This window comes from Streptomyces sp. NPDC051320 (genome assembly GCF_040682175.1).
Classification (GTDB): domain Bacteria; phylum Actinomycetota; class Actinomycetes; order Streptomycetales; family Streptomycetaceae; genus Streptomyces.
Map to the genome: position 1 here is coordinate 1 of NZ_JBFBAL010000004.1, position 111,998 is coordinate 111,998.

The 111,998-nt window shown below is 69.9% G+C and carries 109 protein-coding genes (1 of these 109 running past the window's edge); 50 read left to right on the forward strand and 59 right to left on the reverse strand.

Annotation, left to right across the window (positions count from 1 at the left end; translation table 11 throughout):
- Positions 1-98: 98 nt before the first annotated feature.
- Complete coding sequence (locus AB0M87_RS10220) at positions 99-2,480, reverse strand: transglycosylase domain-containing protein (RefSeq protein ID WP_365851493.1); 2,382 nt, start codon at positions 2,478-2,480, stop codon at positions 99-101.
- 277 nt (positions 2,481-2,757) lie between these two features.
- On the opposite strand from AB0M87_RS10220, the gene AB0M87_RS10225 reads away from it, so the two are divergent.
- From AB0M87_RS10225 to AB0M87_RS10245, 5 genes are read left to right on the forward strand one after another with little or no spacing between them, the layout of a single operon-like run.
- Complete coding sequence (locus AB0M87_RS10225) at positions 2,758-3,462, forward strand: ABC transporter ATP-binding protein (RefSeq protein ID WP_365851494.1); 705 nt, start codon at positions 2,758-2,760, stop codon at positions 3,460-3,462.
- The gene (locus AB0M87_RS10230; protein ID WP_365851495.1) at positions 3,459-5,777 is read left to right on the forward strand and encodes an FtsX-like permease family protein; all 2,319 of its coding nucleotides are present in this window, start codon (positions 3,459-3,461) and stop codon (positions 5,775-5,777) included. The genes AB0M87_RS10225 and AB0M87_RS10230 overlap by 4 nt, the downstream gene beginning before the upstream one ends.
- 34 nt (positions 5,778-5,811) lie before the next feature.
- The gene (locus tag AB0M87_RS10235) at positions 5,812-6,336 is read left to right on the forward strand and encodes a PadR family transcriptional regulator (protein WP_365851496.1); all 525 of its coding nucleotides are present in this window, start codon (positions 5,812-5,814) and stop codon (positions 6,334-6,336) included.
- A gap of 8 nt (positions 6,337-6,344) precedes the next feature.
- Positions 6,345-7,031 (forward strand): ABC transporter ATP-binding protein, encoded by a 687-nt coding sequence (locus tag AB0M87_RS10240; protein ID WP_365851944.1) that lies wholly within the window; start codon positions 6,345-6,347, stop codon positions 7,029-7,031.
- Entirely contained in the window at positions 7,028-9,349 is a 2,322-nt protein-coding gene (locus AB0M87_RS10245) for an FtsX-like permease family protein (protein WP_365851497.1), read from the forward strand. The genes AB0M87_RS10240 and AB0M87_RS10245 overlap by 4 nt, the downstream gene beginning before the upstream one ends.
- A gap of 171 nt (positions 9,350-9,520) precedes the next feature.
- On the opposite strand, the gene AB0M87_RS10250 is transcribed toward AB0M87_RS10245, so the two are convergent.
- A complete protein-coding gene (locus tag AB0M87_RS10250; RefSeq protein ID WP_365851498.1) occupies positions 9,521-10,498 on the reverse strand; it encodes a LysR substrate-binding domain-containing protein in 978 nt (325 codons plus the stop codon).
- A gap of 129 nt (positions 10,499-10,627) precedes the next feature.
- Here AB0M87_RS10250 and AB0M87_RS10255 point away from each other — a divergent pair, with 129 nt between their 5' ends.
- Both AB0M87_RS10255 and AB0M87_RS10260 read left to right on the forward strand, forming a co-directional pair.
- Positions 10,628-11,182 (forward strand): peroxiredoxin, encoded by a 555-nt coding sequence (locus AB0M87_RS10255; protein ID WP_365851499.1) that lies wholly within the window; start codon positions 10,628-10,630, stop codon positions 11,180-11,182.
- A gap of 12 nt (positions 11,183-11,194) precedes the next feature.
- The gene (locus AB0M87_RS10260) at positions 11,195-11,728 is read left to right on the forward strand and encodes an alkyl hydroperoxide reductase (protein ID WP_365851500.1); all 534 of its coding nucleotides are present in this window, start codon (positions 11,195-11,197) and stop codon (positions 11,726-11,728) included.
- Between the two features lie 81 nt (positions 11,729-11,809).
- On the opposite strand, the gene AB0M87_RS10265 is transcribed toward AB0M87_RS10260, so the two are convergent.
- The 4 genes from AB0M87_RS10265 to AB0M87_RS10280 form a co-directional block, all read right to left on the reverse strand.
- Positions 11,810-13,201, reverse strand: a complete 1,392-nt coding sequence (locus tag AB0M87_RS10265) for an AI-2E family transporter (RefSeq protein WP_365851501.1) — start codon at positions 13,199-13,201, stop codon at positions 11,810-11,812.
- Positions 13,202-13,324: 123 nt separating this feature from the next.
- The gene (locus AB0M87_RS10270; RefSeq protein ID WP_365851502.1) at positions 13,325-14,020 is read right to left on the reverse strand and encodes a transglycosylase SLT domain-containing protein; all 696 of its coding nucleotides are present in this window, start codon (positions 14,018-14,020) and stop codon (positions 13,325-13,327) included.
- A 380-nt stretch (positions 14,021-14,400) separates the two neighbouring features.
- A complete protein-coding gene (locus AB0M87_RS10275) occupies positions 14,401-15,723 on the reverse strand; it encodes a PhoH family protein (RefSeq protein ID WP_365851503.1) in 1,323 nt (440 codons plus the stop codon).
- A gap of 323 nt (positions 15,724-16,046) precedes the next feature.
- Positions 16,047-16,808: an isoprenyl transferase gene (locus AB0M87_RS10280; protein ID WP_365851504.1), complete on the reverse strand. Its 762-nt coding sequence runs from the start codon at positions 16,806-16,808 to the stop codon at positions 16,047-16,049.
- Between the two features lie 108 nt (positions 16,809-16,916).
- On the opposite strand from AB0M87_RS10280, the gene mgrA reads away from it, so the two are divergent.
- A complete protein-coding gene (gene mgrA, locus AB0M87_RS10285) occupies positions 16,917-17,954 on the forward strand; it encodes an L-glyceraldehyde 3-phosphate reductase (protein ID WP_365851505.1) in 1,038 nt (345 codons plus the stop codon).
- Between the two features lie 134 nt (positions 17,955-18,088).
- Here mgrA and AB0M87_RS10290 read toward each other — a convergent pair whose 3' ends face one another.
- The 5 genes from AB0M87_RS10290 to htpX all read right to left on the reverse strand — a co-directional run bounded on the left by AB0M87_RS10290 (position 18,089) and on the right by htpX (position 21,809).
- A complete protein-coding gene (locus tag AB0M87_RS10290) occupies positions 18,089-18,808 on the reverse strand; it encodes an A24 family peptidase (RefSeq protein WP_365851506.1) in 720 nt (239 codons plus the stop codon).
- A gap of 30 nt (positions 18,809-18,838) precedes the next feature.
- Positions 18,839-19,621 carry a class I SAM-dependent methyltransferase gene (locus AB0M87_RS10295; protein WP_365851507.1) on the reverse strand — a complete coding sequence of 261 codons (783 nt, stop codon included), beginning with the start codon at positions 19,619-19,621 and terminating at the stop codon, positions 18,839-18,841.
- A 49-nt stretch (positions 19,622-19,670) separates the two neighbouring features.
- Positions 19,671-20,066 (reverse strand): STAS domain-containing protein, encoded by a 396-nt coding sequence (locus AB0M87_RS10300; protein ID WP_365851508.1) that lies wholly within the window; start codon positions 20,064-20,066, stop codon positions 19,671-19,673.
- 179 nt (positions 20,067-20,245) lie between these two features.
- On the reverse strand, positions 20,246-20,842 hold the full coding sequence (locus AB0M87_RS10305; RefSeq protein WP_365851509.1) for a hypothetical protein: 597 nt from the start codon (positions 20,840-20,842) through the stop codon (positions 20,246-20,248).
- A gap of 49 nt (positions 20,843-20,891) precedes the next feature.
- Complete coding sequence (gene htpX, locus AB0M87_RS10310; protein WP_365851510.1) at positions 20,892-21,809, reverse strand: zinc metalloprotease HtpX; 918 nt, start codon at positions 21,807-21,809, stop codon at positions 20,892-20,894.
- A gap of 231 nt (positions 21,810-22,040) precedes the next feature.
- Here htpX and AB0M87_RS10315 point away from each other — a divergent pair, with 231 nt between their 5' ends.
- Together AB0M87_RS10315 and AB0M87_RS10320 are read left to right on the forward strand one after the other, a co-directional pair.
- Positions 22,041-23,360, forward strand: coding sequence for a phosphoribosyltransferase (locus AB0M87_RS10315; protein WP_365851511.1), 1,320 nt, complete (start codon positions 22,041-22,043; stop codon positions 23,358-23,360).
- A 544-nt stretch (positions 23,361-23,904) separates the two neighbouring features.
- Entirely contained in the window at positions 23,905-24,321 is a 417-nt protein-coding gene (locus AB0M87_RS10320) for a PIN domain-containing protein (protein WP_365851512.1), read from the forward strand.
- Between the two features lies 1 nt (position 24,322).
- Here the strand turns inward: AB0M87_RS10320 and AB0M87_RS10325 are convergent, their stop codons facing one another.
- From AB0M87_RS10325 to AB0M87_RS10380, 12 genes are all read right to left on the reverse strand, one after another.
- Positions 24,323-24,961: an OmpA family protein gene (locus tag AB0M87_RS10325; RefSeq protein ID WP_365851513.1), complete on the reverse strand. Its 639-nt coding sequence runs from the start codon at positions 24,959-24,961 to the stop codon at positions 24,323-24,325.
- Between the two features lie 7 nt (positions 24,962-24,968).
- Positions 24,969-25,562 carry a hypothetical protein gene (locus AB0M87_RS10330; RefSeq protein ID WP_365851514.1) on the reverse strand — a complete coding sequence of 198 codons (594 nt, stop codon included), beginning with the start codon at positions 25,560-25,562 and terminating at the stop codon, positions 24,969-24,971.
- 13 nt (positions 25,563-25,575) lie between these two features.
- On the reverse strand, positions 25,576-26,184 hold the full coding sequence (locus tag AB0M87_RS10335) for a pilus assembly protein TadG-related protein (RefSeq protein WP_365851945.1): 609 nt from the start codon (positions 26,182-26,184) through the stop codon (positions 25,576-25,578).
- Positions 26,181-26,408, reverse strand: a complete 228-nt coding sequence (locus AB0M87_RS10340; protein WP_365851515.1) for a hypothetical protein — start codon at positions 26,406-26,408, stop codon at positions 26,181-26,183. The genes AB0M87_RS10335 and AB0M87_RS10340 overlap by 4 nt, the downstream gene beginning before the upstream one ends.
- 256 nt (positions 26,409-26,664) lie before the next feature.
- Entirely contained in the window at positions 26,665-27,555 is an 891-nt protein-coding gene (locus tag AB0M87_RS10345; RefSeq protein ID WP_365851516.1) for a DUF5936 domain-containing protein, read from the reverse strand.
- 19 nt (positions 27,556-27,574) lie between these two features.
- A complete protein-coding gene (locus AB0M87_RS10350; protein ID WP_365851517.1) occupies positions 27,575-28,513 on the reverse strand; it encodes a type II secretion system F family protein in 939 nt (312 codons plus the stop codon).
- Between the two features lie 11 nt (positions 28,514-28,524).
- Complete coding sequence (locus tag AB0M87_RS10355; protein WP_365851518.1) at positions 28,525-29,862, reverse strand: CpaF family protein; 1,338 nt, start codon at positions 29,860-29,862, stop codon at positions 28,525-28,527.
- A complete protein-coding gene (locus AB0M87_RS10360) occupies positions 29,859-30,179 on the reverse strand; it encodes a TadE/TadG family type IV pilus assembly protein (RefSeq protein WP_365851519.1) in 321 nt (106 codons plus the stop codon). The genes AB0M87_RS10355 and AB0M87_RS10360 overlap by 4 nt, the downstream gene beginning before the upstream one ends.
- Before the next feature lie 158 nt (positions 30,180-30,337).
- Entirely contained in the window at positions 30,338-31,933 is a 1,596-nt protein-coding gene (locus AB0M87_RS10365; RefSeq protein ID WP_365851520.1) for an AAA family ATPase, read from the reverse strand.
- Positions 31,934-31,940: 7 nt separating this feature from the next.
- The gene (gene cpaB, locus AB0M87_RS10370; protein ID WP_365851521.1) at positions 31,941-32,654 is read right to left on the reverse strand and encodes a Flp pilus assembly protein CpaB; all 714 of its coding nucleotides are present in this window, start codon (positions 32,652-32,654) and stop codon (positions 31,941-31,943) included.
- The gene (locus AB0M87_RS10375; protein WP_365851522.1) at positions 32,651-33,508 is read right to left on the reverse strand and encodes a hypothetical protein; all 858 of its coding nucleotides are present in this window, start codon (positions 33,506-33,508) and stop codon (positions 32,651-32,653) included. The genes cpaB and AB0M87_RS10375 overlap by 4 nt, the downstream gene beginning before the upstream one ends.
- Before the next feature lie 284 nt (positions 33,509-33,792).
- Positions 33,793-34,632: a serine protease gene (locus AB0M87_RS10380; protein WP_365851523.1), complete on the reverse strand. Its 840-nt coding sequence runs from the start codon at positions 34,630-34,632 to the stop codon at positions 33,793-33,795.
- Positions 34,633-34,763: 131 nt separating this feature from the next.
- On the opposite strand from AB0M87_RS10380, the gene AB0M87_RS10385 reads away from it, so the two are divergent.
- Together AB0M87_RS10385 and AB0M87_RS10390 are read left to right on the forward strand one after the other, a co-directional pair.
- Entirely contained in the window at positions 34,764-35,222 is a 459-nt protein-coding gene (locus tag AB0M87_RS10385; RefSeq protein ID WP_365851524.1) for a MarR family transcriptional regulator, read from the forward strand.
- Positions 35,219-38,023 (forward strand): FUSC family protein, encoded by a 2,805-nt coding sequence (locus AB0M87_RS10390; protein ID WP_365851525.1) that lies wholly within the window; start codon positions 35,219-35,221, stop codon positions 38,021-38,023. Before AB0M87_RS10385 ends, AB0M87_RS10390 begins: the two co-directional genes overlap by 4 nt.
- Before the next feature lie 86 nt (positions 38,024-38,109).
- Here AB0M87_RS10390 and AB0M87_RS10395 read toward each other — a convergent pair whose 3' ends face one another.
- Positions 38,110-38,556, reverse strand: a complete 447-nt coding sequence (locus tag AB0M87_RS10395; protein WP_365851526.1) for a cytidine deaminase — start codon at positions 38,554-38,556, stop codon at positions 38,110-38,112.
- A 111-nt stretch (positions 38,557-38,667) separates the two neighbouring features.
- On the opposite strand from AB0M87_RS10395, the gene AB0M87_RS10400 reads away from it, so the two are divergent.
- The gene (locus tag AB0M87_RS10400; protein ID WP_365851527.1) at positions 38,668-39,039 is read left to right on the forward strand and encodes a hypothetical protein; all 372 of its coding nucleotides are present in this window, start codon (positions 38,668-38,670) and stop codon (positions 39,037-39,039) included.
- 144 nt (positions 39,040-39,183) lie between these two features.
- Here AB0M87_RS10400 and AB0M87_RS10405 read toward each other — a convergent pair whose 3' ends face one another.
- The 5 genes from AB0M87_RS10405 to AB0M87_RS10425 form a co-directional block, all read right to left on the reverse strand.
- Positions 39,184-41,355 (reverse strand): NEW3 domain-containing protein, encoded by a 2,172-nt coding sequence (locus tag AB0M87_RS10405; protein WP_365851528.1) that lies wholly within the window; start codon positions 41,353-41,355, stop codon positions 39,184-39,186.
- Between the two features lie 499 nt (positions 41,356-41,854).
- Positions 41,855-42,202, reverse strand: coding sequence for a nuclear transport factor 2 family protein (locus tag AB0M87_RS10410; protein ID WP_365851529.1), 348 nt, complete (start codon positions 42,200-42,202; stop codon positions 41,855-41,857).
- A 60-nt stretch (positions 42,203-42,262) separates the two neighbouring features.
- Positions 42,263-42,982 (reverse strand): endonuclease V, encoded by a 720-nt coding sequence (locus tag AB0M87_RS10415; RefSeq protein ID WP_365851530.1) that lies wholly within the window; start codon positions 42,980-42,982, stop codon positions 42,263-42,265.
- Positions 42,973-43,176 carry a DUF397 domain-containing protein gene (locus AB0M87_RS10420; RefSeq protein WP_365851531.1) on the reverse strand — a complete coding sequence of 68 codons (204 nt, stop codon included), beginning with the start codon at positions 43,174-43,176 and terminating at the stop codon, positions 42,973-42,975. Before AB0M87_RS10420 ends, AB0M87_RS10415 begins: the two co-directional genes overlap by 10 nt.
- 9 nt (positions 43,177-43,185) lie before the next feature.
- The gene (locus tag AB0M87_RS10425; protein ID WP_365851532.1) at positions 43,186-44,040 is read right to left on the reverse strand and encodes a helix-turn-helix transcriptional regulator; all 855 of its coding nucleotides are present in this window, start codon (positions 44,038-44,040) and stop codon (positions 43,186-43,188) included.
- A 226-nt stretch (positions 44,041-44,266) separates the two neighbouring features.
- Here AB0M87_RS10425 and AB0M87_RS10430 point away from each other — a divergent pair, with 226 nt between their 5' ends.
- Positions 44,267-44,686: an ATP-binding protein gene (locus tag AB0M87_RS10430; RefSeq protein ID WP_365851533.1), complete on the forward strand. Its 420-nt coding sequence runs from the start codon at positions 44,267-44,269 to the stop codon at positions 44,684-44,686.
- 310 nt (positions 44,687-44,996) lie between these two features.
- Here AB0M87_RS10430 and AB0M87_RS10435 read toward each other — a convergent pair whose 3' ends face one another.
- The 3 genes from AB0M87_RS10435 to AB0M87_RS10445 form a co-directional block, all read right to left on the reverse strand.
- Positions 44,997-45,599 (reverse strand): hypothetical protein, encoded by a 603-nt coding sequence (locus AB0M87_RS10435; protein ID WP_365851535.1) that lies wholly within the window; start codon positions 45,597-45,599, stop codon positions 44,997-44,999.
- A 23-nt stretch (positions 45,600-45,622) separates the two neighbouring features.
- Positions 45,623-46,285 carry an SGNH/GDSL hydrolase family protein gene (locus AB0M87_RS10440; RefSeq protein ID WP_365851536.1) on the reverse strand — a complete coding sequence of 221 codons (663 nt, stop codon included), beginning with the start codon at positions 46,283-46,285 and terminating at the stop codon, positions 45,623-45,625.
- Positions 46,286-46,416: 131 nt separating this feature from the next.
- Complete coding sequence (locus tag AB0M87_RS10445) at positions 46,417-46,932, reverse strand: GNAT family N-acetyltransferase (protein ID WP_365851537.1); 516 nt, start codon at positions 46,930-46,932, stop codon at positions 46,417-46,419.
- Positions 46,933-47,089: 157 nt separating this feature from the next.
- Between AB0M87_RS10445 and AB0M87_RS10450 the strand changes: the two genes are divergently transcribed.
- The 3 genes from AB0M87_RS10450 (at position 47,090) to AB0M87_RS10460 (ending at position 49,695) form a co-directional block, all read left to right on the forward strand.
- Positions 47,090-47,425, forward strand: coding sequence for a hypothetical protein (locus AB0M87_RS10450; protein WP_365851538.1), 336 nt, complete (start codon positions 47,090-47,092; stop codon positions 47,423-47,425).
- Between the two features lie 414 nt (positions 47,426-47,839).
- The gene (locus AB0M87_RS10455; protein WP_365851539.1) at positions 47,840-49,075 is read left to right on the forward strand and encodes an XRE family transcriptional regulator; all 1,236 of its coding nucleotides are present in this window, start codon (positions 47,840-47,842) and stop codon (positions 49,073-49,075) included.
- A gap of 140 nt (positions 49,076-49,215) precedes the next feature.
- Complete coding sequence (locus AB0M87_RS10460; RefSeq protein WP_365851540.1) at positions 49,216-49,695, forward strand: hypothetical protein; 480 nt, start codon at positions 49,216-49,218, stop codon at positions 49,693-49,695.
- Positions 49,696-49,937: 242 nt separating this feature from the next.
- Here the strand turns inward: AB0M87_RS10460 and AB0M87_RS10465 are convergent, their stop codons facing one another.
- The gene (locus AB0M87_RS10465; protein ID WP_365851541.1) at positions 49,938-51,161 is read right to left on the reverse strand and encodes an erythromycin esterase family protein; all 1,224 of its coding nucleotides are present in this window, start codon (positions 51,159-51,161) and stop codon (positions 49,938-49,940) included.
- 58 nt (positions 51,162-51,219) lie between these two features.
- On the opposite strand from AB0M87_RS10465, the gene AB0M87_RS10470 reads away from it, so the two are divergent.
- On the forward strand, positions 51,220-51,969 hold the full coding sequence (locus AB0M87_RS10470) for a TioE family transcriptional regulator (RefSeq protein WP_365851542.1): 750 nt from the start codon (positions 51,220-51,222) through the stop codon (positions 51,967-51,969).
- Between the two features lie 127 nt (positions 51,970-52,096).
- Here the strand turns inward: AB0M87_RS10470 and AB0M87_RS10475 are convergent, their stop codons facing one another.
- From AB0M87_RS10475 to AB0M87_RS10490, 4 genes are all read right to left on the reverse strand, one after another.
- A complete protein-coding gene (locus AB0M87_RS10475; RefSeq protein WP_365851543.1) occupies positions 52,097-53,566 on the reverse strand; it encodes a gluconate:H+ symporter in 1,470 nt (489 codons plus the stop codon).
- Between the two features lie 139 nt (positions 53,567-53,705).
- The gene (locus AB0M87_RS10480; protein WP_365851544.1) at positions 53,706-54,116 is read right to left on the reverse strand and encodes a RidA family protein; all 411 of its coding nucleotides are present in this window, start codon (positions 54,114-54,116) and stop codon (positions 53,706-53,708) included.
- Positions 54,113-54,943 carry an IclR family transcriptional regulator gene (locus AB0M87_RS10485; protein ID WP_365851545.1) on the reverse strand — a complete coding sequence of 277 codons (831 nt, stop codon included), beginning with the start codon at positions 54,941-54,943 and terminating at the stop codon, positions 54,113-54,115. The genes AB0M87_RS10480 and AB0M87_RS10485 overlap by 4 nt, the downstream gene beginning before the upstream one ends.
- Positions 54,940-56,049 (reverse strand): sugar kinase, encoded by a 1,110-nt coding sequence (locus tag AB0M87_RS10490; RefSeq protein ID WP_365851546.1) that lies wholly within the window; start codon positions 56,047-56,049, stop codon positions 54,940-54,942. The genes AB0M87_RS10485 and AB0M87_RS10490 overlap by 4 nt, the downstream gene beginning before the upstream one ends.
- 137 nt (positions 56,050-56,186) lie before the next feature.
- Here AB0M87_RS10490 and AB0M87_RS10495 point away from each other — a divergent pair, with 137 nt between their 5' ends.
- The 4 genes from AB0M87_RS10495 (at position 56,187) to AB0M87_RS10510 (ending at position 60,890) form a co-directional block, all read left to right on the forward strand.
- A complete protein-coding gene (locus tag AB0M87_RS10495; RefSeq protein ID WP_365851547.1) occupies positions 56,187-57,479 on the forward strand; it encodes an amino acid deaminase in 1,293 nt (430 codons plus the stop codon).
- A gap of 17 nt (positions 57,480-57,496) precedes the next feature.
- Positions 57,497-59,113 carry a D-aminoacylase gene (locus AB0M87_RS10500; RefSeq protein WP_365851548.1) on the forward strand — a complete coding sequence of 539 codons (1,617 nt, stop codon included), beginning with the start codon at positions 57,497-57,499 and terminating at the stop codon, positions 59,111-59,113.
- Positions 59,114-59,197: 84 nt separating this feature from the next.
- Positions 59,198-60,409 (forward strand): pyridoxal phosphate-dependent aminotransferase, encoded by a 1,212-nt coding sequence (locus AB0M87_RS10505; RefSeq protein WP_365851549.1) that lies wholly within the window; start codon positions 59,198-59,200, stop codon positions 60,407-60,409.
- Between the two features lie 88 nt (positions 60,410-60,497).
- A complete protein-coding gene (locus AB0M87_RS10510) occupies positions 60,498-60,890 on the forward strand; it encodes a hypothetical protein (RefSeq protein ID WP_365851550.1) in 393 nt (130 codons plus the stop codon).
- 205 nt (positions 60,891-61,095) lie between these two features.
- Here AB0M87_RS10510 and AB0M87_RS10515 read toward each other — a convergent pair whose 3' ends face one another.
- Positions 61,096-62,928, reverse strand: coding sequence for a phosphoenolpyruvate carboxykinase (GTP) (locus tag AB0M87_RS10515; RefSeq protein WP_365851551.1), 1,833 nt, complete (start codon positions 62,926-62,928; stop codon positions 61,096-61,098).
- 226 nt (positions 62,929-63,154) lie between these two features.
- Here AB0M87_RS10515 and AB0M87_RS10520 point away from each other — a divergent pair, with 226 nt between their 5' ends.
- Complete coding sequence (locus tag AB0M87_RS10520) at positions 63,155-63,826, forward strand: hemolysin III family protein (RefSeq protein ID WP_365851552.1); 672 nt, start codon at positions 63,155-63,157, stop codon at positions 63,824-63,826.
- Here AB0M87_RS10520 and AB0M87_RS10525 read toward each other — a convergent pair.
- Positions 63,820-65,835, reverse strand: a complete 2,016-nt coding sequence (locus AB0M87_RS10525; RefSeq protein ID WP_365851553.1) for a thioredoxin domain-containing protein — start codon at positions 65,833-65,835, stop codon at positions 63,820-63,822. The two genes, AB0M87_RS10520 and AB0M87_RS10525, sit on opposite strands and share 7 nt — an antisense overlap.
- A gap of 137 nt (positions 65,836-65,972) precedes the next feature.
- On the opposite strand from AB0M87_RS10525, the gene AB0M87_RS10530 reads away from it, so the two are divergent.
- Positions 65,973-69,182 (forward strand): tetratricopeptide repeat protein, encoded by a 3,210-nt coding sequence (locus tag AB0M87_RS10530; protein ID WP_365851554.1) that lies wholly within the window; start codon positions 65,973-65,975, stop codon positions 69,180-69,182.
- A 266-nt stretch (positions 69,183-69,448) separates the two neighbouring features.
- Here the strand turns inward: AB0M87_RS10530 and AB0M87_RS10535 are convergent, their stop codons facing one another.
- Both AB0M87_RS10535 and mca read right to left on the reverse strand, forming a co-directional pair.
- Positions 69,449-69,709 (reverse strand): hypothetical protein, encoded by a 261-nt coding sequence (locus AB0M87_RS10535; RefSeq protein ID WP_365851555.1) that lies wholly within the window; start codon positions 69,707-69,709, stop codon positions 69,449-69,451.
- 2 nt (positions 69,710-69,711) lie between these two features.
- Positions 69,712-70,593 carry a mycothiol conjugate amidase Mca gene (gene mca / locus AB0M87_RS10540; RefSeq protein ID WP_365851556.1) on the reverse strand — a complete coding sequence of 294 codons (882 nt, stop codon included), beginning with the start codon at positions 70,591-70,593 and terminating at the stop codon, positions 69,712-69,714.
- A gap of 97 nt (positions 70,594-70,690) precedes the next feature.
- Between mca and AB0M87_RS10545 the strand changes: the two genes are divergently transcribed.
- Positions 70,691-71,095: a DUF4307 domain-containing protein gene (locus AB0M87_RS10545; RefSeq protein WP_365851557.1), complete on the forward strand. Its 405-nt coding sequence runs from the start codon at positions 70,691-70,693 to the stop codon at positions 71,093-71,095.
- A gap of 165 nt (positions 71,096-71,260) precedes the next feature.
- Complete coding sequence (greA, locus tag AB0M87_RS10550) at positions 71,261-71,758, forward strand: transcription elongation factor GreA (RefSeq protein ID WP_328537009.1); 498 nt, start codon at positions 71,261-71,263, stop codon at positions 71,756-71,758.
- Between the two features lie 69 nt (positions 71,759-71,827).
- On the opposite strand, the gene AB0M87_RS10555 is transcribed toward greA, so the two are convergent.
- The 3 genes from AB0M87_RS10555 to ilvA all read right to left on the reverse strand — a co-directional run bounded on the left by AB0M87_RS10555 (position 71,828) and on the right by ilvA (position 75,087).
- A complete protein-coding gene (locus AB0M87_RS10555) occupies positions 71,828-72,682 on the reverse strand; it encodes an ABC transporter permease (RefSeq protein WP_365851558.1) in 855 nt (284 codons plus the stop codon).
- On the reverse strand, positions 72,679-73,677 hold the full coding sequence (locus tag AB0M87_RS10560; RefSeq protein WP_365851559.1) for an ATP-binding cassette domain-containing protein: 999 nt from the start codon (positions 73,675-73,677) through the stop codon (positions 72,679-72,681). The genes AB0M87_RS10555 and AB0M87_RS10560 overlap by 4 nt, the downstream gene beginning before the upstream one ends.
- Positions 73,678-73,857: 180 nt before the next feature.
- On the reverse strand, positions 73,858-75,087 hold the full coding sequence (gene ilvA / locus AB0M87_RS10565) for a threonine ammonia-lyase (RefSeq protein ID WP_365851560.1): 1,230 nt from the start codon (positions 75,085-75,087) through the stop codon (positions 73,858-73,860).
- Positions 75,088-75,243: 156 nt separating this feature from the next.
- Between ilvA and AB0M87_RS10570 the strand changes: the two genes are divergently transcribed.
- The 3 genes from AB0M87_RS10570 to AB0M87_RS10580 are packed head-to-tail and all read left to right on the forward strand — an operon-like array spanning position 75,244 to position 76,587.
- Positions 75,244-75,747, forward strand: coding sequence for a MarR family transcriptional regulator (locus AB0M87_RS10570; RefSeq protein ID WP_365851561.1), 504 nt, complete (start codon positions 75,244-75,246; stop codon positions 75,745-75,747).
- Positions 75,748-75,802: 55 nt separating this feature from the next.
- Positions 75,803-76,342, forward strand: coding sequence for a sigma factor-like helix-turn-helix DNA-binding protein (locus AB0M87_RS10575; RefSeq protein ID WP_365851562.1), 540 nt, complete (start codon positions 75,803-75,805; stop codon positions 76,340-76,342).
- Complete coding sequence (locus tag AB0M87_RS10580; RefSeq protein WP_365851563.1) at positions 76,339-76,587, forward strand: hypothetical protein; 249 nt, start codon at positions 76,339-76,341, stop codon at positions 76,585-76,587. Before AB0M87_RS10575 ends, AB0M87_RS10580 begins: the two co-directional genes overlap by 4 nt.
- Positions 76,588-76,646: 59 nt before the next feature.
- Here AB0M87_RS10580 and AB0M87_RS10585 read toward each other — a convergent pair whose 3' ends face one another.
- Entirely contained in the window at positions 76,647-77,804 is a 1,158-nt protein-coding gene (locus AB0M87_RS10585) for a cystathionine gamma-synthase (protein ID WP_365851564.1), read from the reverse strand.
- Between the two features lie 51 nt (positions 77,805-77,855).
- Here AB0M87_RS10585 and AB0M87_RS10590 point away from each other — a divergent pair, with 51 nt between their 5' ends.
- Entirely contained in the window at positions 77,856-78,959 is a 1,104-nt protein-coding gene (locus AB0M87_RS10590) for a hypothetical protein (protein ID WP_365851565.1), read from the forward strand.
- 42 nt (positions 78,960-79,001) lie between these two features.
- A complete protein-coding gene (locus tag AB0M87_RS10595; RefSeq protein ID WP_365851566.1) occupies positions 79,002-79,175 on the forward strand; it encodes a hypothetical protein in 174 nt (57 codons plus the stop codon).
- A gap of 12 nt (positions 79,176-79,187) precedes the next feature.
- Here the strand turns inward: AB0M87_RS10595 and AB0M87_RS10600 are convergent, their stop codons facing one another.
- The gene (locus AB0M87_RS10600; RefSeq protein ID WP_365851567.1) at positions 79,188-79,511 is read right to left on the reverse strand and encodes a helix-turn-helix transcriptional regulator; all 324 of its coding nucleotides are present in this window, start codon (positions 79,509-79,511) and stop codon (positions 79,188-79,190) included.
- 156 nt (positions 79,512-79,667) lie between these two features.
- Between AB0M87_RS10600 and AB0M87_RS10605 the strand changes: the two genes are divergently transcribed.
- Both AB0M87_RS10605 and AB0M87_RS10610 read left to right on the forward strand, forming a co-directional pair.
- Complete coding sequence (locus AB0M87_RS10605; protein ID WP_365851568.1) at positions 79,668-80,321, forward strand: ATP-dependent Clp protease proteolytic subunit; 654 nt, start codon at positions 79,668-79,670, stop codon at positions 80,319-80,321.
- Between the two features lies 1 nt (position 80,322).
- Complete coding sequence (locus tag AB0M87_RS10610; protein ID WP_365851569.1) at positions 80,323-80,925, forward strand: ATP-dependent Clp protease proteolytic subunit; 603 nt, start codon at positions 80,323-80,325, stop codon at positions 80,923-80,925.
- An 18-nt stretch (positions 80,926-80,943) separates the two neighbouring features.
- Here the strand turns inward: AB0M87_RS10610 and AB0M87_RS10615 are convergent, their stop codons facing one another.
- Positions 80,944-81,393, reverse strand: coding sequence for a helix-turn-helix transcriptional regulator (locus AB0M87_RS10615; RefSeq protein WP_365851571.1), 450 nt, complete (start codon positions 81,391-81,393; stop codon positions 80,944-80,946).
- 280 nt (positions 81,394-81,673) lie between these two features.
- Here AB0M87_RS10615 and AB0M87_RS10620 point away from each other — a divergent pair, with 280 nt between their 5' ends.
- Positions 81,674-82,870 carry an Ig-like domain-containing protein gene (locus AB0M87_RS10620; protein ID WP_365851572.1) on the forward strand — a complete coding sequence of 399 codons (1,197 nt, stop codon included), beginning with the start codon at positions 81,674-81,676 and terminating at the stop codon, positions 82,868-82,870.
- Between the two features lie 117 nt (positions 82,871-82,987).
- Here the strand turns inward: AB0M87_RS10620 and AB0M87_RS10625 are convergent, their stop codons facing one another.
- Positions 82,988-84,034 carry an NAD(P)-dependent alcohol dehydrogenase gene (locus AB0M87_RS10625; protein WP_365851573.1) on the reverse strand — a complete coding sequence of 349 codons (1,047 nt, stop codon included), beginning with the start codon at positions 84,032-84,034 and terminating at the stop codon, positions 82,988-82,990.
- Between the two features lie 200 nt (positions 84,035-84,234).
- Between AB0M87_RS10625 and AB0M87_RS10630 the strand changes: the two genes are divergently transcribed.
- Complete coding sequence (locus tag AB0M87_RS10630; RefSeq protein ID WP_365851574.1) at positions 84,235-85,098, forward strand: helix-turn-helix transcriptional regulator; 864 nt, start codon at positions 84,235-84,237, stop codon at positions 85,096-85,098.
- A 65-nt stretch (positions 85,099-85,163) separates the two neighbouring features.
- On the opposite strand, the gene AB0M87_RS10635 is transcribed toward AB0M87_RS10630, so the two are convergent.
- From AB0M87_RS10635 to AB0M87_RS10645, 3 genes are all read right to left on the reverse strand, one after another.
- Complete coding sequence (locus AB0M87_RS10635; protein ID WP_365851575.1) at positions 85,164-85,847, reverse strand: ABC transporter ATP-binding protein; 684 nt, start codon at positions 85,845-85,847, stop codon at positions 85,164-85,166.
- Between the two features lie 64 nt (positions 85,848-85,911).
- The gene (locus tag AB0M87_RS10640) at positions 85,912-87,384 is read right to left on the reverse strand and encodes an ABC transporter permease (RefSeq protein ID WP_365851576.1); all 1,473 of its coding nucleotides are present in this window, start codon (positions 87,382-87,384) and stop codon (positions 85,912-85,914) included.
- A 157-nt stretch (positions 87,385-87,541) separates the two neighbouring features.
- Entirely contained in the window at positions 87,542-88,807 is a 1,266-nt protein-coding gene (locus tag AB0M87_RS10645) for an Ig-like domain-containing protein (protein WP_365851577.1), read from the reverse strand.
- Positions 88,808-89,158: 351 nt separating this feature from the next.
- Between AB0M87_RS10645 and AB0M87_RS10650 the strand changes: the two genes are divergently transcribed.
- Entirely contained in the window at positions 89,159-89,413 is a 255-nt protein-coding gene (locus AB0M87_RS10650; protein WP_365851578.1) for a hypothetical protein, read from the forward strand.
- Between the two features lie 58 nt (positions 89,414-89,471).
- On the opposite strand, the gene hutH is transcribed toward AB0M87_RS10650, so the two are convergent.
- The 5 genes from hutH to AB0M87_RS10675 form a co-directional block, all read right to left on the reverse strand.
- Positions 89,472-91,040: a histidine ammonia-lyase gene (gene hutH, locus AB0M87_RS10655; protein WP_365851946.1), complete on the reverse strand. Its 1,569-nt coding sequence runs from the start codon at positions 91,038-91,040 to the stop codon at positions 89,472-89,474.
- Between the two features lie 224 nt (positions 91,041-91,264).
- Entirely contained in the window at positions 91,265-92,395 is a 1,131-nt protein-coding gene (locus AB0M87_RS10660) for a GGDEF domain-containing protein (RefSeq protein WP_365851579.1), read from the reverse strand.
- 94 nt (positions 92,396-92,489) lie between these two features.
- Positions 92,490-93,326 (reverse strand): enoyl-CoA hydratase-related protein, encoded by an 837-nt coding sequence (locus tag AB0M87_RS10665; protein ID WP_365851580.1) that lies wholly within the window; start codon positions 93,324-93,326, stop codon positions 92,490-92,492.
- A gap of 67 nt (positions 93,327-93,393) precedes the next feature.
- A complete protein-coding gene (locus AB0M87_RS10670; protein WP_365851581.1) occupies positions 93,394-94,578 on the reverse strand; it encodes an adenylate/guanylate cyclase domain-containing protein in 1,185 nt (394 codons plus the stop codon).
- Positions 94,579-94,796: 218 nt separating this feature from the next.
- On the reverse strand, positions 94,797-95,687 hold the full coding sequence (locus AB0M87_RS10675; RefSeq protein ID WP_365851582.1) for a biotin--[acetyl-CoA-carboxylase] ligase: 891 nt from the start codon (positions 95,685-95,687) through the stop codon (positions 94,797-94,799).
- 132 nt (positions 95,688-95,819) lie between these two features.
- Between AB0M87_RS10675 and AB0M87_RS10680 the strand changes: the two genes are divergently transcribed.
- From AB0M87_RS10680 to AB0M87_RS10695, 4 genes are all read left to right on the forward strand, one after another.
- Complete coding sequence (locus tag AB0M87_RS10680; protein WP_365851583.1) at positions 95,820-97,403, forward strand: acyl-CoA carboxylase subunit beta; 1,584 nt, start codon at positions 95,820-95,822, stop codon at positions 97,401-97,403.
- A gap of 32 nt (positions 97,404-97,435) precedes the next feature.
- Positions 97,436-97,642, forward strand: a complete 207-nt coding sequence (locus tag AB0M87_RS10685) for an acyl-CoA carboxylase epsilon subunit (RefSeq protein WP_365851584.1) — start codon at positions 97,436-97,438, stop codon at positions 97,640-97,642.
- A gap of 74 nt (positions 97,643-97,716) precedes the next feature.
- Positions 97,717-97,845, forward strand: a complete 129-nt coding sequence (locus tag AB0M87_RS10690; protein WP_365851585.1) for a hypothetical protein — start codon at positions 97,717-97,719, stop codon at positions 97,843-97,845.
- Positions 97,846-97,894: 49 nt separating this feature from the next.
- On the forward strand, positions 97,895-98,497 hold the full coding sequence (locus AB0M87_RS10695; protein WP_365851586.1) for a nucleoside triphosphate pyrophosphatase: 603 nt from the start codon (positions 97,895-97,897) through the stop codon (positions 98,495-98,497).
- A gap of 96 nt (positions 98,498-98,593) precedes the next feature.
- Here AB0M87_RS10695 and AB0M87_RS10700 read toward each other — a convergent pair whose 3' ends face one another.
- Positions 98,594-99,067 (reverse strand): hypothetical protein, encoded by a 474-nt coding sequence (locus AB0M87_RS10700; RefSeq protein ID WP_365851587.1) that lies wholly within the window; start codon positions 99,065-99,067, stop codon positions 98,594-98,596.
- Between the two features lie 423 nt (positions 99,068-99,490).
- Between AB0M87_RS10700 and AB0M87_RS10705 the strand changes: the two genes are divergently transcribed.
- The gene (locus AB0M87_RS10705) at positions 99,491-101,254 is read left to right on the forward strand and encodes a biotin carboxylase N-terminal domain-containing protein (RefSeq protein WP_365851589.1); all 1,764 of its coding nucleotides are present in this window, start codon (positions 99,491-99,493) and stop codon (positions 101,252-101,254) included.
- A gap of 82 nt (positions 101,255-101,336) precedes the next feature.
- Here AB0M87_RS10705 and AB0M87_RS10710 read toward each other — a convergent pair whose 3' ends face one another.
- Together AB0M87_RS10710 and AB0M87_RS10715 are read right to left on the reverse strand one after the other, a co-directional pair.
- Positions 101,337-102,314, reverse strand: a complete 978-nt coding sequence (locus AB0M87_RS10710; protein WP_365851590.1) for a DeoR/GlpR family DNA-binding transcription regulator — start codon at positions 102,312-102,314, stop codon at positions 101,337-101,339.
- Positions 102,315-102,447: 133 nt separating this feature from the next.
- On the reverse strand, positions 102,448-103,887 hold the full coding sequence (locus AB0M87_RS10715) for an NAD(P)H-quinone dehydrogenase (RefSeq protein ID WP_365851592.1): 1,440 nt from the start codon (positions 103,885-103,887) through the stop codon (positions 102,448-102,450).
- Positions 103,888-104,090: 203 nt separating this feature from the next.
- Here AB0M87_RS10715 and AB0M87_RS10720 point away from each other — a divergent pair, with 203 nt between their 5' ends.
- The 9 genes from AB0M87_RS10720 to AB0M87_RS10760 form a co-directional block, all read left to right on the forward strand.
- Positions 104,091-104,528 (forward strand): gamma-glutamylcyclotransferase, encoded by a 438-nt coding sequence (locus AB0M87_RS10720; protein WP_365851593.1) that lies wholly within the window; start codon positions 104,091-104,093, stop codon positions 104,526-104,528.
- A gap of 105 nt (positions 104,529-104,633) precedes the next feature.
- Entirely contained in the window at positions 104,634-105,455 is an 822-nt protein-coding gene (locus AB0M87_RS10725) for a purine-nucleoside phosphorylase (protein WP_365851594.1), read from the forward strand.
- Positions 105,456-105,505: 50 nt separating this feature from the next.
- Positions 105,506-107,134, forward strand: coding sequence for a phospho-sugar mutase (locus AB0M87_RS10730; RefSeq protein WP_365851595.1), 1,629 nt, complete (start codon positions 105,506-105,508; stop codon positions 107,132-107,134).
- A 55-nt stretch (positions 107,135-107,189) separates the two neighbouring features.
- Positions 107,190-107,642: a DUF664 domain-containing protein gene (locus tag AB0M87_RS10735; RefSeq protein WP_365851596.1), complete on the forward strand. Its 453-nt coding sequence runs from the start codon at positions 107,190-107,192 to the stop codon at positions 107,640-107,642.
- 70 nt (positions 107,643-107,712) lie between these two features.
- The gene (locus AB0M87_RS10740) at positions 107,713-108,093 is read left to right on the forward strand and encodes a VOC family protein (protein WP_365851597.1); all 381 of its coding nucleotides are present in this window, start codon (positions 107,713-107,715) and stop codon (positions 108,091-108,093) included.
- Between the two features lie 89 nt (positions 108,094-108,182).
- Positions 108,183-108,833, forward strand: a complete 651-nt coding sequence (locus AB0M87_RS10745) for a PH domain-containing protein (RefSeq protein WP_365851598.1) — start codon at positions 108,183-108,185, stop codon at positions 108,831-108,833.
- A gap of 109 nt (positions 108,834-108,942) precedes the next feature.
- Complete coding sequence (deoC, locus tag AB0M87_RS10750) at positions 108,943-109,905, forward strand: deoxyribose-phosphate aldolase (RefSeq protein ID WP_365851947.1); 963 nt, start codon at positions 108,943-108,945, stop codon at positions 109,903-109,905.
- A 5-nt stretch (positions 109,906-109,910) separates the two neighbouring features.
- The gene (locus tag AB0M87_RS10755) at positions 109,911-111,347 is read left to right on the forward strand and encodes an aldehyde dehydrogenase family protein (protein WP_365851599.1); all 1,437 of its coding nucleotides are present in this window, start codon (positions 109,911-109,913) and stop codon (positions 111,345-111,347) included.
- Positions 111,340-111,998, forward strand: partial view of an aldehyde dehydrogenase family protein gene (locus AB0M87_RS10760; protein ID WP_365851600.1) — the 5' portion only. 244 nt of this gene lie beyond the right edge of the window; 659 of the gene's 903 nt are visible here — the first part of the coding sequence; its start codon is at positions 111,340-111,342; the stop codon falls past the right edge of the window. Before AB0M87_RS10755 ends, AB0M87_RS10760 begins: the two co-directional genes overlap by 8 nt.

Genomic DNA, 111,998 nt, shown 5'->3' on the forward strand with positions numbered 1-111,998 from the left:
CGGTTCTGGCCCCGCCGGGGCCCGCCCCCCCTGCCGCAACCGGCTGGGGGGCCCCCCGCTGTGGGGGCGGGCCCCACTCGCGTTAACGTGCCCGTTCGCTACCCGGTCTGGTCGTTGTTGCCGCCGCCCAGGCCGCCGAGAGGGCCGCCGTTCCCATTGCCGTTACTGGTGCCGTTGGTGGTGCCGGTACCCGTACTGGTGTTGCCGTCGGTGGTGCCCGTACTGGTGTTGCCGTCGGTGGTACCGGTGCCCGTACTGGTGTTGCCATTGGTGGTACCGGTGTCGGCGCCGGTGTCCGTGCCGGCATCGGTGCCGGAATCGGTCGGCGACGGCGGAGTCACCGGGTGGCTCGGTGGGGGCGGAGCGCTGTGCGACGCGGTGGCCGACGTGCTCGGGGACGCCGGCGACGAGGGGCTGTTCGATGCGCTGGGTGACGGCGTGAAGCTGGGCTGCACCGCTGCGCCCTGGTCGGTGTCCAGGTCGAACTTGCTGGGCTTCATGTCGAGGCCGAAGACGTACGCGGCCCAGATCTGGGCGGGGAAGCCGGCACCGTTGATACGGCCGGTGGGGCTGCCGGCCGCGCCGCTCATGGTGACCTGGGTGCCATGCAGGATGGTCTTCCCGTCCGGGCCCTTGTGGGTCTTGGACGCCTCACCGAACAGCCCGACCGAGGTCACCAGATCCGGGGTGTAACCGGTGAACCAGGCGGACTTGTTGTTGTCCGATGTACCGGTCTTGCCCGCGACCTTCTGGTCCTTGTTCTTTACGACGGTACCCGTACCCTTCTGAACCACACCGGTCAGCACCGAGGTGATCGCGTCCGCCGTCTGCCGGCTGACCACTTGGTCGCCGATGGCCTTCTGCAGGGTGAGCGGCGTCCGGTCGGGGTTGGTCGCCGACTTCACGATGGTCGGGGTGACCTTCTTGCCGTGGTTGTCGAACGTCGCATAGGCCCCGGCCATCTCCATCGGACTGGCACCGTAGGAACCAAGCGTCATCGCCGGTACGGCCTGCGCGTTGTCCAGCCTGCTCAGTCCGAGATCGACGCCCAACTGCTTGACCTTGTCAAGGCCGACATCCACGCCCATCTGCGCGAACACCGAGTTCACCGAGTCGTTCATGGCGGACTGGACGGTGACCTGTTTTCCGTAATTGTGGTCGTCCTCGTTGGGCGGCGCGAAACCCACCTTGTTGCCATTGCTGTCCACGACCGGGCGCTTACTGGTGCCGTCGTAGAGGGTGTTCGCCGAGATCAGCTTGCCGCCCTGCGTCTTCGCCCCGGACTCCAGGGCCGCCGCGAGGATGATCGGCTTGAAGGTGGACGCGGGCTGGTAGTCGGTGCGCTTGGCGTTGCTGTACTCGTGCTTCAGGTAGTCCCAGCCGCCGTACAGCGCCAAGATCTTGCCGGTATGCGGGTCCACCGAGACCGCGCCCGCCTGGAGGTCGGCGTCGACCGGCCGCGTCTTGGGCTTGAGCTTCTCGATCAGCTGCTGCTTCATCGTCTTCTCGAGCTGCGCCTGCTTCTTCGGGTCGATGTTGAGCGTGACCGTCCAGCCGCCGGCATCCATCTCCGCGTCGGAGACGCCCTGTGCCTTCATCTCCTGCTTGGCCGCCTTGACCAGATAACCCGTCTGACCCTTCAGGCCCTTCGACGGCTTGGGGTCCTGCGGAATCTGGAACTTCTGCGCGGCCCGCTCGGATTCGCTGAGCCAGTGCATCTCGGTCATGTTGTTGAGCGTGTACGCCCAGCGCGCCTTGACCAGTTTCTTCCCCTCGGGGCTCGCCGACGACCAGTCGTAGTCGCTCGGCGCCTGGAGCAGCGAGGCGAGGTAAGCACCCTGGCTGACGTTCAGTTTCGAGGCGTCGACCCCGTAGTACGCCTGGGCGGCGGCCTGGATACCCCAGGCGCCGCGGCCGTAGTAGCTGGTGTTGATGTACCCCTCGAGGATCTCCGATTTGGAGTACTTCTGGTCCACCTTGAGGGAGACCACCAGTTCCTTGAGCTTACGGCTCACCGTCTGGTCAGCGGTGAGGTAGTTGTTCTTGACGTACTGCTGGGTGATGGTCGAGCCACCCTGCGTCCGGCCCCTGACGGTGTTGTAGAGGCCGCGGGCGGTGCCCCTCAGGTCGACGCCGTTGTCCTTGTAGAACGTCTTGTTCTCGGCGGCGACGAAGGTGTGCTGCACCTTGAGCGGGACGTCGGAGAGGTGGACGTTCTCCCGGTTGACCGGGCCCTCGCGCACCAACACCTTGCCGTTGCTCAGCTTGAAGACGTTGCTCTGCTGCGCCATCTCGGCGTTGGCCTTGGGTATGGGGACATACAGGTAGAGCACGACGAACGCGCCCATCGCCAGCAGGCAGAGTCCGAAGAAGGTGCCGAGCATCTTCTTCCAGGTGAAGAACCGGCCTATGCCGGTCTTCTTGGCTTTGGCCCGGCGCGCCCCGCGCTGCCGGGCTCGTCGATCATCCGCACGGCCCATCGCTCTGTGACTCCGCCTTCTCTACTCACCAGATCAGCTGTCGAAAGCTAACACCGCAACTTCGGACACATGACACCCACCCGTCCTTCTCCGTGGTGACAATCAGCACCCGCCTCACCAGAACCGACGTTCAGGGACCGCCCAAGGTTGCCGGATCCGATCGATCTCTCACCGATATCTCAGCGAAGTGGGCATATTTAGACGGAAATGTCGCCGCTAATGAAAGGCCCGTCACCTCTATACACGACAGGTATACCGAGTGTGTATAGTCATCACCATGCTCTCCCAGTCCCCGCCGCGGTCCCTGTTGCTCAGCGCCACCGCCCTCCGCAAGGCATACGGTCCGACCCCGGCCCTGGACGGAGCGGACTTCGCCATATCGGCCGGCGAAATCGTCGCCGTCATGGGACCCTCCGGCTCCGGCAAGTCGACCCTGCTGCACTGCCTGGCCGGGATAGTCCAGCCCGACGCCGGCTCCGTCAGCTATGACGGCCAGGATCTCGCCGGGATGAACGATGTCGGGCGCAGCGCCCTGCGCCGCACCGATTTCGGCTTCGTCTTCCAGTTCGGGCAGCTGGTGCCCGAATTGACCTGTGCGGAGAACGTCGCCCTGCCGCTGCGGCTGAACGGCGTCCGGCGCCAGGAGGCCGCGCGCCGTGCCGCTGAGTGGATGGAGCGTCTCGAGGTCGCCGACCTCGGGCGCAAGCGGCCCGGCGAGGTGTCCGGCGGGCAGGGGCAGCGGGTCGCCATCGCGCGCTCGCTGGTCACCGGGCCCCGGGTGCTGTTCGCCGACGAGCCGACCGGCGCCCTCGACTCCCTCAGCGGCGAACTGGTCATGGACCTCTTCACCCGGGCCGCCCGCTCCACCGACGCCGCCGTCGTACTCGTCACGCATGAGGCACGTGTCGCCGCCTATTCCGACCGGGAGGTCGTCGTACGCGACGGCAGGTCCCGCGACCGCTTCGCGCAGTACGCCGCATGAGCCGGCTCAACGATCTCGCCATCGGCGTCCGGTTCGCGGTGACCGGCGGCAGGGAGACCTGGGTCCGCACCACGCTGACCGCCGTCGGCGTCGCGCTGGGGGTGGCGCTGCTGCTCGCCGCCTCCGCGCTGCCCAACGCGGTGAGCACCCAGTCGGCACGCGGACACGCCCGCACCCTGTCCGCACCCATGCACTCGGTCCCGCGCGGTGACACCACCCTGCTGTACGGGCACGCGGAGAGCGAGTACCACGGCGTAGCCGTCGACGGCTATCTGTTGCGCCCGGACGGCGCGCACCCGATCACCCCGCCCGGTGTCCGCACGATTCCCGCCTCCGGCACGATGCTCGTCTCGCCCGCCCTGAAGGACCTGCTGGACTCCGGGGACGGAAAGCTGCTGCGCGAGCGCTTCCCGTACCGGATCACCGGCACCATCGGTGACGCCGGGCTGAGCGATCCGGGCGAGCTGTACTTCTACGCGGGCAGCTCCACCCTCACCACGCACACCGGCGCGCATCGCATCGCGCATTTCGGAGGCGGCCCGCTGAGCGCGCCGATGTCCTCCCTCCTCGTCGTGCTCACCATCCTGGGCTGCGTCGTCCTGCTCGCTCCGGTGGCCGTCTTCATCGCGACCGCCGTGCGCTTCGGCGGCGACAGCCGCGACCGGCGGCTCGCCGCACTGCGCCTCGTCGGCGCGGACATCCGGATGACCAGGCGGGTCGCGGCGGGCGAGGCGCTCGCCGGTTCCACGCTGGGGGTGCTGCTCGGCTGGGTCTTCTTCCTGGTGGGACGGCGGTTCATCGGCGGCATCCAGCTGTGGAGGATGTCCGCATTCCCCTCCGACCTGGCCCCGGTGACCGAACTGGCGGTGCTGCTGTCGGTGGCGATCCCGGTGTCCGCCGTCCTCGTCACGCTGGCCGCGATGCGGTCGGTCGTGATGGAACCGCTCGGGGTGACCCGGCAGCGGGCCACCCGCCGGCGCCGTCTCCGGTGGCGGCTGGTGATGCCGGTCGCCGGGCTGGCCGTCCTGCTGGGCGCGGGCCGGGTCACCGGCCAGGCCCCGGCTGTCGACCCGTACCCCATCGTCATCGGCGCGCTTCTGGTCCTGGTGGGGCTCACCACCCTGCTGCCCTGGGTCGTCGAGGCGGTCGTCGGCCGGATCAGCGGCGGTCCCGTCCCGTTCCAGCTGGCCACCCGCGGACTCCAGTTGAACAGCGGCTCGGCAGCCCGTGCGGTCAGCGGCATCACCATCGCGGTGGCCGGCGCGGTAGCGCTGCAGATGTACTTCGTCGGACTGCACGACGATTTCAACAAGACCACGGACCAGGACCCCGCCCGGGCCCAGATGCACATCGACGCGACGTACCCCAGCGGGGAACGCGCCCAGCAGATGATCACCGCGCTGCGGTCCACCCAGGGCGTCGAGGCGGTCATCGGCACCATCGAGACCTACGCCGACAAGCCGGGCGGTGACGCCGACGCGGTCGGCCCGTGGCCCACCACCGTCATCACGGTCGGCGACTGCCCGACCCTGCGCGAACTCGCCCAGCTGCCCTCCTGCCGGGACGGGGACACCTTCGTCGCCCACATCAAGGGCCGCCGGAAGTCCAACGACTGGGTCGATCAAACCGTGCGACCGGGCGGCAGGCTGAACGTCAGCCTGGACGACAAACCCGTGCTGTGGACGCTCCCGAAGACTTCCCGCACGGTCATGGCCCGCACCGACCCGATGGGCGAGAAACGTGACGGCATTCTCGTGACACCGTCCGCGATCAGCATGGCGCAGCTGCCGGAAGCCGAGACGCGGGCCCTGGTGAAGATCGACCGTTCGGTGCCGGACGCGTCGGAGTACGTACGGAACACCGCGGCCCGGATCGATCCCGTCATGCGGGTCTGGGACATCACGGCGGTCGACCGCGACCAGCAGTACGCCAGCGTGGAGAAGGGGCTGCTCGCGGGTTCGGTCGCGACCATGGCGCTGATCGCCGCCTCCATGCTCATCGCTCAGCTGGAACAACTCCGGGAGCGCAAGCGGCTGTTGTCCGTGCTGGTGTCGTTCGGCACCCGCCGTCCCACCCTCGGCTGGTCGATGCTCTGGCAGACCGCACTGCCCGTAGTGATCGGTCTGGTGCTGGCCGTCTGCGGCGGTCTGGCGCTGGGCGCCGCGCTCCTGCATATGGTCGGCAAACCCGTCACCGACTGGTGGGGCTTCATCCCGTTGGCCGGCACCGGCGGGGCTGTCATCCTGCTGGTCACCCTGCTCAGCCTCCCGCCGCTGTGGCGACTGATGCGCCCGGACGGTCTCCGTACCGAATAGTCGCGCCACCTCCCACCGACGAAGAAAGGCCCTCATGTCCATCGGTCACACCCTGCTCGGCATCCTGGAGTCGGGCCCCCGTCACGGTTACGACCTCAAGCGCGCCTTCGACGAGAAGTTCGGCCAGGACCGCCCCCTGCACTACGGGCAGGTCTACTCGACCATGTCCCGGCTGCTGAAGAACGGCCTCGTCGAGGTCGACGGCATCGAGGCCGGCGGCGGCCCCGAGCGCAAGCGGTACGCGATCACCGATGCCGGGATCAGCGATGTCGAGCAGTGGCTGGCGCAGCCCGAGAAGCCCGAGCCGTACCTCCAGTCGACGCTCTACAACAAGGTCGTGCTGGCCCTGCTCACCGGCCGCAGCGCCGCCGACCTGCTGGATGTGCAGCGTGCGGAACATCTGCGGCTGATGCGCATCCTCACCGACCGCAAGCGTCGCGGCGATCTCGCCGACCAACTGATCTGCGACCACGCTCTCTTCCATCTCGAAGCCGACCTGCGCTGGCTGGAACTGACGGCGGCCCGGCTCGGACAACTCGCCACGGAGGTGGGCGCATGAGTGGGAGCATGACCCCCGCCGGTTCCCTGCTGTACGCCACCGACCTGCACAAGGCGTACGGCCCGACCCCGGCGCTCGACGGTGCGGCCTTCTCCATCCACGCCGGTGAGATCGTCGCCGTGATGGGCCCGTCCGGCTCCGGCAAGTCGACCCTGCTGCACTGCCTCGCGGGCATCGTCCGCCCCGACACCGGCTCCATCAGCTACGGCGGACGCGAGTTGTCGTCGATGACGGACGCCGAACGCAGCGCACTGCGCCGCAGCGATTTCGGCTTCGTCTTCCAGTTCGGGCAGTTGGTCCCCGAGCTGACCTGCACGGAGAACGTCGCCCTGCCGCTGCGGCTGAACGGCACGAAGCGCAAACAGGCCGAGCGCAGGGCCCTGGAGTGGATGGAGCGCCTGGAGGTCGCCGACCTCGGGCACAAGCGGCCCGGCGAGGTGTCCGGCGGGCAGGGCCAGCGGGTCGCCGTGGCGCGCTCGCTGGTGACCGACCCCCGGGTGCTCTTCGCCGACGAGCCGACCGGCGCCCTCGACTCGCTCAACGGCGAGCGGGTCCTGGAGCTCTTCACCCAGGCGGCCCGCTCCACCAACGCCGCCGTCGTCCTCGTCACCCACGAAGCACGCGTCGCCGCCTACTCCGACCGCGAGGTCGTTGTACGCGACGGCAGGTCACGGGACCTGGAGCACATCGGATGAGCTGGTCGCAGGATCTCACGATGGGGGCGAAGTTCGCCGTGAGCGGCGGGCGTGAGGGCTGGCTGCGCACCCTGCTGACGGCCGTCGGTGTGGGCCTGGGGGTGACGCTGCTGCTGATCACCACCGCGATCCCCAGCGCGCTCGCCGCCCGCGACGCACGGTCGGACAACCGCAACGACTTCGGCACGACCATCGTCGACAAGGCCGCCGCCGACACCCTGCTGCTCGGCCGGTCCGACACCACCTTCCGTGGCCAGGACGTCCGCGGCCGACTGCTGCACGCCGAAGGACCGAAGGCCCCGGTTCCCGCCGGTATCAAGGCACTCCCCCGGGACGGCGAGATGCTGGTCTCCCCGGCCCTGGCCCGCCTGATCTCGTCGGACGCCGGGAAGCTGCTCCGTGAGCGGCTCCCGTACCGGGTCGGCGGCACCATCGGCGACGCCGGCCTGATCGGCCCGCACGAGTTGGCCTACTACGCCGGAGACGACCACCTCACACAGGCGGAAGGCGAGGACGTACGCCGGATCAGGGCGTTCTCCGACGCGCCGTCGCAGACGCCCATGGACCCGGTACTCGCGCTACTGGTCGTCATCATCTTCGTCGTGCTGCTGATGCCGGTGGCCGTCTTCATCGCCGCCGCGGTCCGCTTCGGCAGCGAGCGGCGGGACCGCCGGCTCGCCGCGCTGCGGCTGGTCGGTGCGGACTCCCGGATGACCCGCCGCATCGCAGCGGGCGAAGCGCTCGCGGGGGCGCTGCTCGGGGTGGTGTTCGGCGCCGGGTTCTTCGTGCTCGCCCGGAGCTTCGTCGACGATATCGACGTGGCCGGGGTCAATCTCTTTCCCTCCGACCTGAACCCGAGCGGGTGGCTGGCCGCGCTGGTCGTGGTCGCCGTCCCCGCCGCAGCCGTGGCGGTGACCCTGTTCGCGCTGCGCGGTGTGGTCATCGAGCCGCTCGGCGTGGTCCGCACCTCGACCCCGCGGCGCCGTCGCCTCTGGTGGCGGGTGCTGCCGCCGGTCGCCGGGCTCGCCCTGCTCTACCCGATGATGGGCCAGGGGCTCTACGGCGGGGGCTTCAACCAGGCCGAGGTCATCAGCGGCACCGTCCTGCTGCTCATCGGCGTGACCATGCTGCTGCCCTGGCTGGTGGAAGTCGTGGTCAACCGCCTCGGCGGTGGCTCCACCGCCTGGCAACTGGCCGTCCGCAGGCTCCAGATGAGCAGCGGCACCGCTGCCCGGCTGGTCAACGGCATCGCGGTCGCGGTGGCCGGTGCCATCGCTCTGCAGATGCTGTTCACCGGCATCGACGGCGACTACACCCGGCGAACCGGCGTCGACACCTCCCGCGCCCAAGTCACCGTTCAGGCCCAGCACTCGGGCAGCGCGGTGACGACCGCACTGCGCCACACCGACGGCGTCGGCACAGCGCTCTCCCTGGACAAGGTGACCGTCAGCGCGGGCAAGTCCGCGGAGGACGCCGTCAGTTCCGGTGCCTTCATCAATGCCGATGTCGGGGACTGTGCAGCGCTGCGTGAGCTCGCCACGATCACGTCCTGCGCGGACGGCGACACCTTCCTCGTGGAGGGTGGCTGGAACCAGAACGTCCACCGCATCGCCAAACCTGGCCATCGTCTCCGGCTCAGCTCCCCGCTCGGGGACGACACGTCCCGTCCGCTGGCTTGGACCCTGCCGGCCGCCACCCGCACGGTGGAGGTACGGACCGACCCGACGGGCAATCCCGGCGAGGGCGGCATCTTCATCACCCGCGGCGCGCTGCCGACCGCCAAGGTTCCCGCGATGACGACGATGATTTACGTCAGCCTCGACCCGAACGTGCCGGACGCGGTGGACCGGGTCCGCAACACCGTGGCGCGCACCAGCCCCCTCTTCACGGTGGACGCGCTCCAGGAGGTACGGGTGGACAACCGCTTCGGCAGTGTCCGGCGCGGCCTGTACATCGGCGCCGCCGCCGTGCTGCTGCTGATCGGCGCGAGTCTGCTGGTCTCCGTCCTCGAGCAACTGCGCGACCGCGCGAAGCTGCTGGCAGCGCTGACCGCCTTCGGAACCCGCCGCTCCACGATGAACTGGTCGGTCCTGTGGCAGACCGCGATACCGGTCGCGCTCGGCCTGGCACTGGCCACGGTGGTGGGGCTCGGTATGGGCTCGATCCTGCTCCGGATGGTCGGCCGCGCGGTATCGGTCGACTGGGTGGCCGTCGCCATGATGACCGGAATCGGCGCGGGGGTGGTCCTGCTCGTCACAGCCCTCAGCCTGCCGCCGCTGTGGCGCCTGATGCGACCTGAGGGGCTCCGCACAGAGTGATTTCGGGGGCTCCGCCCCCGGACCCCCGCTCCTCAATCGCCGGAGGGGCTCTGTGTGGCTGGGGCAGACGGATGTAGCTGCAGGACGCAGCGGACGCAAGCCAGAATCAGCCCCACCGGCGTTTGAGGAGCGGGGTCCGGGGCGGAGCCCCGTGCAACGGCGCCGCGGGTACTACGCCAGCCACACCGGCAGGCACCGCACCGCCTCCCGCAACGCCGCGCCGAACGCGGTGAACTCCCCCTGCCGCGCCGCCCCCGCCCGCATCGCCAGCGCGATCCGCCGCGTCGGCACGGGCTCGGCGAAGCAGGCCGTCGCCAACTGCTCGTTGCGGGCCGTCTCCACCCGCACCGCCGTCCGCGGCAGCAGCGTCACCCCGAGGCCGCCCGCCACCAGCTGGACCAGGGTGGAGAGCCCGGCGGCCGTCGTCGTCACGGGCGTCCCGCCCGCGCGGCCCGCCTCGCGGCAGATGTCCAGGGTCTGGTCCCGCAGGCAGTGACCCTCGTCGAGCAGCAGCAGATCCAGCTCACGCAGCGCGTCACGCGAAACGTCCGTGCGTCCCGCCAGCCAGTGGTCGTGCGGCGTGACGAGCACGAACTCCTCGTCGAAGAGGGGCAGTTCGGCCACTCCGGGCACGCCATGGGGGTCCCCCCGGCCGAGCCTGTTCGAGGCTGGGGGAGGCACCGCGAGCAGCAGCAGATCGAGCCGCCCGCCGGTCAGCCCCTCGACCAGCGAGGATGTCTGCTCCTCGTGCACCTGGATGTCCAGATCGGGGTACTCCCGGTGGACGAGGCGGAGCACGGTCGGCAGCAAATACGGCGCCACGGTCGGGATCACGCCGAGCCTGAGCACCCCGGTGAAGGGCGCACGTACCGCCTCGGCCTCCTCCATCAGTTCACCGACCGCGTCCAGCACCATCCTGGCGCGGCCCGCGAGGCGTTCGCCTGCGGGCGACAGCAGCACCTTGCGGGTGGTCCGCTCCACCAGTTGCACGCCGAGGGTGTCCTCCAGCGCCGACACCGCACCGGACAGCGCGGGCTGGCTCATGCCGATCGCGGCGGCCGCATCCCTGAAGTGCAGATGCTCCGCCACGGCCGCGAAGGCGCGCAGCTGCGCGAGGCTGGGCTGTTTACCCCTGACTACGGTCGCCACTGATAGGCACCTCCGATCGCGTCCAGAAAGCATAGCTATTTCTGCGATCAATGGAACGTGTGCCAATCTGTAACACGTCCAACCCCAGGAACGCCCCAAAAGGGATTTCCTATGCTGCAAGGAGAGTACGTGCTCACTGTCGGTGACAAGTTCCCCGAGTTCGACCTGACTGCTTGTGTCTCGCTGGAGAGCGGCAAGGAGTTCGAGCAGATCAACCACAAGACCTACGAGGGCCAGTGGAAGATCGTCTTCGCGTGGCCCAAGGACTTCACCTTCGTGTGCCCCACCGAGATCGCCGCCTTCGGCAAGCTGAACGAGGAGTTCGCCGACCGCGACGCGCAGGTCCTCGGCTTCTCCGGTGACTCCGAGTTCGTGCACCACGCCTGGCGCAAGGACCACCCGGACCTCACCGACCTGCCCTTCCCGATGATGGCCGACCCGAAGCACGAGCTGATGCGTGACCTCGGCATCGAGGGCGAGGACGGCTACGCCAAGCGCGCGGTCTTCATCGTGGACCAGAACAACGAGATCCAGTTCACCATGGTGACCGCCGGTTCCGTGGGCCGTAACCCCAAGGAGGTCCTGCGGGTCCTCGACGCCCTGCAGACCGACGAACTGTGCCCGTGCAACTGGACCAAGGGCGAGAACACCCTGGACCCGGTCGCGCTCCTCTCGGGCGAGTGAGCTGATTCCCTGATGTCACTCGACGAACTGAAGTCCGCCGTCCCGGACTACGCCAAGGACCTGAAGCTGAACCTCGGTTCGGTGATCGGCAACAGTGATCTGCCGAAGCAGCAGCTGTGGGGCACCGTCCTCGCCTGCGCCATTGCCTCGCGTTCGCCGAAGGTACTGCGTGAGCTGGAGCCCGAGGCCAAGGCCAACCTCTCCCCCGAGGCGTACACCGCGGCCAAGTCCGCCGCAGCCGTCATGGCGATGAACAACGTCTTCTACCGGACCCGGCACCTGCTGTCGGACCCCGAGTACGGCACGCTGCGCGCGGGCCTGCGGATGAACGTCATCGGCAACCCGGGCGTGGAGAAGACCGACTTCGAGCTCTGGTCGCTCGCCGTCTCCGCCATCAACGGCTGCGGCCAGTGCCTCGACTCGCACGAGCAGGTGCTCCGCAAGGCCGGCGTGGACCGCGAGACGATCCAGGAAGCGTTCAAGATCGCCTCCGTCCTGCAGGCGGTCGGCGTCACGCTCGACTCCGAGGCCGTACTGGCCGAGTAGCCGTAACGCGGCAACGGGCCCCGGCACCATGGTCGCCATGGTGCCGGGGCCCGTTGCTCACCCGCTGCGCGCCGACCGCTGTCACTCACCCGGCGGTGGGTCGCCCGCTCCCGCATCGGCGTCACGCGCCTGCGGCACGGGCTGGACCGGCGCTCCGTCCCCCGCGGTCGCGCCGTGCGGCGCGGGGGGCGCTGCCCGCATCGCCAGCTCCCTGCTGTACGCGCGCAGATAGCCGACCACCGTATTGGTCACCGCCACCAGCGGTACGGCCACCACCGCTCCGCCGATGCCTGCCACCATGCCACCCGCCGCCACCGACAGCACGACGGCCAGCGGATGGACCCGGACCGCGCGGCCCAGGATGAAGGGCTGCAGCACATGGCCCTCGATCTGCTGCACGGCGAGTACCACGATCAGCACCATCAGGGCGGTGAACACGCCCTGGGTGACCAGTGCGACGACCACCGCGAGCGCTCCGGAGACCACCGCGCCCACCAGCGGGATGAACGCGAAGAGAAAGATGAACACCGCCAGCGGCACCGCCATCGGGACGTCCAGGAAGAAGATCCCGAGCCCGATGAAGATCGCGTCGATCATGGCCACCAGCACGGTGCCGCGCACATAGGCGGTCAGCGTCCGCCACGCGCGCGGACCGGCGCCCGCGACGCCCGGGCGGGCCTGGGCGGGAACCAGCTTCAGCACCCACTGCCAGATGCGCGCTCCGTCATACAGCAGGAAGAGCGTCGAGAACATCGCGAGCAGTATGCCGGTGAGGATTTCGACCATCACCGTGACGCCCTGCAGCCCGGCCGAAGTGATCTCGTTCGTGTTGGTGCCGATGGTGTCGCTCAGGTTCTTGGCGACGTCGTTGATCTGCTTGTCCGTCACGTGGAACGGGCTGTTCAGCAGCCAGCGCTTCAGCTCCTGGATACCGTCCTGGACGCGGCTGGAGAGTGTGTCGAGATTCTCCATCACCTGCCAGACCACGAACCAGCCGACCAGACCCATCACCACGAACCCGAGTACGGCGGTGAGCGCGGTGGCGAGGCCGCGCGGCAGCCCGGCTCTGCGGAGTCTGGCGACCGTCGGCTGGAGCAGCGCGGTGACCAGCAGGGCGGCGGCGAAGGCCAGCACGACGAGCTGGATGGCGCTGATGATCCGCATCAACACCCAGAGCGTGCCCGCCAGTACGAGCAGCCGCCAGCCGGCCTCGGCGGCGACCCGCATCCCCCAGGGTACGGCGGCGACCGGGTCCGGGCGGGCGGCGACGGCAGGGGCGTAGTCCGGGGGCGGCGGCACCTGTCCCGGGGCGGCCGGGTAGTCGTCGGTCGCCTCGCCGGCGCCGGCCTCCGTGGTGTGCGGAGGACCGGTGTGGTCCGCGTCCTCGGAGAGCGCCCTGCGCTCCTCCAACCGTTCGCCCCATTGGGTCAGTTCCGCGCCCACTTTTTCGAGCCAGTCCGGCAGCTTCGACATTCTGGTCCCTCTTCCCCCGCCCGCTCACTTCACTCGGAGCCCGACGGTACATGCACGGAACCCCCCGCCGTAGGGACGGCGAGGGGCTCTGCGAAGTTGAGCGTCGGGCGTACTCGACAGCTCCTAGTACCAGCTGTTGGCCTGCCAGAACGACCAGGCTCCACAGGGGCTGTGGTAGCGGCTGTCCATGTAGTTCAGCCCCCACTTGATCTGGGTGGCCGGATTGCTCTGCCAGTCGGCGCCGGCGGACGCCATCTTGGTGCCGGGCAGGGCCTGCACGAGGCCGTAGGCGCCGGAGCCCGCGTTCACGGCCCGGTAGTCCCAGCCGGACTCGTGGCTCACGATGTTGCTGAAGCACTGGAACTGGTCCGAGGGCATCATCGCCCGTGCCATGGCCTGGACCTGAGCGATGGTGTAGGAGCTCTGCGTCGAGAAGCTGCTGGCGTCACGAACGGAGGAACGGCTGGCCTGCACCTTCTCGTCGTGCAGCTTCTTCGCCTTCGCCACTGCCGCGTCGGCAGCGTCCTTCTTGCTCTTGGCGTCCTTCGCGGCCTGGATGCGGGCCGACTCCTCCGCGGACTTCTTCGCCGCTGTGTCGGCCTGCACCGCCTGGGTGTCGGCCTGCTCCGTCAGCGACGCGACCTGGGCCTGCTGGCCGTCAGGGATGTCTGCGAGGGTCGTCGTGTCCGCGGCGGAGGCTGCATCGAGGTTGTCGCCTGCGGGCACTGTGCTGCCCGATGCGACGCCGACAACTGCTCCTACGGTGGTGACCGCAGTGGCAGACGCCACCGCGAATCCCCGGACCGAAATCCGGCTCACACGGTTTCCTTCCAGCAGCGACCGCTCGTGACCTCGCGGACGCAATCGTGCCCCTGGCACGGGCCTCCCAACTTCGGTCACGGGAGGCGCTGACCCGGTGGGCAACTTCCTTGCGGAAGTGCTGCGTGGTGCTCGGGTGGCATACGGCGGCAAGTGTTGAGTTGTGTGGTGCTACATCCCTGAGGATGCACGTGTGCCGCATGCGGGGCCTGACGGAAGCAAGACTCTGCCCGACCGAGTCGGCACAAGGCAAACTTCGACGGAGTGGGATAGCTCACACCCCGTTTGGCGCAACAGTTTTCTGGAGAACGCTGCGCAGCACAGAGCCGCCCGGCTAGGCTCCTGCGCCTTGCCGGGCGGCTCCCACCGTCAATACGGTGTCAGATGTGGCCATCCTCCAGCATTTCGGTCACCAGTGCGGCGATCTGCGAGCGCTCGGACCGGCTGAGGGTGACATGCGCGAAGAGCGGATGCCCCTTCAACTTCTCCACGACGGCGACCACTCCGTCGTACCGCCCCACCCTCAGGTTGTCGCGCTGCGCGACGTCGTGCGTCAGCACCACCCGGGAGTTCGAGCCGATCCGGGACAACACCGTCAGCAGGACGTTGCGTTCCAGCGACTGCGCCTCGTCCACGATGACGAAGGCATCGTGCAACGAGCGCCCCCGGATATGGGTGAGCGGCAGAACCTCCAGCATCCCCCGGCCGACCACTTCCTCGATCACGTCCCGGGTGGTCACCGAGGAGAGGGTGTCGAAGACCGCCTGCGCCCAGGGGCCCATCTTCTCGGCCTCCGAGCCCGGCAGGTAGCCCAGTTCCTGTCCACCGACCGCGTACAGCGGCCGGAAGACCATGACCTTCTGATGCTGCCTGCGCTCCAGTACGGCCTCCAGGCCGGCGCACAGCGCCAGTGCGGACTTTCCGGTGCCCGCCCTGCCTCCCATCGAGACGATGCCGATGTCCGGGTCGAGCAGCAGGTCGAGCGCGACGCGCTGCTCGGCGCTGCGGCCGTGCAGCCCGAAGGCCTCCCGATCGCCCCGTACGAGCCGCACGTTGCCCTCCGCGGTGACCCGGCCGAGCGCCTTGCCGCGCTCCGACTGGAGCACCAGGCCGGTGTGCACGGGCAGATCGGCTGCTTCCGGCACGTACAGGGCGTCTTCGCTGAACAGCAGATCCACCTGATCGGGCGAAAGCGTCAGTTCGCTCATCCCGGTGTAGCCGGAGTCGGTGATAGCCAGCTCGGCGCGGTACTCCTCGGCGAGCAGCCCCACCGACGAGGCCTTGATGCGCAGCGGCAGGTCCTTGGAGACGACGGTGACGTCGAACCCCTCGGCCTGGAGATTGCGCGCGACCGCGAGAATCCGTGAGTCGTTGTCCCCCAACCGGTAGCCCGCCGGAAGCACGCTGGGATCGGAGTGGTTCAGCTCGACACGCAGGGTCCCGCCCAGCTCGCCCATGGGAAGCGGGGCGTCGAGGCGTCCGTATTTCACCCGGAAGTCGTCGAGCAGACGCAGGGCCTGCCGGGCGAAGTATCCGAGCTCCGGATGGTGCCTCTTGGCCTCGAGTTCCGTGACCACGACGATCGGAAGCACCACTTCGTGCTCCTCGAACCGGGCCATGGCGTTCGGGTCGGCCAGCAGGACGCTGGTGTCGAGAACATAAGTGCGCCTGTCGGGCATGCGGCGCTTTGTGCTGGTCACCACGGAAGGACGTACCCCCTCGGATGCATGAAGTCGGGGAGCGACGGCGTCGCGGGCTGCTGGGACCGGGGCCTGCCTCCACACGGAGGCCGGGTCCCGGCCCTCCGCGTCGCCCGTGCTCAGAGCACGGTCGTCCTGGTGCAAAGGGCCTCCCGGGTGAGTGGGCTCGTGCCGCTCACTGAGATACGACATCCGTGGACCGGACATCGACCTGGAAGGGGTATTCCCTCGTTGGCTGATTACCATGCCACCACCAGCCCGTCCGGGCGCTCGAGGACGGCGCCCGGGGCGGATCCCCGGGGTGGGTGGGCGCTCCCCCGCAGGGCTCAGGCCCCGTACCGCCGGTGTCGCGCAGCGTAATCGCGGAGGGCTCGCAGAAAGTCGACCTTGCGGAATGCCGGCCAGAACACTTCGCAGAAGTAGTACTCCGAGTGCGCGCTCTGCCACAGCATGAAACCGGAAAGCCGCTGCTCCCCACTTGTGCGGATCACCAGATCGGGATCCGGCTGCCCCCGCGTATAGAGGTGCTCGGAGATCCGCTCCACATCGACGATCTCCGCAAGCTCCTCGAAGGACGTGCCCTTCTTGGCATGCTCGTGGAGCAGCGAACGCACCGCGTCCGCGATCTCCTGACGGCCGCCATAGCCGACGGCGACATTCACCAGTATTCCGGTAGTGTCCGCTGTGGCCTCTTCGGCCTCTTTCAGTACGGACCGGGTGCCATCGGGCAGCAGATCGGGCGTGCCCACGTGGTGGACCCGCCAGCGGCCGTCGGCCGCGAGATTGCGGACCGTGTCCTCGATGATTCCCAGCAACGGGACCAGCTCGTCGTCGGGGCGGTCGAAATTGTCCGTGGAGAGCATCCAGAGGGTGACGACCTCGACGTCGGTCTCGGCGCACCAGCCGAGGAACTCGGAGATCTTGTCTGCTCCGGCCCGGTGTCCCTGCGCCGCCGTGCCGCCGGACGCCTTGGCCCAGCGGCGGTTGCCGTCCAGGATGACGCCGATGTGCTTGGGGACCTGGTCGTGATCCAGACGGCCTTCCACCCGGCGTGCGTAGAGCCCGTACACCAGGTCGCGCAAGTTCACTGGGTCCAACCCTCCGTGCAATAGCAATCACCCGAGTCGCCACAGTACTGCGCACGGGTCACGACAGCCCAACCCGGTCTGTCACAAGTACGTGATAAGCAAGGGGCTGTGACTGATTCTCTTCGTTATAACGCCGCAGATGACCGGTACGACTCCATGGAGTACCGGCGCAGCGGCCGGAGCGGGCTGAAACTCCCCGCCATCTCCCTCGGCCTGTGGCACAACTTCGGCGACGACCGCACGCTGGACTCGCAGCGCGAGATCCTGCGTCGCGCCTTCGACATCGGTGTGACCCACTTTGATCTGGCGAACAACTACGGACCGCCGGCCGGTTCCGCCGAGCTGAATTTCGGCAAAATCTTCGCGCAGGATTTCGCGCCGTACCGAGATGAACTGCTCATCTCCACCAAGGCCGGTTATCTGATGCATCCGGGCCCTTACGGTGAGTGGGGATCGCGCAAGTACCTGCTGTCCTCCTTGGACGCCTCGCTGTCGCGGATGGGTCTGGATTACGTCGACATCTTCTACTCCCACCGCTTCGACCCGGAGACTCCTCTCGAGGAGACCATGGGAGCGCTCGCATCGGCCGTGCAGCAGGGCAAGGCGCTGTATGTCGGTGTCTCCTCCTACACCAGCGAGCAGACCGCTCAGGCGGCCCGCATCCTGAAGCAGATGGGTGTACCCGCCCTGATCCACCAGCCCTCGTACTCGATGATCAACCGCTGGACCGAGGACGACGACCTGCTGGACACCCTGGAGACGGCCGGCATGGGATGTATCTCCTTCGTGCCGCTCGCCCAGGGCCTGCTCACCGGCAAGTACCTGCAGGGCATCCCGGCGGGGTCGCGTGCCACCCAGGGCAAGTCGCTCGACCCGGATCTGCTGTCCGACGAGGTGGTGCGCCGGCTCAACGGGCTCAACGAGATCGCCGGCCGGCGCGGGCAGTCCCTCGCCCAGCTGGCGCTCAACTGGGTGCTGCGCGATCCCCGGATGACGTCCGCGCTCATCGGCGCCTCCAGCGTGAAGCAGCTGAACGAGAACGTGGCGGCGCTGGCCGCCCCGCCGCTCACCTCCGAGGAGCTGAAGGAGATCGACTCCTTCGCCGTGGACACCGCGGGCACCAACATCTGGGCCGGGCGCGGCTGACGTACCGCCGCCTGCGGGCACAGAAAACGGGCCGGTCCGTGGGGGGGATACGGACCGGCCCGAGGGGGGGTTTCCACCATAACCCTTCATAAGTCGTGCCGGGTGCCACGACGTGCCGCACTCATGCTCGGAACTTATGCTCCGAATCCGCCGAGCAGCACACCGGTGAGCGCGCCGGCCACCATGAACGGCCCGAACGGCATCGCCGTCTTACGGCCCGCCCGGCCCCGCAGCATCAGGCCGACGCCGTACACCCCGCCGTAGAGAAACCCGGCGAACGCACCGAGCAGCAGGACTCCCCAGCCGTACCACCCAAGAGCTATCCCCAGCCCGGCGGCCAGTTTGACGTCGCCGAAGCCCATGCCGTTCGGGTTGATGAGGAAGAGCACGAAGTAGCCGCCGCCGAGGGCGAGACCGCCGAGCAGCGCCGTCGGCCAGGAACCCTTGGCGCCCGGTATCAGCGCCGCGACGCCCAGCAGCACGGCGGTCGCCGCGGCGATCGGCAGCGTCAGCACATCCGGCAGCCGCTGCACCGCCCGGTCGACCGTCCCCAGCAGCACGAGCGCCGGCGCCAGCAGCACCCACACCCCCAGCTCCGGCACCGGTCCGGCGGCGGCGGCGAGTGCGGCGGAGAGGGCGGCGGTGAGGAGGGCGACGGCCGGCGTACTCGGCCCGTACCAGCCGTCGTCGCCCCGCGCCGGCCCGAACCAGCCGGTGATGGGAGCGCCCGTCGGGGACACACCGTGCCAGGGGGTCTGGGGTGGTACGGAGAGCCGGTAGGCGGGGCGGGGGATGAGGATGCCGATGACCGCGCCCAGACAGGCGGCGAGGACGATCAGCAGGACGGCGGGCACGGGGAGATTCTAGGCCGGACGGGCAGGGCCCTACTCCGGCTTGCGCGCCTCGATCAGGAAGCGCGTCGTGGTGGCGACGAAAGGCCCTTCGGACACGATCTGCTCATGGAGCGACCTGAGCCGCGACAGATGCGCTTCGACCGTGAAACCGGGCACCATCCACACCACCTTGCGCAGGAAGTAGACGACCGCCCCCACGTCGAAGAACTCCGTGCGCAGCGACTCCGTGCGCAGATCGACGACCTCCAGACCGGCGGCCTGCGCCGCTGCCCGGGCCCGCTCGGGGTCGCGGCCGCGACGTGCTTCGGGCTGCGGCCCGAGGAAGTACTCGACGAGCTCGAAGACGCTCGCCGGGCCGACCTCCTGGGAGAGGTACGTACCGCCGGGGGCCAGCACCCGGGCGATCTCCGGCCAGTACGCCTGCACCGGATGCCGGCTGACCACCAGGTCGAACGCGGCGTCGGCGAAGGGCAGCGGCGGCTCATCCGCGTCGGCCACCACCGCGACCCCGCGCGGGTGAAGCAGCGCCGTGGCCTTGGCGATATTCGGCGGCCATCCCTCGGTGGCCACCGTGAGCGGCGGCAGCTCCGGCGCGGATGCGAGCACCTCGCCGCCGCCCGTCTGGATGTCCAGCGCGGCCGAGGCGCGGCCCATCCGGTCCGCCATCATGCGGGCATAGCCCCAGGAGGGGCGCTGCTCCGTCGCGCGTCCGTCCAGCCAGGAGAAGTCCCAGCCCTCGACGGAGGCCGCGGCCGCCTCGGCCACCAGCTCTTCGAAGGTGCGGGGCGCGTTGCGGGGCGGGGCACTGGACATGAGCACGAGTCTGGCAGGCACACACCGGGTGCTGCCAGGCGTTTTGTCGTCAGGACGGCCGGTCGTCGTCAGGACGGCCGGCGGAGATCGCGGAGACGGATGAATGAGCGGGAAAGTAACCGTCCAAGCCGGCTCTCCGCAGGATCTCCAGGTGCAACGGGTGGGTGCAGACCAGATCGATGGACCCGCCGCCGTCGAGCGCTCGGCGCCGCGCACGGCAGAGCAGCCGCAGCGCGGAGCAGTCGATGAACGTCGCAGGAGCGAGGTCGACGATCAGCCGTGCCCCGCGCTGCGCGGTCGCCGCGTCGGTGTGGGCCTGGATCTGCTGGGCCGATGCGAGATCGACCTCGCCCCGGAACTCCACCACGGTGAAACAGCCCACGCGGTAGCTCCGGGCACTGGGGCCGGGGCGCGTCAGGAGCCCGTTCAGTACCTGAACGTCCATGGCAGACACCCCCAAGTCGGCATCCCCGGTCGGTGAGTCACCCCTCCACCTTAGAAACGATTCAGGTGCAGAAACGTGCATGCTTGCCCGGTTTCACCTGAGCGAGTGAAGCGGTGCCGCAAAGCCACGGTTCGGCCAGGAAGTTGGTAAGGCAGGCCGTGGCGTGGAGTGGCGGCCGGCTACCGCCTTCCGAGCTCCGGCGCGCCCCACACCGGGAACCAGCGGCTCAGGTCCGGTTCGATCCGCAGGTCGTCCGTGAGCAGTGCCCTGGTCTGGAGTTCGAGGGCGTTGTCGCGCTTCTCGGCCGAACCGGGAATCGGGGCGAAGGGGTAGAAGGTGCCTCGTTTGTACAGGTAGACCAGAAACAGCCTCCGCTCCCCCGCCGCGTCCTGAAACCCGGTCACCGAGCAGAGCAGCTGCGGGCCGAAGCCGCCGTCCTCGAGCAGGGTGTTGACCGCGTGCAGGTCGTTGACCAGTGAGGACACCTCGTCGGCCGGATGGCGGGCGAGGAGCCAGGTGTAGCCGTACGCGTCCTCGCTGAACCCGACGGGCGTGCCGCCCCGACCGGTATCGGCGTCCAGCAGCTCCCGTACGTCCTGCTGGAGCTGGGCGAAGGCGCCGCCCTCGACACTGGCGAAGCACACCGAGCCGGCGCCGGTCGGCGTGAATCCGGCGCCCGCCTGGAGGGTGATGGCGGCGGCGGGCACGCCGAAGAGCTGGTCGAGGTCGGGGCGTACCGGCTTGCTGCGTCCGAGGATGGTGTCCAGGAGTCCCACGGAAATACCTCGGTTCACGGCGGCTGAGAGTTCACGGGCGGCTGAGAGTTCACGGGCGGCCGAGCTGCGTCGAGATCCTGCCGAGCTGGTCCAGGCGCTGCTCCAGCGTCGGGTGCGAGGAGAGCAGCCTGCTCAGGCTCTCCTTGGAGGAGAAGGCGGGCGCGAACCAGAACGCGTTGTACGGTTCCGCCTTCCGCAGATCCTCGGTGGGGATCCTGGCCATCTGGCCGGTCACCTTGGTGAGTGCGGAGGCGAGCGCCGAAGGCCGGCCGGTGAGCAGCGCTGCGGCGCGGTCGGCGGACAGCTCCCGGTACCGGGAAAGCAGCCGGGTCAGCAGGAAACTGACCGCGTAGACGACAGCGCTGACCAGCGGTATCACCAGCATGGCGATGGCGGTGTTGGTATCCCTGCTGCCGGCCCGGCTGAGTCCGCCCCAGAGCCCGATACGGGTCATGACACCGGCGAGCACGCCCAGGAACGACGCGATGGTCATCACCACCACATCGCGATGGGCGACATGCGACAGCTCGTGCGCGAGGACGCCCTCCAGCTCCTCCGGTTCCAGTCGGCGGAGCAGACCGGTGGTGGCGCAGACCAGGGCGGTGCGCTCGTTGCGTCCGGTGGCGAAGGCGTTCGGCACGTCACTGTCGGCGATCGCCACCCGCGGCTTCTGCATGTCGGCGAGGGCGCAGATGCGATCGACGGCGCCGTGCAGTTCGGGCGCCTGTGCCGGGGTGACCTCGCGGGCGCCCATGCTGTAGGCCGCGATCCGGTCGCTGAACCAGAACTGCGCGATGAACAGACAGCCCGCGATCACCACGATGATCGGCCACGCGCCGCGCACGACAGCCAGCAGGACACCGACGAACACCACGTAGAGCAGCCCGATCAGGAACATCGTCGTCACCATCCGCGTGGTGAGTCCCTGGTCGGGAACGTACCGGGAACGAGACCGCGATCCTGGCATCTGCTGTTCGCCTCCCGCGCTCCGTCGCCCTGCGCAGGCTCCACCGCCCTGCGCCGTTCTTTGCGCCTTCTTTCAGTGTGCTCCTGTCACACCCCGTCCGGACCTGGGATGGGATAGACCGATTTGCAATGTGCCCGTACTTGAGTTCCCTTCGAAAGGGGAGTGCGGCCCTGGTTTCTGTCCGGCCCTGGTTTCTGTCCTCTCCGATTACCCGACTAGGGGTGAACCACTGTGGTGTTCACTGACCGCGCCGACGCGGGACGCCGTCTCGCGGCAGCGCTTCGGCATGTGAAGGCGGAGCAGCCCGTCGTCCTGGGCCTGCCTCGTGGTGGAGTTCCGGTGGCGTCCCAGGTGGCGCGGGCGCTCGGGGCGCCGCTCGATGTGATCGTGGTCCGCAAGCTCGGTGTGCCCCACCACCGTGAGCTGGCGTTCGGCGCGATCGGAGAGGGCGGGGTGCGAGTGATCAATGAGGACGTCGTCCGCCGCGCCCGCCTCGACCGGGACGTCATCGAACCCATCGCGACGGCCGAGGAGGCGAAGCTCGACCAGCAGGCCCGGCGGTTCCGCGAGGGCCGGCCCCGGCTACCGCTGGAGGGTCGGACGGCAGTCGTGGTGGATGACGGGATCGCCACCGGTGCCACCGCGTCGGCCGCCTGCCAGGTGGTGCGGGCCCAGGGCGCGGCACGCGTGGTGCTGGCCGTTCCGGTGGCACCGCCCGAGGCGGCGGACCGGGTGCACGCCGGGGCGGACGACCTGGTGTGCGTCTCGTCGCCCATCGGTTTCTCCTCCGTCGGGGAGTGGTACGAGGACTTCTCCCAGACCTCCGACGAGGAGGTCGTCTCCCTGCTGGAAGAGGCCACGGACACGGCCGCCTCCGGTGATCCGGCCGCCGGCCGTCCCACTTCCGGCGGCCCCGCTCGGAGCACCGAGGTCGAGGTGGACGCGGGCGGGATCCCGCTGGACGGGGACCTCACTCTGCCGGAGGGCGCCCGGGCGATCGTGATGTTCGCCCACGGCTCAGGCAGCAGCCGCCACAGTCCGCGCAACCGTCAGGTGGCAGCGGCGCTGAACGAGGAGGGCCTGGGCACCCTGCTCTTCGACCTGCTCACGCCGGACGAGGAATCGGACCGGGCCAACGTCTTCGACATCGCGGCCCTGTCCCGGCGGCTGGCGGACGCCACCCACTGGCTGCGCGGCCGCAGGTCCCTCCCGATCGGCTATTTCGGGGCCAGCACCGGCGCCGCGGCCGCGCTGCGGGCCGCCGCATCCGCCGATACGGACGTCGCCGCCGTGGTGTCCCGCGGCGGCCGCCCCGACCTGGCCGGCGATGCGCTGTCCGATGTACGGGCGCCGACGCTGCTCATCGTGGGCGGCGCCGATTCGACCGTGCTCGACCTCAACCGCCGGGCCCAGGCGCAGTTGCGTTGCGAGAACGGACTGGAGGTCATCCCGGGCGCCACCCACCTGTTCGAGGAACCGGGGGCGCTGGAGGACGTCGCCGAACTCGCGCGCTCCTGGTTCACCAGTCACCTGCTGACGCCGGCGGGCTGACCGAAGCCTGACACCACCCCCGTAGGTGCCAGGCCCCGCGTCGTATGCTGTCCGCCGTACAGCCCAGGGCCTAGCGGACGGACAACGTGATGTGGGATGCCGAGTGGCCGTTGCCGTAGGTCTTGAACATGCTGCTCCTGCCCGAGCAGCGGTAAGCCCACGCAGCGTTGCATAGCATGGCGGTGCGATCACTCAGAGCTTTGCAAGATTGCTACAAAATTTGCCACTCTCTCGCCATGGAGACATCGCCAGAATTCGGGCCGGACGAGGGCCCTGCTCAGAAAGTGAGCGTGTCCTTGCCGGCGGGGCGCATCGCCGCCGTCAAGGCCCACGTTGGCGCGAGAGGATTCTCCGCGTTCGCAAGCGAAGCCATTGCGCGGCACCTGCAACGCGAACTGGCCGAGCAGCTTCTGTAAGCCAGCGAGGAAGAAACAGGGCCCATCCCCCAGGAGACGCACGACCGCGCCGCTCAGGCCGTCCGCGCGGCAAAGCAACTAGCGGCGCAGGAGCACTCCGCCGCAGAACAGACACCGGGGGAAGATTCGTGGCACGGGCGCGAAGCCGGCTGAACAACGGGATCTTGCTTCTCGACAGCGAAGGCTTACGCAAGGCCGTCAACGCCGACGCGCAGGTGACTGCGTTCATCCGAGCGGCGCAGAGCGAGGATATGTTGATCGCCGTCAGCGACCTGCCGTTGATCGAGGCATGGCACGCAAAGATCCGGATGGATCGCTTCCGTTGGTACACGTCCCGGCTGGAGATCCTGCCGGTTTCCGAATCGATCACGTGGCATGCCATTGAGCTCCTCCGGGAGGCAGGTCTCCACGGACACAAATACGCGATCGACGCCGTGGTAGCCGCGACTGCGCTCAGCTACCTCGGACCCTGCATCGTGCTCACCTCGGACGTCGATGACATGCAGAAGCTGTGCGGCCGACGAGTGCAGATCGAGGAAATCTGAGCTACGAGGCCGCACCGGCCCCGGGCCGCTCGCCGCGCGGGAAGGAGATCTCGACCCGCCGGTTCTTGGTGCGGCCCTCCTCGGTGTCGTTCGACGCGATCGGGTAGTCCTCGCTGTACCCACGGATGTCGAAGGTGACGTCGGAGCTGAGCGACTTCGCCAACTCCTGCTGTACGGCGTCGGCGCGACGCTTGGAAAGCACCTTGCCGTGCTCGTACGAACCAAGGTTGTCGGTGAAGCCGAAGACCCGGACCTTGGTAGCGTGCTGGGCCACCGCCTCGTCGGCGATCGCCTTGATACGGGACCTCGCCTCGGGGTTGAGCTTCGGGCTGTCCTTGGCGAACAGCACCTCGGCCTGAAGCGCGAAGGTCACGTCCGAGTTGGTGTCCTCCCGGCGTTCCTCCCCGCCGAGGTCCTCCACCACGGACTTGATGTCGAGCACGTGCGAGGGCGCGAGCGTGGCCCCGTCACCGAGCCTGAGCCCGGGGGCGGCCGGGTCGATCGTGGGCGGCGGGGACGAGGTCGTACTGTCCGGGGGCGCGCTGGGGCCGGTCCCGTCGGCGCGCGCCGCCGTGACGGACATACCGGTGAGCAGCAGCGTCACCGCGACGGCGGCCGCGGAGCGGCGGGGTCGTTTCATGGGCCGGTCACTGCCCCTCGGAGATGTCGATGGTGGCGGGGGGCATGTCCCCCACCTGGAACTCGACGGATTTGGTGGAGGCGGGCGGGGCGGGGAACTGGGCGTAGAAGGACTTCTCCGCGTTCGGCACGAACCCACCGACGAATTTGGTGCACAGGCAGCGACCGCTTGTGTCGCGGAGGATCAGGTACTTCTTCTTCCCGGTGGCGTCGACCAACGAGGCGCCTGCCATGGAAGCGGAGTTACCGGCCAGCTCGCTTTCGTCGCCGGCCCACGTCGTGGGGGTCCAGATCTTTCCGCTGCCATTGGTCACCTTGCCGCTGACCGTGACGAAGCCGCCGGCATCCCGGACCGCCGAAGTAATGGTGAGCGTGACGCCGTCGCTTCCCTTTACCTGTGCCAGAACGTCGTCCGCGCCGGGGGTTGGGGAGCTTTGCGCCTTGTCACTGCTGTCCTTGGTGTGCGAGGCGGAAGCGGAGGCACCCTGCTTTGCCGTGTTACCGCCGTCCCCTCCGCAGCCTGCCACCGTGAGGCCCAAGCCCGCCGCGATCGCCACAGCGGTCAGTGCCCTCCGGGCTTTCAAGGTGCGCCGCATCCTCATCTACAACTCATCCTCACTCGGCCAGGTGGACGGCGAACAGGTCCTTCGCCTTGGGCAGTTCGATGTCGTCGAGTTTCTTCGGATCGATCGTCCACTGCTGGTCGTCGTCGCAGTCGAACTTGATTTCCTTCTTCGAGTCGCCGGACGGTGTGACCCGGCAGCGCGGTTCGATCACCGCGATGGCGTGTGCCTTGGCGTGCCTGCCCGAGGTCACGGGAAGAATCGACTTCCCCACGGTGAAGCGCGTGGTGATGCTCGCCTCGAACGCCGGATAGCCCCTGATGGTGGTGGGGGCGATCCGATCCAGGGTTGCGTCATTGGCACCGGCCAGCAGAGCGGCGGCGGCTCCCCCGGTGCCTGGTACGTTCTGGTCGCCCTGCAGCCAATCGGCCCAATCACCCCCCTGCACCAGGGCGTTCACGAATCCGTCGGTCATTTCGTCCCGCACTTCCTGGGCCGCCGCCAACGCCGATGCGTCCGCCGCCGATTGGGCGCCATTGCGGGCCGCGGCAGCTTGAGCGAACGCGAAATAGGCGAACGCCATGAAGAGCAGCCCGGACACTACGACCACATAGATCAGAATGGTCTGCCCCTGATCCCCCCGGGCTCGAAGAGATATCAGCCGCCGGTGATGGAGGTGACCGCGTTGCTGATCGCGCCCGAGATGATCCCCTGCAGCCCCAACCCCCGCACCGCCACCACGATCAGCGCCACGATCACCAGTAGCCCCCCGTACTCCACGATGCTCGCGCCGCTGTCCGCGTGCCGTTTCCGCATTCGCTTCACGACGGTGTCGCGCCACGAGGTGAGCGCGAGATGCGCCGCGGCCGTGAGGTTTCTCGCCATGGTGTGACCCTTCGGGAAGGTAAGGCTCCGCCTCTGGGGCAGGGCGCCATACGGAATGGTGCCGGCCGTAATGGTTCCGGCCGGAATAGTTCTGGCCTGTCGCGACGAGACGTGCCATCTCCGCCTCCCGCGAAACCGGCCCGAAGTCATGCCCCTGGGAAGAGCGTGACAGGTCGGATTCCGGCTGCGAATCGCTCGGTGGAATATGGCTGGATCTGGCTGGGCGTCGTCCGTCCTTCACCGTCGGCTCACCCCCTCAATTCCCGAAGATGGAGCCGAAGTCGGTCGTGGAACCGAGGAACATGTTCGTCACGATCAGGATCAGCGTCGCGGGGACCATGGTGATCAGGGTGACGACCGTGGCCTGCGGGATGGCCTTGGCCGCGCGGCGGCGGGAGTTCTGAGCGTCGGTGCGGCGCATGTCGTTGGCGATCTGGATGAGGGTGTCGGCGATCGGCGCGCCGAGTTCCTCGCCCTGCTGGAGCGCGCTGACGAACTGCGACACCTGTTCCGACTCGTTGCGCCTGCGCAGTTCGTCGAAGGCTTGCCGGCGGCTCACCCCCATGTCCATCTGACGCAGGGTGATGCGGAGTTCGTCGGCCCAGGGGCCTTCGTACTTCTCCGCCACCCGCTCCAGGGCCTGCCGGAAGCCGAGTCCGGCGCTGACCACGACGGCGAGCACGTCGAGGAAATCCGGCAGCGTCCGCTCGATGACGTCCTTGCGCTTGCGGATGGCCTGCCAGATGGTGGCGTCGGCGGCGAACGCGCCGTAGGCGAAGGCGAACACGGCGAAGACCAGGCTGCCGTTGGTGAGCAGGGCGAAGCCGGCCAGGCCGCCGAAGATCCCGTAGACGGCACGGCGGGCGGCGTAGCGGTCGATGGTCAGGCCGCCCGGATTGCCCGCCATGTCGATGCGGCGGCGCTTCTTCTCCACGGAGGCGTGGCCCATGGCCTTGAGTACCGCGGGCGCGAAACGCATGCCGGCCCGGTCGACCGCCGACTCCACGCCGCCCACCCGGCTGGAGCCGATCTCGAGGGCGACAGCGAGGTCGCTGGGGATCTTGGCCTCGCTGCGGTACATCCGGATGCCCTGGAAGATTCCGGCCACGGCCGCACCGAGTGCGAGAGCGAGCAGCAGACCCAGCATGTCGTCCCGTCCCCTCCCCTCAGACTTCGATCTTGCCGAGTCGGCGCATGCCGATGAATCCGACGGCGTACAGACCGAGAGCGACGATCACCGCTAGCTGACCGAGCGGATGTCCGGTCATCCGGGCGAGAGAGCCGGAGTCCATGGAGTTCAGCATGATCATCGCGCCCAGGCCGAGCAGCGGGAGGGTGTACGCGGTGGCGTTGACCTCGGAGAGCATGGTGATGACCTCGCGACGGGTCTCCTTGCGTTCCTGCAGGGTCTCGGTGAGGTTCCGCAGGCTGCCCACGACGGTGCCGCCCGCCCGGTTGGAGAGAACCAGAGTGGTGACCAGCACGACCAGCTCGCGGGACGGGAGCCGGTCGGCCAGTTCGCCGAGGGTCTCGTCGATGGACCTGCCCAGTGCCAACTGGCTCGTCACGGTGGCCAGTTCCTCGCCCGCGGGCGCTTCGAGTTCCTCGGCGGCCATGGACAGCGCGGTGCGCAGGGCGAGTCCGGCCGCGGTGGCGTTGGCCAGGATCCGGGACAGCTCGGGGAGCTGGCCGATGAATGCCTCGATGCGCTTCTGGCGCTGCCAGTTGAGGAAGGTGTTGCCCGCCCACAGGGCGAAGAGACCGGCGACCGGGCCGAAGAACGGGGCCAGAGCCGCCGAGGCGATCAGCCAGAGCGCGGCGACACCCCCGGCCACGTACACGGCGAACTCGCCCGCGGTGAGGTCGAGGCCGGTGGCAGCCAGTCGTTGCTGGATCCGTTTCCCGAGCGCGGTGCGCCGGATGCGGCGGTCCACCGCGGTGAAGCGGCGGGTACGCAGGCCGGCGGGCCGCCCGCCGGTGGACGTCAGCCGGTCGACCAGGGCCTCACGCTGGGCCCGGCCGGTGGCGTACACATGGATTCCGGCCACCGCCAGTACGCCGCAGAGCAGCGTGCCGCCGATGGCCAGCAGAGCGTAACTGTTCATGGTCGCTGCCCCTACCTCGCTTCCCTGGTGTTGAACGGATCGATGCCCTCCACCACGCCGAACGCGGGCGGCAGCGGCTCGTTGGCCAGATACAGGCGTTCCGCGACCCGGCGCGGCAGCGGCAGGTGTTCGAACCGGCCGTGCACCACTCGGTCCGCGCTCATCGGCTCGGCGCGAAACCGGGAGACCGTGGAGATCTGGAACTGTTCCCGCCCGTGGCTGACCAGGATGACCACCTCGCTCACCTTGCGGGAGCCGTCCGCGTGCCGGGTGAGCTGGACGATCACATCGACCGCGCTGTTGATCTGGTCGCGCAGCGCCTCGAAGGGGATCTCCACCTCGGACATGGACCCCAGGGTCTGCAGTCGCATCAGCGCGTCCTCCGCGCTGTTGGAGTGCACGGTGGCGAGGGAACCGTCGTGACCCGTCGACATCGCCTGGAGCATGTCCAGCGTCTCGCCGCCGCGGACCTCACCCACGATGATCCGGTCGGGGCGCATCCGCAGTGAGTTGCGTACCAGGTCGCGGACGGTGATCTGGCCCTTGCCCTCCACGTTCGCGGGCCGGGTCTCCAGCCGGACGACATGTGCCTGCTGGAGCTGCAGTTCGGCCGCGTCCTCGACGGTGATGATGCGCTCGTGGTCCGGGATCAGCCCGGAGAGCGCATTGAGCAGGGTCGTCTTGCCGGACCCCGTACCCCCGGAGACGATCACGTTGAAGCGCGCCCGGACGAACGCCGAGAGCAGCATCAGCATCTGCTCGTCCAGCGTGCCCAGTGCGATCAGCTCCTGGAGGCGGTACGCGCGGGGGAAGCGGCGGATGGTGAGCGTGGGGCCGGTGAGGGAGAGCGGCGGGATGATGACGTTGACGCGCTCGCCGGAGGGGAGACGGGCGTCGACCATCGGATTCGACTCGTCCACCCGGCGGTTGACGGTCGAGACGATGCGCTCGATGGTCTGCATCAGCTGCTCGGTGGACGCGAAGCGCATCGGGAGCTGTTCGACGCGGCCCGCTCGTTCGACGAAGATCGCGTCGGGCCCGTTGACCATGATCTCGGTGATGGACGCGTCTTCGAGGAGCGGTTCGAGCACACCGAGGCCGAGGGCCTCGTCGACGACCCGACGAATCAACTGGGAGCGTTCGCCGGTGGAGAGCACCGGCCCCTCGCGGCTGATGATGTGACCGAGTACGCGCTCCAGACGGGCCCGCCGGTCGGCGGTCGCCAGGGCGGACATCTCGGCGAGGTCGATCTCCTCGAGCAGTTTGGCCCGGTAGGTGGCGACCAGGTGGCCGTCCTCCCTGCCGCCGCCGTGCTCCTCCGGGGTGGCGATGCGGGCGCGCAGACTCATCGGAGCCCTCCCGCTGTGCCGTTGTCGTCGCACGGCATGACGACGGTGCGGGTGACCGAACCGACGCCGAGTCCGATGATCGAGGGGACGGTGATTCTGGCGGTGCCGCGGGTGGTGTCGCCGCAGGGTGAGGCGCTGACGGTGGCGTCGTCCCGCAGCCAGCCGCTCAGCGCGGACTGCCCTGCGGCGGCGCCCGCGCGTCCCTGGGCTTCGGTACGGGCGGCCGCGCGGGCGGCGGTTCCGGCCTGGCTCGCGGTGTAGCCGGCTATGCCGAGCTGGATGGCCGCCAGGCCGATGAAGAGGACGAGGGGGAGCATGCCGGTGAATTCGAGGATGGCTGTGCCGGTGTCGGAGCGGAGGGTTGGGGCGCGCGATCCTGGGAGCTGCCTCCGGCCGCTCGGCCTCGCGGACCCGGGGGCGGAGTCCTCCGTTTCGGGAGGGGGCGGGGAGGGGAACACCTCCGCCCGGTCCCGCCTCACCGCGGGTCCCCCTCAAGCGCTGCCCCGGCGCTTCCGTGCACCGACCAGGGAAAGCTCCCCGCACCGGGAAACAGGATCGGTGTCCGCAGCCGCACCGTGGCCGTCATCACCCCGCCCGAGACACCGCAGCTCACCTCCGCCGCGTCCCGCCAGCTGCTGGGCAGCCGCTTGCGGCCCGCCGCCTCGCAGCCGGCGGTCGATCCGTCGACGGCGTAGGACGCCGTGGCGGTCCGCGCCGCCTCGTCCGCCGCGTTCCCCGCCAACGAGAACGTGTAGCCGTACAGCACGCACTGCCACACCGCCACCAGCACGAAGGCGATCAGCGGCGCCATCCCGGCGAACTCCACCAGCACCGCACCCCGGTCGGAGTTCCTCCGCCCCCGCAGCCGGCCGCCCCGGCCGTGGCCGTTGGCGGGTGTGGGTGCCTTGACCAGGCCGAGCTCCCCCGCGAGGCCCCACATCGCCTGCTTGACCGAGGAGCGGCTGTCCAGGTCCTGCATCCGGCCCGCGTCCACGGCCGGCTGGAGCTCCTTGAAGCCGGCCGGGATCGCGGACCTGGCCGCCTTGGTGCCGGTGATGCGTTCGACGAGCGGTGGCTGGATCTCGGCGCCGCGGGTGGACCGGTTGACGACCGTGACCGTTTCCTCCGCCTTGCGGATCTGGAGGCGGTCCCACATCCGTACCATCCGCTTGGCGGCCCTGACCGCCACCACGTCGGGGGTGACCAGCAGCAAGGCCTGGTCGGCCATTTCGATCGCGGCCGCGTTGGCGCTGTTCAGCTGGGTGCCGCAGTCGACGACCACGACCTCGTACCGGTTGCGCAGGGCGCTGAGGGCCTGCCGGGCCACCCGGTCGGTGACCTCCTCGCCGCGTTCGCCGTCGCCGGGGGCCAGCAGCAGGCCGACCCCGGTCGGGTGGGCGTACACCGCGTCCTGGAGGACCCGGGGCGAGATGTCGGCGATGTCGGCCAGGTCGGCGATCGAGCGGCGGAACTGTACGTCGAGGTACGAGGCGACGTCGCCGGACTGCAGGTCCAGGTCCACCAGGGCGACGGTCCGGCCGGAAGAGGCGGTGGCCAGGGCCAGTTGGACGGCTGTGACGGTCGCGCCGACGCCCCCCTTGGCGCCGGTGACCGTGACGACGGTGCCACCGGGCCCGGTGATGACGTCGGGGCCCCCGCCCAGGTGGCGTCGCACCCCGGTGGACCAGGATGCGGCGTTCTGCACCCGGGCCGCCAGCTCGTCGTAACCGAGCGGGAGCCCGATGAGGCCGCGGGCGCCGGCGTCCATGGCCGCGGTGTAGAGGAGCGGGCTGACGTCCGCGGTGATGAGGACGACGCCCACCGCCGGGAAGCGCAGGGCCACCTCGCGGATGAGTTCCAGCGCGGGAGTGGGGCCGATCCGTTCATGGACCAGGACCACTTCGGGCAGCTCGTCGATGGATACCCCCGCGAGCCGGGCCAGCAGGTCGATCAGCGAGGTGGAGTCGGTGACCGGCGGCGCGGGCTCCGCGTCGGGGAGCTGGCTGAGCAGCGTGGCCACGGCGCGGGCGGCCTCCGGATCACCGACAGCCGGCAGGATGCGAGTCGTCATCGGTCCCTCACTTGTCGCCGTCGAGGGTGTACGTACGGTCGCGCTGCGGGACGGGTTCGCTCCCGCCGGCCGCTACCAGGGCCAGCCGTACGTGGGTGGCGAAGGACTCCGCGTAGGCCACCCGCTGTGCGTCGAGGGTTTTCAGGGCGAATGTGATCGGGACGGCCTCGGTCGCCGTCCGGGTCCGGTCGCTCTGGTTCTGGTTCGGATCCAGGGCGGTGAGCTTTCCGACGTCCACCACGCGGGCGTTGGAGACGATGACCTTTGACGTGTCGGGGACCCCCTTGTCGTCGCCCTTGAAGGTCGCGTAGATGTTGACCCCGGACCCGGGCGTGATCTTCCCGGCCACCCCGGTGGCCGCGTCGATCATGATGGCGATCTCCTGCTCGCCCGGCGCGAGTTCGGGCTGCTTGACGATCATGTCGCTCTGCAGCAGCGAGCCGGTGTGCAGCGTGGTGACGGCGATCTTGCCGCGCACCTGTCCGAGATCGGTCACCGCGTTCGGTGACAGCCAGCGCTTCGGCAGCTTCGTCTGCTCGAAGTCGGCTGCGGTGAGCTGCTCGTACGGGGCTATGTCGTGCCGGACCCGGTAGGCCGTGACTTCAGGACCGACCTTCGAATTCACGTTGCGGATCACCGACAGCACCCCGACGACCGCCGCGATGGCGCACAGGACCGACAGGAGCAGCAGGACGACGCCGCGGCGCTGGCGTGAATTCACTGGACGGGCAACCTCTCGAGCTGGGCGTGCGGATCGGCGAACGGCGACGAGCAGAAACCGCAGCGGTCTCCGATGAGTTCGAGTCCGCACCACCGGCACTGCTCGCGGCGCACGGAGGAGACCAGCTGGTAGAGGACGGCGATGTCGGGGATCGCCGCGGCGAATTCGACGATCCGGGAGGTGGCCCACCAGTCGGCCGAGTCGGCGGGCAACGCCGTCTCCAGCAGGCCCTGCACCCGCCAGGCGGGCCCGAGCACCGTGGACGCCCACGCGGACTCCAGCCGGCCTTTGGCGACGAGCAACTGCGTACCGAACGACGGCCCCTCGAGGATGCCCGGGTCCGCCCCGCTCACCTTGGCCGACTGGGGGCGGGGCGAGGCCAGTACGGCGAACTGCGAACCCGGCAGCCAGGACTTGGCGTGCGAGGCGAGGGTCACCGGGACCCGGTCCAGCCTGGTGACCGAGGTGAGCAGCGCGCCCGCGTAGATGTAGTGCGAGAGCAGCCGCGCGGCGGAGGCGAGCACACCGGGGCTGAAGTCGCAGGCCGAGAGCTGGCGCAGTTGCCGGGCGAGTACGGCGATCCCCAGCGGCGGCAGGTCGATCGGAAGCAGCGCGATCCGGTCACTTTCGAGCACCGACCGGACGGTGTGCAGCCGCCGCACGAACGGTCCGGGGAGCGCCGACGAGTGCAGCACGATCACATATCCGTGCTGTTCGAGAAGTGTGTGGATCTCGGTGATGGAGGCTTCGAGGCCCTGCGTCGCCGGGGGCTGGAGCACCGCTGCGCGAGGTGTGTGCCGGTCGGACGGAGGCAGCACGAGGTCGCCGCTGGTGACAGCTATGGCGGTCGGCACGTTGTGTTCCCCCGTTCACAGCGAGTTGCTCCTGCACCAGCACTGTATCCACGGGACACGGAGGAAGAACCACAACTGACCAAGAATCATTGGATCTTGGACAGTCGCGGGCCGGAAACGACACGGCGGAAGACGCGAAGAAACGGTGGAGAACGGACCGATGCCTTGACAAGGTTATTGGTCTGGACCAGCTTTGGCGGCGTCGTAGCTTCCGTAAGCCGCCTCCCCCACCGACCGCGGCCGGCGCCCACCGCTCCCCCGGTGGGCGCCGGCCGCGGCGTCCGTCACGGCCTGGGCAGTGCGCAGCCCGCGCGGCTCAGGTCGATCTTGTTGCCGGCGCCGACGCACGGCACGATCCCGTACGTCTCCTCGGCGTAGTTGATGCCCTGGCGGACGGTCACCTTGCCGTTCTCGTCCACCTCGCACGGATTGTTCTCCGTGCACCGCTGACCGTCCTCGTTACCGGTGTTGTTGACGGCGACGATCCTGCCGGTGGCCGGGTCGATCACCGGCGAACCGGAGGTGCCGCCGATGGTGTTGCAGGCGGGGGTGTAGCGGACCGAGTCCTTCCAGGTCCAGTCGCCCTCCTTGAGGCGGTAGACGAAGCCGTCGACATTGCAGCTGTAGATCTTCTTCCAGTAGCCGGAGACCACGCTGATGGCGCTGCCCTGGACCGGGTGGCCGGCGTCGAGCTGCAGCGCCGCTATCCCGTACCTGCTCTGTATCTGGGCGTAGGTGGAGGTCAGTTGGTACAGCGAGATGTCCGTGTCGGTCATCGTCGCGTACGCCACCTTGCTCGCCCGGACTCTGCCGACGCTGTTGCCCGCGGAGTTGAGCAGCGAGAAGCTGCGGGTGGACGGCTGGTCGGTGATGACCTCGCCCGCTGCCGGGAAACCGGACTCCAGACAGTGGCCGTTGGAGAGCACCAGCGCGGGGTCACCGGACTGGGAGTCGGGCATCCGCACGACGGAGCCGGAACAGTTGCTGAGCGCTACCGTCCCGGCGAAGTTGACAGCTTTGACCGCAGGCCCGGTCGGGGCCGGCGCGGGTACAGCTGCCGCGGGTACAGCTGCCGCGCCCGTGAGGAAAAGGGCGAGCAGTGCACCGGCGAGAGGCTTCTTCATGTGGGGGTCCCCTCTGTGACCGAAGTTCTTTCGGCTTGACATGCGCATTGTTAACGCATGGGGGACTCAGGGGAAGAGCGCCTCACGGGTGCGGTGCGCCGGCCCGCGCGGCGACAATATATAATTGACGTATGCATCTAAACCCGGCCTCCGACGAACAGCGGATCGAGGACGCCGCCCGCGGCCTTCTGCGAGGCATCGGGCGGCTCTCCCAGGCGCTCTTCCGGGCCGGCGAATTCGGGCTGCCGCGCAGCCACACCGCCGTACTCGACGCCCTGGAGCCCGGGCCGCGCCGGGTCACCGGGATCGCCGCCTACACCGGCCTCGCCCAGCCCCGGGTGACCGTCGTCCTCCAGGAGCTGGCGGAGCGCGGGCTCATCGAGCGTGAACGCTGCTCCCAGGACCGGCGCGCCGTGGAGGCGTCGCTCACACCCGCGGCCCGGGAGCTGCTGGAGCGGGCGCGGCAGCGGATGGCCTCGGCTCTCCTGGAAGGGCTGCGGACGAACGTCGAAGACCCCGAGCAGGCTGTCGGCCAGGCCCGAGATGCGGTGTCCACCCTTCTGCACGCCATCGAACCGGAGGTCAGTTGACCACCCCAGCCACCGAAGCCCTGAACCCCGCCGCCGAACGGGAGGGGGGCCGGCCACCCCGCACCGGCGGTGCCGTCGCGCCCCGCCGGGTCGGCGGGCCGAGACGCTGGTGGGACGGTGTGCTCGCAGCCGACCCCGGACTCGGTCAGCTGCAGGCCGGATGGCGTTCACTGGTCTCGGTCACCACCGGCCTCCTGGTCGGTTACGGGATGTCCGTCGCCCTGACCCTGCCGGCCATGCTCGGCATGATGGTCGGCGGCATGATGGGGCTGATGAGCGCGTTCGCCATCGCCGAGAACACGCCGCTCAGGCTGACCCGCGCCATCCTGTGGATGCCGTTCCCCTTCTCCGCCGTCCTGCCGCTCGCCGCGTGGCTGCACCAGGACCGTGTGCTGGAACTCACCCTGATGGTGGTGGGACTCGCGCTGACGTTCTTCCTCGCGCGGTTCGGGGCGCTGGCGCTGCTCACCGGCATGATGCTCTTCAACTCCTTCATGGTCGGCATGATGGCGAACATCCCGCTGAACCTGTGCGGGAAGCTGTTCGTCGCGGCCCTGGTGTCCTCGGCCGCCATCCTCGCCGCCCGTCTGCTGCTCTGCTGTCCGATGCCCCGCGAGGATCTGCTCCGTACCCAGCGCGCGTTCGTCGTCGAGGCACGCCGGGTCGGCGACGCCGCCACCGCGGCGCTGGACCCGGACGCCGACCAGGACGTCGCCATCAAGCGGATGCGGCGGAGCCTGCGCCGTCTCAACGTCACCACCGTCACCATCGACGGCCGCCTCGCCCAGCCCGAGGTCGCCGCCGACCCGGACACCGCCGAACTGCTCCACCAGTACCTCTTCGACGCCGAACTCGCCCTGCAGGGCATCGGCCAGGCCGTGCAGCGCCTCGCCCGGCTGCCCGTCCCCCCGCGTCTGCGGGAGGCGATGGTCGTGGCACTGGTCGTCGCCCGCGACACCCCGCTCGGCCGGGCCGACGCGCTGCATCCGGCGGCCCAGCTCATCCAGCAGCAGGCCGAGGACGTCCTCGGCGGCCCGGGCACCGGCGCCGACGAGGCCGAGGCCGCGGTGCTGGCCCGTCGCGTCGGCCACCTGCTGGACTCGCTCGCCGACTCCCTGGCGCACTGGCTCGAACTCGGCTGGAACGCGCCCAGGGCACGGGCGAAAGTCCCCTTCCAGCCCACGGTCGCACTGGAACAGAACCGCCCGGCCGGAACCGGCGCCGTCGCCCGGCGGATCGCGGCCGCCCAGGAGCTGACGGGCTGGCGACGCGTCGTCCCGTACGTACGGGTGCCGCTGCACGCGGCGGTGGCCTGCGCCATCGTCTGCCCGATCGCCGATGCCATCGACCCCCGGCGCTTCTACTGGGGCCTGGTCGGCGTGATGATCACGCTGTTCGGTACCAACACCACCCACGAACGGCTGCGCAAGCTCGCCCACCGGATGGTCGGCACGGTCGTCGGCGCGGTGCTCGGCATCTGGCTGCTCCACCTGATCGGCCCCGGCCACATCTACTGGACGCTGCTGGTCATCGTGGCGGGACTGGCCCTCGGCGCCTGGGGGATGCAACGCCAGTACGCCTACTGGGTGGTGGGGCTCGTCACCGCTCTCGTCCAGCTCTACGGCATGTCCACCCCCTACAGCGGGATGGACCACCTGCTGGCCGAGCGTCTGCTGGACAACGGACTCGGCATTCTCGCCGCCACCGCCTGCGCCGCACTGATCTTCCCGCTCTCCACCCGGAAGATCGCCCAGGAGGCCGACCGCGGCTACGTCGCGGCGCTGGAGCACCTGGTGTCCCAGATCCACCAGCGGTGGGACGACCCCGAGGCCCCCGTCCGGCTGCGCGGCGCGGCCCGCGGGGTCGACGCCGCGCTGTTCCAGGTCCGCAGCGTGTCCCGGCCGCTGGTCCGGATGCCGCTGGGCATACGGGGACGCGGCGCCGAGAACCGGCTCGCGCTCCTCACCACGGCCACCGCACACGCACGGGCGCTCGCCGCGGCGGCCGACATCGACATCGACCTCGGGCCGCGGCTCACCGGCCAGGTGGAGCGGATCACGCAGACCTTCCTGGAGTCCCTGCACACGCTCGACCGGTGCTTCTCCACCGGTGAGCCCGGCGGCAGTTGGGTCCGGGTGAGCCCACTCGTCCGGAACCTCGAAGCGCAATTGCGGGCCCCGGCCGGGCCCCGCGCCGACCGGCTGCACACCGCGCTCAGGGAACTGGCGGCGCTCGACGAGGTGCTGGCCGGATTCGCCGAGGACCGCGGGCTGCCCACCGTCACGGCGCCCACCGAGCAGCACCCCGCACCACCCGCCGAATCCCTTCGGACGCCGCCCGCCACGCCACGGGAACGCCGCACTCAGGAGGTCCTGGCAGCCTGGGCCGCGCGCACCCGGCAGGGCGACGAGCGGACGCCGGAACCGCGCGGACCGGTCCGGGCCGCGACACCGCTCGCCTCGCAGGAAGCCGGACCGGGCGCGGCGACCGCCGAGGGCGCCGACGGACGGGACCGGACCCGTAGCGCCGAGGGCTCCGTCACGGTCAGCGGTCAGCTGCGGTGCCCGGAGCACCCGGCCGACTGCGACGCGTGGATCACGGTGGTCGGCGCCCGGGGCAAGCGCCGCGCAGGTGTCCGCGCCGTCGCCGGCCGCTACCGCATCACCGGTCTGACGCCCGGCACGTACACCCTCATCACCGCCGGTTCGTCACACACTCCACGCGCCGAGTTCCTCACGGTGCGGCTCACAGAGGGCGAGATGCACCACGACATCCAACTGGCGCCCGCGCCACGGGACTGAGACCGCGGCCGCCGGACCGGCGGCCTCCCCACCTGTCCCCGGGTCCCCGGTCCGGCGCCGCGTGACGGCCGGGTACCGGGGGCCCGTCACCAACTGGTGTGCATCTCGTACGAAGGCCAGCCGCCCTCCGTGAACTGCCGTGCCCAGTAGTACGGATTGACCTCCGCCAGGGTGCGGGCCTGCCACCCGGTGGGGTCGTTCGGGTCGGGCACGCCCACCTCCACGCCGGGCCCCCACACCGCGAGCCGTTCCTGGCAGATGCCGCACGGCGGCAGGATGACGGTCCGCCCCTGCTCGGGCACCCTGTTGACGCAGACCGACGCGGTGACGCGCCGGTCCAGCGTGTACGCCTGGCAGAACGCGCCGGCCTCATGACACAGGGTCACGCCGGCGTTGAAGTTGTCCAGGGCCACGCTGGTGAGTATCTGACCGTCGTCGAGATAGACGGCCGCCGCGCCGGCGTCCTCGTCCCCGGGCCAGCGCCGGTTCATCTGCGCGATCGCCGCGTTCACCAGGGCCTGATCGAGTTTCATCGCGGCATCCTCGCACCCGGTGCGGGCCAGGCCCAAAGCATTTAGGAGCTCCGGTCCCGCCGCGGCCGCTCCGCAGGAACCGCGCAGCGCGCCGCCGCGTCCTTCGCGGGCATGGACGAGAGAACCACCGGACGGACCACGGGCATGAAGCCGACGACCAGAGGCGGCGTCGGATGCCTGCTCGCCGGCCTCGGTGCGACGACCGCGCCGCTTGTCTGGGCGCCACGGGCCGCGTCCAGTATCAACGGAGGATTTGAGAACCATGCCCGGGATCTGAGCGTGCTCTACATCGACCTGCCGCTCATCGTGCTCGGCGGCGCTCTGGTCCCGTCCTTGGCCTGGGCGTTGGCCACCGGGTGGCTGCACCGCCCCTGGGCGGCGGCGCTCGTGGCCCTGACCGCGCTCGTATTGGCGGTGTGGGGACTCACCGAGTGGTGGGCTCCCCAGCACCGGTCGTACGGGGAGCACGGGCCCGGGATCTGACCACGGCATCCGCACAGCGCAGCGCGACCGGCGGCCCACGCGCGGAGAGGCCGCCGTGCCTGCCGGTGCCGGCCCACGCCACCGCGGTCGGGTGGGGCACGAGGCTCCGGCCCCACCCGACCGCGTTCGGTCAGTGGTCAGTGGTCAGTGCACGGAGAGGGCGAAGATGTGGATCGCACCTTCGTCCGGCAGCGTCACCGACTCCACGGTTTTGCCCTCGGTCAGCGGCACGGAGTTACCGAAGAGCTTGTACCCGACGCCGAAGTTCGCTGGGCCATTCGGTGTGTTGCGGTGGTCGGCCGTCGCCACCGTGACCGCCCCGTACTCGGTACCCGCGGTGCAGCACCAGTTGGGGAGCCCGAGATCGCCGGTGCTCCGGCTGCCGTCGGTGTACGTGACGGTGACCTTGCCCTCGACGGTGCCTGCCTCAGCACCGAGGAACCACAGCGCCGAGCCGCTGCCACCGGTGCGGATCACCTGTCCGGCCGCCGAGACGTTGTCCGCGCTGCCCGGGCCGACGTCCGGGAAGGTCCAGCTCACACCGTCCTTGGTGAGCTGCGCGCCAGGCGTAACACCGGCCGCCGCCAGCGCCTGGGCCGAGTAGCTGTCGCCGCCACCGTCGAAGTTGCCGGTGGTGTAGTTGCCCTCGGCGGGCGGAGCGGACTCGTTGGTGACGCCGACGTTGTTGAAGGCCGACTTGAGGTCCGGGTACGGCACGACCGAGATGTTCGTGGCCTCGCCTGCCGCCGTGAGCTGCCCAGCAGCGCCCGCGTGATAGCCGGCGGTTGCGGTGAGCGTGGTCGCCGTGGTGCCGGGGACGGCGTCGGGCCCGGCGGCCCGTACCGTCACCGAGGCCGACCGGCCCGGTGCGATGTGGCCGAGACGCACATGGGACGGGGTGAGGGTCCAGCCGTCCGGTGCGCTGATCCTCAACTCCGTACCGGACAGGCCGGTATGACCGTGGTCGGCCACGCTGACCGTCCACGCCGAATCGGCGCCCTCGCCCGACGTCCGGTGCCAGCTGATCGTGGTGGCCGGCGCGGTGTGCGCCGCGGCTCCCTCGCGGACCCGGTAGAGGACGGTGCCGTGTGCGGGTACGTTCGCCGCGATGGCGCCGGAGGTCTCCGTCGTGTGCTGGGACCAGAGGTCCTTCAGCCGGTAGGAGGAGCCGGCCGGAAGACCCACATCGGCCGCCGTGGTGGTGATGGTGCGCGCCTGGTCGGACGAGTTGAAGAGGGCCACCGCCCGCTCACCGCCGGCGAGTTGTTTGGACAGGACGTCGTAGCCCTCGCCCTGTTGCACGATCCGGCCCTGCAGCCCGGTCGGGTCCTGGTCCACCGCGATCACGTCGGAGTTGCCGAGTACGGACAACGCGTCCGGGGAGGCCTTGGTCAGGTCGGCGCTCGAGATCAGCGGGGCGGCCATGACCGCCCACAGTGACATCTGGCTGCGGATCTCGTCCCCGGTGAGCCGCGACTGACCTGCCAGCAGGAAGTCGGGGTCGTTCCAGCGGCCGGGGCTCTGCAGGTCGGCGAGGGCCACGTTGTATCCGTAGTTGTACTTGATCGAGGACCACTTGGTGCGGGCGGATGCGGGTTCCATCGCGATGTCCGCGCCCTCCCGCCAGAGGTTGCCGACCTGTCCCGACCAGTAGATGACCTGGTGCCAGGTGTCCGCTGCGTCGTACTGGAAGTAGGCGGGCGCCGATACCGAGAAGACGATCGGTCTCCCGGTGGCGAGCAGGGCCTTGCTCATGTCGGAGTAGACGGAGTGGTACACCTGCTCCTGCGTCTCCCCGGAGACGGCGGGAACGTTGCACCCGTCCAGCTTGAGATAGTCGACCTTCCAGAACGCGAAGAGCCGGGCGTCCTGGTCGATGTGTCCCCACGAGCCGGGGTAGCCACCGCAGGTGCTGGTTCCGGCGTCCTCGTAGATGCCGAACTTCAGCCCCAGAGCGTGTAGTTGCCCGCCCATCCAGGCCATGCCGTGCGGGAAGCGCTGCGGATCGGCGACGAGGTTGCCCTGGGTGTCGCGGCTGTGGGTCATCCAGCAGTCGTCCGTGGTGACGGTGTCGTAGCCCTTGGCCGCGAGGCCGGACGAGACCAGTTCGCGGGCGTTGGACAGGACGTCGTTCTCGCTGATGTCGCAGCCGTAGTACGACCAGTTGTTCCAGCCCATCGGGGGCGTGGGGGCGAGGTTGGGGTACGGGTTATCGGCTGAAGCGGCCCTCGGCTGCTGCGCCGGACCGGTCGCCGCAGCGGCGCCGGGGGCGCCGGGGAAGGCGCTCAACAGCAACGCCGCGGCGGTGGCGGCCACGGCGAGTACGGGACGGCGGGGCCCGCCGGAAGTGCTTGTTCTCCTGAGCAAGACAGCTCTCCCTTGTTCGCACACACGGGGACGGTGTACTGGCGAACACGATGCCGAGAGTTGCTCGTTCGTGCAATATAAAAGGCGAGTTCAATCAGCATCAAGCATCGCCGCTTCGCATTCAGCTCGTCGTTGGCCCAGTACGCCGCTCCTGGCGCGACCGCGCGAGGTGATGGGCATCGCGGAGCAACGCGCCTGACCGGGTCCCCCAGCGAGGAAAGCGACGCTGCACACCGGTCCAAGCCCGGGACGCCCGGATCGTCCACCAGCTGCGTAGCGCCGGATACCGCGTCGACCCGCTCCGGACCCTGATGCCGGACCTGCTGGGCGGGCGCGCGTCGGGAGACGTCCGGGCCGCACTGGCGGCCCGGAACGCGAGAATCGCGGCTCGCTCCCATGCCCTGCTCGACGCTGCCGCCGCACTGAGTGCTGTCCTGCAGTCGGTCCGTCAGCCGATGTCGGCGCTGCCTTCCCGGTATATCTTCGCCGCAGCGATCCGCCCGTGGGCGATGTCGTAGAACCCTGCGATGTGATCGGTGAGCTCCGCACCGTCGAAGGTGAACGTCTCGACCATCTGGCAGGCGGCCCGGTCCTCCCCGACGATCAGGTGCTGGACCGTCAGCGTCGGCAGCAGACCCTCCATAGCTCCTGCGAACAACTCGGTGAGCTCCGCGCGGCCTCGCGCCGTCGTCCGGCCCGTGACCCACACGGCATCCTCGGTGAACCCAGCCATGAGAGTGTCGAGATCGTGGGTGTTGAAAGCCTCCACGTGGGTCCTGATGAGAGTTTCGATCACCCTCCGGATCGTAGCGCGGCACGGTGTTTTTTCAGCTCTTCTGTGAGAACCGAGGACCTGTCAGCCCAGCGTCCCGCCTTCGTCCGCAGTCGCCACAATGGCGCGAAGCGCCTGCCGACAGAGCGAGTCGGCGCGGCGCGTCGACTCGGGGAGTCGATAGGACCGGGCGAGGTGAAGAACGTTGTCGCATGCGTTGCCGAGTGAGACACGGTGTCCGATGGAGACGAATACCGGCTTGACGCCATCCTGCGTGCGCAGCGCTCGACCGACTTCCTCGCCGTCGTCCAGCAACGGCGAGGACTCCCCCCGGAGCCTCCCCGGTTCCTTGCAAGCGAACATGAAGGGATTCTTCGCGACACCGATCACCGGGAGCCCGGTGAGGACTCCGAGGTGACTCGCGAGGCCGAAGCGTCGTGGATGCGCGATTCCATAGCCGTCACAGATGACCATTCCGGGGTCGGACCGCAGCCGGCCGAGGGCTGCGAGCACTGCCGGAAGCTCTCTGAAGGCCAGCAGACCCGGCACATACGGGAACGCGACACGGCCAACGGCGGTGGCTTCCTCGACAACGGTGAGCGTCGTGGTATCGAGGACCACCGCGGCTGCCGCGACCAGGTTCCGCTCGTCGTCGTATGCCACGTCTACGCCCGTGACCGGCCCTTCGCCGGGCAGCGGGCCCACTTCGTCCAGCACGACTCGCGTCCTCAAGGCGTCCTGAACCTCGCGTGCGGCCGCGGGCTCCGCCGGCCATCCGTCGGGAACCGGCTCGATTACCGGCATCGGCCATTCTTCCTTCGTGGGACCCCGACGCCGGCGGCAAGCAGGGCGGCGAACCCAACCTGGGTGACGGTCAGTACGCGGCCTGGATCGTCGGACTCACGGAGCTGGATGGCTCCGTCAGATGTCGCGGCCAGCTCTACGCAGTTGCTGCCCTCGGCACAGTAGGAAGACTTCTGCCAGTCGGGTATGGGCACGGCTTTCCCCTATCGGAGGTCGTGGGCAATGGAGCGCACAAAACTGCGGGACTCGTCCGGTGCGAGGCTCAGTTCGCACATTCGGTCCAGCAGGCGGCGGTATTTTTCCAGTGGTGCCTCCGCATCGACGAGTACCGGACCGTGGGACTGGTCCAGGTGGACCGTGTCGAGCTCCGGCACGGCGCCCCGTGCGTAGACGAACGACTGTCCTGAGCCGGGGAACGCACCGGCTTTGAACGGGATGACAAGCACCGTGATGTTCGCCCTCTCGCTCGCGTCCGCCAGGTGCTCCAATTGCGCGGCCGCGACTACCGGACCACCGAACTCCATGCGGAGTGCTGCCTCATGGATGATCGCGGTGTACGGCGTCGGGCGCTCCCGATGAAAGATCTCCTGCCGTTTGATCCGATGCGAGAGACGGTGCTCGACCTCATGGGGAGGCAGCGGTGGCACGGCCTGCTGAAAGACGATGCGCGCGTGTTCGATGGTGTGGAGCAGGCCCGGCAGATGTGATGTCTGGGCGCTGAGCAACTCCGTCGCGCAGTACTCGAGTTCGGCCAAGTCGAGGAGTCCGGTGGGCAGCACGCCCCGGTAGTCTTCCCACCATCGGCGGCCGCGGGCCGCATTCAATGCGGCCAAAGCATCCACCAGGGCCAGGTCCGCACACTCGTAGCGACACGCCATGGCGCGCAACCGCTCCTCACTGACGCCCACCCGCCCCGCCTCGATCCCACTGAGCTTGGCTCGATCGAAACCGAGACTCTGCGCTGCGGTAACAGTGGACAGGCCGGCTCGCTCCCGGAGTCGGCGCAGCTCAGCACCAAGCCTTCGCTGCCGGACGGTTGGCGTATTTCGCGGCGACACCAGTTCAGCCTCCTTGGCGGACCCGAGCCAATCTACCTCGCTACATATATCCCCCGATTCGCGTCACATGTGACCCCAAACATGCGATACGGTGAGTCGCACAACAACTACTCACCGCAACTCCAGCCCGGAAGCGCACCGCCCTGCCCGCGCGCAGCAGGACGGCATTGCCACCGCTCTCGGCGTCGCGGACAGCCCGAACCCTCCGCAGAGACAGGACAGTTCTGTGCACCCGACGACCACCACTCTGGCCCCCGCCCCCGACCGGTGGGAGTGCAGCCTTCAGCTCACCAACGACCCGCGCGCTCCACGCCTCGCCCGCCGCACCGTGCGCTGGGCGATCCTCGACTTCTCTTTGGGGTCCGAACTCGCTGACATCGCTGAGTTGTTGACGAGCGAGCTCGTCGCGAACGCGGTGCAGCACTCGGACGGGCCCGTGTTCGTGCGGCTCGGCGCTCGGAACCGGACGTTACGGGTCTGCGTATGGGACAACCATCCCGAGCTGCCCGACCCGCTGCCCGGCGGCATCGAGGACACCTTCGGACGAGGTCTCCTTCTCGTCGAACAACTCGCCACCACCTGGGGACGGTATCCGCTCGCCTCCGACGGCAAGGTGGTGTGGTTCGAGCTCGTCGCGCCTCAGTGACGGCTGCGGCGACAGGTCAGGTTCAGCTCCCGCGCGGGGCTGGGCCGCACCTGATCGTGCTCCGGCATCCAGGAACCGGCGAGCGCGTGACGACGTAGGTCCCGGTGTCGCGGGCGACCGGGCTGATCCGGAAGGTACTGCGGGGCACGGCGCTGGTCGTGTGGGCCGCGCCGGAGACCTTGAGCCTGTACATGCGCGAGGGTGGCGGCGGTGAACATCGCGTTGGCCACCGCCTGCCACGTGATGCTGCCCGCACGGTGGGCTGTGACAGCGATCTGCGCCGCCTGCCCGGGCTGCGGTGAGGGAGCCGTCAGCCGCTCTCGAGTTCGGCTGCCCGGCGCAGGTCCTTCGGGCGCCCGACTGCCCGGCGCATCCGGATCAGGTCCTCACGGCGCAGGTAGTGGACCTCCGAACCGTCCGGGCCGGAAACGGTGAGCGCACGGCTGAGGAAGTCCTGGACCGGCAACTCCCCCCAGGGCAGAGCCGGAGTACAGCAGTCACCACTCGCTCGGGACGACTCGAACTGGACCTTGGGACTGAGGAAGGCCGCCGGCCCGAGCGCGACGGGCATGTCGTTGTCGTCGGTAAGGCGGCTGTCCACAGCGGCGAAGGCAGCCGACAACGCGTCAGCCCGCGTCGCATCTCCGTCCCACAGCAGGTCAAGGTCTCCGGTCAGCTCGGCCGATCCGTGCATGATCCCCGCGACCTGACCGATCACCACGGTTCGGGCTCCGGCCCGGTGCAGTGCCCTGAGCAGAGGGAACGGGTCGAAACCGAGGGCACTGTCCGTGGCGAAGGTGCCGGTGATCTCGTCGGCGTCATCATGGGTTCGGCCGGTGGCCGGCCGGCCACGGGTCAGCGCACGTGTGCGGTCCACCGCATCGCGCAGGAGCTCCAGAGGTCCGAGGTTCATCCGGCCATGAAACACCAAGTGCGTTACGCGACCAGGCGCAGCCAGGCCGACGCGAGTGCGGCGTGACCGGCCGGCGTCGGGTGCACGCCGTCCGCGGCCCAGTACTCCGGCCCGGTTGCCGCAGCGAGTTCGGCGAACATGCCGTCCGCGGCGAGCAGGTGCGCGCCGTATGCGCGGGCGAGCTCGCGCACGACCTGGATCTTCGGGTCCAGATCGGCCCGCCACTTCTTCCGGACCTCATCGTCGACGTACATGTCACCTGCCTCGACGCTGCCGCTGATCGGCAGGAGGAACGGCTCGATGAGAATCAGCTCCGTGCCCGCCGCGGCCAGCGGCGCGAGCAGCCGGTCGTAACCCGCGGCGAACTCCTCCGCGGAGATCAGGTAGCCGTCCGGGTCGAGACTGTGCCAGCCCGTGTCATTGACGCCGACGAGGATCGACACCACGTCCGGTCGCGCGTCGAGCACGTCCGCCTGCCACCGGGATTCCAGATCCATCACCTTGTGGCCCCCGACCCCGGTGTTCAGCCAGGTCACGGGCCGGTCCGAGTGCCTGAAGCCCCACTCGCCCGCGACGCGCAGCGGGTAGCCGAACCCGAGCCCCTCTTCGCTCTCCAGCCGTTGGCAGTCGGTGATCGAATCGCCGGTGAACATCACGGTGCTTCCCGGCCGAACGTTGATCGTCATGTGTGCTCCTCTTGCTCAACCCGAAGCCGGATGGGAACCCGGCAGGACCTCTCAAAAGGTGCCTGACCCCACCGATATCCGACCGACGACCCCGGATACGTCACCGACACCACGGCTACGCTGCCCGGTACTCAGAGCACGCGCTGGTAGCGGAGTTCGGTGAGCGTGATCTCGCCATAGGAGTCGTCTTGACTTGCACCGTCGGCTTGATAGCCGGCCCGCTCGTAGAAGCGCCGGGCGCGTTGGTTGTCGGAGAGAACCCACAAGGCCGACGCTTCGAACCCCTGGCCCTTCATCTGCGCGTGAGCCGCCCTCAGGAGCTTTCGGCCGATGCCCTGACCGGTCAGATCCGGCGAGACGTACACGGCGTAGACCTCACCTGCCTGCCCCGGAACGGATATCTCACTTCGACACGGCCCGAAGCAGATCCACCCCACCGGGCCATGGTCACCGATCGCCACGAGGTCCCGTGACTGCCGACGTGGCTGAGAGAAGAACCGCCGCCGCCGAACGGCATCACCTTCGACCGTCATCGCATCCAGGTACGTCTGGGGAAGCATGCCGACGTATGCCGCCTGCCACCCCCGGACCCGGATCGTCGAGACGGCCTCGATATCAGCCCTGTCCATCTCCCGCACGTGCACCATCGCGCCACGGTAATGCCAGAGGCACCGCCCCATCTATGGCTCCGCCGGGGCAGCGGCGAGCTCCACGCGGTGGCCGCCGTCGGCGCGGACCTGACGGAGGCTCTGATGCCCCTCAAGTTCCTTGCCACGCCGGGCGCCACCGGCCAAGGTGATCCACATGACAGCTATGACGCGACTGAGCAGAAAGCACAACTCCGTGCTTGTCATCCGGGATGCGGACCTGGTCTCCGAGGCTCTGCGTCGGGCGCTGGCCGATGCGCCACCCGAGGAGCGGCCGGGCCTGGAACGCGCCGCCGCGCTGGTCGAGTCCACCGCCGACGCCACCGAAAACCGGCTGCGCGCCCGCTGGGTGCGTGACCGGCTGGCGGCCGTCGGCTTCAGCGGGGAGATCGCGTCGGTCGCTGCGGTGAAGGCGCTGCGCCAGGCAGAGCCGCGGCTCAGCCTGGTGGCGGCGGTGCAACTGCAGAAGGAGGCAGTGGCCCATCCGGAGTGACCGGTCACATGGCCGTGTCGCTTCGTCGACCACCGCGGCACAGTCGGGATGGACCTGATACGTCAGAGATGCTCCATCCGGCTTGTACCTCACCCGGCGTAAGGATGCATCGTTGTCCTAAGGACTGGCCGGAGACGATCGCCGGATCCGAGCAGGGCGATGTCGAGTACGAACTCGTCCGGGCCAACTGGAAGCAGCGGCGGTAGCCGTCAGCTGCGCGAAGGGTGTCCGGCGGTCGCCGGCGAACGGAAGCCGCTGCCCCGGAGATCGCGCCGAAGATGCCGCCTCGCTGCCCCCTTCCCTTCCGGGTATGCTGCCGAATCCCTGAAATCGCAACTCATCCGTAGGGAAAGTTGCGTCAATGGGGTGCGGTTGCGACACTGTGGAGAACACGACGACGCGAGGGAGGCGGTTGTGCGAGACGAACTGACCGGCCTGGGGGCGCTGGGCCCATTGGCCCCAGCAGATCCGTCGCCGGATGCTGCTCCCGCCGCAGATGTCGGGCGCCGGGTAGGGCAAGCTCGCGCGCGGCGTGCGCTCACGGGTGAAGCTTTGGGCGCCATGGTCGGCCTGGGTAAGGACAAGATCTCGAAGATCGAGAACGGGCGGCGCAAGGTAAGCGTCAGAGAGCTTCCGAAGTTCGCGGAAGCTTTGGGCGTGACAGTCGCCCACCTGCTTGGCAAGCCCTCCCGGTCGGCCCTGGCCATGGCACACCGGCTGGCAGGCGATACCGGCCCTGACGAGAACTGCAATGCCAAACGCCGCGCTCTGGAGTTGCTGGAGGTCGAGGACGTCCTGGTCCAGCGCGCGGCGCCGCCACCCTCTTCGCCGACCTTGGCGGGCCGGCAGGTCCTTGACTACGCACGCGGAGAACTCTCCGGGCGCCCGCGCAACAAGCAGGAGGCCGAACGGCAGGGCAGGCGCCTTGCGGAGCACACGCGCCGCGGGCTGGATCTGGGATCGCACGAGCTGGGCGACCTCCCCGGACTGATCGAGCGACATTTCGGAGTTGACGTAGCGCTCTCCCCGCTCGGCAACACAACTGACGGCCTGTGTATCCACGGCGACGGCGTCGCACTGATCGTGGCCAGTACGGACTTCTCGCAGGGTCACGTGCGATTCACTCTGGCCCACGAACTCGGGCATCACCTGCTGGGCGACCCTCGGGATGTCATCAACGAGGGCGCCCGGGACATGTTCGCCGACACCCTGCAGGAAAGGCGCGTCAATGCCTTTGCGGGCCACCTGCTGATGCCCGAGGAGGGCATTCGCGAGACCCTCGGATGGCTGAGTGCTGGGCAGGTCACCGAGCGCAGCGTGGTAGCCCTCATGGAGCAATTCGGCGTTTCCGTGGCCGCCTTGGTCTACCAGCTGTGTGTCCTGGGACGGATCACCTTCGAGCAGGGCCAGAAACTGCGAGAGCAGGGGGCCCGCAGCCTCGTCACACGTCACGCGTCGGTCGCTCCCACCGGTGCGGCCATCACGGTCCGGCGCACCGTCCGAGCCCCTGAGCGCCTCTTGGGCGCGGCGGTGGAGGCTGCCCGCAATCAGCTTGTGGGGCTCGGAGTAGTTGCGACCCTGCTCCAACGTGAAGACGACGAAGCACTGTGGGATGCGGTAATGGAAGCTGAACCCGAGGTGCTCGTCTGAATGCGGCCGGCGCGGTGACAGCTCCCGCGCCCCGGAAGCGCGCCCTGTGGTTCGTCGACACGTCCTCTCTCCTGTCTCTCGCCGCTGACGACGCCCTGCGCAAGGCTGTCGAAGGTGAACTCTCCTCGCAGAGACGTGTCTTGTTGGACGTTGTCCACGACGAACTGGTCGGCTTGGCCGGCCGAGGGGAGCCATGCCTCCAAAGTCTGGCCACCGAGGCTTTAGGGCAGTTGGACTGGCTCGGCGACCCGGTGGACACCAGCACCTTCGTCATACCTGACCGCGTGATCGAGATCCAGGACATCTTGCGCAGCGGCAGAAGCCTGAAGCATCCGGCAGAGCACTGGGCAGAGTCGGTGATCATGGCCATGGCCGAAAGGCTCCAGCATACGGACCCTCACATGCTGAGCGAGGACTACAACGCGCGCGTCGAATCGACCTTTCATCACGTCACACCGTTCAGCATCCACAAACTGCTGGCGCGCATGGTCCGGCAAGGCGGGCTGACTGCCGGTGAAGCAGCCGCCTTCGCGCAAGCCCTTGAAGCCGCCGACAGGGGCGCCGACTACACAACCGACGATTTCCTGGCCGGCCGGTTGGGACGGGTGGGCCGCCCCTGACTCCGGGCCGCTACCGACCGCGACCATCACAGGGAACGAAGAGAACGAACTGAGCAGCTCGGACCCCGACTCGCGCTGAAGCGCTGCCCGGAACACGATGGGTGGCGCCTCTTCCCGCCGGGGCAGCGACATTGGTGCCCGTCCCCGACTGTGCGAGCCCGGCCAGGGGTTGCGCACTGTGCGCCCGCCGCCGCGCCTGGTGCGAACGGCGACAACGTGAACGCCCCAAGCCCTTGAGCTGCCTACTGGTTTGCTGTCGGCTTCGTTGTCTGCGGGACGGCCTTGACGAATACGATCCCGTCGTTTCCGGCCAGGTGGGCCGGGTCGAGTGGGGAGTAGCCGTAGTAGGGGGACACGCGAGGGGCTGGCGGTGTGCCGCCGAAGGCGGTGGCCAGCCGCGGGGCGTCGACGATGTAACGGTCCTCCGGGAGCGCGTACAGGAGTCCTTCGACGGTGTCGGGTGGCGGGGTGCCCACTCCCTGGTGCCGGATCGTGCCGAGGGCCGTGGCCAGGAAGGTGTACCCCTCGCCCAGGTGGGCGCTCACCAGCGCGCCGGCGCTCCACCACTCGAGCGGTAGGTCACCCATCCGCATGCTGCTCCGGTTCCGCTGGAGATGGCCGTTGTGAGCGTGGACCAGTCCCGGGCCACGTTCGGCGAGGGCGATGAGGTTGTCGGCCATCATCTGGTCCCGCAGACCCACCATCCGGGTCATGCGCGCCGGTGAGGTGTCTGCCATCCAGTGGTGGTAGCGCAGCAGGCCGGTCGCGGTGCGCCCGTACAGGCGGGCCAAGTCCCGGTCGTCCCGCGATGTCGCCGTGATCAGGTGCGGCATCTGTGCCTCGAGCAGCGCCACCAGATCGTCGGCGAGCAGCCTCAGCTCCCTGGCGTCGGCCGACTGCCCCGTGGACTGAGCCGGATCCATCATCGCGGCGGGATTGGTCCACCGGTCGTTGGCGCCGAGCAGGTGGTCGAGTGTCTCCGCGGTGCAGGGGAGCAGGTGTGCGTCAAACCGGGACGAAAGGTAGCGGTGGAGTGCGGTGAGGGCCGGCCTGGGGCTTTCGGCTCCAGTGATCTCCAGTGGGCCGTCGAAACCGGCGAAGCGGAGATACTCGGACGCGGGCCGGCCGTCGTTGTGGGCGCGCATCCAGCGCACGAGTTCGCGGTTGGCGGCGGACGCGCCCCAGCCGTGGCTGAATCCGTGCTCCATGACTTCGTCGAGGTCGCCCGTCCCAGAGGTGACGTAGTCGTCCACGACCAGGCCCCTCATGCAGTCGCTCTCGATCGCGATCGTCCGGTAGCCCTCCTGCTCGACGAGCTCCCGGAAAAGTTGGTTGCGCAGGTCGAGCAGAGTGTCCTCGCCGTGGGTGGGCTCGCCGAGAGCGAGCAGCCGGGGCCGGTCCGGGAACAGTCTCATGACGGCGGCTGCCTCGACGGCATGGGTGATGTCGCTGATGTCAGTGGCCATGCCTTCAACGGTATCGTTGAACCTTCGGTTGAGACCTTTCCCGAATATTGGCGAGGTTATGGGACGGAACCTTCAAAGCGGTGAGCGGCTCAGGCCGGTTGACCTGGCGCGCGAGCATGGTCTGTCCACGCAGGCGGTCAGGAACTATGAGGAGGCCGGCATTCTTCCTGCGGCCGGTCGCACATCCCACGGCTACCGCACCTATACGCCACTGCACGCCGGGGCCCTGCGCGCGTTCCTCGCCCTGGTTCCCGGCCACGGGCACCGGACGGCGACGTCGATCATGCGGGCGGTGAATGAGGGCGCGGTCGATGAGGCTCTCCGCCTCATCGACACCGGCCACGCCCAGCTCCTCGACGACCGGCGGACCCTGCAGACCGTGGAGAGCACGCTCCGCGGCCTGGCGCCCACCACGGCCTCCGAACCCGGTGTCGGATCCGGACCGGACGCAGTGTCCCGGTCCGGCGGCACGTTCATCGGGCCGCTGGCCGGGAAGCTCGGGATCCGGCCCGCGACGCTGCGCGCTTGGGAGCGTGCCGGGCTGGTGAGCCCGCGCCGCGACCCGCTGACCGGGTACCGCGTCTATGACGAGGCCGACGTACGGGACGCCCGGCTGGCCCACCAGCTCAGGCGGGGCGGCTACCTGCTGGAGCAGACCGCCCAGCTGATCGCCCAGGTCCGGGCGGCAGGCGGTCTGGAGCCGCTGGAAGCCGCGCTCTGCGACTGGCGCGACGGGCTGTCCGCCCGCGGGCGCGCGATGCTGACCGGTGCCGCCGAACTGGAGGCGTTCCTCCGCAAGCGCGGATAGGACTTCGCGCTGCAGCGACCTTCGTGTCCGGCTCCTCCGCGCCGGCCCTCCTGCCGCAAACGCAAGGGCCGGGGCGGGACCCCTACCTGCGAAGCCCCGCCCCGTGCGTGCCGTTCGCGGCCCCGCGCTAGATGACCAGGCTCAGCAGCGCCGCCATCGCGAAGCCGGCTACCGAGAGGACCGACTCCAGGACCGTCCACGACTTCAGGGTGTCGCGTTCCGAGATGCCGAAGTACTTGGCGACCATCCAGAAGCCGCCGTCGTTGACGTGCGAGGCGAAGATGGAACCGGCCGAGATGGCCATGATGACCAGGGCGAGGTGGGCCTGGGAGAGGCCCTGGCCTTCGACCAGGGGAAGCACGATGCCGGCCGTGGTGACGATGGCGACGGTGGCGCTGCCCTGGGCGACGCGCAGGACCAGGGATATCAGGTAGGCGAGCAGGATGACCGGCAGGCCGACGTCGTTGAAGGTCTTGGCGAGGGCGTCCGCGATGCCGCTGCCCTTGAGGACCGCGCCGAAGATGCCGCCCGCGCCGACCACCAGCAGGATGTTGCCGACCGGCTTGAGGGAGGCGGTGGAGACCGCTTCCAGGGACTTGCGGCTCCAGCCGCGGCGGATGCCGAGCAGGTAGTACGAGAGGAAGAGCGCGATCGTCAGGGCGACGAAGGGGTGGCCGAAGAACTCCAGGACCGAGCGGAGCGTCGAGGGGTCGAGGACGATCGAGGAGAACGTGGCGAGCAGGATCAGGATCAGCGGGGTGCCGATGATAGCGAGCACGGTGCCCAGCGGGACCGGCTTCTCCTGCTGCTTGACGCCGGAAGCCTGCTGCTCGGCGAGGACCGCCGCCTTGGCCTCGGCCGCGGCCTCGACCATGTCCTGAGGCACCTCGACGAAGAGCCGCTTGCCGATCCACGCGGCGTACACCCAGGCGGCCGCGACCGCGGGGAGCCCGCACGCGGCGCCGATGACGATGATCCAGCCGAGGGATACGTGGAAGAGTGCGGCGGCGGCGACCGGGCCCGGGTGCGGGGGCAGGAAGGCGTGGGTCATCGACAGGCCCGCGAGCAGCGGCATCGCGTACAGGACGATGGACCGGCCGGACCGTTTGGCGGCGGCGTAGACGATCGGTGCGAGGACGAAGATGCCGACGTCGAAGAAGACCGGGATACCGAAGATGAGGCCGGTGAGGCCCATGGCGAGCGGGGCGCGCTTCTCGCCGAAGAGGTTGAGCAGACGGCCGCTCAACACCTCGGCGCCGCCGGAGACTTCGAGGATGGCGCCGAGCATCGTGCCGAGGCCGATGATGATCGCGATGTGTCCGAGGATGCCGCCCATACCGGACTCGATCATCGAGACGGACGACGACTTCTGGACGGTGCCGAAGAGTTCCGTGACGGAGAGCCCCGCCGCGAGGCCGACGGCTATGGAGACGCCGAGCAGCGCGACGAACGGTTGCAGTCTGACCTTGATGATCAGGAAGAGAAGGAGGGCGATGCCCAGGGCTGCGACGAGCAGCAGACCGGTGGTGCCGCCGACGAGGGCGAGCAGACCGCCCGTGTGCGGTGGCGCGGCAGGGGTGGCTGCGGCGAAGTACATCAGGGGAACTCCATTGTTACCAGGGGGACTTCAGGGCAGGGCGGAGCGCGACACGGCGCCCCGTGGTGCGGGTGGGAACGGGGCGCCGTGTCGTGGTGCGGTGTGGTGATGTGCTGCGGGATGATCGGAAGGCTCTCGATCAGCCGAGTACGGCCAGCGCGTCGACCTCGATGAGCAGGCCCGGGGGCAGACCCACGTACACGGTGGTGCGGGCCGAGGCAGGGGCCTTGAGGCCCTGCTCCTCGAAGTAGGCGTTGTAGATCTCGTTCATCTCCGCGAAGTGGTCCACGTCCGTGAGGTAGACGCGCATCATCATCACGTCGTCCCAGCTCGCGCCGCCCTCCTCCAGGATCGCCTTGACGTTGGCGAAGGTCTGCAGGGTCTGCTCGCGCAGGGTCGGGCCTGCCGGGGTCGGTGCCTGGCCCTCGACGGCGGGCAGGAAGCCGACCTGGCCGGCGACCTGGAGGATGTTCCCCTTGCAGACGCCGTGCGAGAATTTCGCCGGCGGGGTGGTGTGGGTGGACGGGGTGAGTGCGGTCTTCTCGGTCATGCTCGGGTTTCCTTCGGGGGGTCGGTCCGGTGGACGGTCGGGGGGTCGGTCCGGTTGGCGGTCGGGGATACGGACTTGGGCTGCGGCGCCGTGCCCGCGTACTCGCCGCTGATGGCGTCGGCGGTGCGGCGCACCAGAGGCAGCAGGGTGAGGAGTTCCTCCGCGCTGACGACCACATTGGGCGCCGACATCGACATCGCGGCGACGACGCGGCCGTCCACGCCCCGGATGGGGGCCGCGACGCAGTTGATGGACTCCTCGTGGCCACCGAGGTCGGTGGCCCAGCCCTGTTCGCGTACGGCGGCCAGCTCCTTCAGGAAGGCGCCGGCGTTCGGTGTCGAACGGGCCGTGTACGTGGGGTAGTCGAGCCGCTCTGCGACGGCCCGCCGCTCCGGCTCGGGCAGGTCCGCGAGCAGCAGCTTGGCCACGGCGGCGACGGTGATCGCGACGGGCTTGCCGATACGGGAGTACATCCGTACCGGGTAGCGGCTGTCGACCTTGTCGATGTAGAGGACCTCGTTCTCCTCGTACACCGCGAGATGCACGGTGTGCCCGCACTCCTCGTTGAGTTCCGCCAGGTAGGGGTGGGCGATCTCGCGTACGTCGAGGTTCTCGACGGCCTCCTGGGCGAGGGCGAAGAGCCGGGTGCCGAGACGGTAGCGCTGGTCCTGCTGGCGGTAGACGAGTCCGTGCTCAAGGAGCGTACGCAGCAGTCGCAGCGCGGTGGACTTGTGAACGCCGAGTCGCTCGGCGACCTGACCGAGGTCGGCCGGCCCCTGCGCGAGCAGCGGCAGGATCGAGAGAGCGCGGTCCACGGTCTGGCTCATGTCGTACGTACCTCCTGCTCCGGGGCCCCGGTCCAGCCGGGGCCGACCCGCAGTCTCCCCCAGGCGGCGTCGTCGAGGCCCGCGAGCCGGTCCGCGTGGGCCCGGGCCGGTGGCGCGGCGAGGTCGCCGTGGACGGTGAGGGCGGCGGCTGCCGCCAGGTGGCCGTGCCGCGCGCGCTCCCTGACCGGGAGGTCGCGGAGGGTGGCGGAGAGGTAGCCGGCGGCGAAGGCGTCGCCTGCGCCGATGGGGGCGGCGACGGTTACGCGGAGCGCTGGGATGTACGTGACGGTTTCGGGGGCTGCGCCCCCGGGCCCCCGCTCCTCAAGCTCCCCCAGACTCCGTCCGGGGGGACCCCCAGGAGGGGCTTGATTTCGCATCGGGTCAGCAGAGAACACCACTACCCCAGCAGCCCCCCGCTTGACCACCAGTACCCCCGGCTCCGGCAGGGCGCGGCGAATTGCCTCGGGGCCGTGGAGGCCCCAGGCCGTCTCCGCTTCCGTCTCCCCCACGAACACCACGTCCGCCCCGCGTGCCAGGTCGAGCAGGACCTGCGGTCCGTCCGCCTCGTGCCACAGGCCCGGTCGGTGGTTGACGTCGAAGGACACCAGCGGGCGGCCCGGGGCGGGGGCGGTGAGTTCGCGCATCAGGGCGAGGCAGTCGGGGGACAGCGCGGCGGTGATGCCGGACAGGTGCAGGATGCGCCCGGACCACAGGTCGTCGCGCCGGAAGCTCGCCGGGGACATCGCGGCGGCCGCGGAGCCGGCCCGGTAGTAGGCCACCTCGTGGGTGTCGCCGTCGCGGTCCTCGGCGGTGCGGAAGTAGACGCCGGTGGGCCGGTGCGGATCGCGCTGGACGGCGGAGGTGTCGACGCCGTACGAGGCGATCGTCTCGACCAGGTGGTCGCCGAAGCCGTCGGCGCCGACCCGGCTGACCCACTTCGCGGTGTGGCCGGCGGCGGCCAGCACACAGGCGACGTTGGACTCGGCGCCGCCGATGCCGCGGTCGAAGGACGGTACGTCGGCGAGGCGGCCCGGTTGCGAGGGCAGGAACGTGACCATGGACTCGCCGAGACAGACGACGTCCACGGGTGTGTGTTGCGCGGTCACGTTCGCTCGTGCTCCTTGATGGGTGGGCGGCGGCCGGGCGATCCGTTGACCCGGCGATGGCTCGGATGTTAGACAGCAGTGAGCGATAGGCGCAATGAGCGTTGCACAGGTTGCAACGCGACTCTCCGGGAGGCTCCATGACCAGCGGCTCCATCACCAGCGACGAAGTGGTCGACCATCGGTTCAAGGGACTGCCGCCCGGCGCTGCCGGACTGACCGTCGACGCGCTGGCTGCCGAGCGGCGGAACCTCTTCACCGGCGGGTTCACCACCCCGGTGCTCGCGCTCTCCGCCGAGTCGCTGGAGCACAACCTGGCGCTGATGGAGACCTACTCCGCACGGCACGGCCTGGCCTTCGCCCCGCACGGCAAGACCTCGATGGCCCCACAGCTCTTCGACCGGCAGACCGAGCGCGGCGCCTGGGGTATCACCCTGGCCGTGCCGCACCAGGTGCGGGTGGCCCGTGCCTTCGGGGTGCAGCGGATCTTCGTGGCCAACGAGGTCGTGGACGCGGCGGCGCTGCAGTGGATCGCCGGCGAGCTCGCGGCCGACCCCGGCTTCCGGTTCCTCTGCTACGTCGACTCGGTGCGCGGCGTCGAGCTGATGGACGCGGCGCTGCGCGGCTGTGTACGCCCCGTGGACGTGGTCGTCGAGCTGGGCGCGGGAGACGGGGCCAGGACCGGCGCCCGTACCGAAGCCGACTGCGCGGCGGTCGCAGACGCGGTGGCCGCCACCCGGACGCTGCGCCTGGTCGGTGTCGCCGGGTACGAGGGCGAGGTGCCCGGCGCCGACGGCAAGGGGGTCTCCCCGGCCGAAGGCTGGGGGAGGGTGCGCGACTGGCTGCGCCGGCTCGTCGCGCTGGCCGTCGCCCTCGACGGCGCGGGCCACTTCGAGGGACTCGACGAGATCGTGCTGAGCGCGGGCGGCAGCGCCTGGTTCGACGCGGTGGCCGACGTCTTCGCCGAGGTCCCCGAGCTTTCCGCGCCGGTGCTGAAACTGCTGCGCTCCGGTGCGTACGTCTCGCACGACGACGGCCACTACAAGCACATCACTCCCTTCAACCGGGTGCCCGAAGAGGGCGCCCTGCAGCCCGCGTTCCGCCTCTGGGCCCAGGTGGTGTCCCGGCCGACCGGCGAGCAGGCGTTCGTCAACGCGGGCAAGCGCGACGCCGCGTACGACCTGGACCTGCCGGAGGCACAGGTGGTCAGGGACGCGCGCACCGGCGAGATCCGGCCCGCCACCGGCATTTCGGTCAGCGGTCTCTCCGACCAGCACGGCTGGCTGCGGACCACCGAAGAGGCCGACCTGGAGGTCGGCGACTGGGTGGGGCTCGGGCTGTCCCACCCGTGCACCTCGTTCGACAAGTGGCAGCTGATCCCGCTGGTCGAGGCGGACGGCACCGTCACCGACTACATCCGCACGTACTTCTGAGAGGCCGGCACCAGGTCATGGATCTCGTCATCCGCGACGTCCGCGTCATCGACGGCACCGGCGGCGCCTCCTACCGCGCCGACGTCGCCGTCGACGGCGGCCGTATCACCGGCATCGTCCGCGAGGGGGCCGGCCGGCGGCCGGGCGCGGTGCGGGTGCTCGATGCGGACGGTCTCGCACTCTCGCCCGGCTTCATCGACATGCACGCCCACTCCGATCTGGCGCTGCTGCGCGACCCGGGGCACGAGGCGAAGGCCGCGCAGGGCGTGACGCTCGAAGTCCTCGGCCAGGACGGCCTGTCGTACGCGCCGGTGGACGACCGGACGCTCGGCCAGGTCCGCCGGGCCATCACCGGCTGGAACGGCGACGGCTCCGACATCGACTTCGACTGGCGGACCGTCGGCGGCTATCTGGACCGGCTGGACCGGGGCATCGCGGTGAACGCGGCGTACCTGATCCCGCAGGGCACCGTGCGGATGTACGCGGTCGGCTGGGACGACCGGCCCGCCACCGACGACGAGATCCGGCGGATGGAACAGCTGGTCGCGGAGGGCTTGGAACAGGGCGCCGTGGGCATGTCGTCCGGGCTCACCTACACGCCGGGGATGTACGCGGACGACGCCGAACTCACCGAGCTGTGCCGGGTGGTGGCGCGCTACGACGGCTACTACTGCCCGCACCACCGCAGTTACGGGGCCGGCGCGCTCCAGGCGTACGAGGAGATGGTCGGCCTGACCCGGGCCGCGGGCTGCGCCCTGCACCTGGCGCACGCCACCATGAACTTCGGGGTGAACAAGGGAAAGGCGCCCGAGCTGCTCGACCTGCTCGACCGGGCCCTGGCGGGCGGCGCCGACATCTCTCTCGACACCTATCCGTACACCCCGGGCTGCACCACCCTGGTCGCGATGCTGCCCAGCTGGGCGAGCGAGGGCGGCCCCGACGCGATCATGGCGCGGCTGACGGACGACGCGACGGCGGAGCGCATCCGCCGGGTGATGGAGGTCGAGGGCGCCGACGGCTGCCACGGGGTGCCTATCGAATGGGACACCATCGAGATCTCCGGGGTCCGTGATCCGGCGCTCGCCGGCTACGCCGGCCGGACGGTCGCCCGCAGTGCCGCCGAGCGCGGAGAAGAACCGTGGGTCACCGCGCGCCGGCTGCTGATCGAGGACCGGCTCGGATCGACGATCCTGCAGCACGTCGGCCACGAGGACAACGTCCGGCAGATCATGCGTCACCCCGTGCACACCGGCGGAAGTGACGGCATCCTGCAGGGCGACAAGCCGCATCCGCGCGCCTACGGCACGTTCCCGCAGTACCTCGGTCATTACGTGCGCGAGTTGGGGGTGCTCAGCCTGGAGGAGTGCGTGGCCCACCTGACCTCCCGGCCCGCCGCCCGGCTGCGGCTTCCGGACCGGGGCCTGGTCCGCGAGGGCTACCGCGCCGACCTGGTGCTCTTCGACCCGCAGACGGTGGCGGCCGGTTCCACCTTCGACGCGCCCCGCACCCTGCCCACCGGCATCCCGCACGTCCTGATCGACGGCCGCTTCGTGATCGAGGACGGCAAGCGCACGGAGATCCTCGCGGGGCGCTCGGTGCGGCGTACACCGGGACGTTCACCGGGGCGGGCGTGAGGCCGCCCACGCCCCGTGTGGGCGAAAACACCACGGCGTCTCCGGACACCCCCCCCACACGCCGCTCGGGCTAAAGTGGCGGACATGCAGGTGATCCAGTCAACGAAGCTCGCCAACGTCTGTTACGAAATCCGGGGCCCGGTGCTCGAGGAGGCAATGCGGCTGGAAGCGGCAGGTCACCGCATCCTGAAGCTGAACACCGGTAACCCGGCGGCCTTCGGCTTCGAGTGCCCGCCGGAGATCCTCGAGGACATGCTGCGCAACCTGGGGGGCGCTCACGGTTACGGCGACGCCAAGGGTCTGCTCTCCGCGCGCCGCGCCGTGATGCAGCACTACCAGACCAAGGGCATCGACCTCGGCGTCGAGGACATCTACCTCGGCAACGGCGTCTCCGAGCTGATCCAGATGTCGATGCAGGCACTGCTCGACGACGGCGACGAGGTGCTGGTCCCCGCGCCGGACTACCCGCTGTGGACGGCGTCCGTATCGCTGGCCGGCGGCACGGCCGTGCACTACCGCTGCGACGAGCAGGCCGACTGGATGCCGGACCTCGCCGACATCGAGCGCAAGGTCACCGACCGCACCAAGGCGATCGTGATCATCAACCCGAACAACCCGACGGGTGCGGTGTACGACGACGAGATGCTGCGCGGCATCACCGAGATCGCCCGCAGGCACAACCTGATCGTCTGCTCCGACGAGATCTACGACCGGATCCTCTACGACGGAGCCACCCACACCCCCACCGCCGCGCTGGCCCCCGACCTGATGGTGCTGACCTTCAACGGTCTCTCCAAGAACTACCGGGTCGCCGGGTTCCGTTCCGGCTGGCTGGCGGTCTGCGGCCCGAAGGCGCACGCCTCCTCCTACATCGAGGGTCTGACGATTCTCGCCAACATGCGGCTCTGCGCCAATATGCCCTCGCAGCACGCGGTGGCCACCGCGCTGGGCGGCCGGCAGTCCATCCAGGACCTGGTCCTGCCCGGCGGCCGCATCCTGGAACAGCGCGACACGGCGTACGAGCTGCTCACCCGGATCCCCGGGGTGACCTGCGTCAAGCCCAAGGGCGCGCTCTATCTCTTCCCGCGTCTCGACCCGAAGGTCTACAAGATCAAGGACGACCGCCGGCTGGTCCTGGACCTGCTGCGGGCCGAGAAGATCATGGTCGTGCAGGGCACCGGTTTCAACTGGCCGGAGCCCGACCACTTCCGCATCGTGACGCTGCCGACGACCAAGGAACTCACCGACGCGGTGACCCGGATCGGCACCTTCCTGGACGGCTACGTGCAGCGGTAGAGCGAGACAGATCACCACAGGATCGCAGTCAACTTTAGACAGAATCTAAGCTAAGATGGTCTCCTGTCCACGAGAAGGAGGCCATCCCATGTATGAACCGATCCGCACCAAGTCGGTCCACACGATGGCCGAGAACGGCACCGCCTACCCGCACCGCTCCCGCGAGGAGGAGCTGGACATCCAGCTCGCAGGCCACCTGGCCGCGCTGCTGGCCCTCACGGACGAGCTGGGTCTGACCGCCGAGGGCGACCGCATAGCGGCCCAGGTGACCAGGCTGCGCGGCGCCGCGCCGATCCGCCGGACCGGACCGGAGAACACCGGGCCGACTGCCGACGAGACGGCCCTCCACCAGCGCGCCCACGCCCTGGCCGGCCGCGCCCTGGTCGTCGCCGCCTCCCGGGCGGACACCGCCGCCGCGATCCTCGCGGCCGAGCGGATGGACGCCCACACGGCAGCCCGGCATCTGACCGGCGCCCACTGAACGGCCCCGGTTCGCGGGCCGCGAAGGCGCGCGAACCGGGCGCCACACACCACCACCCCGTGCCGCACACCCGTATGCCAGAGGCCCGGCCCCCCGCGCCGTGAGGGGCGCGGAGGGCCGGGCGAACGCGACGGGTCGGGAAGACCCCACAGGTCAGGGCGGATGTCGGTGAACCCGCCGCGTGGATCGGGCAGCCGCCGGGGTGTCAGCCCAGGCGCCGGACCAGCGCGCGGTACTCGTCCCACAGCTCCTTCGGAGCGTGATCGCCGAAGGTGTTGAGGTGCTCGGGCACCAGCGACGCCTCCTCGCGCCAGACCTCCTTGTCGACGGTGAGCAGGAAGTCCATGTCGGCTTCCGAGACGTTCAGGCCCTTGGTGTCCAGGGAGCCCTTGGCCGGCAGGATGCCGATGGGGGTCTCCACACCCTCGGCGGTGCCCTCCAGGCGCTCGACGATCCACTTCAGCACGCGGCTGTTCTCGCCGAATCCGGGCCAGACGAACTTGCCCGCGTCGTTCTTGCGGAACCAGTTCACGTAGTAGATCTTCGGGAGCTCGGCCGGGTCCTTGTCGGCTCCGACCTTGACCCAGTGGCCCATGTAGTCGCCCATGTTGTAGCCGCAGAACGGCAGCATGGCGAACGGGTCGCGGCGCAGCTCGCCGACCTTGCCCTCGGCCGCGGCGGTCTTCTCCGAGGCGACGTTTGCACCGAGGAAGACACCGTGGTTCCAGTCGAACGACTCGGTGACCAGCGGGACGGCGGAGGCGCGGCGGCCACCGAAGAGGATCGCCGAGATCGGCACGCCCTTGGGGTCCTCCCACTCCGGCGCGATGGTCGGGCACTGTCCGGCCGGCACGGTGAAGCGGGCGTTGGGGTGCGAGGCGGGGGTGCCGGACTCGGGGGTCCAGTCGTTGCCTTTCCAGTCCGTGAGGTGCGCGGGCGTCTCCTCGGTCATGCCCTCCCACCAGACGTCACCGTCATCGGTGAGCGCGACGTTGGTGAAGACGGAATTGCCCCACAGGGTCTTCATCGCGTTGGCGTTGGTGTGCTCGCCGGTGCCGGGCGCGACCCCGAAGAAACCGGCCTCCGGGTTGATCGCGTACAGCCGGCCGTCCTCGCCGAAGCGCATCCAGGCGATGTCGTCGCCGATAGTCTCCACGGTCCAGCCGGGGATGGTCGGCTCCAGCATGGCGAGGTTGGTCTTGCCGCAGGCCGAGGGGAAGGCCGCGGCGACGTATTTCGGTTCACCGTGCGGCGGCGTCAGCTTGAGCACCAGCATGTGCTCGGCGAGCCAGCCCTCGTCCCGCGCCATCACCGAGGCGATGCGCAGCGCGTAGCACTTCTTGCCCAGCAGGGCGTTGCCGCCGTAGCCGGAACCGTAGGACCAGATCTCGCGCTCCTCCGGGAAGTGCGAGATGTACTTGGTCGAGTTGCACGGCCACGGCACGTCCTTCTCGCCGTCGGCGAGCGGCGCGCCCAGTGTGTGCACGGCCTTCACGAAGAAGCCGTCCGAGCCGAGCTCGTCCAGGACCGGCTGTCCCATGCGGGTCATGGTGCGCATGGAGACGGCGACGTACGCGGAGTCGGTGATCTCCACACCGATCGCGGAGAGCGGCGAGCCGAGCGGGCCCATGCAGAAGGGCACCACGTACATCGTCCGGCCGCGCATCGAACCGCGGAAGACACCGCCCTTGCCGTCGGTACCGGTGAAGATCTCGTGCATCTCCGCCGGAGCCTTCCAGCGGTTGGTCGGGCCCGCGTCCTCCTCCTTGACGGAGCAGATGAACGTACGGTCCTCGACGCGCGCCACGTCCGAGGGGTCGGAAGCCGCGTAGTACGAGTTCGGGCGCTTGACCGGATCGAGCTCGGTGAAGGTCCCCTTGGCCACGAGCTCCCCACACAGGCGCTCGTACTCGGCTTCGGAACCGTCGCACCAGACCACGCTGTCCGGTTGTGTCAGCTCGGCGATCTCGTTCACCCACGAGATCAGGTCCTGGTGCTGGGTCGGAAGGACAGCGGGAGCCGCGATGTCGCGCGCCACGATTGCTCCTAGGTAAATCGGGGATGAGGGTTGCCTGCCCCTTGGGGGCTACGACCCGGATGCTTCACGTGTGGACCCTCTGGCGCTCATCCGGTGCCGACCTTACTCATATGATCCTCCGCGTTTGCCGCCCATATGTCCAGAGGGCCTCTCACGTGAGCATCGCCACTCACCGCCGCCTCCTGCCCGGTTCGGCTACCTACGGAACCGTAGGTAGCATCTACCTATGACTTCTGCCGCCCGTGAAGTGACGACCGAACTCCTTCCGACGCCGGTGAAGCCGAAGCTGCGGGGCTGGCTGCACACCGGAATGTTCCCGGCCGTGATCGTCGCGGGACTGGTACTGGTCGCCCTCGCCGACTCCACCCGGGCCCGGATAGCCTGCGCGATCTACATCCTCACGGCGTGCATGCTCTTCGGGGTCAGTGCCGTGTACCACCGCGGGACGTGGGGAAACGTGGGCGAGGCGATACTGCGCCGGCTGGACCACGCGAACATCTTCCTGATCATCGCGGGCACCTACACGCCCCTCGCCCTGCTGCTGCTCCCCGGGCCCACGGCCACCCCGCTGCTCTGGGCGATATGGGCGGCGGCCCTGGCGGGCATCGCCTTCCGGGTCTTCTGGGTCGGCGCCCCGCGCTGGCTCTACACACCGTGCTACATCGCGATGGGCTGGGCCGCGGTCTTCTTCCTGCCCGACTTCCTGCACGCGGGCGGCGTGGCCGTGCTGGTCTGCGTGATAGTCGGCGGGCTGCTCTACAGCGCGGGCGGGGTCATCTACGCGCTGAAGCGCCCCAACCCGTCACCGCGCTGGTTCGGCTTCCACGAGGTGTTCCACTCCCTCACCCTGGCAGCGTTCATCACGCAGTACGTCGCGATCTCGCTGGTCGCCTACTGACGGCCGCCCAACTGCCCCGCCAGCACGGCCGGGTCGGCGGTCGGCGCCTCGCAGGTGAAGTTGCGGCACACGTAGGCCGCCGGGCGCCCGTCGATCAACGGCCGGTGGGCGAGCAGCGGAAACTCCTCGCTGCCGCTCTCGCCGGCCGCGACGACCGCGCCCGGTGCCCGGCCCAGCAGCGCGGTGCGGTGCAGCGCCACGGTCGCCGGGTCGCCGTCCGGCCCCACCACGGCCACCTCGCGCGGTCCGTCGACGACCGCCTCGGCCACGGCGAGACCCCACCCGATGAACCGCGGCGCCCGCGGACCGAGTGCCTTGACCACGCCCAGCGCCCGCTCGGCGGCGGATCGGTGAGCCTCGGAACCGGTGTGTGCGGCGTATGACAGCAGCGCCCCGGCAGCGGCCGTCCAGCCGGACGGCGTGGCGTTGTCGGTCGGGTCCTGCGGCCGGCGGATCAGTTGCTCGGCGTCGTGCGCGGTGTCGTACAGCGTGCCGTTCTCCCCGACGAACTGATCGAGTACGAGATCGAGCAGGAACCCGGCGAATTCAAGCCAGACGCCCTCTCCGGTGACCGAGGCCAGCGCGAGGAAGCCCTCGGCGACGTCGGCGTAGTCCTCCAGCACCCCCGCGTTGGCGCCGACCCGGCCGTCCTTCGACGTACGGGACAGCCGGGCCCCTTCGTCCATGTGCAGGCGCACCAGCAGGTCGGCGGCTTCGGTGGCCCGCTCCACCAGGTCCGGCCGGTCGAAGTACGCGCCGGTCTCGGCCAGCGCGGCGATGGCCAGCCCGTTCCAGGCGGCGACCACCTTGTCGTCCCTGCCGGGGCGGGGCCGCCGGGCGCGGGCGGCGAGCAGTCGTGCCCGTACGTCGTCCGGGGCCTCGGCGCCGGGCAGCTGGAGCACCGATGCGCCCGCCTCGAACGTTCCGGCCACGGTGACCCCGTACAGCTCAGCGGCCCGCTCGGCGTCCTGCTCGCCCAGCACCTCACGCAACTCGGCCGGCGTCCAGACGTAGTACGCACCCTCGACATGCCGCCCGCTCGCGTCCTCACTGTCGGCGTCCAGCGCGGAGGCGAAACCACCCTCGGCGGTGCGCAGTTCGGTGGCGATGAAGTCGGCGGTCTGCAGCGCGACACGGCGGGCGAGCGGGGATCCGGTGGCCCGCCACAGATGGGCGTAGACCCGGCACAGCAGGGCGTTGTCGTACAGCATCTTCTCGAAGTGCGGCACCACCCACTCCCGGTCCACCGAGTACCGCGCGAACCCGCCTCCCAGCTGGTCGTACATCCCACCGCGCGCCATCGCCTCGCAGGTGTCGGCGGCCATCTGCAGCGCACCGTCCGAGCCGGTGCGGGCGTGGTGCCGCAGCAGGAACTCGACGGCCATCGACGGCGGGAACTTCGGCGCCCCGCCGAATCCGGCGTTCGTCGCGTCGTACTCCCGGGTCAGCCCGAGCAGCGCCTGCGCGAGATCGTCCTCGCCGGGCACCTCGGGCGCGTCGAGCGCGAGCGAGCGGGCAGAAAGGTCCTGCACGACCTTGCCCGCCACCTCGTCGACCTCACCGCGCCGGTCCGTCCAGGCGGCCGTGACCCCCTGAAGCACCTGCAGGAACGACGGCATGCCGTGCCGGGGCTCGGGCGGGAAGTACGTACCGAAGTAGAAGGGGTGCGCTTCGGCGTTCAGGAACACGGTCATCGGCCAGCCGCCCTGGCCGGTGGCGGCCTGCACGGCCTCCATGTAGACGGCATCGACGTCGGGGCGTTCCTCGCGGTCCACCTTGACCGCGACGAAGTGGTCGTTGGCGTAGGCGGCGGTCTGCTCGTCCTCGAACGACTCGTGAGCCATCACATGGCACCAGTGGCAACTGCTGTATCCCACGCTGAGCAGCACCGGCACCCCCCGCCTGCGCGCCTCGTCGAAGGCCTCGGCCGACCACGGCCACCAGTCGACGGGGTTGTCCTTGTGCTGGAGGAGGTAGGGGGACGTCTCGTGGGCCAGGCGGTTCGGCATGGGCCCATCCTGCCGCAGAGTGGTCGCGGATCCGTGAACGGGCACGGCACGGCCGCGCTGACGGTCAGGCAGCCTCGCGCTCGGCCGCCGCGCACAGCACACTTGTCCTCCGACCGACCTCTCGGAGGGGGACGCATATGCGGGACAGCCATCGGGCCGAGGCCGAGCGGCTGCTGGTGCGGGCCGTGGAGGAGGAGGTGCGCCGGTCCGGTGGGCGTGCTGACGCGGGCACCCTGCTGGCACGGGGACGCGGCGCGCTCGATTCGCTGACGGCCGGAGCCGCGGACGAGTACGCCGCGTACACCCGGGCGCTGGACGCGGCGGAGGCGGACGCGCATCCGCTGTCCCGTCACTTCGGCGGTGCGGCCCTGGCAACGCCTGCGGTGGTGACGGTGGTTGCCGCCGCGGCCGCGTTCGGGGCGGACGTGGCGTTCGGTACATCCGCGGCGACCGCGGTCGGGGCGGGCGTGGTCGTCGCGGTAGCGGGGGCCGCCGCGACGGTGGCCAAGGTGACCGCCTCACACTGGCCGGCCGCGCACCGCAGGGCCGGCGCGCTGGGGCAGCCGGGCGGCACCGAGCAGCTGCGGCTGGAGTGGCTGACCGCTCTGGAGGTACGGAGTATTCGACCGTACCTGGACCAGCAGCGGATGCTCGCCGTGCCGAAGAAGAAGGCGAAAACGACGGTGCCGCCCCAACTGCGGGGCACCGACAAGAGTGCGGCGGCGCGCAGGCGGTCCGTGCTGGAGCACTCGTTCGGGCAGTTGCCGCAGCCGGCGGGGCCGTTCGCGGGCCGGCGGCCGGAGATGGCGCAGATCGCCCAGTGGGTGCACGCCGCCCGTGCGTCCACCGAGACCCGGCCGACGGTCGTGGTGCTGTACGGCATTCCGGGCTCGGGCCGCAGCACCCTCGCCGTACGGGCGGCGCACCAGCTGAAGGACCAGTTCCGCGGGGCATGCCTGGTCGACCTGCGCGGGGCGACCCGCGACGAGCCGCCGCTGCCGACCCGGGACGCGCTGCTGCATCTGCTGAACCGGCTCGGCGCACCCCGCGAGCAACTGCTGTTCCGCGAACGGAGCTCGCCCGACCAGCAGTTGAGGCGGCTGACCGAGCTGTACCACCAGCACCTGACGGGCTTGCCGGTCACCGTCGTGCTGGACGACGCGTCGGACGTCTCGCAGGTCCGCACGCTCATTCCGGAGCGCTCGGACAGCCTGGTCCTGGTGACCGCGGAGCAACCGCTCGAACTGCCCGCGGACACCCCCGCCTGGGTGCACCAACTGCCGGTGCGGGCACTGGACGCGGCAGGCTCCGAGGAACTGCTGCGGGAGGTCGCGGAGGAGGCCGAAAGCCCCTACGACGCCGCATCCACCGACCTGGTCACCGAGTTGTGCGGCGGGCTGCCGCTGGCGCTGCGGGTGGCCGGGTCCTCGCTCGGCCCGCGTTCCACCCGCGAGCTCGCCGCGCACCTGGCGGCGCAGGGGCATCAGGCGCCGATCGAGGGTGCCCTCCGGCTGCGGTACAGCGACCAGTCGGAGCAGGGGCGGCGGCTGCTGCGCAGGCTCGCGCTGGCCGGACGGGCCAGCCTGGGTGCCGCGGCGGCCGCCGCGCTCCTCGACACCGACGCCCAGGAGGCCGAGCACCTGCTGACCAGGCTGGCCCGGGCCGGTCTGGTCGACCATGTGCGCGGCAGCCGCTACCGGCTGCACGACAGGGTGCGCGTCTTCGCCCGGGCCAGACTCGCGGACGAGGAGCAGCAGCCGGAGCGCACGGCCGCGCACGAGCGGCTGATCCAGAGCTACGCCGAGCTCGCCGACGCGGTGATCCGGTTGGTCGACGGCAAACTCTCCACCCGCGCCGGGCAGTTCGGCCCACACGGCTTCGCCTCGCTGGACGCGGCGCTGCGCTGGCTGGACGAGGAGTCGAGTTTCATCACGTCGGCGTTGCGCCACGCGGAGGGCGTCGACCAGGAAGTGGTGCTGCATCTGCTCGGCGCGCTGTGCGACTACTGCCTGCTGCGCGGCGACCTCTACCGGCTCGGCGAGATCAGCGAGCTGACCGAGCGGGTCGGCCAGGGGCTGCTCCTGCGGTCGGTGCAGTGGCGTACCGGTATCGCCGCCCGCCAGCTCGGCGAGCTGGACAAGGCCCGCACCACCCTCACCTCCGTCGTCGGCCTCTACCACGAGGCCCAGCACGCGGCGGGCGAGGCGCTGGCGCTCGCCTCCCTGGGCATCACCCTGCACCACCAGGGCAACCTGATCGAGGCATCGGCGAAGCTGCGCCAGGCTGTCTCACTGCAGGCTTCGCCCGATCTCGCGGCGGACCGGGCCTGGTCACTGCACGCGCTGGCCGCGGTGGAACGCGACCGGTCGAATCTGCCCGAGGCGCTGACGCTGCTCTCCACGGCGCTGACCCTGCACCAGGAGAGCGATTCGCTGCACGGGGAGGCCTGGACGCATTTCCAGCTGGGCCAGCTGTGGCTGCGGCTGGGCGATGTGACGCGCGCCGACGCGGAGCTGCGGACCGCGCTGGACGCCTACGGGCAGACCCGGGACAGCCGCGGTGAGGCCTGGGCGATGACCCAGCTCGCCAGGACTCGGCTGGCGGACGCGGACCCGGCGACCGCCATCGACCAGCTCCGCCAGGCCCTCGCCCGGCACCGCGACAACGAGGACGCGCGCGGCGAGGCGTGGACGCTGTACTACCTGGGGCAGGCCCTGGAGGAGCGCGGCGACCGCGACCAGGCGGTACGGGAGCTGGAGCGGGCCCGCACGATGTTCTCCCGGATGCGGGATGTGTACGGACTGGCCTGCGCCCGCCACCACTCCGGCCGGGTCACCCGCGACCAGAGCGCGGCCCGCACCGGGAACCTCCGCAACAGCGGGTTCGCGCGCCAGCTGCTGGTCGACGCCCGCGCCGACTTCCACCGGATCGGCGTCGCGCACGGCGAGGCCTGGACCTGCCTGGAACTGGCCCTCATCGACGCCGGTAACGCCCGCGCCGTCCAGGCGCTCCAGCTCTGCGACGAGGCCGCCGCCCTCTTCTCGTCGTACCACGACCGCAGGGGCTTCGACTGGGCCGGCTTCCTGCGCTGCACCCTGCTCCCTTACGCCTCCCCGGGCGGCTCGGAGATCGGCGCCGCGGTGGCCGCCGAGGAGCTGTCCCAGCTGATCCGGGCGACCCATGCGGGGCGTGATCCGAAGCTGGCGGATTGTGCGGAGGCGTTCGCGCTGGTGCTGGAGCGGGGGGTGACGCTGGAGGACGGGTGGCAGGCGTGGCTTCTCGGCATGGTGCCGGGGCGGGGGGCCCGTGAGGTCCTGGGCGTCCCGGTCACGGCGGTCCCGGGGTAGCGAAGGGGCCGCTACGCGGGGCCTCTTCCCCTCCCCCCAGCCTCCGGCCGGGGGGGACCCCCACGGAGGTGCTCCCAGGAGGGGCTGGAGATGGCTGGGCAGAGCCTGGCAGGGCTGGTTCCAGCCAGCGGATCCAGCTGCGGAGCGCAGCTTTCACCGGAAGCTGACGCAAGCCAACATCAAGCCCGTCCTGGGGGTCCCCCCGGACAGAGTCCGGGGAGATTGAGGCCACAGGGGGCCCGGGGGCTCGCCCCCGAATCGCCCGGTCAGCCTCGCTCGCGGTCCGCCTCCGTAGCCGTAGCCGCTGCCGCCGCCGGCTCGGCCTCCGCCCGGGGCTCGGCCCCCGGCAGCGGCGCCTCCTTGAAGGTCACCCGCCCCATGTGCCGGTTCATGGACTTCATCAGCAGCCACACACCCACGGCCAGCGCCGCGAAGATAAGGAAGCCGAGAAGACCCGGAGTGACCTTGTTGTCGTCGACCTCCTGGGCCAGAGGGACGAGGTGCGTCAATGCCTGGCTAGCGCTCATAACTAGGCATTGTCCCGGATGCCCGCAAAGAGGTCGTCCTCGGGGAGGGAACTCTCCACCAGAGACTTCACGAGCTCGTACTCCTCGGTCGGCCAGATCTCCCGCTGCATCTCCAGCGGAACCCGGAACCAGCCGCCCTCCGGGTCGATCTGCGTGGCGTGCGCGATCAGCGCCCTGTCCCGGATCTCGAAGAATTCACCGCACGGAATGTGCGTGGTCAGCGTCCGCTCGACGCGCTCGAATTCCTTCCAGCGCTGCAGCCACTCCGCGTACGGGGACTCCAGGCCGCGGGCCAGCAGCCCCTCGTGCAGTGCGACGGTGCGCGCCTTGTTGAAGCCCTGGTTGTAGTAGATCTTCTGCGGTTGGTAGGCGGGGCCGAACTGCCCCTCGGGGTACTTCTCGGTGTCCGCCGCGCCGTCGAAAGCCACCATCGAGATCTGGTGGGTCATGATGTGGTCCGGGTGCGGGTAGCCGCCGTTCTCGTCGTAGGTGGTCATCACCTGCGGCCGGAACTCTCGGATCAGCCGCACCAGCCGGCCGGCCGCCACGTCGACGTCCTCCAGGGCGAAGCAGCCCTCCGGCAGCGGCGGCAGCGGGTCGCCCTCGGGCAGGCCCGAGTCGACGAAGCCGAGCCATGCCTGGTCGACCCCGAGGATTTCGCGGGCCTCGTCCATTTCCTTCTTGCGGACCTCGTGGATGTTCGCCTCGATATAGGCGTCACCTTGGAGTTTGGGGTTGAGGATGGAGCCGCGCTCTCCTCCGGTGCAGGTCACGACCAGCACGTCCACCCCCTCGGACACGTACTTGGCCATGGTGGCCGCACCTTTGCTCGACTCGTCGTCGGGGTGGGCATGCACGGCCATCAGTCGCAGCTGCTCAGTCAAGACAGGATCCTCAGTGGTTTGTCGCAATCGGCGGCTTCTATAGTGACCGAAAGAGGGGACGGAAAATTCCGCGATCCCCTGCACAGGAGGAACGATCATGACGGCGGTAGGCGAACAGCTACCCGAGGGACGCTACGGCCCCTCCGCGGACCAGCGCGCCGATCGCAAGCTGAAGATCATCGGCGCTGTTCTCGGAGCGGCGTTGCTCGGTGTGGTCGCGTGGATCGGTTTCGACTACGTCGGGGGGTCGTCCATCAGCGGTGAGGTCATCAGCTGGGACGTCGCGTCGGACCAGGCCGTGGACGTGCACCTCGAGGTGCGCAAGGGTGTGGACACGCACGGCACCTGTACCCTGCGGCTGAAGGCGACCGACGGTGACGAGGTGGCCCGCATGGACGCCCCGTTCGCCCAGCACAGGACGCGGATCGACCAGGTCGTCACGGTGCGTACGACGGCCAGGGCGACCAGCGTCGAGCTGCTCGGCTGCCAGTCCGACTCCTGACCCGGTTCCGCCCGGTCGGCGAGGGAAGATTCACGGTCGCCGGAGGTTCTGCTTCCTCCCCCTTCCCCGTCGGAATTGTTAGGCTCGTGGTTTCGCCCGCCCCTGGAGGAACATCCTTCCGGGTAGGGCGTTGCTTTGTATTTCCAGTACCTACGAGGAGCACCTGTGACCCAGACCAGCGAGAACGTCACCTGGCTGACCCAGGAGGCGTACAACCAGCTGAAGGCTGAGCTGGAGTATCTGCAGGGTCCCGCACGCTCGGAGATCGTCACCAAGATCGCGGCGGCCCGCGAGGAGGGTGACCTGCGCGAGAACGGCGGGTACCACGCGGCCAAGGAGGAGCAGGGCAAGCAGGAGCTGCGCGTGCGCCAGCTGACCCAGCTGCTCGAACACGCGAAGGTCGGCGAGGCCCCGGCGGCCTCCGGCGAAGCGGCTCCCGGCATGGTCGTGACGATCGCCTTCGACGGCGACGAGGACGACACCATGACCTTCCTGCTCGCCTCCCGTGAGTACGCCAGCTCGGACTTCGAGACGTACTCCCCCCAGTCCCCGCTCGGCACCGGTGTGATCGGCAAGAAGGTCGGCGAGAACGCCGAGTACGAGCTGCCGAACGGCAAGACGGCCACCGTGAAGATCCTGAAGGCGGAGCCCTTCAAGGGCTGACCGACCGGCCGAAGGATATGAGGGAGCCCCGGACGCATCAGATGCGTCCGGGGCTCCCGGCATGACCGCTCAGGCGGTCGCCGAGCGGTATTTGCGGACCGCGAGGGTGCGGAAGACCAGCAGGATCACCACGGACCAGATCAACGAGGCCCAGACCGGGTGCTGCATGGGCCACGCCTGGGACGTGGACACGCCCGGGTTGCCGAAGAGAACGCGGCAGGCCTGGACGGTGGCGCTGAACGGATTCCACTCCGCGACGGGCTGCAGCCAGCCCGGCATGGTGGCGGTGGACACGAACGCGTTCGAGACGAAGGTGACCGGGAAGAGCCAGATCAGCCCGCCCGACGTGGCTGCCTCGGGGGTACGGACCGAGAGGCCGATCAGTGCGCCGATCCAGGAGAACGCGTACCCGAGCAGGAGCAGCAGCGCGAAGCCGCCAAGCACCTTGCCGATGTTCTCGTGGGTACGCCAGCCGACCAGCAGGGCGACGATCGCCAGGACCACCAGGGTCAGCGCGGTCTGGACGAGATCGGCGAGGGTGCGTCCGGTGAGTACCGCACCGCGCGCCATCGGCAGCGAGCGGAAGCGGTCGATGAGGCCCTTGTGCATGTCGTCGGCGATGCCCGCGCCCGCACCGGCGGTGGCGAAGGTGACGGTCTGCGCGAAGATGCCGGCCATCAGGAACTCGCGGTACTTCTCGGCACTGGTGGACCCGTCGACGACGAGGGACCCGCCGAAGACGTAGCTGAACAGCACCACGAACATGACCGGCTGGATCAGCCCGAAGATGACCATCTCGGGGATCCGGGTCATCCTGATCAGGTTCCGCCTGGCGATGACCAGCGAGTCGACGACCGACTGGGTGAGACCGCCGCGCGGCCGGGGCGCGGCCGGGCTCGGTACGACGTCCGTGACGGCACTCACTTGCGGGCCTCCTTGGTGATACCGGCGGCGCTGTCCGGTTCGGCTTCGGCCGGCACCTCGGCAGCGTGACCGGTCAGCGAGATGAACACGTCGTCCAGGGTGGGCCGGCGCAGCCCGATGTCGTCGATCTCGACGCCGCGCGCGTCCAGGTCGCGGATCACTTCGGCGAGCAGTTTGGCACCGCCGGTGACCGGGACGGTGAGCTTGCGGGTGTGTTCGGCGATGGCGACCGCACCCTTGCCGAGGGCGGTCAGCACCTCCCTGGCAGGGGTGATCTGGTCGCGCTGGTGGACGACCACTTCGACGCGTTCGCCACCGGTGCGTGCCTTGAGCTGGTCGGACGTGCCTCGGGCGATGACCTTGCCGTGGTCGATGACGCAGATGTCGTGGGCCAGGTGGTCGGCCTCTTCGAGGTACTGGGTGGTGAGCAGCAGTGTCGTGCCGCCGGCCACCAGTTCCTCGATGACCTCCCAGAGCTCCTGGCGGTTGCGCGGGTCGAGTCCGGTGGTGGGCTCGTCCATGAACATCACCGGCGGCGAGACGACCAGGGCGGCCGCGAGGTCCAGGCGCCTGCGCATCCCGCCCGAGTACGTCTTGGCCGGGCGGTCGGCCGCGTCGGCGAGGTGGAAGCGTTCCAGGAGTTCGATCGCCCGGCGCTTCGCGTCGCGTCCGGACATCTGGTAGAGCTGGCCGACCATCCGGAGGTTCTCCCGGCCGGTCAGGTACTCGTCGACCGCGGCGAACTGTCCGGAGAGGCCGATGGAGCGGCGTACTTCGTTGGGCTGTTTCAGCACATCGATCCCCGCGACGACCGCGTTGCCGCTGTCGGGCCGCAGCAGGGTCGTCAGCACGCGTACGGCGGTGGTCTTACCCGCGCCGTTGGGGCCGAGCAGGCCCAGGACCGTGCCTTCGGGGACGTCGAGATCGACGCCGTCCAGTGCTCGTACATCGCCGAAAGTCTTGACCAGGCCTTCGGCGTAGATGGCGCCTGGCATATGAGTTTCCCCCGGAGTGTGGGCGGATTTCTGTACATATCGTAAATTGCGGTGCGCGGACCGGCCGTGGCTGCGGCGGCGCGGTCCACACAGTATCGCGATGTATCGCGTTTCCGCAGCTCTTTTTTCGCGACGGATGCACTCCGGTTTCCCGACGGGTGCGCCCGGGGTCCCGCAGCCCTAGCCGATGATGAGGTAACCGGCGTCCCGCAGGGCGGCGCCGACCTGTGTGCAGTGCTCGGGGCCCTTCGTCTCCAGGTGCAGTTCCACCACCGCCTCGGTCAGCCCGAGGCGGGGATCGGTCCGGACATGGCTCACGTCGAGCACATTGGCGTCCACCGTCGTCAGCACCCCGAGCAGCGTAGCCAGCGCGCCAGGACGGTCCGTCAGACGCAGCCGCAGCGAGAGGTAGCGGCCCGCGGCGGCCATACCGTGCGTGAGGATGCGCTGTATCAGCAACGGGTCCACATTGCCGCCCGACAGCACGGCGACCACCGGCCCCTCGAAGGTGTGCGGAGCGCTCAGCAGCGCCGCCACCGAGCTGGCGCCGGCCGGTTCCACCACCATCTTGGCCCGCTCCAGACAGAGCAGCAACGCACTGGACAGCTCGTCCTCGGAGACCGTGCGGACCTCGTCGACCAGGTTCTGGATGATCCCGAAGGGCACATCGCCGGGGCGGCCCACCTTGATCCCGTCGGCCATCGTCGCCTGCGCGTCGATCGAGACCGGCCGGCCGGCCGAGAGCGACGGCGGATACGCGGCCGCGCCCTCCGCCTGCACGCCGATCACCTTCACGTCGGGCCGCAACGCCTTCACCGCGACCGCGATGCCCGCGGCGAGGCCACCGCCGCCGATCCCCACCACGATCGTCCGCACCTCGGGGCACTGCTCGAGGATCTCCAGGCCCACCGTGCCCTGCCCCGCGATGATGTCGGCGTGGTCGAAGGGATGGATGAAAACGGCCCCGGTCTCGCGTGCGTACTCCTGCGCCGCGGCCAGTGTCTCGTCGACGACCTGCCCGTGCAGCCGTACCTCCGCGCCGTACTCACGCGTCGCCGCGACCTTCGGCAGGGGGGCGCCCAGTGGCATGAAGACGGTGGAGCGCACTCCCAGCAGGGAGGAGGCGAGGGCGACTCCCTGCGCGTGGTTGCCCGCGCTCGCGGCGACGACGCCGGCGGCGCGTTCCTCCGGGGTCAGTCCGGCGATCCGGACGTACGCACCGCGCAGTTTGAACGATCCGGTCCGCTGCAGGTTCTCGCACTTGAGACGGACCGGGGAGCCGATCAGCGCCGAGAGGTGTCTGCTGCCCTCGATCGGCGTCGCACGCGACACCCCGGCGAGCATCTTCTGCGCTCCGAGGACGTCATCAAGGATCAGCGGCGGCAAGGGGTGTGACGTACCGATGCTCATGCGGCCAAGTCTGGCAGCTCCGGGCGCAACGAGCCGCCGCAACCGGACGGGGCCATCATGGTGACAGCGGGTTCGGACAGCTCCGGTACGGGTCTGCGTCCGGCCGCGTACTCTGTCCCCCACCATCCGCCCTTCGCACGAAGAGAGCCCCCAGCCATGCCCCCATCTCAGGACATGACTTCCGATATTGATGCCGGTCTCCTCGATGTGCTGCAGCACCAGGTGGCCCTCTTCGCCCGGCGTGCCGAGCAGACCAGGCTGGGAGGCGTCGGTCAGGTCCGCAACTCGATGGACCGCGCCGCCTATCTGCTGCTCAACCGCCTGGACCGGGAAGGCCCGATGGGCGTGAAGGCGCTCGCGGCCAGTATGGGGATCGACTCCTCGACGGTGACCCGCCAGGTCGCCCCGCTCGTCGACACCGGTCTGGTCAAGCGGACTTCGCATCCGGAGGACGGGCGCGCGGTCGTCCTGCAGCTCTCGCCGCGTGGTGAGGCCCGGCTGGAGGAGGTGCGTTCCTCACGGCGCGAACTGATGGCGCAGGTGACGGACGGCTGGACCGACGAGGACCGGGATTCCTTCTGTTCGCTGCTCACCCGCTTCAACGCGGCCCTGTCGGCCCGGGCGTCGGCCCAGCAGGAGACGGATTCACCCAGCTCCTGACCGCATCTTGACCCGGGGTGCCGAGCTGCTCTCAGAATGAGAGACGGGAGGCACAGTGCGCGAGCGGACGGCGGTGCGTGACCGTCGCCGCGCCCAGGAATTCGAGTCCTTCGTCGCGGGCGCGGCCGGTCGGCTGCTGCACGCCGCCACCCTGCTGACCGCGGAGCCCCTGGAGCCCGCCGGGTGCAATCCGCGGGCGCAGCGGCTGTTGCTGGCTGCGTTGTCCCACACGTATGCGCACTGGGACCAGCGGCACGGCGAGGACCCCTACGACCGGACCCGCCAGGAGCTGGTCTCGCGTTTCGCCGCCGCCGCATGGCGCTACCACCGGGCGGCGGCTCTCCACACGGTCCGGCGCACCCGGCGGTCCGGCCGACCGGAGCACCGCGGCGGTGTGCTGGAGCGGCTCACCCCGCTGGAACGTCTCATCCTGGTGCTCCGGCTGTACGAAGGCGTCGAGGAGGAGCAGACCGCCGCGCTGCTGGGGCTCCGGCTGGAGCGGGTGCACAGCATCTGCATGCGCGCCGTCGCGACCATGAGCAGTGCGCCCCCGGCGGTCTCGCCGACGCCGCTCACCGAGGTGGCGACCCGGTGAGCGACCGCAAGGTGGACGCGGTCCGCCGCCTGCTGGAAGGCCCGCACCCGCCGGTCCCCGCCGGCCTGACGATCCGCGCCGCCGAGCAGGGATCGCGGATGCTACGCAGACGGGTCGCGGGGCGGTGGGCGCTGTGGCTGGTGCTGACGACCGCACTGGTGGTGTTCGTGGTGTGGGTGACGGTGGCCCAGCCGTGGGCGGTCCCGCCGTCCCAGGTGACTCCTCCGGTGGAGGGGATCCCGTAACGACGCAGGCGCCGCTGCCCGGGTGGGCGGCGGCGCCTCGGGGGCTCCGGTCGACGGTCTCAGCCCAGCGCCCGCTGCAGGTCGGCCAGCAGGTCGTCCCCCGACTCGATGCCGACCGACAGCCGCACCAGGTCCGCCGGTACCTCCAGCGCCGATCCGGCCACCGATGCGTGCGTCATCCGTCCCGGATGCTCCACCAGCGACTCGACCCCGCCCAGCGACTCACCCAGGGTGAAGACCTCGGTGCGGTTGCAGAACTCGACCGCCGCGTCCTCGCCGCCCTCGACCTGGAAGGACACCATGCCGCCGAACGACCGCATCTGCTTGGCGGCGATCTCGTGGCCGGGGTGTTCGGGCAGGCCCGGGTAGAGCACCTTGGTGACCTTGGGATGCCGGCTGAGCATCTCGGTGACCCGCGTGGCGTTCTCGCTGTGCCGGTCCATCCTGACCGGGAGCGTCTTGATGCCGCGCAGCACCAGCCACGCGTCGAAGGGGCCGCACACGGCACCCATCGCGTTCTGGTGGTACGCCAGTTCCTCCCCGACCTCGTCGGAGTTGGTGATCAGCGCGCCGCCGACGACGTCCGAGTGGCCACCCATGTACTTGGTCATCGAGTGCACGACGACATCGGCGCCGAGGGCCAGCGGCTGCTGCAGATACGGGCTGGCGAAGGTGTTGTCGACGACGAGCTTCACGCCCGCCGTGCGGGCCACGTCCGCGACCGCCGCGATGTCCGTGATGCCGAGCAGCGGGTTGGACGGGGTCTCGACCCAGATCACCTTGGTCCGCGGAGTGATCGCTGCCTTCACCGCCGCCGGGTCGGAGCTGTTGGCGACCGACCACTCGACGCCCCACCGGGAGACGACCTTCGCGAAGAGCCGGAAGGTGCCGCCGTACGCGTCGTTCGGGATGACCACATGATCGCCCGGCGAGAGCAGCGTGCGGAGCAGGCAGTCCTCGGCCGCCAGTCCGGAGGCGAAGGCGAGCCCGCGCCGGCCGCCCTCCAGGGCCGCCAGGTTCTCTTCCAGGGCGGACCTGGTCGGGTTGGCGCTGCGGCTGTACTCGTAACCGCCGCGCAGACCGCCGACGCCGTCCTGTTTGTAGGTGGAGACCTGATAGATCGGGGGGACGACCGCGCCCGTGAGGGGGTCGGCGGTGTTGCCTGCGTGAATGGCGATGGTCTCGAAACCGTGGTGCACGCTGTGCTGGTCGCTCATGGACACCGAGGGTAGTGGTCAGAAGACCCCGGTGTCTGGTTCGCTGGTGGCATGGCGATTATCTGGTTCCTGCTCGCACTGTGCATGCTCGCGGCGATGCTCGGTCCGTACCTGCTGCGCCGCAGCGGCGGCATCCGCCAGGTCCTGCCCGGCTCCCCGGACGCGGCGGACCCCGAGGACTACGGCTTCCTGCGCCAGGAGGAGCTGGACATCCGGCTGCCCGGCCCGGACCAGGATCTCCTGGACGTCATCGACATGGTGCAGCGTACGCAGGACTGGCGCCCGGCGGCGCAGCTGCTGGCCGGCACGGCCAGGACCGGTGAGGTGCGGTGGCAGCGGGTACAGGCCTTCGCCGGCGCGGCCTCCCTGGAACTGTCCCGGCGCCCCGGCGTGGGCGGGGCGTGGCTGCGCAACTGGCGCTCCGAGTCACCCAAGGACGCGGGGGCCGCGCAGGTGCACGCCGAGTTCCTGGTCCAGCAGGCGTGGCGGTCGTCGTCGGCGGGGACGGACGACTTCCGGATCATCCTGGAGGAGGCGCGTACGGTCTGCGGCGAGGCCGCGCTGCTCGCGCCGGGCGACCCCGTTCCGTACATCGTGGAACTGGCCGTCGGCCGCGGCCTCGCCTACCCCGAGCCGCAGTTCGAGGAGGTGTGGGCCAAGGTGATCGACCGCGCCCCCGAGCACATGGGCGCCCACCTGTCGGCGCTGCACTACTGGTGCGAGAAGTGGCACGGGTCCCGCGGCCGGGCCGACGAGTTCGCGCATGCCGCAGCGGCCCGGGCGCCGCGCGGCTCGCTGCTCGCCGCCCTGCCGCTGTTCGCGGTGTACGAGCATCTGCCCGAGGTCGATCTGGTGCGCGGTTTCTACCGGAGCGCGGTGGTCACCAAGGCGCTGGAGGGCGCCCTGTACGCGGTGCAGACCGCGCGCGCCGACGACCCGATGCTCGCCCATGTGCGCCATCTGCTGGTCTTCTTCCTCGTGCGCTCCGAGCGCTGGTCGGAGGCGATGAACCAGCTGGTGCACATCGACGGCCACGTCGGCGCCCTGCCGTGGACGCTGGACCCGGACCCGGCGGCCGAGTACACCGTCTACCGGGCGCTGGCCGTCGCCGGCTACGAAGCGAACGGCGGCAGCCCGGCCACCCTGTCGCGGTGAGCTGAGTACGCTGACCGCACGCCGCCGACTGGAGCCCCACCGATGACCCGTCTCATACCGCTGATCATGATCGCCCTCGGCATCTACTTCTGGCTGAGGGCCAGGCGCAAAACCGCCGCCTACCTGGAGCGGACCGCGGACCCCGGTCCGGCTTACCCTCCCGGCAGCGCCCCGGACCGTACGACAGCGCCGGACGCATTCTCCGAGAAGGAGTGACGCCGCCGCTCGTCACTGACCGACCTGACGCAGCTCTCCGTCATCGAAGACCGCGATCATGACCAACTTCCCTCCGAGCGCCTGGACGTAGCGCGTCATCACCTCGGTTCCGGACACCTGGCCACTCTCGATCTGCGAGACCCGCCCCTTGGTGATGCCCATCCGCTCGGCCACCTGTGCCTGGGTGAAGCCGCGCTCCTGGCGCATCTCCACCAGCCGCCGGGCACGGCCCTCGGCGAGCATGCGCCGGGCGCCTTCGACGAACTCGTCCCGCCCGCCGGCGATCTCCTCGGCACGCTCACGGTGTCCGCGCTCACGGTGTCCGCTGGAGACCACGTGACATATTCAGTCACTCACCCATCTCCTTCGAAGGAGCCGTCTCTGCCGTCAGCGAATCTGCTGACGGCCGAGATTCCTGACGTGACGGCGCCGGCGGGCCAAAGGTGGAGGGACAGCGGCGAGCCATCGCCGCACTGTCGCCCCGGAGGACCGATGTCACCACTCACCACGCACCGCAGCGGCCCGCTGCTCCCCCGAGCCGCCGACGACGACACGTCGGCCACGCCGTTCGACGACCATCTGGCAGCCCAACTGCTCACCCAGCGGATCGTCCTCCTCGGAACACAGGTGGACGAGGTCTCGGCGAACCGGGTGTGTGCGCAGTTGCTGCTGCTGTCGGCGGAGGACGCGCGGACCGACATCAGTCTGTACATCAACAGCCCCGGCGGCTCGGTGACCGCGGGGCTCGCCATCTACGACACGATGCGGCTGATCCCCAACGACGTCTCGACCCTCGCCATGGGATTCGCCGCGAGCATGGGGCAGTTCCTGCTGACCGTCGGAACGCCCGGCAAGCGCCATGCGCTGCCGAACGCGCGGATCATGATGCACCAGCCGTCGGCGGGCATCGGCGGGGTCGCCGCCGACATCGAGATCCAGGCGCAGAACCTCGAGTTCATGAAGCGGTCGATCGAGCGGATCACCGCGGAGCACACCGGGCAGTCGGAGGAGACCGTCTCCCGGGACGGCGACCGGGACCGGTGGTTCACCGCCGAACAGGCGAAGGAGTACGGCATGGTCGACCACGTCGTGGCATCCCTGGACGATGTCCGGCCGGCCGGCCCGCGGCGACGGACGGGACTCTGACATGAGCCAGTACACGATTCCGACCGTCGTCCAGCGCACCGCGCAGGGCGAGCGGGCGTACGACATCTACAGCAGTCTGCTGGCCGAGCGGATCATCTTCCTGGGCACCGAGATCGACGACGGCGTCGCGAACGTCGTCATCGCTCAGCTGCTGCACCTGGAATCGGCCGGCCCGGAGAGCGAGATCGCCATCTACATCAACTCGCCGGGCGGATCGGTGAGTTCCCTGATGGCGATCTACGACACGATGACCTTCGTCGGTGCGCCGATCTCGACCTGGTGCGTCGGGCAGGCGGCCTCGACCGCGGCAGTGCTGCTGGCCGGCGGGGATCCCGGACGGCGATTCGTGCTCGATCACTCACGCGTGCTGCTCGGGCAGCCGGCCAGCGCCGGCCACCAGGGGACGGTGTCGGACCTCAGCCTGCAGGCCAAGGAGATGCTCCGGATCCGCTCGGAGATCGAGGAGGTGCTGTCCCGGCACACCCACCACGATGTCGCCACGCTGCGCGCGGACATGGACCGCGACAAGGTCTTCACCGCGCACGAGGCGGTCGCGTACGGGCTGGCCGACGAGGTGCTCAGCCGACGGCTGCTCGCCGTCTGACACCTCCCTCACGGCGGGTCAGGCCGCGAGGCGTACCTCGCCGCGCCGGGGTGCGCCGGCCGGCCCGCCGCCCCGGATGCTCCGTTCGGCGAGGGACGTCACCGAGGTCGGCGCGGCGCGGGCGCCGGCCCGGGCGAGACGGGCGAGCTCGCGGTGGCCCAGGACGAGGAGGTCGGCAAGGCCGAGCCCCAGCGCGTGGGCGGCGGCCGCGAGGACCTCCGACGAGGCCTCCTTGAGGCCGCGCTCCAGCTCGGAGAGGTACGGCATCGAGATCCGGGCCGCGTCGGCCACGTCCCGGAGCGTGCGCTCCTGGGCGAGCCGCTCGCGACGCAGCACGTCCCCGACGACGTGCCGCCAGAGTGGTTCCTTCGCGGCGGGTTCCCCGGCCGGGCGCTCTTTGGCCGCCGGTGCCGGGGCGGCCGGGCGCAGGGGAAGGACACGGGCCTGGTTCGCTGCGTCGCTGCTCACCCCTTCAGCGTAGGAGTCCCGCGCCCCACCGGAAGGGAGCAGCGTTCCGCCGCCCGCGAAATCACGGCCCCCAGCTTGGTCTGCGCCATCGCGGGCCCACCGGGCGGGCCGGGGTGTGCATCTGACGGAGGGTCCTCAGAAGATGTCGGACCCGGGGTGCTGTTGCACACTGCTGGGAGGAATTGTCACCGTATGGCCGGGCGAAGTGCGCGGCCGCTTCCTCGGAGCGGAGGCGGGACATTTGATATCGACCAGCCGTCCTCGACATCACCGGGGCCTGATGGCGGTCCTGTTCGCCATCGTCGCGCTCGTGCCGGCGGCCTGCTCCACGGGCTCCGGTGGTGGCGACGGCGGGGCCCCGACCGGTGCGGCTTCGGGTACGCCCTCCATGGCGCCCCACGTCAAGATCACCACCACCCCGAAGGACGGCGCCGCGCACGTCCCCATCGGCATCGGCCAGGTGCGGGCCACCGTGAAGGACGGCACCCTCACCACCGTCACTCTGACGGACCAGAACAACCGGAAGCCGGTGCCCGGCACGATCTCGTCCGCCCGGACGTCCTGGCAGGCCAAGGAGAAGTTGCGGCGGGGGACGCCGTACACCCTGACGGCCGTCGGCAAGGACCGGAACGGAAAGTCCGCGACCAAGGTCGCGCGGTTCACCACCGCTTCCGCGAAGGATTCGGCGATCGCCTTCTTCACGCCCGAGGACAAGAGCACCGTGGGCGTCGGGATGGAGGTCTCGTTCAAGATCGACAAGCCGGTGCGGAACGAGAAGGCCGTACAGTCGGCCATCTCCGTGGTGTCCAGCACCGGCCAGCAGGTCGTCGGACACTGGTTCGGCAACCAGCGGCTGGACTTCCGGCCCGCCCACTACTGGAAGCCGGGATCCACCGTGACGGTGGGGCTGCACCTGGCCGGGGTCGAGGTCTCACCCGGGGTGTACGGGGTGCAGGACAAGACCTTCTCGTTCACCGTGGGGCGCGAGCAGATCTCCACCGTGGACGCGGCCGAGCAGTCGATGGCCGTGGTGCGCGACGGCAGCCTCCTGAAGATCATCCCGATCTCGTCCGGCTCCCCCGCCCACGGTACGTACAACGGGACCATGGTGATCTCGGAGAAGTACCAGCAGACCAAGATGGACAGTACGACGGTGGGTCTGGGCGACGAGTACAACATCCCCGACGTGCCGCACGCCCAACGGCTGACCGCATCGGGCACCTTTGTGCACGGGAACTACTGGGCGGCTCCCGGTGTCTTCGGCTCGCAGCCCACCAGCCACGGCTGTATCGGCATGCAGGACGCCCAGGGCGGCCACGACAGCTCGACCAACGGGGCGTGGTTCTACGACAACTCCCTGATCGGCGACGTGGTGATCGTCAAGAACTCCGTCGGCGGCGGCACGGTCGCTCCCGACAACGGCCTCAACGGCTGGAACATGGACTGGAACCGGTGGAAGGCGGGCAGCGCGCTCTGAGCCGGTGAGCGGCGGGCCCCCGGGCAGGATCCGGTTGCTGTGCGATGCACCGGATCCTGCCGGGAGCGGCCCGTGGACGTCGATGACGTCCGGGGTGGTGCGGAGCCGGGCGACAACTCAGATGGTGGAGGTGTCGATCACGAAGCGGTAGCGGACATCGCTGTTCAGCACCCGCTCGTACGCCTCGTTGATGCCGTCCGCGTCGATCAGTTCGATCTCCGCGCCGAAGCCGTGCTCCGCACAGAAGTCGAGCATCTCCTGGGTCTCCCGGATGCCGCCGATGCCGGAACCCGCGAGGGTCTTGCGGCCGCCGATGACCGAGAAGAGGTTGAGCGAGACGGGCTCCTCGGGTGCGCCGACGTTCACGAAGGCGCCGTCCGTCCTGAGCAGGCTCAGGTACGAGTCCAGCGGCAGCGGCGCCGAGACGGTGGAGACGATCAGGTCGAACGTGCCGGCGAGCTGCTTGAAGGTCTCCGGGTCACTCGTCGCGTAGTAGTGGTCGGCGCCCAGCTTCAGCCCGTCCTCCTGCTTGCGCAGCGACTGGCTGAGCACGGTCACCTCGGCGCCCATGGCGTGGGCGATCTTGACACCCATGTGGCCGAGTCCGCCCAGACCGACGATGGCGACCTTCTTGCCGGGCCCGGCGTTCCAGTGGGCGAGCGGCGAGTAGGTGGTGATGCCGGCGCAGAGCAGCGGCGCGGCCACCTCGAGGGAGATGCCCTCGGGGATGCGCAGCGTGTAGTTCTCGTCGACGACGACGTGGGTCGAGTAGCCGCCGTAGGTGGGCTCACCCTGCTTGTCGAGGCCGTTGTAGGTGGGGACGCCGCCGCCGGTGCAGTACTGCTCCAGGCCGGCCTTGCAGTTGTCGCACTCGCGGCAGGAGTCGACCAGGCAGCCGACCCCCACGCGGTCACCGACGGTGAACTTCGTCACTCCGGAACCGACCTCGGCGACGATTCCGGCGATCTCGTGGCCGGGCACCATCGGGAAGATGCCCTTGCCCCAGCCGTCACGGGCTTGGTGGATGTCGGAGTGGCAGATGCCGGCGTACTTGATGTCGATCAGGACGTCGTGCTCGCCGACCGGCCGGCGCGGCACGGTGGTGCGCTCCAGCGGGGCGTTGGGAGCGGTGGCGGCGTATGCGGCGACGGTGGTGACTGTCATCCGGGAACGTTTCTCCTCAGAAGTGGGGTGTTGCCTCAGAAGAGTGCTGAGATCCTGGCGAGCCCGGCCAGGATTCCCGGCACCCTGCTACAGCCTGCCTGAGCTCAGAGGAATCACCCAGGCCTCTGTTGTGCGTACGTCTGCTGTGCGTACTACTGGCAGAGTCAGGCAGGCAGTCATACGACCTGGATACTGGGGGCATGGACCAGCGCTCCGAACTCAGCGAATTCCTCCGCTCCCGCCGGGCCCGGCTGAAGCCGGCGGATGTGGACCTGCCCGACCTGGGCAGGCACCGCCGGGTGCCGGGGCTGCGCCGGGAGGAGCTCGCGCAGCTCGCCGGGGTATCCGTGGCGTACTACACACGGCTCGAGCAGGGCAACGGCCGCAATGTCTCCACCGAGGTGCTGGACGCCATCGCGCGTGCCCTGCGGCTCTCGGACACCGAGAGCGCGCATCTCACGCATCTCGCCAGTCCGAAGCCGAAGAAGAAGCGGGCCGCCGCGTCACGGCCGCAGCGGATGCGGGCCGAACTGCAGCAGCTGATCGACGCGATGGACGGGGTGCCCGCCTACGTGCTGGGCCGGCGACTGGACGTGCTGGGTTCGAACCGGCTGGCCCGGGCGCTGTTCGGCGACTTCAACGCCCGGCCGCCGGAGGAGCGCAACATGGCGCGCCTGGTGTTCCTGGACCCCAACAGCCGGGATCTGTACGTCGACTGGGAGTGCAAGGCGACCGAACTGGTGAGCACCCTGCGGCTGTGCGCCGGCTGCTACCCGGACGATCCGCAGCTGTCGGCGCTGGTGGGCGAACTGTCCGTGAAGAGCGAGGAGTTCCGCACCCTGTGGGCGGCGCACACCGTGCAGGACAAGGGGCACGGTGTGAAGCGTCTGCAACATCCACTGGTCGGGGCGATGACGCTGTCGTACGAGACGATGCAGCTGCCGGCGGATCACGACCAGTCACTGGTCACGTTCCATGCGGAGCCGGGGTCCGCATCGGCGGAGACGCTGCGGTTGCTGGCCGCCTGGGGTCTGGACGAGGCGCCGATCCCGGGAGAGGCCTGATATTCAGACTCTCCCGGGATCACCTCCCAGCGGTGGTGGGCGACCGGGAGCGGGGCGGCGCTCCGTCACACCGCGGCGTTCTCCGTGACGGTGACCTTGCCCTTGCGGAGGGTGGCGATGCGCGGCGCCCTGCGGGCGAGCGCCGTGTCGTGGGTGACCATGATGAAGGTCAGCCCGTGCTCCTTCCAGAGCGCTTCGAGCACGTCCATGATCTCGTCGCGCATGCCCTCGTCGAGGTTGCCGGTCGGCTCGTCGGCGAGCAGCACCTTCGGGTTCTTGACCAGGGCGCGGGCGATCGCGACGCGCTGCTGCTGGCCGCCGGACAGCTCCGAGGGGAGATGCCCGCCGCGTTCGGCCAGACCCACCGACTCCAGCGCTTCGGCGGCCCGCTTGCGCCGCTCGCCGCCCTTGACGCCGAGCGGGACGAGTGCGGTCTCCACGTTTTCCTGAGCGGTCAGGGTCGGGATGAGGTTGAAGGACTGGAAGACGAAGCCGATGTTCTCCGCGCGCACCTTGGTGAGCTTGGCCTCGCTGAGCTTCCCCAGATCCACGCCGTCCAGGACCACCGTGCCCGAGGTGGGCCGGTCCAGACCGCCGAGCATCTGGAGCAAGGTGGACTTGCCGCCGCCGGTGGGGCCCTGGATGACCAGACGGCCGCCGTCCTCGATGGTCAGATCGACTCCGGCGAGCGCGTCGACGGTCTTCTTGCCACGCTGGTAGCGCTTGGTGACGCCGCTGAGTTCATACATGGGACGGTTTCCAACTCCTGCTGTACGGAGGGGTGAGGGCGACTCTCTGCGCGGGAACGCCGGTCTACTCGACGCGGCGCAGCGCGTCCGCGGGCCGCAGCCGGGAGGCGCGCCAGCCGCCGAAGCCGCCGGCGATGAGCCCGCCCGCGACGGCGAGGGCGACCGCCATGGCGATGGTGGTGACGGAGACCGGCGCGGTGAGCGCGATGTCCAGCGCCTTGGCCGCGGTCTGCCGGCCGGGGCCGCCACCGAAGCCGCCGTTGCCGCCGCGACCGAAGCCGCCGGCACCGCCCGATGCGCCGATCGACGCGGTGAGGGTGGGGCTGATGGCGGTCACGGCGTACGCACCGGCCAGGCCGATCGCGATACCGAGTACGCCACCGAGCAGGCCGTTGACGAGTGCCTCACCGATGACCTGGCGGGTGACCCGGCCGCTCTTCCAGCCGAGTGCCTTGAGCGTGCCGAACTCCCGTACCCGGCGGCTGACGGCCGACGAGGTGAGCAGCCCGGCCACCAGGAAGGCGGCGATCAGCACCGCGATGGACAGCCACGTGCCGACGTTGGTGGCGAGGTTGGACGCCGTGGAGAGCGAGCCGGACACGGTGTCCGCGAGGTCGGCCGATGTGGTGACCGTGGTGCCGGAGATGTTCTTCTGGATGGTCGACTTGACGCCGGCGATCTTCTGGGAGTCGGCGGCCTTGACGTAGACCGTGGTGACCTTGCTCTTCGCGTCGGCCAGCGTCTGCGCCTGCTGCAGCGGGAGATAGAGGTTGGCGGCCGCCTCACCGCTGTCGGGGGTCGCGACGCCCACGATCTCGTACGTGACGGAGTGGACCGTGACCGTGCTGCCGACCTTGAGCTTCTTCTTCTTGGCGTAGGAGGCGTCGACCACGGCGACCTTGGCGTTGGTCTCCGAGCTGCTGAAGGTACGTCCCGAGGTGATCTTCGACGAGGTCAGCGGGCCGAGGCCGAGGTGGCTGACGTCGGTGCCGTACACGGTGTAGGAGTCGACCTGGAAATCGGCCCCGCCGCCCTGCACTTCACCCTGCGGGGCGCCGCCGCCGTAGCCACCGCGGCCGCCGGTGCTGCTGCCGCTGCCGGACCGCTGCTTGAACTCGCCGCGCTTGAACTGACCGTCGACCTTCAGCACGCTCAGGCTCAGGCCGCCGACGGCGCTGGCGACGCCCTGCTGCGCGGCGACCTTGTCGACGGTCGATGAGGCCAGGGTCTGGAAGCCCTGGACCATGACCCGGTCGCTGCTCTGCTGGGTGTCGTCGCTGTTGCCCTTCGCGCCGAACCGGAACTTCGGACGGGCGTTGCCGCCGGTGGTGCCCGCCGGGGCCTCCGCCTTGGTGACCGTCATGTCCGTGCCGAGGCCGTACAGCGATTGGAGGACCTTGTCCTGGGCCTGGCCCATCCCGGAGGAGACCGAGCTGACGACGATGACCAGCGCAATACCGAGGGCGAGCCCCGAGGCGACGACGAGCGCCGCCTTTCTGCGGCGGCGCAGCTCGCGCCGGAGGTAGGTGAAGAACATGAGGTGAAGGTAGGTACCGTCGGTGATGGCGGGATAAGCCCGGCGTGAGAGATCGATGAGAAGCGGGCGGATACGCCGACGGCGGCCGGTCCGCCAGGAGTTGTCCTGGGGACCGGCCGCCGTCGTACGGGGATGGGGGCTGGGCGACGCCTGCGGATCAGGCCTCGGAGCCGGCCTTCCATGCCGACCAGCTCATGTTCCAGCCGTTGAGGCCGTTGTCGGGCTGGATCTGCTTGTCGTTGGAGTTCTTGACGACGACCACGTCACCGATCAGTGAGTGCTTGTAGAACCAGGCGGCAGGCGTGTTCGGGTCGTTGGCACCCTTGGTGTCGGAGAGCCCGACACAGCCGTGGCTGGTGTTCGCGGAGCCGAAGACCGACTTCGCACCCCAGTAGTTGCCGTGTATGAACGTGCCGGAGCTGGACAGCCGCATGGCGTGCGGGACGTCCTTGATGTCGTACTCGCCCTTGCCGTCCGAGTTGGTGAAACCAACCGTCGAACCGTCCATCCGGGTCTCCTTGTACTTCTCGGAGATCACCATCTGGCCGTTGTACGTCGTGTGCTCGGGAGCGCCGGCCGAGATCGGGATGGTCCTGATCGTCTTGCCGTCCTGCATGACCTTCATCGACTTCGCGGCGACGTCGACCACGGAGACCTGGTTGCGGCCGATCTTGAAGCTGACGGTCTTGTCCTGGACACCGGTGACCCCGCCGGCGCCCTCGACGCCGTCCAGGGCCAGCTTCATGGTGACCGTCGAACCTTCCTGCCAGTACTGGTCGGGGCGCAGGTCGAGCCGGGTGGAGCTGAACCAGTGGCCGACGACCTGCTGGCCGCTGCTCGACGTCACCGTGATGGCGTCCTCGACAGCCTTCTTGTTGGTGATCGCCTTGTCGAAGTTGATCGAGACCGGCATGCCCACGCCGACCGTCGAACCGTCCTCGGGGGTGAAGTTACCGATGAAGCTGTGGGCGGGCGAGACAGTGGTGAACGAGGAGTTCTCGTGTGCCTGGCGTCCCTTGCTGTCCTCGGCGGTGGCGGTGATCTGGTAGGTCGTCGAGCGCTCCAGCTGACCGTCCGGCTGCCAGCTGGTGCCGTCGGCTGCGATGGTGCCCTTGACCGACTTACCGGCCGAGGTGGTCATCGAGACGTTGGTCAGCTTGCCCGAGACGACCGTGACCTTCGTGTTCTTGTTGATGCTGGCGTTGTCGGCGCCGTTCTTGGGGGTGATCGCTATTCGGGCAGCCGAGGTGTCCTTCGCCGCGGCCGCGTCGACCGAATTCTGCGAAGGCTGCTTGTTGTCCGAACCGTCGGCTTTCTTGTCGCCACCACCGCAGGCCGTCAGCACCAGTACGCCACCGAGCAGCGCGGACGCAGCCATGAGGCTCTTGCGCCGCTTACTGTTCGTCATCACACGCTTCTCCATCGTTGCCGTATACCCCGAAATTCCCCGAGCAGGTCGCCTCGGCAGCGTGTCCCTGCACTGCTATAAGAACTTCTGCGGGGGGACGTCGGTTCCACATCCGCGGAAGATGTGCGAAACGACACTCGCAATGTGCCGAATCGTAGTCGATCGGCGCGGCGGGTCCTCGCTACCGAACGCGCTCCCAAATCCCACTGATCCGGTCTATATGCGCGCATATACGGACATATAGCCCTCGGATGAATGGCAGCCGGATAAACCTCTTGGCCTCTACGACTTTCCTGCGAGGCGCTGCCTTCACTACCATCGGCGCACACGGCCCAATCAGCGTGTGCCGCAAGGGAGATCGAACCTGTGTCAGCTCGCCGACCGCTGTTGACCGCCACCGCAGCGGGAACGCTTCTCTGTGCCTTGTGGTTCGTCCCCTCGGCGAACGCCACCGACGCGCCCAGGTCCGCCACCCCGGCGCACGCCGCCCAGCACACGGCCGCGCTGGGGCAGAACCACACCTCGGTGGACTCGACGCGTTTTCTGATCGGCGGATCGGTCTTCCTCGGGCTCGGTACGGCATCCGTGGCCATCGCGCGGCGCCGGACGCCGGACGCCTGAGCGGTAGGGCGCCGACGCCTGAGCCGTAGGGCGCCCGGTCCGCGGTTCGCTCGGGGGTTCAGTCGAGTGCCCCGGTCACCCGCTCCGCCGCCCTGACGAGGCTGCCGTCCCGGACGAAGGCATCGGCCGCGGCCAGGTCGGGCGCCAGGAACCGGTCCGGCCCCGGACCCCCGACACCCGCCTTCCGTACCGCGTCGATCACCGCGGTGCTCGCCGGCGCGGGCGCCAGGCCCCTGCGCAGCTCGATGGCCCGAGTCGCGGCGTACAGCTCGATGGCCACGATCCTGGTCAGGTCGTCGACGGCGGTCCGCAGTTTCCGCGCGGCCGACAAGCCCATGGACACGTGGTCCTCCTGCATGGCGGACGACGGAATCGAGTCGGCCGAGGCCGGCACCGCCAGCCGCTTCATCTCACTGACCAGCGCCGCCTGGGTGTACTGGGCGATCATCAGACCCGAGTCGACGCCGGCGTCCCCCGCCAGGAACGGCGGCAGGCCGTGCGAGCGGTTCTTGTCGAGCAGCCGGTCGGTGCGGCGCTCGGTGATGGATCCGAGGTCGGCGGCGGCGATGGCCAGGAAGTCGAGTACGTAGGCGACCGGCGCGCCATGGAAGTTACCGTTCGACTCGACCCGTCCTCCCCCGGAGCCTTCGGCCTGGGGGGTGCCCCCGGGCAGTACTACGGGGTTGTCCACGGCCGAAGCCAACTCCCGCTCGGCGACGGTACGGGCGTGAGCCATTGTGTCCCGGCCCGCACCGGCGACCTGCGGGGCGCAGCGCACCGAGTACGCGTCCTGGACCCGGGGTGCGTCGTCCTGGTGGTGCCCGGTGAGTCCCGAACCGGCCAGTACCTTCAGCATGTTGGCGGCCGATGCAGCCTGGCCCGGGTGCGGGCGGATGGCCTGCAGCTCCGGCGCGAGCACCTTGTCGGTGCCGAGCAGGGCTTCCAGGGTGAGCGCGGCGGTGATGTCCGCCGAGGTGTAGAGCCGCCGCAGATCGGCGAGGGCCAGGACGAGCATGCCGAGCATGCCGTCGGTCCCGTTGAGCAGGGCCAGCCCCTCCTTCTCGCACAGCTCGACCGGGGTGATCCCGGCGGCGGCCAGCAGCTCACCGGCCGGCTGGACGATGCCGTCCCGGCCTTCGGCGTCGCCCTCGCCCATCAGGGTCAGCGCACAGTGCGACAGCGGCGCCAGGTCTCCGGAACAGCCGAGCGAGCCGTACTCGTGCACCACCGGGGTGATGCCCGCGTTCAGGACATCGGCCATGGTCCGCGCGACCTCCGGCCGCACCCCGGTGTGCCCCGAGCAGACGGTCTTGAGCCGCAGGAACATCAGCGCTCGCACCACCTCACGCTCGACGTGCGGACCCATCCCCGCGGCGTGCGAACGCACGATGTTGCGCTGCAACTGTGCCCGCAGCTCCGGCCCGATGTGCCGGGAGGCCAGCGCACCGAACCCGGTGGAAACGCCGTACACCGGCTCCGGCTCGGCGGCCAGCGCGTCCACGATCTCGCGCGCGGCGGCGAGGGCGGCGCGGGCGTCCTCGGAGATCTCCACTCGGGCGTGGTGACGGGCCACGGCCAGGACGTCCTCGGGGGTGGTGCCGGATGTTCCCACGAGGACGGTGTGCATACCCATATGCAAAAGGGTACGGACCGTGCCGGTCCGCTTACCGGGACTCTCTTGATTTGGCTGAGCCACGGACGGACGTGTCCGGACCACCTGCACCACGAAGTGAACGAGCCTGCACAACCAGGCTGACGCCGGCAAATCCGAGCCCGTCCGGCGATTGAGGACCGGGGCCCGGGGCGGAGCCCCCGTTCGGGAAGGGAGGGTAGGGGAAAGGCCCCCGCCCACTACCCCCGCTTGCCCCGCAACCTCCGCCGGTCCCCACCCTCCGGCGGCGCATCCGCCAGCCGGAGCACCGCCCCGTCCCGCCCCGCCACCACCGGCTTCGCCGACCGCGCCGCCTTGGCCCGGTACTGGGCCGCGTCCGCGAGGCGGAAGAGGCGACGGGCCGAGGACAACGGGCCGATGGGGTCGCCGGTGGAGGCGATGCCGCAGGCCACGCCCTCGCCGGGGTAGAGCCGGCCGGCCCGCACGCAGAGCTGCCCCGCGACCCGGATGACCTCGTCCGCTTCGGGGCCCACCGAGAGCAGGCAGAACTCGTCACCGCCGAGCCGGGCGGCCAGTGTGCCGGGCAGCATCGCACCGCACACCGAGAGCAACGAGCCGAAACGTTCGAGCAGACGGTCGCCCACCGCATGGCCGTGGGTGTCGTTGACCCGCTTGAGGCCGTTCAGATCGCAGACCACCAGGCTGACCACCGTGCCGTCGGCCCGGAAGCGCTCCACCGCGCGGTCCAGGCCCGAATCGACGGCCCGCCGGTTGGCGAGCCCGGTCAGCGGATCCGTGAAGGCCAGCTTCCTGACCTCCTCGAGGCGCTCACTCTGGGCCAGCCCGGCCGCCACCACCGCGGCCAGCACGGTGGCGAAGTCCGCGTCGGCACGGTCGAAGACCGCCACCCCGATCGGCCGGGCGACGTACAGCTCGCCCCAGGCCCGGCCGTGCAGCACTATCGGTGCGACCACGCAGCTGCCCCGGCCACGTTTGCGCAGTGCGGCCACCCGCTGGTGGCAGTAACCGGCAGAGCCCTCGGCCGGTCCCTCGGACGTCTCCACCCAGGCGTTGGGCTCACCGCCGCTCGCCCAGCGCTCGTGCAGGAACTCCGCGATCTCCGGGAAGTGGTTCACCGGGTACGTCTCGGCCTCGGGGAATTCCTCCTCCCCCTCGGCCCGCTCCCCCACATTGGCCAGCACCCGGAGCCGGCCCAGCTCCCGCTCCCACACCGAGAGCGCACCGAAGCTGCCGCCGAGGGCGTCGCACGCGCCCCGTGCGGCCGCGCGCCAGGACGCACGCGGAGTGGGAGCCGAGGCCATTGCCTGCGCCAGGGTCACCACCGCCCGGAGCCGCACATCGTCGCCCATTACTCCAGCTTAGGGACGCTTCAGGCGTTTTGAGCAGTTATCCGTCACGCACTGTGACACACACGGGGACGCCCACCGCACGGAAACCTCCGGACTATTCCCCGGGCCACTCCGGCTTCCGCTTCTCGTTGAAGGCGGCTACGCCCTCCGCCCGGTCCCCGGAGAAGGCCACCGAACGCCAGGCCGCGTCCTCGACCTCGAGACCCGCCCGCAGATCGAGCCCGTGGCCCAGCCGCATCGCCCGCTTCGCCGCTCGCAGTCCGACCGGCGAATTCGCCGCCATACCGGCCGCCAGCTGCAGCGCCCGGGCGCGCGCGTCCTCGGCGAGGATGTCGACCAGGCCCAGTTCCCTGGCCTCGGTGGCCTCCACCCGCCGCGCCGTGAACACCAGCTCGGCGGCGCGCGCCGCGCCCACCCGCCGGGGCAGCAGCTGGGTACCGCCGCCACCGGGGATCACGCCGACCGACACCTCGGGCAGCCCCACCACCGCCGTGGCGTCGGCGACGATCACGTCGCAGGCCAGCGCCAGCTCGAAGCCGCCGCCCAGCGCGAAGCCCTGCACGGCGGCGATGGTGGGCATGGGGAGTTCCAGTACGCCGGTGTAGGCGGCCCGGGCGGTGGGCCGCTGCCGTACCAGCTCGGCGTCGGTGAGCGAGTTGCGCTCCTTGAGGTCGGCGCCCACGCAGAAGGCCCGGTCATGGGTGGAGGTCACCACCACGGTCCGCGCCGACGCGTCGGCCGACAGGGCCTCACAGGCCGCCGCGATGGACCGGGCCATCGCCGTGGACACCGCGTTCATGGCCTTGGGCCGGTCCAGGACCAGCTCGGCGACGTGACCGTGCCGCCGGACGGCGACGAACTCGCCGAAGCGCCGCACGGCTCCCGGCTGCTCCGGGGAAGTCTGTTCAGTATCTGAGATTTCCGATGTCATCCGGGCACGATAGCCAGCCGGTGGGGCGGTCGTCAGCCCGGCGGGCGGCGGTCAGGTGCGGCGGTCGTCAGCCGGTGCGGCTGTCGTCGGTGGTACGGCGGTCCTCGGTGGTGCGGCGGGTGAGCAGCCAGGGCTCGACCACGCCGAGGCCACGCACCGGGCGCTGCCACATCGGCTGGAGCGCGAAGCGGTAGCTGGGCGGCTCCTCGCCGTTCTTCTCCGCACGCTCGGCCGCCGCCGCCGCCTCCGACTCGGAGACCGGCGCCTCCGCCGTGCGCCCCAGCTCCTCGGCGAGCGCCCCGTCCACCAGGACGGTGTCCTTGGGCGCGATCGAGGTGAGCCTGCTGGCCAGATTGACGGTGTTGCCGAACACATCGCCCATCCGGGTCGTGACGGTGCCGAAAGCGATACCGACGCGCAGCTCCGGCATGGTCTCGTCGTTGCTCATGGTCTCTATCAGCCGCAGCGCGATCTCCGCCGCGGTGCCCGCGTCGTCCGCCGCGTAGAGCACCTCGTCGCCGAGCGTCTTGATGAGCCGGCCGCCGTGTGCGGCGACCAGGTCGGCGCAGGTCGTCTCGAACGCCTCGACCAGCTCGCCCAGCTCCTCCTCCTCCAAGCGGCGGGTCAGCCGGGTGAAGCCGACCAGGTCGGCGAAGCCCACGGCGAGACGACGGTCGACCATCTCCTCGTCGTCCGCCGCCTGCACCACCCGCCCGGTCGCCGCGGCGAGCTGGCGCCGCCACACGTAGCGCAGGAACTCCTCGAGCTCCGGCAGCAGCAGCTCGACCAGCGGATAGGTGACCTCGGTGCGGGTCATACCCGGCTCGGGCGGCTCGGTCAGGCCCGCCAGGAAGGAGTCGATCTGCCACTCGGCGAGCCGGGCAGTGGTCTGGCCGGTGGACCGGGCGACCTGCACCGCCATGGGTTCGCTCAGCAGCCCGGCCTCGACCAGACCGGCCAGACGGCGCAGCGCGAGCACGTCCGCTTCGGTGAGCGCCTTGGCCTGACCGATGTCGGCGAAGCCCATGGCCCGCCAGAAACGCGAGGCGAGCTCCATGGAGACGCCGGCCGTGCGGGCGGCCTGGAAGGGGGTGTAGCGCCGGTCGGCGCCGAGGATCAACTGCTCGAGCCGGATGGCGAGCGGGTCATCGGTCGGTTCCGCTGTGTGGTCGACCTCGTGGTGCGGGGTGCGGTAGGGCGAGAAAGGCGGCTGTTCCTCGCCCGAGCCGGACGAGATGTCGTCGACGGTCACCTGCCGCCTCCTGCCCATTCCGTGCGCAATGCCATGTCGATCTGATGTCCCGGCCGATCTGGATGTCGCCGTGATGTCGCGGTGATCTGCAGGTCACGGCAATGCGGATGTCGTGCCGTGCCGATCTGCCACGGATCGCCTCAACCATACGGCAGGTGTGCCGTAGCTCACGTGCCGAGACTGCTTCGGCCCGGCACGGCGCCCCGATCGGCCCCGGATCAGGCCGGTCGCAAGTGAACGATGTCACCTGCGCCGACCGGCTGCACCCCCTGCGCCGTCGCCAGTACCAGCCTGCCGTCGCCGTCCACCGCGACCGCCTCGCCGGTCAGCGAGGTGTCGCCGGGCAGTTCCGCCCGTACCGAGCGGCCCAGGGTCGAGCAGCCGGCCGCGTAGGCCTCCTGGAGACGGGACGCCGCCGGGTCGCCCCCTGCGGCGCGCCATTCGCCGTACCAGTGCTCCAGCGAGCGCAGCACCGCCCGCAGCAGGGTGTCGCGGTCCGTGGAGACCGCGCCGGCCAGGGCCAGCGAACCCGCCGTGGGCACCGGCAGCTCCTCGGCGCTGAGCGAGACGTTGAGGCCGATCCCGATCACCACGGCGCCGTCGTCGGCCCGTTCGGCGAGGATGCCGCCGGCCTTGCGCTCGTCCTCGAATGGGGCCTCCCCTGGACGAAGCTTGTCGGAGTCCTTGGGGACCCTGACCAGCAGGTCGTTCGGCCACTTCAGCGCGGTGTCGACGCCGGCCGAACGGGAGAGTCCGGTGGCCACCGCGACCCCGGTGAGCAGCGGCAACCAGCCCCAGCGCTCGATGGGCACCTCCGGGCCGGGCCGCAGGAGGACGGAGAAGAAGAGCCCGGAACGCGCCGGCGCCGACCACTGCCGGTCGAGCCGGCCCCGTGCCGCGGACTGTTCCTCGGCCACCAGCACGGCGCCCTCCGGGAGCTCCGCTGCACGCCGCACCAGGTCCGTGTTGGTGGATCCGGTGGTCCGGACGACATCGAGCGAGGTCCACAGCGCGCCGGGCCGCAGCAACGCGCGGCGCAGCGCGGTGGCGTTCAGCGGGGGCCGCCCCAGGTCCGACCAGCGATTGTCAGGTACATCCGATGACGTCATGCAACCCAGATTAGGTGTGGCAAACGACGCACTGCCGAGGCGCACCAGCGCCGATACGCTACGTGTCAGTAGCAAGGCAACACCCGCACGTCCCCCCGACCGACGCCTGAGCAGCCAGGGAGCCGCATCCCGATGTCCGAGCCGGAAGCGATCAACGTCCACACCACCGCGGGGAAGCTCGCGGACCTTCAGCACCGTATCGACGAGGCGACCCATGCCGGCTCGGCGCGCGCGGTCGAGAAGCAGCACGCCAAGGGCAAGCTGACGGCCCGTGAACGGGTGGAGCTGCTGCTCGACGAGGGATCGTTCACCGAGCTGGACGAGTTCGCCCGGCACCGCTCGACCAACTTCGGCATCGAGAAGAACCGCCCGTACGGCGACGGTGTCGTCACTGGTTACGGCACGGTCGACGGCCGCCCGGTGTGCGTGTACTCGCAGGACTTCACGATCTTCGGCGGCTCGCTCGGCGAGGTGTACGGCGAGAAGATCGTCAAGGTCATGGACTTCGCCATGAAGACCGGCTGCCCGGTCATCGGCATCAACGACGGCGGTGGCGCCCGCATCCAGGAAGGTGTGGTGGCGCTCGGTCTGTTCGCCGAGATCTTCCGCCGCAACGTCCACGCCTCGGGCGTGATCCCGCAGATCAGCCTGATCGTCGGCCCGTGCGCCGGTGGCGCGGTGTACTCCCCCGCCATCACCGACTTCACCGTGATGGTCGACCAGACCTCGCACATGTTCATCACCGGACCCGACGTCATCAAGACCGTCACCGGCGAGGACGTGGGCTTCGAGGAGCTGGGCGGCGCCCGGACGCACAACACCACGTCCGGTGTGGCGCACCACATGGCGGGCGACGAGAAGGACGCGATCGAGTACGTCAAGTCGCTGCTCTCCTATCTCCCTTCGAACAACCTCTCCGAGGCGCCGGTCTACCCGGAGGAGGCCGACCTGTCGACCTCGGACGAGGACCGCGAGCTGGACTCCCTCATCCCGGACTCGGCGAACCAGCCGTACGACATGCACACCGCCATCGAGCACGTGCTGGACGACGCGGAATTCCTGGAGACGCAGGCGCTGTTCGCACCGAACATCATCACCGGCTTCGGCCGGGTCGAGGGGCACCCGGTGGGCATCGTCGCCAACCAGCCGATGCAGTTCGCCGGTTGCCTGGACATCGACGCCTCGGAGAAGGCGTCGCGCTTCGTCCGTACCTGTGACGCGTTCAACGTGCCGGTCATCACCTTCGTGGACGTGCCGGGCTTCCTGCCGGGCGTCGACCAGGAGTACGGCGGCATCATCCGCCGCGGCGCGAAGCTGATCTTCGCCTACGCGGAGGCGACCGTCCCGCTGATCACCGTCATCACCCGCAAGGCGTTCGGTGGCGCCTACGACGTGATGGGCTCCAAGCACCTGGGCGCCGACCTCAACGTCGCCTGGCCGACCGCGCAGATCGCCGTGATGGGCGCGCAGGGCGCGGTGAACATCCTGCACCGGCGCACGATCGCGGCAGCCGACGACGCCGAGGCGACGCGAGCCGAGCTGATCTCCGATTACGAGGACACCCTGCTCAACCCGTACGTGGCGGCCGAGCGCGGCTACGTCGACGCGGTGATCATGCCGTCCGAGACCCGGCGGCACATCGTGCGCGGGCTGCGTCAACTGCGGACGAAGCGGGAATCCCTGCCCCCGAAGAAGCACGGCAACATCCCGCTCTAGACCGCCACCGGAACTCCAGAAAGGGCCCGCCCATGATCAAGGTCGTACGGGGCAACCCCACCCCCGAGGAGCTGGCCGCCGCCCTGGCGGTGGTCCAGGCGCGCGCCGCGGCGACGGCTTCCGCCCCGTCCGGCGCGCCACTGCCGCCCGAGGGCTGGTCCGACCCGGCCCGCATCGCCCGCCATCGACTGGACCGGCCGGGGCCACGGGCCTGGGCGCGTACGTACTGGCCCGGTTAGGTCCCGTCCGGCCCGGGGCTGCTGAGTATCCGTACTCAGGCGCCACGGGCCCCGCACGTCGCACCATCGATTGCATGCTGTGGTCCGACCCGGAGAACGGGCCCCCGAAGGATCTGCGCGACGTGCAGGCGATGTTGCGCCGTGCCGGGCTCGTGCTCGCGCTGGCGATGGTGCTGGCCATGCTCGTGCTGGGCCTGAGCTGATACGGAAGCTGATACGGAAAGCGGTCCGGCGCCGCTCTACGATGACGCCATGACTGCTCAGCGCCGCCTCGTGCTCGGATCCGCGTCCCCCGCCCGCCTCGGTCTGCTCCGCAACGCCGGGCTGGCCCCCGAGGTGATCGTCAGCGGCGTGGACGAGGACGCGCTCAGCGCGCCGACCCCCGCCGAGCTGGCTCTCGTACTGGCCCGGGCGAAGGCGTCCGCCGTGGCCGCCCGCGAAGAAGCCGCCGGGGCCCTGGTGATCGGCTGCGACTCGGTACTGGAGCTCGACGGCGAGGCGCTCGGCAAACCCGCCGACGCCGAGGAGGCCACCGCCCGCTGGAAGTCGATGCGCGGCCGGGCAGGGGTGCTGCAGACCGGCCACTGCGTGATCGACACGGTCACCGGCCGGCGGGCGGCGGCCACCGCGGCCACCACGGTCCGTTTCGGTGAGCCGACGGACGCCGAGGTCGCCGCCTATGTGGCGAGCGGGGAGCCGCTGCACGTAGCGGGCGCCTTCACCCTCGACGGCCGCTCGGCGCCGTTCGTCGACTCCATCGAGGGCGACCCCGGAAACGTCATCGGCCTCTCCCTGCCGCTGCTGCGCAGGCTGCTGAGCGAACTGGGCGTGTCCATCACCGATTTGTGGGTCTGAGACGTGTGGGTCTGAGACGTGTGGGTCTGAGACGTGTGGGTCTGAGATGTGTGGGTCTGAGAGCTGCCGTCCCGGCGGAAGCCGCCCCGCCGCCGCTCAGACCGCGGCCGGCGCGCCGTTCCCGCCGTCCGGCCGGGTGCCCTCGTTCGGCGGCGCGTCGGAGGTCGTGGGTCGCGGGCGGTCCCGGTCGTAGGCCACCAGGGTCCACACGATCAGAGCAAGCACCACCATCATGAAGACGAAGGCCGGCCAGCCGACCAGACCCACCGTCAGCGCGCCCAGCACACCGTGCACCACCGCGCAGGTGATCAGCAGGATCCTGCCGAAGCGGCCGGGGCCGCGGTCCGTGAGACCGGTGCGGCCCAGGAAGTAAGCGCAGAGCAGCAGGTAGAGGCCGAAGACGAGGCCGGCCCCCCAAGCGCCCTTGGCCATCGCGCCGGGGTCCATCCCGGCCATGGACATGTTCTGGTTGTCGGCGACCTTCCCGAGCACCAGATTCACGAAGGCCATGCCGAACGCCTCCAGGAAGAGGACGAGCGCAGCCACACAGGCCACCGATCTGCGCACCATGGCCCCACCCCCTGGATCCCTACCGCCTGTTACCGCACGTATGTGCGGCACCCCCGCAGGCTACTAACCGGTAAGCGTGGGGACAAGGCATCTGAGCGCACCGCAAAGAATCATTCGCCACGTCGTAGGGACCCGACAAAGAAACCTGAGTCGCGGATCGCTTGAGTGACAGAGACCTCGGCCACATTCCGGAGCTACTGTGGGTTCCGGGAACCCTCCCTACCGTGGTGCGACAAGGGACTTCGCACTTGAGCGAAGACCGGATCACGCCCTGTGTGGGGAAGCTCACCCATGGGAACAGGTCGAAACGCCGTGTCGACAGTCCCTAAACTCAGCATGTTTCAGCGAATCTTCGGCACGATGACCTGCCGAGTCACCCCACTCGGGCGTGAGTGGGGCAAACACAGCTAGGAGGGAGCCATCGTGCGCAAGGTGCTCATCGCCAACCGTGGCGAAATCGCTGTCCGCGTCGCACGGGCCTGCCGGGACGCCGGAATCACGAGCGTAGCCGTCTACGCCGATCCGGACCGGGACGCTCTGCACGTACGCGCGGCCGACGAGGCGTTCGCTCTGGGCGGTGACACCCCGGCCGCCAGTTACCTGGACATCGCCAAGGTGCTTCAGGCCGCGAAGGACGCGGACGCCGACGCCATCCACCCGGGATACGGATTCCTCTCGGAGAACGCCGAATTCGCCCAGGCCGTCCTGGACGCCGGGCTGACCTGGATCGGCCCGCCGCCGCAGGCCATCCGCGACCTCGGCGACAAGGTCGCCGCCCGGCACATCGCCCAGCGCGCCGGCGCGCCCCTGGTGGCCGGCACACCGGACCCGGTGGGCGGCTCGGACGAGGTCGTGGCCTTCGCCGAGGAGAACGGCCTGCCGATCGCCATCAAGGCGGCCTTCGGCGGTGGCGGGCGCGGCCTGAAGGTCGCCCGCACCCTCGAGGAGATCCCCGAGCTGTACGACTCAGCGGTCCGCGAGGCGGTCGCCGCCTTCGGGCGCGGCGAGTGCTTCGTGGAGCGCTACCTGGACAAGCCGCGGCACGTCGAGACCCAGTGCCTGGCCGACACGCACGGCAACGTCGTCGTCGTCTCCACGCGGGACTGCTCGCTGCAGCGCCGCCACCAGAAGCTGGTGGAGGAGGCCCCGGCCCCCTACCTGAGCGCGGCTCAGGTCACCGAGCTGTACACGGCGTCCAAGGCCATCCTCAAGGAGGCCGGGTACGTCGGCGCGGGCACCGTGGAGTTCCTGGTCGGCACGGACGGCACGATCTCCTTCCTCGAGGTCAACACCCGCCTGCAGGTCGAGCACCCGGTCACCGAAGAGGTCTCGGGCATCGACCTGGTCCGTGAGATGTTCCGGATCGCCGACGGCGAGGAGCTCGGTTACGGCGATCCGGTGCTGCGGGGTCACTCTTTCGAGTTCCGTATCAACGGCGAGGACCCCGGCCGCGGCTTCCTCCCCGCCCCCGGTACGGTCACCACCTTCGCCCCGCCGTCCGGCCCCGGCGTCCGCCTGGACGCGGGCGTCGAGTCCGGCAGCGTGATCGGCCCGGCCTGGGACTCCCTGCTCGCCAAACTGATCGTCACCGGCGCCACCCGCGAGCAGGCGCTGCAGCGCGCCGCCCGCGCCCTGGACGAGTTCCAGGTGGAGGGCATGGCCACCGCCATCCCCTTCCACCGTGCGGTCGTCGCCGACCCGGCGTTCGCCCCGCAGGACGGCACGCCCTTCACGGTGCACACCCGCTGGATCGAGACCGAGTTCGTCAACGAGATCCCGGCCTTCACCACCGTCCCGACGGACGCCGAGGACGACGAGTCGGGCCGCGAGACCATCGTGGTCGAGGTCGGCGGTAAGCGCCTCGAGGTGTCCCTGCCGTCGTCGCTGGGCATGTCGCTGGCCCGGACCGGGCTCGCGGCGGGCGCCAAGCCCAAGCGCCGGGCCGCCAAGAAAGCCGGCTCCGCCGCTTCCGGCGACTCCCTCTCCTCCCCGATGCAGGGCACCATCGTCAAGGTCGCCGTCGAGGAGGGCCAGGAGGTCAAGGAGGGCGACCTGGTCGTCGTCCTCGAAGCGATGAAGATGGAGCAGCCTCTCAACGCGCACCGCTCCGGCACCGTCAAGGGCCTCACCGCCGAGATCGGCGCCTCCGTCACCTCCGGCGCGCTGATCTGCGAGATCAAGGACTGAACACCTGACGGTACGGGGGTGGGCCCCGCCGGTATGTCCGGCGGGGCCCACCCCCGTACCGCTGTCGGGAGCGCCGCGGCTGTCAGCGGCGGCGCAGTTCGGCCACCCGGGCCCGCTCGCCTGCCTGCTGTTCGGCGAGTGACGTCGGGGCGGCCGATCGCAACTGCTGGGCGGCGCCGGGGATATGGGTGCGCCGCTGGCCGGGGAGCGGCATGTCGTGGCGGGTCTGACGCCCCGGGACGCCGTCGCCGCCGGCGGCGGAAGCGCCCGAACCGATGCCTGAACCCGCCACCGCGATCTGCACGCCCTGATCGGCCAGGGCCTGCAACTCCGTTGCGGCGCGGTCGTCCTGGGTGCCCGGCTCGTCGGTGACCAGCCGGGTGATCAGATCGGTGGGCACCGTCTGGAACATGGTGTCGGTGCCGAGCTTGGTGTGATCCGCGAGGACCACCACTTCGGCGGCGGCCTGCACCAGCGCCCGGTCGACGCTCGCGGAGAGCATGTTGGACGTGGAGAGGCCCCGCTCGGCCGTGAGGCCGCTCCCGGAGAGGAAGGCGCGGGAGACCCGCAGTCCGTGCAGGGACTGCTCAGCGCCGCTGCCCACCAGCGCGTAGTTGGACCCGCGCAGGGTCCCCCCGGTCATCACCACCTCGACCCGGTTGGCATGGGCCAGCGCCTGGGCGACCAGCAGCGAGTTGGTGACGACGGTCAGCCCGGGGACGCGGGCGAGCCGGCGGGCCAGTTCCTGGGTGGTCGTCCCGGCGCCGACCACAATGGCCTCGCCTTCTTCGACCAGTCCCGCGGCGAGATCGGCGATGGCCGTCTTCTCCGCGGTCGCGAGATGGGATTTCTGCGGAAAGCCGGACTCCCGCGTAAAACCGCCCGGCAGTACCGCACCGCCGTGCCGGCGGTCGAGGAGTCCTTCCGCCTCGAGCGCCCGCACGTCCCGCCGTACGGTCACTTCGGAGGTCTGGACGACACGGGCGAGCTCACGGAGCGACACGGCCCCATTGGCGCGCACCATTTCAAGGATCAGTTGGCGACGTTCAGCAGCGAACACGAAACTGACAGTAACCTGACCGGCCGATAGTTCTCAGCATTTTGCGCCGGATAACAGAAGTTGTTCACAGATTGGGTCAGCGGGTGGTATACGGGGCGTACTTGCCTACACCTTGTCCCGCCGACCCCAGCCGTCAGTCCTCGCCGGCCGTCTTCCGGGCGTGCAACTGCCGTGCCACCTCCGCGATCGAACCCGACAGGGACGGATACACGGTGAAGGTCTTCGCGATCTGTTCCACGGTCAGATTGTTGTCGACGGCGATCGAGATGGGGTGGATCAGTTCACTCGCGCGGGGTGCGACGACCACGCCGCCGACCACGATGCCAGTGCCCGGACGACAGAAGATCTTGACGAAACCGTCCCGGATGCCCTGCATCTTGGCGCGCGGATTGCGCAGCAGCGGCAGCTTCACCGCGCGGGCGACGATCTTGCCCGAATCGACGTCCGACTGGCTGTAGCCGACCGTGGCGATCTCCGGGTCGGTGAAGACGTTCGACGAAACCGTCTTGAGGTTCAGCGGCTGCACCGCGTCGCCGAGGAAGTGGTACATCGCGATCCGGCCCTGCATCGCGGCGACCGAGGCGAGCGCGAAGATCCCGGTGACGTCACCCGCCGCGTACACGCCGGGGGCGGTCGTACGGGAGACCTTGTCGGTCCAGATGTGCCCCGAGTCCTTGACCCGGACACCGGCCTCCTCCAGGCCCATGCCGGCCGTGTTGGGAATGGATCCGACCGCCATCAGGCAATGCGTGCCCGAGATGACCCGGCCGTCGTCCAGCGTCACCTCGACCCGGTCGCCCACCCTCTTGGCGCCGGCCGCCCGCGAGCGGGACATGACGTTCATACCGCGGCGCCGGAACACGTCCTCCAGCACCGCCGCCGCGTCCGGGTCCTCACCGGGCAGCACCCGGTCGCGGCTGGACACCAGGGTGACCCGCGAGCCCAGCGCCTGGTAGGCGCCGGCGAACTCGGCTCCGGTGACGCCGGAGCCGACCACGATGAGCTCCTCGGGGAGCTCCTCCAGGTCGTAGACCTGCGTCCAGTTCAGGATCCGTTCGCCGTCCGGCAGCGCGTCCGGGATCTCCCGCGGGTGACCGCCGGTCGCCAGGAGTACGGCGTCCGCGGTCAGCGTCTCCTGGCTGCCGTCGGCGGCCGTGACGATCACTTTGCGGGAACCGTCCATGGCCTGCTGTCCGTCGAGCCGGCCCCGGCCGCGCATGACCCTGGCCCCGGCCCGGGTCACCGACGCGGTGATGTCGTGGGACTGGGCGAGCGCGAGGCGCTTCACCCGGCGGTTCACCTTGCCGAGGTCGACGCCGACCACCCGGGCCGCCTGTTCCAGCGGCGGGGTGTCGTCGGCGACGATGATGCCCAACTCCTCGTACGAAGAGTCGAAGGTCGTCATCACCTCGGCCGTGGCGATCAGAGTCTTGGAGGGCACGCAGTCGGTGAGCACGGACGCCCCACCGAGACCGTCGCAGTCGACGACGGTCACCTCCGCGCCGAGCTGGGCGCCGACCAGGGCGGCCTCATATCCGCCGGGGCCGCCGCCGATGATCACGATCCGGGTCACGAAAAGTCCGCCTCGCGTTGTTTCCCCGGCCGCACTGCCGCCCCGGCCGGGGTCCGGGGGTCGCCCCCGGTGAATGCAGTACGTGCTTCATTGTCCCGCACTCGTCAGAATGCTTCACCCCCGGGGGGCTTCCCGGGCCTCCGCGCGGCTCTCCGCCGCGCGTGGCGGGCTCCGACAAATGTCACTGTCGTACCCTCGACACCATGTCGCTCTACGCCGCGTACGCCGGCAACCTCGACGCGCGGCTGATGTCCCGCCGCGCTCCGCACTCCCCGTTGCGCAGCACCGGCTGGCTCAACGGCTGGCGGCTGACCTTCGGCGGGGAGCAGATGGGCTGGGAAGGCGCGCTCGCCACCGTGGTGGAGGCCCCGCGTTCCCAGATCTTCGTCGCGCTGTACGACATCGCCCCGATGGACGAGGACTCGATGGACCGGTGGGAGGGTGTCGGCCTCGACATCTACCGCCGGATGCGGGTCAGGGTGGACACCCTGGAGGGCGAGGAGCCGGCCTGGATCTACGTACTGAACGGGTACGAGGGCGGCCTGCCGTCCGCTCGCTATCTGGGTGAACTGGCGGACGCGGCGGAGTCGGCGGGCGCGCCGCACGACTATGTGATGGAACTGCGCAAGCGACCCTGCTAGCTCCGGCCCGTCCCGCTTCGTTCGTCGGAAACGACAAGGCAACGATCCGGACTCCGTAGCCGAGACATCTACGCGCGTAGGGAACGAGCGGTTACCCTCATCGGCGTGAACGCTTCAGTTATCCCGGACCTCCAGGGCGACCCTCACGCCGCCGCCGCCGACGCCGCCACCCGCCTGCGGGAACTCACCGGCGCCGAGACCCATGACGTCGCCCTCGTGATGGGCTCCGGCTGGGCGCCGGCCGTCGATGCTCTCGGCGTGGCCGACGCCGACTTCGCCTTCACCGAGCTGCCCGGATTCCCGCCGCCCGCCGTCGAGGGCCACGGCGGCCGGATCCGTTCGTACCGCATCGGCGCGAAGCGCGCCCTGGTCTTCCTGGGCCGCACCCACTACTACGAGCAGCACGGCGTCGCCGCGGTCGCCCACGGCGTCCGTACCGCCGTGGCGGCCGGCTGCAAGACGGTCGTCCTCACGAACGGCTGCGGCGGCCTGCGGCCCGGGATGCGTCCCGGCCAGCCGGTCCTGATCAGCGACCACATCAACCTGACGGCGACCTCGCCGATCGTCGGCGCCAACTTCGTGGACCTCACCGATCTCTACTCGCCGCGCCTGCGCGCGCTGTGCAAGGAGATCGACGCGTCGCTGGAAGAGGGCGTGTACGTCCAGTTCCCCGGCCCGCACTACGAGACGCCCGCCGAGATCAACATGGTCCGGGTGCTGGGCGGCGACCTCGTCGGCATGTCCACGGTCCTCGAGGCGATCGCGGCCCGCGAGGCCGGGGCGGAGGTCCTCGGCATCTCCCTCGTCACCAACCTGGCGGCCGGCCTGAGCGGGGAACCGCTCAACCACGAGGAGGTCCTGCAGGCGGGCCGGGATTCCGCCGCACGGATGGGCGCGCTGCTCGAGCGGGTGCTCGAGCGGATCTGAAGCTTTCCGTGGGCAGCGCCCCCGTGCAACGAGACAGAAAGGCACAAACCGTGCAGCACCTCATCGCGCAGGCCAAGGCGTGGCACGCCGAGGACCCCGACCCCGAAACCCGCGAGGAGCTCGCGAAGCTCATCGCGGCCGAGGACACCGACGCGCTGACCGCACGTTTCAGCGGGACCCTCCAGTTCGGCACCGCCGGACTCCGGGGCGAGCTCGGCGCCGGCCCGCTGCGGATGAACCGGAGCGTCGTCATCCGCGCCGCCGCAGGACTCGCCGCCTACCTGAAGGCTCAGGGCCACACCGGCGGCCTCGTCGTCGTCGGCTACGACGCCCGCTACAAGTCCGCCGACTTCGCCCGGGACACCGCCGCCGTGATGACCGGCGCCGGCCTGCGCGCGGCGGTACTCCCCCGTCCCCTGCCCACCCCGGTCCTGGCCTTCGCCATCCGGCACCTGGGCGCGGTGGCCGGCGTGGAGGTCACCGCGAGCCACAACCCGCCGCGTGACAACGGCTACAAGGTCTACCTGGGTGACGGCGCCCAGATCGTGCCGCCCGCCGACGCCGAGATCGCCGCCGCCATCGACGCCGTACCGAGCCTGCACGACGTACCGCGCCCGGAGCGAGGCTGGGAGATCCTCGGGGACGACGTCCTCGCCGCGTACCTGGCCCGCACCGACGCCGTACTGACCCCGGATTCCCCGCGCACCGCCCGCGTCGTCTACACCGCCATGCACGGGGTCGGCAAGGAAACCCTGCTCGCCGCCTTCGCGAGAGCCGGATTCCCGGAGCCGGTGCTGGTGGCCGAGCAGGCCGAACCCGACCCCGCGTTCCCGACGGTCGCGTTCCCCAACCCGGAGGAACCCGGCGCGATGGACCTCTCCTTCGCGACCGCCCGCCGCGCCACCCCCGACATCGTCATCGCCAACGACCCGGACGCGGATCGCTGCGCGGTGGCCGTCCCGTACGACGGCGACTGGCGGATGCTCCGCGGCGACGAGGTCGGCGCGCTGCTCGCCGAGCATCTGGTCCGCCGGGGTGTCAGCGGCACCTTCGCCGAGTCCATCGTGTCGTCCTCGCTGCTCGGCCGGATCGCCGAGTCCGCCGGTCTGGGCTACGCGGAGACCCTGACCGGCTTCAAGTGGATCTCCCGGGCCGACGGCCTGCGGTACGGCTACGAGGAGGCCCTCGGCTACTGCGTCGACCCCGACGGTGTCCGTGACAAGGACGGCATCACGGCCGCCCTGCTCATCGCCGAACTGACCTCGGTGCTCAAGGCCGAGGGGCGTACGCTCCTCGACCTGCTCGACGAGCTCGCCGTCCGGCACGGCCTGCACGCCACCGACCAGCTCTCCGCCCGGGTCGACGACCTGTCCCTCATCACCGACGCGATGCGCCGCCTGCGCGCACAGCCGCCCACCGCGCTCGGCGGTCTGCCGGTCACCGCGGCGGAGGATCTCAGCAAGGGAACCGAGCAGCTGCCGCCCACCGACGGGCTGCGGTACCACCTGGACGGCGCCCGCGTGATCGTCCGTCCGAGCGGCACCGAGCCCAAGATCAAGTGCTACCTGGAGGTCGTGCTCCCGGTGGAGGACATCAGCGCCGTACCGGCGGTCCGCGCCCGGGCGGCCGCGCTGCTCGACTCGATCAAGGCCGATCTGTCCCGGGCGGCCGGCCTGTAGAAGCCGGTCGCGCGCGTCGAGCGCCCCTCCCGGCATCCTGGATCCACTCGGCGGGGTGGAAGCGCGGCGGACTCGACGCGGCCGGCATGCAAACGCCCAGCCGTCACGGTCTCCGCCGTCACGCTGGGCGGCCTGCTCAAGCACCTGGCCGTCGTGGAGGACGACACGTTCTGCCGGAAGTGGCTGGGCCAGGCGCTGGGGTCGCCGTGGGACGCCGCGGACCGGGACGCCGACCCGGACTGGGGAGTGGCACTCGGCCGCCGACAGCCCGGAGCAGCTCCTTACGCTCTGGCAGGACGCCGTGGCCCGTTCCCGCTCCGTGGTCGAGGAGGCACTGGCCAAGGGCGGCCCGGGCCAGTTGGGCCGCATCACCACGTCTGCCGGTGAGTCGCCCAGCCTCCGGCGTCTCCTGATCGACCTCATCGAGGAGTACGCGAGGCATGTCGGCCATGCCGATTCGATCCGCGAGTCGGTGGACGGTCTCGTCGGCGAGGACCCACTGGACTGAGCGTCGGTGACACCCGTCTCGCCGTGTCGGTGAAGACTGACCACCCCGCCTCGCGAAAGGAACCTCCGCCGTGGACTACCGCCTCGAACTGATCCCGCTTCCGGTCGCCGACGTCGACCGCGCCAAGGCCTTCTACGCCGATCGGCTCGGCTTCAAGGTCGACCTCGACTTCAGCCCGAACGAGGCGTTCCGCGTCGTCCAGCTGACGCCGCCGGGGTCGGCCTGCTCGATCGCCGTCGGCGTCGGCACCGTCAGCACTCCCCCGGGCTCGGTCCAGGGCCTGCACCTGGTCGTCGACGACATCCACGCCGCCCGGGACGAGCTGGTCGGGCGGGGAGTCGAGGTCGCCGAGGTGGTGGACATGAGCGCGCCGGGCAAGCCGACCGTCTCCTACGCGGCGTTCACCGACCCGGACGGCAACGGCTGGACGTTGCAGCAGCTCCCTGGCTGAGCCGCTACTGACCGCCGGGAGGTGTCGCCGGCCGTCCGGGGAGCCGGGGCCTTGCGTGCACGGCGCGAGCGTCAGGCAGAATCGGACGTATGAGCCCTGAGCAGTCCAAGCCACAGCCCAACGCGCCGGTGTACGCGGACCGTGTCTTCCGGTCCCTCGGCGGGCTCGCCGGTGGCGTCCTGCTGCTCGCGCTCGCGCTCTGGCTCGGCATCGACGCCCTCGTCAGCGGGACCGGTCAGACCCCCTGGCTGGCCCTCGCCGGTCTGGTGACCGTGGTTCCGCTGGTGAGTGCCTTCACGCTGCGCCCCGCGGTCTTCGCCAACGACGACCGGCTGCGGGTCCGCAACCCCTTCCGTACGATCACGCTCCCGTGGTCCTGCGTCGAGGACATCCGGGCGAGTTACTCCAGCGAGGTCTTCGCCGACGGCGGAAAGTACCAGCTGTGGGCCGTGCCGGTCTCGCTCCGACGCCGGAAGCGGGCGAACATGCAGCAGATGCGGGCCGCGGCGGGGCAGTCCCCGGGCGGGCGTCGCAACCGTGACCCCTTCGCCCAGGACACCGACCGGAGCCCGGGACCGGCCCCTTCCGACCAGACCATCGCCGACCTGCGCGCACTCGCCGAGCGTGGCTCCGAGCGGCCGACGGCGCAGGGCTCGCCGGAGATCCGCTGGGCGTACGAGGTCATCGCGACGCCGGTGGTGGGTGTGGTGCTGCTCGCCGTGCTGCTGGCGGTGCGCTGACCCGGGGCACCGCCTCGACCGTCACCGGCCCGGGCTCATCCGGTGACCGGCTCCTTCGGCGTCCCCCTGTACAAGTCGCTACGCGCGTAGATATGCTCACCTGGTGACCATGCCCACCACATCCCCCGCATTCGCTGACGTGACCACGTCCGACGGCGCGCTGCGCCGTTTCCTGCACGGGCTGCCCGGCGTGGACGCCGTCGGCCTGGAAGCGCGCGCCGCGTCCCTCGGTACCCGTTCGATCAAGACCACGGCGAAGGCGTACGCCATCGATCTGGCCATCTCGATGATCGACCTGACGACGCTCGAGGGCGCGGACACCCCGGGCAAGGTCCGGGCGCTCGCGGCCAAGGCCGTCCACCCCGACCCCACGGACCGTACGACCCCCACGACGGCGGCGGTCTGCGTGTATCCGGACATGGCGGCCGTCGCCAAGGAGGCACTGCACGGCGCCGATGTGAAGGTGGCGTCGGTCGCCACCTCGTTCCCGGCGGGCCGGGCCGCGCTGCCGGTGAAGCTCGCCGATGTGCGGGACGCGGTCGCCGCGGGAGCCGACGAGATCGACATGGTGATCGACCGCGGCGCATTCCTCTCCGGCCGGTATCTGTCCGTCTTCGAGGAGATCCAGGCCGTCAAGGCGGAGTGCGTGCGTCCGGACAGCACCGCGGCGCGGCTGAAGGTGATCTTCGAGACCGGCGAGCTGTCGACGTACGACAACATCCGCCGCGCGTCCTGGATCGGGATGATGGCCGGTGCCGACTTCATCAAGACCTCGACCGGCAAGGTCGCGGTCAACGCCACCCCGGCCAACACGCTGCTGATGCTGGAAGCGGTGCGCGACTTCCGCGAGCAGACCGGTGTCCAGGTCGGCGTGAAGCCGGCCGGCGGCATCCGCAGCTCCAAGGACGCGATCAAGTTCCTGGTGCTGGTCAATGAGACCGTCGGCGAGGACTGGCTGGACAACCACTGGTTCCGCTTCGGCGCCTCCAGCCTGCTGAACGACCTGCTGATGCAGCGGCAGAAGCTCAGCACCGGCCGCTACTCCGGCCCCGACTATGTGACGGTGGACTGATCACCATGGCATCCGTATTCGATTACGCCCCCGCGCCGGAGTCCCGCGCGGTCGTCGACATCGCCCCGTCCTACGGGCTGTTCATCGACGGCGAGTTCACCGAGGCGGCGGACGGCAGGGTCTTCAAGACCGTCAGCCCCGCCACCGAGGAGGTCCTCTCCGAGGTCGCACAGGTGGGGTCCGCCGACGTGGACCGCGCGGTGAAGGCGGCCCGCAAGGCCTTCGAGAAGTGGTCGGTGCTGCCCGGCGCCGAGCGCGCCAAGTACCTCTTCCGTATCGCCCGGATCGTCCAGGAGCGCTCGCGCGAACTGGCCGTCCTGGAGACCCTCGACAACGGCAAACCGATCAGGGAGACCCGCGACGCGGACCTGCCGCTGGTCTCCGCGCACTTCTTCTACTACGCGGGCTGGGCCGACAAGCTGGACCACGCCGGTTACGGGAGCGACCCGCGCCCCCTCGGGGTCGCCGGCCAGGTCATCCCGTGGAACTTCCCGCTGCTGATGCTGGCGTGGAAGATCGCCCCGGCGCTCGCCACCGGCAACACGGTCGTGCTCAAACCCGCCGAGACCACGCCGCTGTCGGCCCTGTTCTTCGCGGACATCTGCCGCCAGGCCGGCCTGCCCAAGGGTGTCGTCAACATCCTTCCCGGGTACGGCGACGCGGGCGCGGCGCTCGTCGAGCACCCGGACGTGAACAAGGTCGCGTTCACCGGCTCGACGGCGGTCGGCAGGGCGATCGCCCGCTCGGTGGCGGGGACCGACAAAAAGGTCACCCTGGAGCTCGGCGGCAAGGGGGCGAACATCGTCTTCGACGACGCCCCGATCGACCAGGCCGTCGAGGGCATCGTCACCGGCATCTTCTTCAACCAGGGCCAGGTGTGCTGCGCCGGATCCCGGCTGCTGGTGCAGGAGTCGATCCAGGACGAGCTGCTCGACTCGCTGAAGCGGCGGCTCACCACCCTCCGGCTGGGCGACCCGCTGGACAAGAACACCGACATCGGAGCCATCAACTCGGCCGAGCAGCTGGCCCGTATCACCGCACTCGCCGAAACCGGCGAGGCGGAGGGCGCCCAGCGCTGGTCCGCGCCCTGCGCACTGCCTTCGGCCGGCTACTGGTTCGCGCCGACGCTGTTCACCGGCGTCACCCAGGCGCACACCGTCGCCCGCGACGAGATCTTCGGCCCGGTGCTCTCCGTCCTGTCGTTCCGCACGCCGGACGAGGCGGTCGCCAAGGCCAACAACAGTCAGTACGGCCTCTCGGCGGGCATCTGGACGGAGAAGGGCTCGCGGATCCTGGCGGTCGCCAACAAGCTCCGTGCCGGCGTCGTCTGGGCCAACACGTTCAACAAGTTCGACCCGACCTCGCCCTTCGGCGGCTACAAGGAATCGGGCTTCGGCCGCGAAGGCGGCCGCCACGGCCTGGAGGCGTACCTCGATGTCTGATCCGAACCGACTGAGCGTCTTCAAGACCTACAAGCTGTACGTGGGCGGGAAGTTCCCGCGTTCCGAGAGCGGCCGGGTGTACGAGGTGTCTGACTCGAAGGGCAACTGGCTGGCCAACGCGCCGCAGTCCTCCCGCAAGGACGCCCGGGACGCGGTGGTCGCCGCGCGCAAGGCGTTCGGCGGCTGGTCGGGCGCCACCGCCTACAACCGCGGCCAGGTGCTCTACCGCATCGCCGAGATGCTGGAGGGCCGCCGGGACCAGTTCGTCCGGGAGGTCGCGGACGCCGAGGGCCTGTCGAAGTCCAGGGCGGCCGCCGTCGTGGACGCCGCGATCGACCGCTGGGTCTGGTACGCGGGCTGGACCGACAAGATCGCCCAGGTCGTCGGCGGCGCCAACCCGGTCGCCGGCCCGTTCTTCAATCTGTCGACGCCCGAGCCGACGGGTGTGGTCACCGTCCTGGCCCCGCAGGACTCCTCGTTCCTGGGCCTGATCTCGGTCGTCGCCCCGGTGATCGCCACCGGTAACACGGCCGTGGTGATCGCCTCCGAGAAGTCCCCGCTGCCCGCGCTCTCGCTCGGCGAGGTGCTGGCCACGTCCGATCTGCCGGGCGGGGTGGTCAACATCCTGTCGGGCCGGACAGCGGAGATCGC

What these genes read in the sequence shown, in the direction of transcription:
- AB0M87_RS10220 (WP_365851493.1), bottom strand. Translation starts at nt 2,480, where the DNA reads ATGGGCCGTGCGGATGATCGACGAGCCCGGCAGCGCGGGGCGCGCCGG.
- AB0M87_RS10225 (WP_365851494.1), top strand. Translation starts at nt 2,758, where the DNA reads ATGCTCTCCCAGTCCCCGCCGCGGTCCCTGTTGCTCAGCGCCACCGCC.
- AB0M87_RS10230 (WP_365851495.1), top strand. Translation starts at nt 3,459, where the DNA reads ATGAGCCGGCTCAACGATCTCGCCATCGGCGTCCGGTTCGCGGTGACC.
- AB0M87_RS10235 (WP_365851496.1), top strand. Translation starts at nt 5,812, where the DNA reads ATGTCCATCGGTCACACCCTGCTCGGCATCCTGGAGTCGGGCCCCCGT.
- AB0M87_RS10240 (WP_365851944.1), top strand. Translation starts at nt 6,345, where the DNA reads ATGACCCCCGCCGGTTCCCTGCTGTACGCCACCGACCTGCACAAGGCG.
- AB0M87_RS10245 (WP_365851497.1), top strand. Translation starts at nt 7,028, where the DNA reads ATGAGCTGGTCGCAGGATCTCACGATGGGGGCGAAGTTCGCCGTGAGC.
- AB0M87_RS10260 (WP_365851500.1), top strand. Translation starts at nt 11,195, where the DNA reads ATGTCACTCGACGAACTGAAGTCCGCCGTCCCGGACTACGCCAAGGAC.
- AB0M87_RS10265 (WP_365851501.1), bottom strand. Translation starts at nt 13,201, where the DNA reads ATGTCGAAGCTGCCGGACTGGCTCGAAAAAGTGGGCGCGGAACTGACC.
- AB0M87_RS10295 (WP_365851507.1), bottom strand. Translation starts at nt 19,621, where the DNA reads ATGTCCAGTGCCCCGCCCCGCAACGCGCCCCGCACCTTCGAAGAGCTG.
- AB0M87_RS10300 (WP_365851508.1), bottom strand. Translation starts at nt 20,066, where the DNA reads ATGGACGTTCAGGTACTGAACGGGCTCCTGACGCGCCCCGGCCCCAGT.
- htpX (WP_365851510.1), bottom strand. Translation starts at nt 21,809, where the DNA reads ATGCCAGGATCGCGGTCTCGTTCCCGGTACGTTCCCGACCAGGGACTC.
- AB0M87_RS10325 (WP_365851513.1), bottom strand. Translation starts at nt 24,961, where the DNA reads ATGAAACGACCCCGCCGCTCCGCGGCCGCCGTCGCGGTGACGCTGCTG.
- AB0M87_RS10330 (WP_365851514.1), bottom strand. Translation starts at nt 25,562, where the DNA reads ATGAGGATGCGGCGCACCTTGAAAGCCCGGAGGGCACTGACCGCTGTG.
- AB0M87_RS10340 (WP_365851515.1), bottom strand. Translation starts at nt 26,408, where the DNA reads ATGGCGAGAAACCTCACGGCCGCGGCGCATCTCGCGCTCACCTCGTGG.
- AB0M87_RS10345 (WP_365851516.1), bottom strand. Translation starts at nt 27,555, where the DNA reads ATGCTGGGTCTGCTGCTCGCTCTCGCACTCGGTGCGGCCGTGGCCGGA.
- AB0M87_RS10350 (WP_365851517.1), bottom strand. Translation starts at nt 28,513, where the DNA reads ATGAACAGTTACGCTCTGCTGGCCATCGGCGGCACGCTGCTCTGCGGC.
- AB0M87_RS10355 (WP_365851518.1), bottom strand. Translation starts at nt 29,862, where the DNA reads ATGAGTCTGCGCGCCCGCATCGCCACCCCGGAGGAGCACGGCGGCGGC.
- AB0M87_RS10360 (WP_365851519.1), bottom strand. Translation starts at nt 30,179, where the DNA reads ATGCTCCCCCTCGTCCTCTTCATCGGCCTGGCGGCCATCCAGCTCGGC.
- AB0M87_RS10365 (WP_365851520.1), bottom strand. Translation starts at nt 31,933, where the DNA reads ATGACGACTCGCATCCTGCCGGCTGTCGGTGATCCGGAGGCCGCCCGC.
- AB0M87_RS10380 (WP_365851523.1), bottom strand. Translation starts at nt 34,632, where the DNA reads ATGAAGAAGCCTCTCGCCGGTGCACTGCTCGCCCTTTTCCTCACGGGC.
- AB0M87_RS10385 (WP_365851524.1), top strand. Translation starts at nt 34,764, where the DNA reads ATGCATCTAAACCCGGCCTCCGACGAACAGCGGATCGAGGACGCCGCC.
- AB0M87_RS10395 (WP_365851526.1), bottom strand. Translation starts at nt 38,556, where the DNA reads ATGAAACTCGATCAGGCCCTGGTGAACGCGGCGATCGCGCAGATGAAC.
- AB0M87_RS10400 (WP_365851527.1), top strand. Translation starts at nt 38,668, where the DNA reads ATGGACGAGAGAACCACCGGACGGACCACGGGCATGAAGCCGACGACC.
- AB0M87_RS10415 (WP_365851530.1), bottom strand. Translation starts at nt 42,982, where the DNA reads ATGCCGGTAATCGAGCCGGTTCCCGACGGATGGCCGGCGGAGCCCGCG.
- AB0M87_RS10435 (WP_365851535.1), bottom strand. Translation starts at nt 45,599, where the DNA reads ATGAACCTCGGACCTCTGGAGCTCCTGCGCGATGCGGTGGACCGCACA.
- AB0M87_RS10440 (WP_365851536.1), bottom strand. Translation starts at nt 46,285, where the DNA reads ATGACGATCAACGTTCGGCCGGGAAGCACCGTGATGTTCACCGGCGAT.
- AB0M87_RS10445 (WP_365851537.1), bottom strand. Translation starts at nt 46,932, where the DNA reads ATGGTGCACGTGCGGGAGATGGACAGGGCTGATATCGAGGCCGTCTCG.
- AB0M87_RS10450 (WP_365851538.1), top strand. Translation starts at nt 47,090, where the DNA reads ATGACAGCTATGACGCGACTGAGCAGAAAGCACAACTCCGTGCTTGTC.
- AB0M87_RS10465 (WP_365851541.1), bottom strand. Translation starts at nt 51,161, where the DNA reads ATGGCCACTGACATCAGCGACATCACCCATGCCGTCGAGGCAGCCGCC.
- AB0M87_RS10470 (WP_365851542.1), top strand. Translation starts at nt 51,220, where the DNA reads ATGGGACGGAACCTTCAAAGCGGTGAGCGGCTCAGGCCGGTTGACCTG.
- AB0M87_RS10475 (WP_365851543.1), bottom strand. Translation starts at nt 53,566, where the DNA reads ATGTACTTCGCCGCAGCCACCCCTGCCGCGCCACCGCACACGGGCGGT.
- AB0M87_RS10480 (WP_365851544.1), bottom strand. Translation starts at nt 54,116, where the DNA reads ATGACCGAGAAGACCGCACTCACCCCGTCCACCCACACCACCCCGCCG.
- AB0M87_RS10485 (WP_365851545.1), bottom strand. Translation starts at nt 54,943, where the DNA reads ATGAGCCAGACCGTGGACCGCGCTCTCTCGATCCTGCCGCTGCTCGCG.
- AB0M87_RS10495 (WP_365851547.1), top strand. Translation starts at nt 56,187, where the DNA reads ATGACCAGCGGCTCCATCACCAGCGACGAAGTGGTCGACCATCGGTTC.
- AB0M87_RS10500 (WP_365851548.1), top strand. Translation starts at nt 57,497, where the DNA reads ATGGATCTCGTCATCCGCGACGTCCGCGTCATCGACGGCACCGGCGGC.
- AB0M87_RS10505 (WP_365851549.1), top strand. Translation starts at nt 59,198, where the DNA reads ATGCAGGTGATCCAGTCAACGAAGCTCGCCAACGTCTGTTACGAAATC.
- AB0M87_RS10510 (WP_365851550.1), top strand. Translation starts at nt 60,498, where the DNA reads ATGTATGAACCGATCCGCACCAAGTCGGTCCACACGATGGCCGAGAAC.
- AB0M87_RS10520 (WP_365851552.1), top strand. Translation starts at nt 63,155, where the DNA reads ATGACTTCTGCCGCCCGTGAAGTGACGACCGAACTCCTTCCGACGCCG.
- AB0M87_RS10525 (WP_365851553.1), bottom strand. Translation starts at nt 65,835, where the DNA reads ATGCCGAACCGCCTGGCCCACGAGACGTCCCCCTACCTCCTCCAGCAC.
- AB0M87_RS10530 (WP_365851554.1), top strand. Translation starts at nt 65,973, where the DNA reads ATGCGGGACAGCCATCGGGCCGAGGCCGAGCGGCTGCTGGTGCGGGCC.
- AB0M87_RS10535 (WP_365851555.1), bottom strand. Translation starts at nt 69,709, where the DNA reads ATGAGCGCTAGCCAGGCATTGACGCACCTCGTCCCTCTGGCCCAGGAG.
- AB0M87_RS10545 (WP_365851557.1), top strand. Translation starts at nt 70,691, where the DNA reads ATGACGGCGGTAGGCGAACAGCTACCCGAGGGACGCTACGGCCCCTCC.
- AB0M87_RS10560 (WP_365851559.1), bottom strand. Translation starts at nt 73,677, where the DNA reads ATGCCAGGCGCCATCTACGCCGAAGGCCTGGTCAAGACTTTCGGCGAT.
- ilvA (WP_365851560.1), bottom strand. Translation starts at nt 75,087, where the DNA reads ATGAGCATCGGTACGTCACACCCCTTGCCGCCGCTGATCCTTGATGAC.
- AB0M87_RS10570 (WP_365851561.1), top strand. Translation starts at nt 75,244, where the DNA reads ATGCCCCCATCTCAGGACATGACTTCCGATATTGATGCCGGTCTCCTC.
- AB0M87_RS10585 (WP_365851564.1), bottom strand. Translation starts at nt 77,804, where the DNA reads ATGAGCGACCAGCACAGCGTGCACCACGGTTTCGAGACCATCGCCATT.
- AB0M87_RS10590 (WP_365851565.1), top strand. Translation starts at nt 77,856, where the DNA reads ATGGCGATTATCTGGTTCCTGCTCGCACTGTGCATGCTCGCGGCGATG.
- AB0M87_RS10595 (WP_365851566.1), top strand. Translation starts at nt 79,002, where the DNA reads ATGACCCGTCTCATACCGCTGATCATGATCGCCCTCGGCATCTACTTC.
- AB0M87_RS10605 (WP_365851568.1), top strand. Translation starts at nt 79,668, where the DNA reads ATGTCACCACTCACCACGCACCGCAGCGGCCCGCTGCTCCCCCGAGCC.
- AB0M87_RS10610 (WP_365851569.1), top strand. Translation starts at nt 80,323, where the DNA reads ATGAGCCAGTACACGATTCCGACCGTCGTCCAGCGCACCGCGCAGGGC.
- AB0M87_RS10620 (WP_365851572.1), top strand. Translation starts at nt 81,674, where the DNA reads ATGGCGGTCCTGTTCGCCATCGTCGCGCTCGTGCCGGCGGCCTGCTCC.
- AB0M87_RS10625 (WP_365851573.1), bottom strand. Translation starts at nt 84,034, where the DNA reads ATGACAGTCACCACCGTCGCCGCATACGCCGCCACCGCTCCCAACGCC.
- AB0M87_RS10630 (WP_365851574.1), top strand. Translation starts at nt 84,235, where the DNA reads ATGGACCAGCGCTCCGAACTCAGCGAATTCCTCCGCTCCCGCCGGGCC.
- AB0M87_RS10635 (WP_365851575.1), bottom strand. Translation starts at nt 85,847, where the DNA reads ATGTATGAACTCAGCGGCGTCACCAAGCGCTACCAGCGTGGCAAGAAG.
- AB0M87_RS10640 (WP_365851576.1), bottom strand. Translation starts at nt 87,384, where the DNA reads ATGTTCTTCACCTACCTCCGGCGCGAGCTGCGCCGCCGCAGAAAGGCG.
- AB0M87_RS10645 (WP_365851577.1), bottom strand. Translation starts at nt 88,807, where the DNA reads ATGGAGAAGCGTGTGATGACGAACAGTAAGCGGCGCAAGAGCCTCATG.
- hutH (WP_365851946.1), bottom strand. Translation starts at nt 91,040, where the DNA reads ATGCACACCGTCCTCGTGGGAACATCCGGCACCACCCCCGAGGACGTC.
- AB0M87_RS10660 (WP_365851579.1), bottom strand. Translation starts at nt 92,395, where the DNA reads ATGGGCGACGATGTGCGGCTCCGGGCGGTGGTGACCCTGGCGCAGGCA.
- AB0M87_RS10665 (WP_365851580.1), bottom strand. Translation starts at nt 93,326, where the DNA reads ATGACATCGGAAATCTCAGATACTGAACAGACTTCCCCGGAGCAGCCG.
- AB0M87_RS10675 (WP_365851582.1), bottom strand. Translation starts at nt 95,687, where the DNA reads ATGACGTCATCGGATGTACCTGACAATCGCTGGTCGGACCTGGGGCGG.
- AB0M87_RS10680 (WP_365851583.1), top strand. Translation starts at nt 95,820, where the DNA reads ATGTCCGAGCCGGAAGCGATCAACGTCCACACCACCGCGGGGAAGCTC.
- AB0M87_RS10685 (WP_365851584.1), top strand. Translation starts at nt 97,436, where the DNA reads ATGATCAAGGTCGTACGGGGCAACCCCACCCCCGAGGAGCTGGCCGCC.
- AB0M87_RS10690 (WP_365851585.1), top strand. Translation starts at nt 97,717, where the DNA reads ATGCTGTGGTCCGACCCGGAGAACGGGCCCCCGAAGGATCTGCGCGAC.
- AB0M87_RS10695 (WP_365851586.1), top strand. Translation starts at nt 97,895, where the DNA reads ATGACTGCTCAGCGCCGCCTCGTGCTCGGATCCGCGTCCCCCGCCCGC.
- AB0M87_RS10700 (WP_365851587.1), bottom strand. Translation starts at nt 99,067, where the DNA reads ATGGTGCGCAGATCGGTGGCCTGTGTGGCTGCGCTCGTCCTCTTCCTG.
- AB0M87_RS10720 (WP_365851593.1), top strand. Translation starts at nt 104,091, where the DNA reads ATGTCGCTCTACGCCGCGTACGCCGGCAACCTCGACGCGCGGCTGATG.
- AB0M87_RS10745 (WP_365851598.1), top strand. Translation starts at nt 108,183, where the DNA reads ATGAGCCCTGAGCAGTCCAAGCCACAGCCCAACGCGCCGGTGTACGCG.
- deoC (WP_365851947.1), top strand. Translation starts at nt 108,943, where the DNA reads ATGCCCACCACATCCCCCGCATTCGCTGACGTGACCACGTCCGACGGC.
- AB0M87_RS10755 (WP_365851599.1), top strand. Translation starts at nt 109,911, where the DNA reads ATGGCATCCGTATTCGATTACGCCCCCGCGCCGGAGTCCCGCGCGGTC.